The organism is Dolichospermum heterosporum TAC447, assembly GCF_024584745.1.
Taxonomy (GTDB): domain Bacteria; phylum Cyanobacteriota; class Cyanobacteriia; order Cyanobacteriales; family Nostocaceae; genus Dolichospermum; species Dolichospermum heterosporum.
In genome coordinates this window covers 5085001-5200343 of the sequence record NZ_CP099464.1, presented here as the reverse complement: position 1 = coordinate 5200343, position 115343 = coordinate 5085001, and the positions used below count along the sequence as shown (strand labels likewise).

Annotated in this window: 98 protein-coding genes, 2 tRNA genes, 1 rRNA gene, 2 pseudogenes and 1 riboswitch (1 of these 104 running past the window's edge); of the genes and pseudogenes, 44 read left to right on the top strand and 59 right to left on the bottom strand. The window is 38.4% G+C overall.

Annotated elements, in window-relative coordinates:
- The 3 genes from NG743_RS23700 to NG743_RS23690 form a co-directional block, all read left to right on the top strand.
- On the top strand, positions 1-519 hold the 3' portion of the coding sequence (locus tag NG743_RS23700; protein ID WP_027401554.1) for an ABC transporter permease. It extends 372 nt beyond the left edge of the window; 519 of the gene's 891 nt are visible here — the last part of the coding sequence; its start codon lies beyond the left edge, outside the window; it ends in the stop codon at positions 517-519.
- A 66-nt stretch (positions 520-585) separates the two neighbouring features.
- Entirely contained in the window at positions 586-750 is a 165-nt protein-coding gene (locus NG743_RS23695; RefSeq protein ID WP_173401696.1) for a hypothetical protein, read from the top strand.
- A gap of 37 nt (positions 751-787) precedes the next feature.
- Positions 788-1687 (top strand): ROK family protein, encoded by a 900-nt coding sequence (locus tag NG743_RS23690; protein ID WP_027401555.1) that lies wholly within the window; start codon positions 788-790, stop codon positions 1685-1687.
- Between the two features lie 374 nt (positions 1688-2061).
- Here NG743_RS23690 and pyrG read toward each other — a convergent pair whose 3' ends face one another.
- The gene (pyrG, locus tag NG743_RS23685) at positions 2062-3696 is read right to left on the bottom strand and encodes a CTP synthase (protein ID WP_027401556.1); all 1635 of its coding nucleotides are present in this window, start codon (positions 3694-3696) and stop codon (positions 2062-2064) included.
- Between the two features lie 208 nt (positions 3697-3904).
- On the opposite strand from pyrG, the gene NG743_RS23680 reads away from it, so the two are divergent.
- On the top strand, positions 3905-5659 hold the full coding sequence (locus tag NG743_RS23680; RefSeq protein ID WP_257121019.1) for an N-acetylmuramoyl-L-alanine amidase family protein: 1755 nt from the start codon (positions 3905-3907) through the stop codon (positions 5657-5659).
- A 61-nt stretch (positions 5660-5720) separates the two neighbouring features.
- On the opposite strand, the gene NG743_RS23675 is transcribed toward NG743_RS23680, so the two are convergent.
- Positions 5721-5966, bottom strand: coding sequence for an HNH endonuclease (locus NG743_RS23675; RefSeq protein WP_257121018.1), 246 nt, complete (start codon positions 5964-5966; stop codon positions 5721-5723).
- A 321-nt stretch (positions 5967-6287) separates the two neighbouring features.
- On the opposite strand from NG743_RS23675, the gene NG743_RS23670 reads away from it, so the two are divergent.
- From NG743_RS23670 to NG743_RS23660, 3 genes are all read left to right on the top strand, one after another.
- On the top strand, positions 6288-6572 hold the full coding sequence (locus NG743_RS23670; protein WP_051424246.1) for a DUF5674 family protein: 285 nt from the start codon (positions 6288-6290) through the stop codon (positions 6570-6572).
- Between the two features lie 462 nt (positions 6573-7034).
- On the top strand, positions 7035-7280 hold the full coding sequence (locus NG743_RS23665) for a DUF4351 domain-containing protein (RefSeq protein WP_193963688.1): 246 nt from the start codon (positions 7035-7037) through the stop codon (positions 7278-7280).
- Positions 7281-7392: 112 nt separating this feature from the next.
- On the top strand, positions 7393-7779 hold the full coding sequence (locus NG743_RS23660; protein WP_027401561.1) for a nuclease A inhibitor family protein: 387 nt from the start codon (positions 7393-7395) through the stop codon (positions 7777-7779).
- Here the strand turns inward: NG743_RS23660 and NG743_RS23655 are convergent.
- Positions 7776-8618 (bottom strand): DNA/RNA non-specific endonuclease, encoded by an 843-nt coding sequence (locus tag NG743_RS23655; protein ID WP_051424247.1) that lies wholly within the window; start codon positions 8616-8618, stop codon positions 7776-7778. The genes NG743_RS23660 and NG743_RS23655 overlap by 4 nt on opposite strands.
- 355 nt (positions 8619-8973) lie before the next feature.
- Here NG743_RS23655 and NG743_RS23650 point away from each other — a divergent pair, with 355 nt between their 5' ends.
- A complete protein-coding gene (locus tag NG743_RS23650) occupies positions 8974-9534 on the top strand; it encodes a hypothetical protein (RefSeq protein ID WP_257122176.1) in 561 nt (186 codons plus the stop codon).
- Positions 9535-9543: 9 nt separating this feature from the next.
- Here NG743_RS23650 and NG743_RS23645 read toward each other — a convergent pair whose 3' ends face one another.
- The 3 genes from NG743_RS23645 to NG743_RS23635 form a co-directional block, all read right to left on the bottom strand.
- On the bottom strand, positions 9544-9885 hold the full coding sequence (locus tag NG743_RS23645; RefSeq protein ID WP_039204260.1) for a hypothetical protein: 342 nt from the start codon (positions 9883-9885) through the stop codon (positions 9544-9546).
- A 39-nt stretch (positions 9886-9924) separates the two neighbouring features.
- Positions 9925-10908 carry a tyrosine-type recombinase/integrase gene (locus NG743_RS23640; RefSeq protein ID WP_257121017.1) on the bottom strand — a complete coding sequence of 328 codons (984 nt, stop codon included), beginning with the start codon at positions 10906-10908 and terminating at the stop codon, positions 9925-9927.
- A gap of 312 nt (positions 10909-11220) precedes the next feature.
- Entirely contained in the window at positions 11221-11391 is a 171-nt protein-coding gene (locus NG743_RS23635) for a hypothetical protein (protein ID WP_257121016.1), read from the bottom strand.
- A gap of 252 nt (positions 11392-11643) precedes the next feature.
- Here NG743_RS23635 and NG743_RS23630 point away from each other — a divergent pair, with 252 nt between their 5' ends.
- Genes NG743_RS23630 through NG743_RS23620 form a run of 3 tightly spaced genes read left to right on the top strand, consistent with a single transcriptional unit; the run spans position 11644 to position 16155 of the window.
- A complete protein-coding gene (locus tag NG743_RS23630) occupies positions 11644-14172 on the top strand; it encodes a hypothetical protein (protein WP_257121015.1) in 2529 nt (842 codons plus the stop codon).
- Positions 14173-14199: 27 nt separating this feature from the next.
- Entirely contained in the window at positions 14200-14976 is a 777-nt protein-coding gene (locus NG743_RS23625) for a sulfite exporter TauE/SafE family protein (protein WP_257121014.1), read from the top strand.
- 60 nt (positions 14977-15036) lie between these two features.
- Complete coding sequence (locus NG743_RS23620; protein ID WP_257121013.1) at positions 15037-16155, top strand: GTPase; 1119 nt, start codon at positions 15037-15039, stop codon at positions 16153-16155.
- 13 nt (positions 16156-16168) lie between these two features.
- On the opposite strand, the gene NG743_RS23615 is transcribed toward NG743_RS23620, so the two are convergent.
- The 5 genes from NG743_RS23615 to NG743_RS23595 all read right to left on the bottom strand — a co-directional run bounded on the left by NG743_RS23615 (position 16169) and on the right by NG743_RS23595 (position 18980).
- Positions 16169-16762 carry a GTPase domain-containing protein gene (locus tag NG743_RS23615; protein ID WP_257121012.1) on the bottom strand — a complete coding sequence of 198 codons (594 nt, stop codon included), beginning with the start codon at positions 16760-16762 and terminating at the stop codon, positions 16169-16171.
- A gap of 528 nt (positions 16763-17290) precedes the next feature.
- Entirely contained in the window at positions 17291-17590 is a 300-nt protein-coding gene (locus NG743_RS23610) for an HNH endonuclease (protein ID WP_257121011.1), read from the bottom strand.
- Between the two features lie 84 nt (positions 17591-17674).
- On the bottom strand, positions 17675-18175 hold the full coding sequence (locus NG743_RS23605; protein ID WP_027401568.1) for a hypothetical protein: 501 nt from the start codon (positions 18173-18175) through the stop codon (positions 17675-17677).
- A 234-nt stretch (positions 18176-18409) separates the two neighbouring features.
- On the bottom strand, positions 18410-18796 hold the full coding sequence (locus NG743_RS23600; protein ID WP_257121010.1) for a CopG family transcriptional regulator: 387 nt from the start codon (positions 18794-18796) through the stop codon (positions 18410-18412).
- A gap of 10 nt (positions 18797-18806) precedes the next feature.
- Positions 18807-18980 (bottom strand): ParA family protein, encoded by a 174-nt coding sequence (locus NG743_RS23595; protein WP_257121009.1) that lies wholly within the window; start codon positions 18978-18980, stop codon positions 18807-18809.
- 434 nt (positions 18981-19414) lie between these two features.
- Between NG743_RS23595 and NG743_RS23590 the strand changes: the two genes are divergently transcribed.
- The 3 genes from NG743_RS23590 to NG743_RS23580 are packed head-to-tail and all read left to right on the top strand — an operon-like array spanning position 19415 to position 22034.
- Complete coding sequence (locus NG743_RS23590) at positions 19415-20017, top strand: DNA-binding protein (protein WP_257121008.1); 603 nt, start codon at positions 19415-19417, stop codon at positions 20015-20017.
- 59 nt (positions 20018-20076) lie between these two features.
- Entirely contained in the window at positions 20077-20991 is a 915-nt protein-coding gene (locus NG743_RS23585; RefSeq protein WP_257121007.1) for an ATP-binding protein, read from the top strand.
- Positions 20991-22034: a metal-dependent hydrolase gene (locus tag NG743_RS23580; protein WP_257121006.1), complete on the top strand. Its 1044-nt coding sequence runs from the start codon at positions 20991-20993 to the stop codon at positions 22032-22034. Before NG743_RS23585 ends, NG743_RS23580 begins: the two co-directional genes overlap by 1 nt.
- Before the next feature lie 406 nt (positions 22035-22440).
- On the opposite strand, the gene NG743_RS23575 is transcribed toward NG743_RS23580, so the two are convergent.
- The 4 genes from NG743_RS23575 to NG743_RS23560 form a co-directional block, all read right to left on the bottom strand.
- Entirely contained in the window at positions 22441-23097 is a 657-nt protein-coding gene (locus NG743_RS23575) for a hypothetical protein (protein WP_257121005.1), read from the bottom strand.
- 315 nt (positions 23098-23412) lie between these two features.
- Complete coding sequence (locus NG743_RS23570) at positions 23413-26424, bottom strand: SUMF1/EgtB/PvdO family nonheme iron enzyme (protein WP_257121004.1); 3012 nt, start codon at positions 26422-26424, stop codon at positions 23413-23415.
- Positions 26425-26458: 34 nt separating this feature from the next.
- On the bottom strand, positions 26459-26836 hold the full coding sequence (locus tag NG743_RS23565) for a hypothetical protein (protein WP_257121003.1): 378 nt from the start codon (positions 26834-26836) through the stop codon (positions 26459-26461).
- Entirely contained in the window at positions 26837-27055 is a 219-nt protein-coding gene (locus tag NG743_RS23560; RefSeq protein ID WP_257121002.1) for a YlcI/YnfO family protein, read from the bottom strand.
- A 292-nt stretch (positions 27056-27347) separates the two neighbouring features.
- Between NG743_RS23560 and NG743_RS23555 the strand changes: the two genes are divergently transcribed.
- The 3 genes from NG743_RS23555 to NG743_RS23545 all read left to right on the top strand — a co-directional run bounded on the left by NG743_RS23555 (position 27348) and on the right by NG743_RS23545 (position 29164).
- Positions 27348-28430 (top strand): ATP-binding protein, encoded by a 1083-nt coding sequence (locus NG743_RS23555; RefSeq protein WP_257121001.1) that lies wholly within the window; start codon positions 27348-27350, stop codon positions 28428-28430.
- Positions 28431-28573: 143 nt separating this feature from the next.
- Positions 28574-28774: a hypothetical protein gene (locus tag NG743_RS23550; protein ID WP_257121000.1), complete on the top strand. Its 201-nt coding sequence runs from the start codon at positions 28574-28576 to the stop codon at positions 28772-28774.
- A gap of 21 nt (positions 28775-28795) precedes the next feature.
- A complete protein-coding gene (locus NG743_RS23545) occupies positions 28796-29164 on the top strand; it encodes a hypothetical protein (protein WP_257120999.1) in 369 nt (122 codons plus the stop codon).
- A gap of 467 nt (positions 29165-29631) precedes the next feature.
- On the opposite strand, the gene NG743_RS23540 is transcribed toward NG743_RS23545, so the two are convergent.
- Both NG743_RS23540 and NG743_RS23535 read right to left on the bottom strand, forming a co-directional pair.
- The gene (locus NG743_RS23540) at positions 29632-31395 is read right to left on the bottom strand and encodes a group II intron reverse transcriptase/maturase (protein WP_257120998.1); all 1764 of its coding nucleotides are present in this window, start codon (positions 31393-31395) and stop codon (positions 29632-29634) included.
- Between the two features lie 1245 nt (positions 31396-32640).
- The gene (locus NG743_RS23535; RefSeq protein ID WP_257120997.1) at positions 32641-34176 is read right to left on the bottom strand and encodes a pentapeptide repeat-containing protein; all 1536 of its coding nucleotides are present in this window, start codon (positions 34174-34176) and stop codon (positions 32641-32643) included.
- Positions 34177-34325: 149 nt separating this feature from the next.
- Between NG743_RS23535 and NG743_RS23530 the strand changes: the two genes are divergently transcribed.
- The 3 genes from NG743_RS23530 (at position 34326) to NG743_RS23520 (ending at position 36070) form a co-directional block, all read left to right on the top strand.
- Positions 34326-34616, top strand: coding sequence for a TRADD-N-associated membrane domain-containing protein (locus NG743_RS23530; protein ID WP_257120996.1), 291 nt, complete (start codon positions 34326-34328; stop codon positions 34614-34616).
- Positions 34617-34908: 292 nt separating this feature from the next.
- Entirely contained in the window at positions 34909-35772 is an 864-nt protein-coding gene (locus tag NG743_RS23525; RefSeq protein ID WP_257120995.1) for a helicase HerA domain-containing protein, read from the top strand.
- A 10-nt stretch (positions 35773-35782) separates the two neighbouring features.
- Positions 35783-36070: a transposase gene (locus tag NG743_RS23520; protein WP_257120994.1), complete on the top strand. Its 288-nt coding sequence runs from the start codon at positions 35783-35785 to the stop codon at positions 36068-36070.
- A gap of 225 nt (positions 36071-36295) precedes the next feature.
- Here the strand turns inward: NG743_RS23520 and NG743_RS23515 are convergent, their stop codons facing one another.
- The 6 genes and pseudogenes from NG743_RS23515 to NG743_RS23490 form a co-directional block, all read right to left on the bottom strand.
- Complete coding sequence (locus tag NG743_RS23515) at positions 36296-38680, bottom strand: dynamin family protein (RefSeq protein ID WP_257120993.1); 2385 nt, start codon at positions 38678-38680, stop codon at positions 36296-36298.
- 54 nt (positions 38681-38734) lie between these two features.
- Positions 38735-41224 carry a U32 family peptidase gene (locus NG743_RS23510; protein WP_027401583.1) on the bottom strand — a complete coding sequence of 830 codons (2490 nt, stop codon included), beginning with the start codon at positions 41222-41224 and terminating at the stop codon, positions 38735-38737.
- 59 nt (positions 41225-41283) lie between these two features.
- On the bottom strand, positions 41284-43362 hold the full coding sequence (locus NG743_RS23505; RefSeq protein ID WP_257120992.1) for a TonB-dependent receptor plug domain-containing protein: 2079 nt from the start codon (positions 43360-43362) through the stop codon (positions 41284-41286).
- A 257-nt stretch (positions 43363-43619) separates the two neighbouring features.
- Positions 43620-44507: a hypothetical protein gene (locus NG743_RS23500; RefSeq protein ID WP_027401585.1), complete on the bottom strand. Its 888-nt coding sequence runs from the start codon at positions 44505-44507 to the stop codon at positions 43620-43622.
- Positions 44508-44567: 60 nt separating this feature from the next.
- Positions 44568-45078: pseudogene (locus NG743_RS23495) on the bottom strand (hypothetical protein).
- Positions 45079-45171: 93 nt separating this feature from the next.
- Positions 45172-45819 (bottom strand): class I SAM-dependent methyltransferase, encoded by a 648-nt coding sequence (locus tag NG743_RS23490; RefSeq protein WP_190383727.1) that lies wholly within the window; start codon positions 45817-45819, stop codon positions 45172-45174.
- A 111-nt stretch (positions 45820-45930) separates the two neighbouring features.
- Between NG743_RS23490 and NG743_RS23485 the strand changes: the two genes are divergently transcribed.
- Positions 45931-47604 carry an ArnT family glycosyltransferase gene (locus NG743_RS23485; protein ID WP_257120991.1) on the top strand — a complete coding sequence of 558 codons (1674 nt, stop codon included), beginning with the start codon at positions 45931-45933 and terminating at the stop codon, positions 47602-47604.
- A gap of 159 nt (positions 47605-47763) precedes the next feature.
- Positions 47764-48630 carry a hypothetical protein gene (locus NG743_RS23480; RefSeq protein WP_193964925.1) on the top strand — a complete coding sequence of 289 codons (867 nt, stop codon included), beginning with the start codon at positions 47764-47766 and terminating at the stop codon, positions 48628-48630.
- Between the two features lie 317 nt (positions 48631-48947).
- Here the strand turns inward: NG743_RS23480 and NG743_RS23475 are convergent, their stop codons facing one another.
- The 5 genes from NG743_RS23475 to NG743_RS23455 form a co-directional block, all read right to left on the bottom strand.
- The gene (locus NG743_RS23475; protein ID WP_027401590.1) at positions 48948-49781 is read right to left on the bottom strand and encodes an ABC transporter ATP-binding protein; all 834 of its coding nucleotides are present in this window, start codon (positions 49779-49781) and stop codon (positions 48948-48950) included.
- A gap of 17 nt (positions 49782-49798) precedes the next feature.
- Entirely contained in the window at positions 49799-51241 is a 1443-nt protein-coding gene (locus NG743_RS23470) for an ABC transporter substrate-binding protein (RefSeq protein WP_027401591.1), read from the bottom strand.
- Positions 51242-51323: 82 nt separating this feature from the next.
- Positions 51324-52169: a nitrate ABC transporter permease gene (gene ntrB / locus NG743_RS23465; protein ID WP_027401592.1), complete on the bottom strand. Its 846-nt coding sequence runs from the start codon at positions 52167-52169 to the stop codon at positions 51324-51326.
- A 98-nt stretch (positions 52170-52267) separates the two neighbouring features.
- Positions 52268-52464: riboswitch (cyclic di-AMP (ydaO/yuaA leader) on the bottom strand.
- A 510-nt stretch (positions 52465-52974) separates the two neighbouring features.
- A complete protein-coding gene (rnc, locus tag NG743_RS23460) occupies positions 52975-53652 on the bottom strand; it encodes a ribonuclease III (protein WP_027401594.1) in 678 nt (225 codons plus the stop codon).
- A 597-nt stretch (positions 53653-54249) separates the two neighbouring features.
- On the bottom strand, positions 54250-54966 hold the full coding sequence (locus tag NG743_RS23455) for a GUN4 domain-containing protein (protein WP_027401595.1): 717 nt from the start codon (positions 54964-54966) through the stop codon (positions 54250-54252).
- A gap of 288 nt (positions 54967-55254) precedes the next feature.
- Here NG743_RS23455 and NG743_RS23450 point away from each other — a divergent pair, with 288 nt between their 5' ends.
- Positions 55255-56676 carry an NADP-dependent isocitrate dehydrogenase gene (locus NG743_RS23450; protein ID WP_027401596.1) on the top strand — a complete coding sequence of 474 codons (1422 nt, stop codon included), beginning with the start codon at positions 55255-55257 and terminating at the stop codon, positions 56674-56676.
- 149 nt (positions 56677-56825) lie between these two features.
- Here NG743_RS23450 and NG743_RS23445 read toward each other — a convergent pair whose 3' ends face one another.
- Positions 56826-57287, bottom strand: a complete 462-nt coding sequence (locus NG743_RS23445; protein WP_257120990.1) for a hypothetical protein — start codon at positions 57285-57287, stop codon at positions 56826-56828.
- A gap of 619 nt (positions 57288-57906) precedes the next feature.
- Here NG743_RS23445 and NG743_RS23440 point away from each other — a divergent pair.
- Positions 57907-58410: a DUF4112 domain-containing protein gene (locus tag NG743_RS23440; protein WP_027401598.1), complete on the top strand. Its 504-nt coding sequence runs from the start codon at positions 57907-57909 to the stop codon at positions 58408-58410.
- Between the two features lie 19 nt (positions 58411-58429).
- On the top strand, positions 58430-59365 hold the full coding sequence (locus NG743_RS23435; RefSeq protein ID WP_027401599.1) for an alpha/beta fold hydrolase: 936 nt from the start codon (positions 58430-58432) through the stop codon (positions 59363-59365).
- A 947-nt stretch (positions 59366-60312) separates the two neighbouring features.
- Here NG743_RS23435 and NG743_RS23430 read toward each other — a convergent pair.
- Both NG743_RS23430 and NG743_RS23425 read right to left on the bottom strand, forming a co-directional pair.
- Positions 60313-60828 carry a hypothetical protein gene (locus tag NG743_RS23430; protein WP_051424250.1) on the bottom strand — a complete coding sequence of 172 codons (516 nt, stop codon included), beginning with the start codon at positions 60826-60828 and terminating at the stop codon, positions 60313-60315.
- A 70-nt stretch (positions 60829-60898) separates the two neighbouring features.
- The gene (locus NG743_RS23425) at positions 60899-61960 is read right to left on the bottom strand and encodes a D-alanine--D-alanine ligase family protein (RefSeq protein WP_257120989.1); all 1062 of its coding nucleotides are present in this window, start codon (positions 61958-61960) and stop codon (positions 60899-60901) included.
- A gap of 257 nt (positions 61961-62217) precedes the next feature.
- Between NG743_RS23425 and NG743_RS23420 the strand changes: the two genes are divergently transcribed.
- Entirely contained in the window at positions 62218-62379 is a 162-nt protein-coding gene (locus NG743_RS23420) for a hypothetical protein (protein ID WP_160170607.1), read from the top strand.
- Positions 62380-62424: 45 nt separating this feature from the next.
- On the opposite strand, the gene NG743_RS23415 is transcribed toward NG743_RS23420, so the two are convergent.
- Complete coding sequence (locus NG743_RS23415; RefSeq protein WP_027401601.1) at positions 62425-63834, bottom strand: lysophospholipid acyltransferase family protein; 1410 nt, start codon at positions 63832-63834, stop codon at positions 62425-62427.
- Positions 63835-63916: 82 nt separating this feature from the next.
- Between NG743_RS23415 and NG743_RS23410 the strand changes: the two genes are divergently transcribed.
- Positions 63917-64549: a DUF938 domain-containing protein gene (locus tag NG743_RS23410; protein WP_027401602.1), complete on the top strand. Its 633-nt coding sequence runs from the start codon at positions 63917-63919 to the stop codon at positions 64547-64549.
- A 67-nt stretch (positions 64550-64616) separates the two neighbouring features.
- On the opposite strand, the gene NG743_RS23405 is transcribed toward NG743_RS23410, so the two are convergent.
- Positions 64617-64689 (bottom strand) — tRNA-Ala (locus NG743_RS23405).
- Positions 64690-64768: 79 nt separating this feature from the next.
- Between NG743_RS23405 and trhO the strand changes: the two genes are divergently transcribed.
- Positions 64769-65656, top strand: coding sequence for an oxygen-dependent tRNA uridine(34) hydroxylase TrhO (gene trhO / locus NG743_RS23400; protein ID WP_027401603.1), 888 nt, complete (start codon positions 64769-64771; stop codon positions 65654-65656).
- Between the two features lie 185 nt (positions 65657-65841).
- Positions 65842-68745 (top strand): aminomethyl-transferring glycine dehydrogenase, encoded by a 2904-nt coding sequence (gene gcvP / locus NG743_RS23395; protein WP_257120988.1) that lies wholly within the window; start codon positions 65842-65844, stop codon positions 68743-68745.
- Positions 68746-68797: 52 nt separating this feature from the next.
- Here gcvP and NG743_RS23390 read toward each other — a convergent pair whose 3' ends face one another.
- The 5 genes and pseudogenes from NG743_RS23390 to NG743_RS23370 form a co-directional block, all read right to left on the bottom strand.
- Positions 68798-70036 (bottom strand): GTPase, encoded by a 1239-nt coding sequence (locus NG743_RS23390; RefSeq protein WP_257120987.1) that lies wholly within the window; start codon positions 70034-70036, stop codon positions 68798-68800.
- Between the two features lie 207 nt (positions 70037-70243).
- Positions 70244-70861 (bottom strand): hypothetical protein, encoded by a 618-nt coding sequence (locus NG743_RS23385; RefSeq protein ID WP_257120986.1) that lies wholly within the window; start codon positions 70859-70861, stop codon positions 70244-70246.
- A 1038-nt stretch (positions 70862-71899) separates the two neighbouring features.
- Positions 71900-72331 carry a helix-turn-helix domain-containing protein gene (locus NG743_RS23380; RefSeq protein ID WP_257120985.1) on the bottom strand — a complete coding sequence of 144 codons (432 nt, stop codon included), beginning with the start codon at positions 72329-72331 and terminating at the stop codon, positions 71900-71902.
- A 107-nt stretch (positions 72332-72438) separates the two neighbouring features.
- Entirely contained in the window at positions 72439-72747 is a 309-nt protein-coding gene (locus tag NG743_RS23375) for a type II toxin-antitoxin system HigB family toxin (protein WP_257120984.1), read from the bottom strand.
- Positions 72748-76091: 3344 nt separating this feature from the next.
- A pseudogene (locus NG743_RS23370) lies at positions 76092-76492 on the bottom strand (GxxExxY protein).
- Positions 76493-76971: 479 nt separating this feature from the next.
- Between NG743_RS23370 and NG743_RS23365 the strand changes: the two are divergent.
- Positions 76972-77160, top strand: coding sequence for a type II toxin-antitoxin system VapB family antitoxin (locus NG743_RS23365; protein ID WP_027401606.1), 189 nt, complete (start codon positions 76972-76974; stop codon positions 77158-77160).
- 49 nt (positions 77161-77209) lie between these two features.
- On the opposite strand, the gene NG743_RS23360 is transcribed toward NG743_RS23365, so the two are convergent.
- The 5 genes from NG743_RS23360 to NG743_RS23340 all read right to left on the bottom strand — a co-directional run bounded on the left by NG743_RS23360 (position 77210) and on the right by NG743_RS23340 (position 82591).
- Complete coding sequence (locus tag NG743_RS23360) at positions 77210-77509, bottom strand: type II toxin-antitoxin system RelE/ParE family toxin (protein ID WP_257120983.1); 300 nt, start codon at positions 77507-77509, stop codon at positions 77210-77212.
- A complete protein-coding gene (locus tag NG743_RS23355; protein WP_027401608.1) occupies positions 77506-77772 on the bottom strand; it encodes a ribbon-helix-helix domain-containing protein in 267 nt (88 codons plus the stop codon). The genes NG743_RS23360 and NG743_RS23355 overlap by 4 nt, the downstream gene beginning before the upstream one ends.
- A gap of 237 nt (positions 77773-78009) precedes the next feature.
- The gene (locus NG743_RS23350) at positions 78010-79260 is read right to left on the bottom strand and encodes a DUF4912 domain-containing protein (RefSeq protein ID WP_027401609.1); all 1251 of its coding nucleotides are present in this window, start codon (positions 79258-79260) and stop codon (positions 78010-78012) included.
- Between the two features lie 482 nt (positions 79261-79742).
- Positions 79743-82031, bottom strand: coding sequence for an IMS domain-containing protein (locus tag NG743_RS23345; RefSeq protein WP_257120982.1), 2289 nt, complete (start codon positions 82029-82031; stop codon positions 79743-79745).
- Positions 82032-82282: 251 nt separating this feature from the next.
- Positions 82283-82591 carry a DUF3067 family protein gene (locus tag NG743_RS23340; RefSeq protein WP_027401611.1) on the bottom strand — a complete coding sequence of 103 codons (309 nt, stop codon included), beginning with the start codon at positions 82589-82591 and terminating at the stop codon, positions 82283-82285.
- Positions 82592-83058: 467 nt separating this feature from the next.
- On the opposite strand from NG743_RS23340, the gene petC reads away from it, so the two are divergent.
- The 3 genes from petC (at position 83059) to NG743_RS23325 (ending at position 86598) form a co-directional block, all read left to right on the top strand.
- On the top strand, positions 83059-83598 hold the full coding sequence (petC, locus tag NG743_RS23335; protein ID WP_027401612.1) for a cytochrome b6-f complex iron-sulfur subunit: 540 nt from the start codon (positions 83059-83061) through the stop codon (positions 83596-83598).
- 106 nt (positions 83599-83704) lie between these two features.
- A complete protein-coding gene (petA, locus tag NG743_RS23330) occupies positions 83705-84706 on the top strand; it encodes a cytochrome f (RefSeq protein WP_027401613.1) in 1002 nt (333 codons plus the stop codon).
- 665 nt (positions 84707-85371) lie between these two features.
- A complete protein-coding gene (locus NG743_RS23325) occupies positions 85372-86598 on the top strand; it encodes a molybdopterin molybdotransferase MoeA (protein WP_257120981.1) in 1227 nt (408 codons plus the stop codon).
- Positions 86599-86711: 113 nt separating this feature from the next.
- On the opposite strand, the gene NG743_RS23320 is transcribed toward NG743_RS23325, so the two are convergent.
- From NG743_RS23320 to NG743_RS23280, 9 genes are all read right to left on the bottom strand, one after another.
- Complete coding sequence (locus tag NG743_RS23320; protein ID WP_193964711.1) at positions 86712-87158, bottom strand: hypothetical protein; 447 nt, start codon at positions 87156-87158, stop codon at positions 86712-86714.
- A 13-nt stretch (positions 87159-87171) separates the two neighbouring features.
- Positions 87172-87486: a hypothetical protein gene (locus NG743_RS23315; protein ID WP_193964710.1), complete on the bottom strand. Its 315-nt coding sequence runs from the start codon at positions 87484-87486 to the stop codon at positions 87172-87174.
- A 140-nt stretch (positions 87487-87626) separates the two neighbouring features.
- A complete protein-coding gene (locus NG743_RS23310; protein WP_193964709.1) occupies positions 87627-87971 on the bottom strand; it encodes a type II toxin-antitoxin system PemK/MazF family toxin in 345 nt (114 codons plus the stop codon).
- Positions 87958-88197, bottom strand: a complete 240-nt coding sequence (locus NG743_RS23305) for a glycosyl hydrolase family 31 (protein WP_096666011.1) — start codon at positions 88195-88197, stop codon at positions 87958-87960. The genes NG743_RS23310 and NG743_RS23305 overlap by 14 nt, the downstream gene beginning before the upstream one ends.
- A 113-nt stretch (positions 88198-88310) precedes the next feature.
- Positions 88311-90155: an ATP-dependent zinc metalloprotease FtsH3 gene (gene ftsH3 / locus NG743_RS23300; protein WP_027401619.1), complete on the bottom strand. Its 1845-nt coding sequence runs from the start codon at positions 90153-90155 to the stop codon at positions 88311-88313.
- Between the two features lie 287 nt (positions 90156-90442).
- A complete protein-coding gene (locus NG743_RS23295; protein WP_027401620.1) occupies positions 90443-91228 on the bottom strand; it encodes a hypothetical protein in 786 nt (261 codons plus the stop codon).
- Positions 91229-91473: 245 nt separating this feature from the next.
- Positions 91474-92688: an acetate kinase gene (locus NG743_RS23290; RefSeq protein WP_257120980.1), complete on the bottom strand. Its 1215-nt coding sequence runs from the start codon at positions 92686-92688 to the stop codon at positions 91474-91476.
- Between the two features lie 41 nt (positions 92689-92729).
- Positions 92730-92870, bottom strand: a complete 141-nt coding sequence (locus NG743_RS23285; RefSeq protein WP_160170608.1) for a hypothetical protein — start codon at positions 92868-92870, stop codon at positions 92730-92732.
- 268 nt (positions 92871-93138) lie between these two features.
- On the bottom strand, positions 93139-94479 hold the full coding sequence (locus tag NG743_RS23280) for a DEAD/DEAH box helicase (protein ID WP_027401622.1): 1341 nt from the start codon (positions 94477-94479) through the stop codon (positions 93139-93141).
- 655 nt (positions 94480-95134) lie between these two features.
- Between NG743_RS23280 and NG743_RS23275 the strand changes: the two genes are divergently transcribed.
- The 5 genes from NG743_RS23275 (at position 95135) to NG743_RS23255 (ending at position 101289) form a co-directional block, all read left to right on the top strand.
- Entirely contained in the window at positions 95135-96259 is a 1125-nt protein-coding gene (locus NG743_RS23275) for a DNA cytosine methyltransferase (RefSeq protein WP_257120979.1), read from the top strand.
- Between the two features lie 113 nt (positions 96260-96372).
- Complete coding sequence (deoC, locus tag NG743_RS23270) at positions 96373-97059, top strand: deoxyribose-phosphate aldolase (protein ID WP_257120978.1); 687 nt, start codon at positions 96373-96375, stop codon at positions 97057-97059.
- A gap of 259 nt (positions 97060-97318) precedes the next feature.
- On the top strand, positions 97319-98248 hold the full coding sequence (recO, locus tag NG743_RS23265) for a DNA repair protein RecO (protein ID WP_027401625.1): 930 nt from the start codon (positions 97319-97321) through the stop codon (positions 98246-98248).
- The gene (locus NG743_RS23260) at positions 98232-99851 is read left to right on the top strand and encodes an MFS transporter (protein WP_193963347.1); all 1620 of its coding nucleotides are present in this window, start codon (positions 98232-98234) and stop codon (positions 99849-99851) included. Before recO ends, NG743_RS23260 begins: the two co-directional genes overlap by 17 nt.
- Positions 99852-100140: 289 nt before the next feature.
- Positions 100141-101289, top strand: a complete 1149-nt coding sequence (locus NG743_RS23255) for a glycosyltransferase family 4 protein (RefSeq protein ID WP_027401627.1) — start codon at positions 100141-100143, stop codon at positions 101287-101289.
- Between the two features lie 62 nt (positions 101290-101351).
- On the opposite strand, the gene NG743_RS23250 is transcribed toward NG743_RS23255, so the two are convergent.
- Entirely contained in the window at positions 101352-101597 is a 246-nt protein-coding gene (locus NG743_RS23250; protein ID WP_027401628.1) for a hypothetical protein, read from the bottom strand.
- Positions 101598-101771: 174 nt separating this feature from the next.
- Positions 101772-102002 (bottom strand): Hfq-related RNA-binding protein, encoded by a 231-nt coding sequence (locus tag NG743_RS23245; protein WP_027401629.1) that lies wholly within the window; start codon positions 102000-102002, stop codon positions 101772-101774.
- Between the two features lie 132 nt (positions 102003-102134).
- On the opposite strand from NG743_RS23245, the gene dapF reads away from it, so the two are divergent.
- A complete protein-coding gene (dapF, locus tag NG743_RS23240) occupies positions 102135-102974 on the top strand; it encodes a diaminopimelate epimerase (protein ID WP_193964681.1) in 840 nt (279 codons plus the stop codon).
- 407 nt (positions 102975-103381) lie between these two features.
- Positions 103382-103981, top strand: a complete 600-nt coding sequence (locus NG743_RS23235; protein WP_173401697.1) for a Uma2 family endonuclease — start codon at positions 103382-103384, stop codon at positions 103979-103981.
- Positions 103982-104387: 406 nt separating this feature from the next.
- On the opposite strand, the gene NG743_RS23230 is transcribed toward NG743_RS23235, so the two are convergent.
- A complete protein-coding gene (locus NG743_RS23230; protein ID WP_193962997.1) occupies positions 104388-105920 on the bottom strand; it encodes a GMC oxidoreductase in 1533 nt (510 codons plus the stop codon).
- 436 nt (positions 105921-106356) lie between these two features.
- Between NG743_RS23230 and NG743_RS23225 the strand changes: the two genes are divergently transcribed.
- Positions 106357-107700: a histidine phosphatase family protein gene (locus NG743_RS23225; RefSeq protein WP_027401633.1), complete on the top strand. Its 1344-nt coding sequence runs from the start codon at positions 106357-106359 to the stop codon at positions 107698-107700.
- A gap of 238 nt (positions 107701-107938) precedes the next feature.
- Complete coding sequence (locus NG743_RS23220) at positions 107939-108811, top strand: DUF5895 domain-containing protein (RefSeq protein ID WP_257120977.1); 873 nt, start codon at positions 107939-107941, stop codon at positions 108809-108811.
- Positions 108812-108878: 67 nt separating this feature from the next.
- Here NG743_RS23220 and mltA read toward each other — a convergent pair whose 3' ends face one another.
- The 4 genes from mltA to glyQ form a co-directional block, all read right to left on the bottom strand.
- The gene (gene mltA / locus NG743_RS23215; protein ID WP_027401635.1) at positions 108879-110105 is read right to left on the bottom strand and encodes a murein transglycosylase A; all 1227 of its coding nucleotides are present in this window, start codon (positions 110103-110105) and stop codon (positions 108879-108881) included.
- A 2-nt stretch (positions 110106-110107) separates the two neighbouring features.
- The gene (locus tag NG743_RS23210) at positions 110108-110356 is read right to left on the bottom strand and encodes a hypothetical protein (RefSeq protein ID WP_027401636.1); all 249 of its coding nucleotides are present in this window, start codon (positions 110354-110356) and stop codon (positions 110108-110110) included.
- A gap of 1144 nt (positions 110357-111500) precedes the next feature.
- On the bottom strand, positions 111501-111989 hold the full coding sequence (locus NG743_RS23205; protein ID WP_027401637.1) for a DUF4079 domain-containing protein: 489 nt from the start codon (positions 111987-111989) through the stop codon (positions 111501-111503).
- A gap of 444 nt (positions 111990-112433) precedes the next feature.
- The gene (glyQ, locus tag NG743_RS23200; RefSeq protein WP_027401638.1) at positions 112434-113315 is read right to left on the bottom strand and encodes a glycine--tRNA ligase subunit alpha; all 882 of its coding nucleotides are present in this window, start codon (positions 113313-113315) and stop codon (positions 112434-112436) included.
- Positions 113316-113627: 312 nt separating this feature from the next.
- Here glyQ and NG743_RS23195 point away from each other — a divergent pair.
- Positions 113628-115114 (top strand): 16S ribosomal RNA (locus NG743_RS23195).
- Between the two features lie 124 nt (positions 115115-115238).
- Positions 115239-115312: transfer RNA gene (locus NG743_RS23190), tRNA-Ile, on the top strand.
- Positions 115313-115343 lie beyond the last annotated feature (31 nt).

Here is a 115343-nt window from a genome sequence, read left to right as displayed (position 1 = left end):
CTACTGTTTCTAATGGATAGTATTTATACACTGCCAGGATTGCTACTGTCAGTAACATTGGCTTTTGTCGTGGGGAGAGGTATCTTAAATGCAGCGATCGCCATTAGTATAGCCTACATTCCCCAATATTATCGCGTCGTTCGTAACCACACCGTTAGCGTCAAAACTGAAGTGTACATTGAAGCTGCACAAGCAATGGGGGCTTCTACCTGGGTTGTCTTATCTCGGTATCTATTTTTCAATGTTATTCAAAGCGTCCCCGTCCTCTTTACCCTCAACGCCGCAGATGCCATATTAGTCTTAGGCGGTTTAGGATTTTTAGGTTTAGGATTACCCGAAGAAGTACCGGAATGGGGATATGATTTAAAACAAGCTCTAGAAGCACTACCTACAGGCATTTGGTGGACTACCTTATTTCCTGGTTTGGCAATGACAACTTTAGTTGTAGGGTTATCACTACTTGGTGAGGGGTTAAATGAATTTGTCAATCCTCGTCTGAGAAGAGAAAATAGGCAATAGTTATTGGTCATTGGTCATTGGTTATTGGTCAATTAACAAAAATGTAATTATTACTGAGAGAGTTTTGTGAACGATAATATGACTTTAATTGCGGCTGCTACAGGTGGATTAATGCTTTCTGTAGCCTTATCTGGTATTTTAAAAGGCGCACCAATCACAGATTGGCAACAGGTACACAAAACTTCATACCCAATTGCAAATGTACAAGTTATTAAAAAGGGTAATGGGTAATTGGTAATTTGGAAAAATAACAACTGACTAATGACTAATGACAAAACAAGTAATTGGAATTGACTTAGGGGGGACTGCGATTAAGTTGGGACGATTTACAGCAGATGGTAATTGTTTACAATCTTTATCTGTGGATACTCCCCAACCTGCAACACCAGAGGCTGTATTATCTACAATAGTAGATGCGATCGCCCAAATTGACCCCAATAATGAAAGTATCGCCATTGGTTTGGGTACTCCGGGTCCTGCTGATGCTACGGGACGAATTGCCAAAGTTGCCATTAATCTCATAGGATGGCATGATGTCCCCTTAGCAGACTGGTTAGAAGCCAAAACGGGTAAACCGACAATTTTGGCAAATGACGCTAACTGTGCCGGTTTAGGAGAAGCTTGGTTAGGTGCAGGTCGAAATTTCCCCAATTTGATTTTACTAACTTTAGGAACTGGGGTTGGTGGCGCAATTATTCTTGATGGTAAATTGTTTGTCGGACATCAAGGTGCAGCAGCAGAATTAGGTTTAATTACCTTAAATCCCGATGGGCCGATGTGCAATAGTGGCAATCAAGGTTCATTAGAACAGCATACTTCCATATCTGCCATCCGTCGCCGCACAGGCAAAGAACCATCAGAATTGGGCGCACTTGCCCAAACCGGAAATCCAGAAGCCTTGACTTTTTGGCAAGAATATGGTAAAGACTTAGGAATTGGATTAACGAGTTTATTATATGTGCTAACACCCCAAGCCATTATTATTGGTGGTGGTGTAAGTGCAAGTTTTGAGTTTTTCTTACCGTCATTAACAGCAGAAATCGAAAAACGAGTTTTACCAACATCTCGCGCAGGTTTGCAAATTCTCCCAGCAGAATTAGGAAATGCAGCAGGAATGGTAGGCGCTGCTAAATTAGCATTAACAATTAGACAAATATGCGTATCCTAAAACCTTTGTAGAGACGTTCCATGGAACGTCTCTACATTATTTCTCGGAGATGTCTATTAAATAATGGGACAGAGTTAATTATACAACTGAATTTTTCTGTTCCCTGTTCCCTGTTCCCTGTTCCCTGTTCCCTGTTCCCTGTTCCCTGTCCCCTGTTCCCTGTTCCCTGTTCCCTGTTCCCTGTCACCTGTTCCCTGTTCCCTGTTCCCTGTTCCCTGTTCCCTGTTCCCTGTTCCCTGTTCCCTGTTCCCTGTTCCCTGTTCCCTGTTCCCTGTTCCCTGTCCCTGTTCCCTGTTCCCTGTTCCCTGTTCCCTGTTCCTGTTCCTGTCCCTGTTCCCTGTTCCCTGTTCCCTGTTCCTGTTCCCTGTCACCTGTCACACTTGTACAGGCTTAGGTGTAGCAGTTGCAGAATGGGATTGAGAAATGGCAGCGATCATCAATCCTTTGAATAAAGGATGAGGTGCATTAGGGCGAGATTGAAATTCAGGGTGAAATTGACAAGCGATAAAGAAGGGATGTTTGGGATATTCGACAATTTCCACTAATCTACCATCTGGAGATGTGCCACTCACTAAATAACCAGAATCTAATAACTGACTACGGTAAACATTGTTGAACTCGTAACGGTGACGGTGGCGTTCGTAAATGACCTCTTCTTGATAAAGTTGGAAAGCTAGAGTGTTGGGAAGTACCCGACAAGGATATAACCCTAAGCGCATTGTTCCGCCTAAATCTACTACATCTTGTTGTTCTGGTAACAGGTTAATAACTGGATTATCCGTATATTGGTCAAATTCGGCACTATTGGCATTAGATAAGCCTTCGACATTTCTCGCCCATTCAATGACAGAACACTGCATTCCTAAGCATAAACCTAAAAAGGGAATTTGGCGATCGCGTGCGTATTTAATCGCGGCAATTTTCCCGTCTATCCCCCGACTACCAAAGCCGCCAGGAACGATGATAGCATCAACACCTGATAGATAGTTTTCCGGTGGTTCATTTTCCAAAACTTCCGAGTTTACCCACCGCAGACGCAAATCACCATGAGTTGCAATAGCCGCATGACGTAAAGACTCAACCACAGAAAGGTAGGCATCACCCAACCGCACATATTTACCAACAATGGCGATTTCGACGGTGTGTTGAGGATTATACATCCGGTCTACCATCGTTTCCCATTGTGTCATATTGGGTTGACGTTGTTCCATTTGCAGTAAGTTGAGAACTTGTTCGGCTAATCCTTCCCGTTCTAAAATTACTGGAACTTCATAAATACTACGGGCATCTGGACTGGTAATAACACATTCTACAGGGACATCACAAAACTCTGATAACTTTTGTTTCAAGCCCACAGGAATGGGGCGATCGCTCCGACATACTAAAATATCTGGTTGAATGCCAATGGATCTCAATTCCTTCACAGAATGTTGAGTAGGCTTGGTTTTCATCTCTCCCGCTGCCGCAATCCAAGGCAACAAAGTAACGTGCATATATAACACATTACGCTTTCCTACTTCCTTTCGCAATTGGCGAATTGCTTCTAAAAATGGTAGTGATTCAATATCACCTACAGTCCCACCAATTTCCGTAATCACGGCGGAGGGATTAGTTTCTTTAGCAACTCTGAGAATTCTGTCTTTGATTTCATTGGTAATGTGGGGAATTACCTGAACAGTGCCGCCATTGTAGTCGCCTCGGCGTTCCTTGTTAATAACTGACTGATAAATTAAGCCAGTAGTAACACTGTTTAATCGAGACATATAAGTATCAGTAAAGCGCTCGTAATGTCCCAAATCCAAATCTGTTTCTGCACCGTCTTGGGTGACAAAAACTTCCCCATGTTGAAAAGGACTCATCGTGCCTGGATCAACGTTAATATAGGGATCGAGTTTAAGAATCGAAACCGAATAATCCCGCGATTTAAGCAAACGTCCCAGACTTGCTGCTACAATGCCCTTACCAATACTGGAAACAACGCCCCCAGTTACAAAGATAAACTTAGTCATAGTATTTTCAATTTCTAGCAACTCTTAATAGATTTTGTTCCCGAAGGAGAATTTGTGTAGACAATGTTGGAGGCTTGTATGCAGGATGAATTTTACCCGATTGAATTCTCTTGTTTGAGACCAATGTATTGCCACTTTTGCATTCATATTTGATTCCATCTTGGCTATTGTGCCACAGTCTCTATCCTCAAATCTTCTGTGTTTGTCCATGAAAAAACTCTTAGGGTTAGTATTATTTAATTTCTTAGTCACCTCCTCAGTTGCATTAGCACAAGAACCACTTTTAGTAGTTTTTCCCCCTACAAACTACCAAACCAGCACAGAAAAAATATTTTTTATCGGTACAGCACCCTCCCAGGGTCAGGTTTTAATTAATGGTAAGCTAATTAACCGTAGCAAGGCTGGGCATTTTTCCCCTAGTTTTCCCTTGCAGTTAGGGGAAAATATATTTAAAGTCCGTTACCAAAATCAAGAACGAGAGATTAAGATCATCAGGGTGTCCACTCAACCTGAGTTACCCCAAGGTTTAGGCTTTGCTAGGGATTCCTTGACTCCTGCTGCTGATATTGCCAGATTACCAGGAGAATTAATTTGTTTTAGTGCAGTTGCACCACCTCAAGCTACTGTTTGGGTGAATCTGGTAAATCAAAATATTGCCCTTTTACCCCAACCTTCCCAGGCACAATTACCTCCAAATTCAAGTGTCTTGACGGGGTTAAATCAGCCTAATCTTTCTAGTCTTACCAAATACCAAGGTTGTACAACAGTCGCAAATGCTGCTGATTTAGGAAAACCTCAATTTAATTTACAAATTAATGATCAAAGAATAACTCAAACTGGTTTAGGCAAAATCGAAATTCTGTCCCCGACACAGTTACCAGTTGCAGAAATTGCATCAGAATCAGGCGTTACTCGCACGGGATCTAGTACAGATTATTCACGACTTACACCATTGCCAAAGGGAACTATGGCGAGTGTTACGGCTAAGGACGGTGAATGGTTGCGCTTAGACTATGGTGCTTGGATTAATAACAAGGAGACTAAAATTATACCAGGTGCGGTTGCACCACAGACGGTGATTCGGAGTGTGGGCTATCGGCAATTAGCTGAAGCGACAGAGATTCGTTTTCCCTTAGAAACTGCTGTGCCGGTGAGTGTGGAACAGGGAAACAACTCCTTCACTCTTACCCTTTACAATACCATTGCCCAAACAGACACAATTCGCCTAGATGATAATCGCCTGATTTCTCGCCTAGATTGGCAACAGGTAAGTCCCACACAGATCAAATATACTTTTAACCTCAAAAACATCCAACAGTGGGGCTATAAGCTGAGATATGACAATACAACCTTGGTTTTAACTTTACGTCATCCACCTGATCTGAAAAATAGCAACCGTTTACCTTTATCTGGTATCAAAATTGTACTTGATCCAGGACATGGTGGTAAAGAATCTGGCGCTAGTAGTCCAACTGGGTATTTAGAAAAAGATGTGAATTTGATCATTTCTCAATTGCTGCGAGATGAGTTGGTGAAGCGCGGCGCTAAGGTGGTGATGACGAGGGAGGATGATCGTGATGTGTCTTTGGGGGAACGTCAGGTAATTATTAATACAGAAGAACCTGCGATCGCTGTTTCCATTCATCATAACTCTTTACCGGATAATGGTGATGCGGAAAAAACCAAAGGCTTTGGTACTTTTTGGTATCATCCTCAATCACACAGCCTTGCAATATTTTTACAAAATTATGTAGTTAAAAAACTTGGTAAACCTGCCTATGGTGTGTTTTGGAATAATTTAGCCCTGACTCGTCCCCATACTGCACCGGCGGTATTATTAGAGTTGGGTTTTATGAGTAATCCTTATGAGTTTGAGGAAATAGTTAATCCCCAAGCACAGAAGAAAATGGCTAATACTTTGGCTGACGGGATAACTGAATGGTTTAAAACGGTGAAAGAATAAGACCCCACCCCTAACCCCTCCCCGCAAGCGAGGAGGGGGACTGGATTAAAAGCTTTTTTTACTAAGTATCAAAATGTCGGCGAAAACGATTGTCAATGTTATTAGTTTTTTGCTGATTACAAGTTAAGCAGAGAGTTTGTAAATTACTAATATCGTTTTTTCCGCCACGAGATAAGGGGATAATATGATCAATGCTGAGTTGAGTTTCTTGGGAGATTTTACCGCAGCTTTGACATTGATATTTGTCCCTTTGGAAAACGTAGGTTCTGACTTCTAGGGGTATGGGAATGCGTGGGGTTTTGTTCATAGATTGATATTTTGTCAGAATCAGGATGTCCAGGATTTGAGGATTTACAGGATGTGATTTGGTGTTTATATTTTGGGATTTCTTGATTTGATATTTTTAAAATAAAATTCTTATTTTTCACTATCTTCGCTAATCATAGTAATAAGTATATAGCACTTTGCGTAACCATTAGGTACAAGAGGGAACTAGCACTGCTGCAAGCAGTTCATTTTTTTTGTGGAGTTCTCTAAGGGACTTCCAAGAAATAAATTATCCTGATTAACGAACCACAGAGGCGCAGAGGACACAGAGGAATAAGGGTTTGAGAGATTTTTGCGTTAGGTGGTTGAGTATTTTTTTATTTGGAAGTCCCTAATCAAGATTTATTACGGTGGACAGCTACACGCTGAGTGCGAAGCAGTATTATTGAAAGATGGTAGCAAGCAAAAAGACATTTGGGGTGCAGATTGGATACCATTTACACAAAAAATGGCTTACGAATCAATTATTAATATTCGCCCAAGTCAAAATAATCGTTCGATGATAATTCAAGACCCAGCCATACGAGAACGTGTTACACAAATTACTAAGAGTTTAATAGGTGGTTATGAACCAGAATTTAGATGAAAAAATCTGTACTGAAGTTGCTGAACAATCTGGTTTTTGGTCTGAACAAGTATTAGATATGTCAGGCTTGCTATCTGAATCTATTGCATAGTTGTAGAGACTTGCTTACAGCAGTGCTGGTTTTCTGTGTAGAATACCAATAAGGTAACATTATTAATGATGGTAACTGAATCAATTTTATTCAGAGGAAACAGGGAACGGGCAACAGGGAACAGGAAAAACTCATGTTTAAAAACATGAGATTGAAATAATGACACTGTTTTTTTCGTGCTACGCATCTTTTAAAAACATTCTTTTTTTGACTGAAGCTCTAAACTGGTGCAAATGAGTGTTTCTTATTTGCTCCCAGTTAAGATTTCCCTTCTTTTGTAACTATTTTAGGCTAGAATATTAGATAGATATCAACAAATCAAAGTAGAGGGATTAGTCGCTAAAATTAAACATTTAGAGGAGGAAAATCAAATGCCTTTCATTAGTCCAACAGAAGAATTAGCAATGGAACGGGGGGTAGAAAGGGGAATAGAGCAGGGAGAACAACAACTGATTTTCCGACAACTAAATCGGCGATTTGGTGAAATTGAATCATCATTCATTGAGACAATTTGGACATTATCAATTGAGCAATTAGAATTACTCGGTGAAGCACTCTTGGATTTCTCCTCTATCATTGATTTAGAACAATGGTTAAAAAATAAACCAGAGTCCTAGAAATAACAACCCCACTTTTCATTAATTGTGGGGAACACTAAAAACTGAGAAACTGGAATTAGAGAAAATTAAATTATTAGGGATAGTTACACTACACTTCTTGAACGCTAAAATGACCAACATCACAAACATATTAAAACAAGCCACCGACGGGTTACTGATGACCAGTGAATCAGAGTACCCATTTGAGGTTTTCGCATGGGAATCCGCAGTATTGAATGAAGCTACAGTATTAAAAAGAACGGGTCATTCTCAGGAGACACCCGTTAAACTTGTGGAAATTGATGATTTCTTTAGAAACTCTGTGAGTGAGGAAAATTGGTACGAAGACGAGGAAAAAGCCACTGTGAAAAAGTTTCAGAATCTTGTGAATCTCTTAAAAACTAATTTAATAGATTTACAAGTTTACAAAATAGGTAATAGAGAAATTGATGTTTACATTACCGGTAATACCCCTGATGGTATAGCAGGGGTTTCCACAAAAGTTATCGAAACCTAAAGATCATCAACTTTGCTTTCAATCACCCGTTGAATATTGGGAGAAACATTAGAGAGAAAATCATACCCTGTTAGTTTTTCTAGGGTATCCACACTGGTTCTAAAGACCTTCCAATTATTATCAAGTTGTTCATCATTGGGGATATTGACAGCAATAACACGGGTATTACTGCTAATACCCTTGAGTCCAGCATCAGGATCTAGGACTACAACAATTTTCCAAGTGGATTGGGGAATTGTGACTAGGTTTTTCAATTTACCTTTACTGCCAACCGGACCAGCAATAATATAAAGTTCCTTACCTTGTGATACTAATTCCCTAGAATAATCCTCCAGATTCCCCCAAGTATTCCTATTATTATCGGGTGTTTGGGGCATCATATTTGTCATTAAGAAGGTTGCTGTATTATCTTCAATGCTACGGGTTCTGTCAGCCGATGGGGTAACGTGACCTCTATCATACCCTGAACCATTATAAGCAGTGGGTTTGATGTGTTCCCAATCTTCAGGTAATGTGTTATCTGGTCTAAAGTTATCTTGACGTGGGGTATCCCCAAACCATGATTTATTTAACTGCCAACTTACCCAATTAGGAGTACCATTACTGCGATTGTAAGACAGTACATACTGGGGTTTTATCATCAAGTCATTATCAGGGTTATTGATGTTGGTTGTGGCTTGACTGGGATTACCCAACAGTAAATGAACCGATGGTATATTTCTAGCAAATAATTCTGGTTCTAGTTCTAAAGTTTGTGCTTGTGCCGGTGAACAAATCAGTAGCCCAATTGCAAAACTAATTAAAAATCGGACTTTTAGGACTTTTATAAACTTGATCATAAATTACTCGGTTATTATTGAAACACTTAAACAAACTTTCAGAGGGAACAGGGAACGGGCAACAGGGAACAGGAAAAACTCATGTTTAAAAACATGAGATTGAAATAATGACACTGTTTTTTGAGATGCGTAGCACGAAAAAAACATCCTTTTTTTGACTGAGCTTTAAACTGGTGCAAATGAGTGTTTCTTATTTGCTCCCAGTTAAGAGTTCCCTGTTCCCTTCTTTTGTAAAGCAATTAGGTCAACAATGGCAATCTACTCATACAATCTTTTGCTATCTGCCAGGGAGTCAGAAATTCTTAGAGGAAACTTGGATTTGGGTTTACAATATTCGATATCAACTACAGATATCATGACTACTAACAAGACCCCGCCCAGCGAGATGATTCGCGTGCCAACTCCACTAATTCCTGTAGTCCGCCATCTAGCCAAAATCCACCGCGATGGTCATACAACGGCGTTATTGCAAGGATTACAGGAATTGATAGCCCAGTTCGATAGCAGTGTAAAATTAGAAGCAACCAGCGAATTACAGCAGGTGGAGGAGAAGCTGGGGGAACTGGAAACGCACCTTTGCCAGCAAGATCAACAGGTAGACTCTAAAATAGAAGCGCTTAGTAAACAGTTGGAAAAAATTGAGAAAGCAATAGTTTCTGGTAAATACGGTGGTGGTAATTCTAGACCCCGGCGCTCAGGATATCCCTACCAGTATCAACAACAAGCAGTAGAAATAACTTCTTTCGCTCCTGAGAACTTAGCGCAACGGTTGGGGGTAACACAGCAGAGTTTAATTACGGAACGGGAAAGCAAGAGTGAGCAGGAATTTATCAGTTGGTCCAGAAATCGTGACCCGATGAGTTTGGGGTGGAAATTTCAGGTTAGTGATGGGTTGTATTATCCAGTCAAACAGTAAGGGATAATATTAATTTTTCTCTGGTAGAAATAATAATGACTCAACTAATTCATCAGTGAGTTTACCGTCACTGGAACGTTTAAGTTGTTTAATATCTACGCGCACCTGTGAACCAGCTTCTACCTTTTCCAGTAGAAAGTCAGAATATTTTTCAATTGACTGTTTAGCTTGCTCCTTTTTCTTCCAGACTTGAGCCTCATGAAGCATACTTGTTACGCCAATAAATTCCTCTCCAGTTTTTTCATGAAAGTCATTATAATTGAATCTCACAGCATAAGCTTTGACTTCTGGTATTAACTGTAAGATGTATCCTAATTGTTTTTCTGGCTTTACACCAAACCCTTTAGCCATTTTTTTTACTTCTAAAAACTAACTACTAATAAAATATTATCACTTCCGTTTGGGAACAGTAATTGCTTGTACAGCCCGTTGTTGAACTTCCTCACCCCGACGGTCATATCTAGAAGTGAGTTCAGGTGAAGCATGACCGGCTAATTTTTGGACAGTAACAATATCAGTGGAATCTAACAACTCAGAAATAAAAGTCCTGCGAAAATCATGAGCAGAAAAGTTTGTTACCCCAGCTTCTACACCCCGTTTTTCCAGAATAAACAGCACTGCTTGAGGTGTCAGTTGTCGTAAAGTTACCGCCCCAGATTTATTAATGTGACAGATTAAAGCCCCCGCTTCTCTTCCTCTAATTTCTAACCAGTCTTCGATAATTGGCAACACCCCATCTGGTAAATAAACAGTGCGGTCTTTACCACCCTTACCACTGCGAACTTTCACACTGCCAGAATGGAAGTCACTCAACATTAATTTTACTGATTCCCCCCGGCGTAACCCCGCACCTCGCAAAATTGCTATCAAGGCCGCATCTCTATAACCAATGGGAGTAGGGTCATCAAAACAAGTTTGCATCAGGGCATTAATTTCAGCTTCAGATAAAAAACGCCCCTTGAGTTCCTTAGACAGCTTGATATTAGCGATATCTACCGCCCTAGCAAAATCTCTAGCATCCATTAATTCAAGTCGTAATGCTTCTTTCAAGACTCTCCTTAATGCACTCAGCATTTTATTAGCTGTGGCTGGTGCATATCTTTCCATCAGTATACACCGTAATAAAGCTGTATGTTTATAACGCAGTTCAGCCCAATTTAATGTCAGCGCATCACATTCATTGCTGGTAAGGATACGAGCGATAGCGAAGCGCTCCGTAGGAATCGCATTGAGAGATTGCCCCATCGCCGCACGAGAACCAGCGGACAGATTGGAGAGATAGACAGCGGCGGGGTGTTCAGTTAGGGGTGTGGGTGCAGTCAAAGCTAGGGAATTGACAACAGTTATTTCACCAATTTCCGGGGATTCATTCATTTACTTATCCGAATAAAGATTCTAGTTAGTTATATTCTGATAAGTAATATTGTACTTTTACCTTTTCCCCTCTCTAAAATTTATTTGGTCTTGATTGGGTAATTTCTGTGGGGCGATTGGGCGAATCGCTGTGGAGGGCTTTGCGATTCCTGCTTCGCTATCGCCCTCTAACTCTATAAAAATTCCCCCTCTCTAGAATCTATATTTTTCTGCTTGACAAAATATTCACACATTGGTTAATCTAAAAAGTAACTAAGAATTGTAAGTTATTTAATCCACATTCCTAAGAAATATGCGATCACTTAACCATATTCAAAAAACACCCATTGTCCCTGTTCGTTTGGCGATTTTATCTCCCGATATGGTGACAGTAACCGCTAGGAATTGATTGACGGAAAGGTGTTTGGGACGGGATGTGAGAATGCGATCTTTGGCAACCCACTTTGGGGCTGGAGGATGGCAGCGACTATCTCTGCAAAGCATTGGAGATGCCGCTTTTCAGGCGGGTTAACTCATTGACTTAATTGCTCAAATAGTTTAAATTAGACGTAAGATACCGACATAGGGATAACGGCTCTATCGTCTGAACGATGCTAATGTTCATTTTGAACATTTTTAAGCGATTTAGGTATCTGCAAACGCCGAAAATCGTTGAAACCTATTTTGGACAGCATAGTAAAGTCGATAGAGTCGGGATAATTTACAAAAATCAATAAGAACTTTTAAGAAAAGAACATGGCGAACACAATCAAAGATTTCAAATTAACAGCCATCACTAGAGGCAATATAATTTGCCCGAAATGTGCAGCCTGTATGGGAATACACGATCCTAACTCTTTCCAGTTAATCTTAACTGATCGTGCTAGAGATCACATGGAAGACAGATTACTTGAATTGCGTAGTTTTACTAAAGGATTAGAAGCTTATCTCACGAGTAAAATATACAGCATTTCCATTTCTGCTGATTTTGGCACACCTTATGAAGACGAGAAAAATTCATATTTTCAAGACCTTGCTGAAAAGCTTGAATTGCAAAAGAATGAATTTAAAGTGAATAGTTATGGCATATTTGAAGGACACGATGGCATCAAAAAACACGCTGAAGCTTTCAAGAAACAAATAGATCCTTATAGATTTGTTGATAATTTTAACACAGAAATTCCCGATTTAAGTTTAAGTGAAATTAAAATCAATAGCTCCGAGGATGAAAAGAAACAGGCTTGCGAGAGCTATCTTAAATATTTAACTGGAGAAGGGATAGAAAGAACCAGTAATGGGTTAATCTATAATCTCATTGCTGAACAGACAAAAATTGAAAATAAATTGGATGATGAAAAACTATACGGAGTTGTCAAAGAGATTGTTAAAGAAATTTTTCCCACTTTAAGTAAATACTATGATTTTATAGATGTTAATATTAATTCATTAGGGGATAAAACTAAAGGGGCGAAGGATAATGTGAAGCGGGCAAGATTGCTGTTGGTTATGCTCCATGCCAATGATTTCTATAAAAACCCTCAACGTAGCATTACACCAGAGCATACGGAAATACTTAGCGAATTTTTAAAACAACAATACAAATTACCAGAAAAAACAACTGTAAGTATTGAATTGTTAAGTCAACTGGTTGCCTCAAGAGTTCTTATAGACAATAAATCTAATCTGCTAAATTTTTGGAATTCTCCTGATTCACAAACATTTAGCATTATTCCCTATACTGATTTTCTCAAAAATTTGTTTGATTGGAATACATGGAATGCTGCTGTTGCTAAACTCACGGGAGTTGAAAAGAAATATACAAATTGGTTAAAACATCTGGATCGACTTATTAATGTTGCTTGTACCAATGAAGTAGAAAAAGATAAGGAAGAATTTAATGTTAACTTGGAAGGTGAAGATATTAAGGTTGAAACCGTAGCTTATGCAGATCAAATGCCATCAAAAGATTTGCCAGAAAATAATGAAGAAAGTAAAAAAGAAGTGCCACAACCTGAATCAGTGCTACAACCTGAACCAGTATATGGAAAACCTAAAGATACCACCGTCAGAAAATATCAACCCTGTGGTTGGTCTCCCAGTAAGCGAAAAAGTCATTCCATTGTAATTTTAGGCTCTCCAGGAACGGGGAAAACCTGTCTTTTACAGTCTGGTCTAGCTAAATTGAGACTGCACGCAGCTACGGCTGGGATCACAATAACCCCTGAAGATAACGCATCTCGAAAAGATTTATTTGAGTTAGAGGAAAATTATCGAAAAGGCGATGTTAAAAATTCTACGGCTGTCAACCTAGCTTTGAATTTACAGGTTAGCCAATTGGAAAATACGCAGTATATAAACCGTTTTACATTTATTGACATACCTGGACATAAAGTATCATCTTTAGTGAGTCAAAAAGAGAAAGAGAGGGTAGATTCAGACTTAAGAAGACTTTTGTTTAATGCTGACACAATTATATTTCAATTTGATTTTTGGTCAGATGATACATTTTTGAATCATCTTCGTGAAAATAACCCAGAGGCATTTCAACAACAATTTGTTCTATCTGATCAAGTAAAAGAATCTCATGAGACTCGAAGAGATAGAATTCCACAATTTGATTTACAGTGGGAGTTACTAAAATTGCTCGCAGAAGAAGGTCAAAAAGACATTGATAAAAAATTCATCTTTGTCTTCCCCAAAATTGATACATTGGCTTTTTCGAGTAACCAAGATAATGATAAAAAATATAAACAACATTACTTTTTCAGGGATTTTTACAAACAGTTAAAAGATATGCGGTTAATTGTCCCATCTGGCTCTAATAATGTTAATCCTGATGAAGAAAATTTTAACAATATGTACTCGGTAGCTGGTGCGGGTATTAAAGGCAAAACACAATTTCAAATTTGTCAAGACATTTCTCGGCTCGGCAAAGAAAGCATTAAAAAAGTGGCAGATGTTTTTCAATCTGATACGCCAGTGGAACGTAAACAAACTTTAACAGATCATATTGAAAAACATCTTATTCAATTTATAGAAGATCGATTTCATGGACAAGATAAATATGGAATAGACAAGACTTGGTATTTGCCTGTATCTGCTCTGGGTAAAACGCCTAATCTCAAAAATGGTAGGTTTTCTTTAGAGGGAAAATCACCTAACCCAATCATAGCCGAGTATGTTTTTCTACTTCCTATCTTATTAGCTTTTGAAGAACAGAAAAAAGAAACTGACGCTCTAAAACAAAAAGCGGAACAAGAGGACAAAGGGGTAGCCAATATGTAACTTTTTTCCATTTCAATTGCCATTATTATGACTATAAGTGAGTTACGTTGGTTGTTGTTAATTATTACAGGTTTAGCTTCTGGACTTTTGGCTAAACTAATAGATGTAGGCGGTGGAATTATTTTAGTACCTGTTTTACTCACATTAGGTCATAGTTATAGCCAATCTGTTGCTACAAGTATCTTTGCAATTTCCCTTGTTTGCCTTTATCGTAGTTTTCAGAATTGGCGAACCAGTAATCTACAATTTCAGAGGATGAGTGTACTAGAATTTTCAGCCATAGTTACAGTTCTAGTAAGCACATCTTTCGTGAATATTGTTCCTCAATCTATTTTAGAGATTGGATTTAGTTTGTTTTTACTACTCAATATTTATTTAGCTCACTTACGCCGCCAATTATCTCTTAATGCTGACAATACAAAATCTAGCAACATAAACCCTCTGATTGCTAAGATGAGTATAGGAGTCAGTGCTGGCTTATGTGCTGGTTTATTTGGAGTTGGAGGCGGGACAGCGATTGTTCCTCTGCGAATGTTGTACTTTGAAGAAAATGTTAAAATAGCTATCAAAAAAAGCATGGGACTCATACTACTAATGTCAATAACAGCTTTGTTAGGGCATATTAGACAAGGTAATGTACTATTTTTAAGTGGGCTAGTTCTAGGAATAGGCGGGACAATCGGCAATCGGATCAATAGTCTGTATTTGCCTAAATTATCTCAAAAAAAAGAGGAAATTATTTCTAACTCGCTCTTGATTATTTTGTCAATTTATTTGCTAGTGAGAGCTTTTGAAATATTTTAATATTTATAATGAAAAAAACTTAAATTTAACCAGATATCTTATTTGACCAGTCGAAAAATCATGGAATTAACACAAGAAGAACGTAAGGCTATTGAAGAAGTTTTCTCTAAACTCGTAGAAGAAGCAGTTAAAAGACCTCTTATCTTCTTAGAAGTCGGTCGTACAGGCGTAGGAAAGTCTAGCACGATAAACACACTTATCGGGAGGAATGTTGCCGAAGTAGGTCATTTAACTGCTACAACGATGGAAGTTAAGACTTATAATTTAGCGATCAATGATATTAAAATACAGTTAATTGATACCCCAGGGTTGTGTGATGATTTAGAAGAAAAAGGAAACGACGATGTTTACATTGATAGAATTAAGAAAGGAGTTCCAAATCAAGAAATTGACTTAGTATTATTTTTTAGTAGTTTGATAGCTGATGAAAGATCTGTATTAAAAGATGAAAGCCGCGCTATTAGAATAATTTCTAAAGCCTTTGGGGAAAAAATTTGGAAACAAAGTGTCATTGTTTTTACTTGTGCTTGTAGTAAAAATATTGTACCGTACCAATATCAAGATGATTTAAAAGAATGGACAAAAATTCTCAAAAAAGAAATTGAAATCTATGCGGGGAAAGATATAGCTGAACAGATTCCATCCGTTGCTGTTGATAATAATTCAGAAACTACACCTGACGGTCAAAGATGGTTGGGTAATTTATATACAACCTCAATTCAAAGAATCTCTGATTTAGGCTTTTTACAATGGGTGATTGCAACAGAAGAAAGATTAGTCTATTCGAGCAATTGTTCAAGAACCAGTTCTTCAAGCAGCAGTTCTACTTATTATAGTTCAGGTTATTCAGATTATTCTTATTATGATTCGGATTATTCTAGTCATTCTAATTCAAGAGCCGAAAAAAATAAGATTGTTTTATCTGAAGACAACCTACCTGAATTAGTAGGTAAAAGCGAAAATTTTTTGGGAAAAGTAGTAAAGACTGTCAAAAGAGCTTGGGAAGTAGCTGAACCAATTATTGTTCCAATATTCACATCTTATATTGAAGAGAAAGCAATAGAGAAAGCAAGAGAGTGTAGAGACTATGTTGTAGAGAAAACATTAGAGAAAACAGTAGAGTGGGGTTCAGCAGCAATATCTTCTGTGGGAAGATTTTTCGGAAACCTATTTAGATAACGCCTTTAAATTATCAAATTTTCTCATCTAAACATTCGCTTATCTCACGAGCATTTTCATGCCAATTAAAGTTAACATTGTCAGCTAATATAACTCTCTTGAAAAAGCCAAAATTCTTATTTTCTTTCTTCAAATAGTCGGTGATTTCTTGGAGTCGAGCTTGAAAACCACTTTCAAATTTATCTGATCCTAAAGTATCTAAACGCCCTGCACAACGAGTAAAAACTATCATACTATTTTCCCAATAGTGATTAGGGAGTTCCTTGGCAATTAATCTTAATGTTTCAATTTCTGCTGAAGATAATCTAGGATGAAAAGCGGTGACATAAATGATTCCATGAATTGTAAATTGGTTCGTTACTTCTATTAACTTTCTTAGATAAGCTATATTTCGCTGTTCAGCCTCTGATGATGTTTGTGAATCTTGCTGAAAATTTAGTCCTGGCAAGTCAATCAAAGAAATATTTTTACTTTTCTTTGTATAACGTTTTATATCTTTAGTAATTTCTTCATATTTACCAGTTTTGGCAACTTGTTTGTCCATATAGCTATTAATAAAACTAGATTTCCCTACGCCACTATTGCCAATTAAAATATAGTTAATCATCACTTTTTGCTCCAATTGCTAATTAGTGGTTATGAAGTAAAATAATCATCACTTATGAATCAACGAAAGAATCAGGGTTGTAGTCATCGAAAAAGATAAGGTTTGCTTAACCGTACTGTGCCTTTGCTGCTTGGAAGGATGAATTTCTTCCTAGAGTTTAATATCTGTTTCTACCGCTCACAGCTTTTTTTGATGTCAGACCTAAATCATACACAATTATACAACCTCATCAAGTCTCTGAACAGACGATCGCTGTAATCTGATTATTTACTACTCCCAAGAGGATAGAAACTTTGTCATAAGCGATCGCCTTCTGCAATCTAATTATTTATTACCCACAAGAGGATAGAAACTTTGTCATAAGCGATCGCTGTAATCTAATTATTTATTACCCACAAGAGGATAGAAACTTTGTCATAAGCGATCACTGTAATCTAATTATTTATTACCCACAAGAGGATAGAAACTTTGTCATAAGCGATCGCTCTAAAGTTCCTACTAGCTAATCAAAATTCCCCCCAATAAAACTTAACGATTCTCAAACCCCGACAAATCAAACAGCGACAATTGCCCCAGGGAAACATTACCCTTACCACCGCGATGATAACTAAGATGACATCCACTACAGAGGCAAATTAGGTTCTCAACCCTATTATCAGCAGGATTCATATTGTGGTGGTGAACTTGTAGATTATAGGCACGGGCTTTAATATTGTCAGCAGGTTTTTCACCAGGACGCAAGCAAACACGCCCACATTTTTGGCAACACCAATTAGCTTTTTCCTTGATGGCTTTGGCTAGTTCTTTCCAATGTTTGGGGTATCTCATAATAAATGAAATGCACACGCTACATATTAATATTTTACTTTCCTAGTAGTGAAAATCGTGTGACGTGAGTGCTACAGTCATAATTCATTGAGGATTTGCCAACAAAGTTGAAGCCACAGAGATATCATATCTTTGTCCTGTTTCTGTAATTTGGAAGTCCAGAATAAAATACTTATTATCAGAGAAATGCTGATGTTTCCTAGCAATTAGTTCATCAATTATTTGTGTAATCGCCTGTTGAGTTTCTGCATCCTGATTTGATAACTGTTGTTCCAAGAAAGTATCAAGTGTTGTTTTTTGTTGAGATTCAGGCATCACCGCCGCATTCCAGGCTATCACAGCCAAACTAAATAATGATTTACGTCTTCTCAATGTGCTGACATTATCTAAATACGGAGCAACGAACTGTTGAAGAATTTCTGACATTTTTGGAGCGCCCTTGGGTTCTATGGGTATATTTGCAGCCAATTCCCCAAATCCCCCCTCTTTCATCTTCTTTCTCAGTGCTTCCAGACTTTTCTGCTTATCTTGGGAACTCTGCCCTTGTTTCATCAAATCTTTAAAATCCTTAGACTTTCTCGCCATAGTGCCTCTCCTGTTTTAAATTGTTTTAAATTGGTACTAACTCAATCTTAATTACTGCATTAATTACTGCATTATTTACTTACTGCATTACTGCATTACTTACTGCATTACGTAAGTTTCCGAAACTGTACCTGAACCGATATGTCCATTAACGGAATTGCCAACAAAGTCAAACCAATATATTTTTGCATTATTTACTTACTGCTATACTGCATTCATTACTGAATTACTGCATTACTCTTCTACTTCCTGAAGTGCTTCATCAAGTAAGAGGCGAACAATTTCAGCCTTTTTACGCCCCGTTCTAGCAGCCATCATAGATAATTTGCGGTGCATTGATTCAGTTAGATCAACGGTTAAACGCACTGTTGCTTCTTTGGGGGGAACTTGTTGGAGTTGAGACATAATTGATGATTTAGGTTGTGGGGATGGGGTTATAGTTGGGATTATGGCTGATGCTTCCGGCAGGGATAAGCCACTCAAGCTATCGGTTGTCGGTGCTGATATGGTTTCTGCCACGTCATCAACATGGGGCTGTTCTGTTTCCGATGGTGTACCGCCAAAGACAAACTCATTTGCCAGGGCATCATCGAGGGATTTCCGAGGTTTCTTGGTACTCACTTCAGCATCCCTACAATTTCTTTAAACTCAACCATACGGAACTACTGCGTTGTGCATCGGCATCTAACAATCTGACCTTATGACCCTTGAGTGATAACCAATAGGCTAGATGCACGGCTGAGGTGGACTTTGAGCAGCCCCCTTTCTGATTGATAAATGCAATTACTGACTTACTTACTGCCATACTGCCATACTGCCATACTGCATTACTGCATTAATTACTGCATTAAGTATATACTATAAAGGAAATTTTAATTTAGTTAGCTTGAGATTGATGATATTCGATGACTACAGCAGACGAAGCCATTAAGTAATTGGACAAAAATATTTACAGTCATTGCAAGCGAAGGGAAGCAATCACAACCCTTAGAATTGCTTCGTTCTATATGACTAACGCCACTCTTCGCTTACACAACAACATTGTGTAATTAATTCTGTCTCACTAATTAGTACACCAATTATAATTTGCATTGATTCTAATTGATGTATAAAAATTTCCGGTACAATTAATAGCCGCGCTGTACAAAGTCGCTTTTTTTATCAAGTATTCTTGTACAAATACTGATACATAAATTAATACATTGTTGTACAATGGTACAAACTTTTTTTGAAAAATTTATGACTGTACCTCAAGAACATGAAGATTTGAAAATAAGAGTTTTTGAAATTTGCGAAAACTTATATATAAAAAATGAAAAAATAAATAGAAATATTGTACGAGAACAGCTAGGCGGTGGTAGTTTTAGTACAATCTGTCCTTTGATACGTGAATGGAAAGAACTCAAATCTGTACAGTTTAATAGTCTAAATGGTACAGAAATAGAGGATGAAGGTACAGAATCAGGTACAGAATTAGGTACAGAATCTCATCTTGTGTTGAGTCAAGAATCCGTAATTACCGCTACACAAGAAGAATTAACCGCCACATCAGTAAATCCTGCTTTTATTCCTGATAGTGATATCAATAGTATGGTTCGGGCTGGAGCAGAAAAAGCCGCAGGAACGTTAATTGCCCAAGAGGCGATCGCCAGTCATTTTTACCAAAACCCTAATGAATTACCGGCTGATTTAAGAGCGCAGTTGGAGGGTGCGAGGGGAAATTTTACGCAATCGCGCAGCAGCACGAGCAAAGCTGCGTACAATCCTCAGAACCTGATCAATTTAGCAATGCAGAAAATCAAACAATCCCAAAGAGAAGACGGACTAGAACTAATTGGTTAACGTTAGCTCTGAGTGGTTTCTTGCTGGCCGTCAGTTCATTCAATCCCCTGTCAATTATCTTGGCTGTAACTTCTGTGTTTCCTAAGTCATTCTCTAAGAATGAGGGAGTTGAGGGAGTTGGGGGAGTTGGGGGAGTTGGGGAGGAATGTTTTGAGGTTGAAGAATTTCAAATTTACAGACAAGCGGAACTAAACCGCACTACAGCGTCATTACTCGCTAATGGGGCAATTTTGATTGTCGGGGAAGAGGGGAGTGGTAAGTCTGTACTGGGTAATGCTGTTGTAGAAAGATTAACCGATGACGGTTTTTTAGTGGCTTTTGTTGAACCGACAACACCTAAGCAAATGCTGTTAGAAATTGCCCAACAGTTTGAACTTCCCACAGAAGACATCGAGGGGAAAAATCTGACTATGGATAAATTGAAGAAAGCGATCGCCCAATTCCTCTCAGAGAACACAGCATTTATTGTCCTTGATGATGCTCAAAACTGCGATATGAAATTCAGAATATGGTTAAAGCAATTACGCCGTAAAGGTGTACCAATGTTAGTGTTGGCAACTGACCCGCCCCGTTCTGATATCTTTATTAATATTCCGAGAATTGAACTGAAACCCTTACCAGAGAAGGCAATCAGACAAATCATGAAAGCAGCAGCGCAAGAAAGAGCGATCGCCTTAACATCTGCCGATTTATCTAAACTTCAGGAACGCGCTGGGGGAAATCCGATGTTAGCAATCAGGGCAATTGAAGAAGAATATTTAGGTTTAGATATTGAAGGGGCTGATCACAGAAGGTACTTTGACATCACACCATTAATTTTGGTAGTGGGGGTAATCTTTGTAATTATGCGCTTTATTGGACTTGGTACTAATGACCAAGCACTATATATATTTGGTGGCATTGCAGCAGCGATATTCTTAGGACTCTCCCGACTGCTTTACAGTTTGCCTCAAGAAGAAAGGAGAATTAGGTAATGTTGGGAATTTCACATTTACTAATTAGTGGCACTGCATCCAGTTTATTACTGCAAACCGCTGACCCGGTTTTGATTGCTGTTGGTGCAATTGGTGGTTTACTCCCTGATGTTGATGTTTCTACTTCTCCAGCAGGTAAGGTTTTTCCTTGGATTTCTGGGTATTTTCAAGAGACAATGCCCCATAGAAGCATGACTCATTCTATAGTTGCCAGTGCAGTGGTGGCGATCGCCTCCTATGGAACAGCAGTATTTATTCCCCAATTTATTCCTATAGCCTCAGCGTTAACTATCGGGTACACATTCGGATGGTTTGCAGACTGCTTTACTCGCGGTGGTGTGGAGATGTTTTGGCCTTCATCTGTACGCTGTGTTTGTCCTGGTAATCGGAATTTACGTTTGAAAACAGGGAGTAATGCTGAATATTTTGTACTTTGTATATTGATTGCGATCGCATTATCAGCATTTAGCATCAATAGTAAGGGGGGAATTTTAACCCAGTTTAATCGTCTAATTGCCTCTACATCAGGGGTACAGGGTGTGTACAATAGTTCGGGAAGTACCCATAAAATTGTTGCCAATATTAAGGGAGTCAGGGCGGGCGATCGGTCAAAGGTTGATGGCCAATTTCAGATTATTCAACCTAATGGGACTGGTTTTATAGTCCTTGAACCTAATACAAATAAACTATATAAAGCCGCAACTGACCCTGATAGTCAGATTGTTATTGAACAAATTACCGCAGATGTTTCTACACCTGCTATTACTACTATTGAATCGGTATTTGTGGAAGATCAGGTTATTGGAGAGGCTGTGGCTAAATTCAACCGCACTAATACAAATGTATTTATTAGTGGTGATTTGTCGGTGGAAGATTTTGACACCTCAGTTTTACCCCGTGACCCTTATCAATTTAAGTTTATTGACGCATCACCTAGTAATATTAAATTGGAAGCTGCGCCATTAAAAGTTGTGATGAAATTCTTAGGGGATGAATTCGCCAGTGGTAGTTTACAAATCCGGTCAATTGTTAGTAGTCAATGATTAGAGAACTCCACAAAAAAGATGAACTGCTTGCAGCAGCGCTAGTGGTCTGTCAATATTAATTTTGTGTGTTAATGAAGTTTGAAAGTATTGCTAACAAACGGTTATAAAATTTAATAACTCACAATTTCAAGCTTGACAGACTACTAGTTCCCTCCGGGACGCTCCGCGAACGCTATCCAATCTTGTGGGATGTGGGATGGGCATCTTGCCTGTCCTTGTATTATTAGCGGGCAAGACTTGTACTGAGCTTGTCGATAGCGTAGCGTGGCGTTAGCCATAGTATGCCCGCACCACAAGAAATTTTGGGATGTTTTTTTAATTGGAAGTCTCTTATGAATCATTACGGCATTGCACCGAGATAGCCGTAAAAATCCCGTGCATATAATTTACAGGTTCAGAGAATTTAATTTGTCTTAATATTTTGTTCTTTGATTGCCTCCATTAAAGATTTCTCTTGCTCCTTGTTGCTATGCTTTAATGCTAGTGAATAGATTTTATTGCAAAATGACGCATAGCTATCTCTTTTTATTAAAGGTATCACTATTTTCGTATATTCTTCTGGTATTTTAACTTCAGCTAATGACGAAATATAAGCATCCAGAAATTCCTGCTCATTACCAGGAATCATCCAACTCCCATATTCATCAGCAAAGATAATTTCTTCACCATCTTCCATTTTCTCAATCAGTTCGTAGAGAATCTTAAAAGATTCCACAGCAGATGTATGTTCTTTCTGTTTTGTTAACTGGGTGCTAGATTGCAAAAATTCGCCTAGCTTCTCAAACCATTCTTCTGTTTTTTCAGGAATATGGGAAAAGTTCTTAGAATTAATATCAAAAGGCGCATAGTATACCCCAGCTAATGAGTCTTTATAGAAGTTTTCTAATTCCCTTATAATGTCTTGCTCTGAGTTTTTTGATGGCTTAGACTCCTTCATCAGTCCGCCAAAAATATGCCTTCTTTGTTGAGTATTTATTTCGTAATATGCTGAGTGCAACAACTCAAGCAAAGTCGCTTTAGTCTGTCGTTTTAGTGCTTTAAACAGTGCATCTTCATCCATATCAATATTATTGGTTATTCAACTCTGCCTAACTATTTATTATACGAAAAGTTTTTAGTTATCATGCCAAACTATTTAGTCAAATAAAGCATTATAGGTAATATTGTGTGTATCTAATTATTGGAATCTTTTGCTGTCAGGAGATTTGAGAACCGATTACGCATAAAATGTCGCAAGCTGACAATATAAAATCCCTGGTTTCATCCTGTTCATCCTTTAATCGGCGGATATCCTGATTCTGACAAAAAAATTTTTCTCGCTATGCGAGAGGGATAAGACAAGAAAAGAGCAAGAGGGCAAAAGCGCATAGTGCTACTAAGTCCTCGCCGCACTAAAACAGACAACACGAAAACCGATATTGTTGAACCTGTAATCGCGGTTGAAGTTGTAGCGGCTGGCAGAACGGCAGCCCCCAGGAATGAAGTTCCACGAACCACCGCGCAGCAGCTTTCCATTACTACTCTCTTCATTATCTAGCCATACGCTACCATCTGTTGGCGCACCTTCATAGTTATTATGCCAATCATCTTGACACCACTCCCATACATTACCGTGCATATCGTATAATCCAAAGTTATTAGCTACTCCAAAACTCCCTACTTCTGTTGTTTCTTCTCTATAAACTCCTTTGGGTCCTTGACCATAAGTATAGTTACCATTATAGTTAGCCAAATCTGCTGTAATTGTTTCTCCAAAGTGAAATGGCCTGGTAGTTCCCGCTCGACAGGCATATTCCCATTCTGCTTCACTGGGGAGACGGTAGGTTCTACCTGTATATTGTGAAAGGCGATCGCAAAATTCCACCGCATCATACCAAGAAACTCGTTCAACGGGATGGTTATCACCTGTAAAATCAGATGGATTTGGTTTTAGTTCACGGTTTACTTGTGGAAATGCAGATACAGCCTTCCATTGTGCTTGTGTAACTGGATATTTACCCAGACAAAAGGATTCAACAATTACTTCATGTTGAGGTTTTTCTGAATTATATCCTTCCCCTTCTAATGATCCCATCATAAATGTACCACCGGGAATAACGACCATTTCTAAAGTGATATCTTCACCGAAGTTTTCATTAAAATATTGCGTTTGTTTGGTTTCTCGTTCAATGATTTCACCGCGATGGTTAACAGTGACAGTTTCAAAATCAAAAGATTTTAGCTGATCACTTTCTTGTCCCAAAGATTGAATATCTTTAAATTCTCCTTGAGCAGACAAAGCAGCTATAGTATTTTTAACTAAATCTTCTCCCTCTATATCCTGATTTCTTTGGGCTGTGACCAAAGCCAAATCTAATCTTATCAAAGGGTCTTTATTCGGTTCAATCCAACGCCAATAATCGCTTAATAAAGCTGTAATTCTCGCACTGCGACAGACTTCTAAACTTATTTCATGCTCATAACCCCATTCCAGAAATAAGATTAAATTCGAGTTTTCTTGCAAGAGCAAGTTTTGTCCTTTCTTATCATCTCTATTTCTAAAAATCTTAATAACTTCAGTACAAAAATTGCCATGATAGAAATCCAGAACTTTAGGAGCAAGATAGTTAAGTTCTCTCCCGTTTTGCAATCTACTTTCTGCATAAGTACGAGCAGGTTCGGGTAAATTTACTCTCCAATCAGATGCAGTAGGAGACTTTTCTGCCATAGAAAACTTGAATAATTCTAACAAAGCTCTATTCCCACTTCTTCCCCAAATAGCCCTAGCTAAATCTCGACTCAACCCACTAGGAAAGAAAGCCAATAAGGGAAATATATCTTGCCCTTCTACCGATAACATTTTAAAGGAACGATCTAAAGTTATCCGCAGACTTCTTTCTTTTCTTTCTTGATGAGAAAAAGCAGCAAGAACTTCCAGTGGTTCATCTATCAAGCCTTCATGCAACATCTTGAGAGTACATTTAGTTTCTTGCATATAAGATGCGGCTAATTGAATCGCTAAGGGATAGCCATCTAGAAATTCAACTAAAAGATTAAAATCCTCCGCTAAATTATCATTATTACCCCATTCCGCTTGCTGTGGAGCAAACTTTTTAAATATCTCTTTTGTTTCTGATGCTCCCATGCTGTAAACTTCTTCTTGATGACAATAAAGAATACCCCCTGCTAGAGAATCACGGGAAGTTAATAACATTTTTAATTTAGGACATTGTTCTAAAAGCAAGTTCAAAAATTTAATTAGTTCATTAGATTCTTTCTCAATTAATCTATCTAAATCATCGAGAATTAAAAACACTCGACTATTCTTTAATTCTTTTTCTAAGGCAAAACTATTCAATTCAAGACTTTGTTTGATTCTTGTAATTAGCGTCCCTACAGAGTCAGTATCGCGTAAACTAATAAACCGAACTCCATCCTCGTAGCGATTTCGTTCATGTAACCACCGACCAATGGCATGAGCTAAGGACGTTTTACCGATTCCTCCCATACCATGTAGGGCTATACAACGTTTATTATCCGACTCTACCAGGACTTTAATTACTTGATGTATTTCTTGTCTACGTCCTACAAAGTTGGGATTATCAAAAGGAATATCAAGATTTGACCACTGGGGATAGATAACACTGTGAGAATCGGCTGGTTCTATATCCAGTGATTGATTGTGGGGAATTTGGGGTAATAATCGAAATTTGAAAGCTTCATCAAAATTAACCCCCTGCTGAAAAGTTTTAGAGTTAAAGATTGTTCTTAGTTTATCATCAGTTAAAACTGCATCACGACTCGCTGAAAAAGCATCAGCAATGTTATCTTGATTAAATAATGCCTGATAAAGTCGTTTAGAAAAACATTGGGCTGCAACATCTAAAATCTTATCTTCAGCACCTACTCCAATTACATGAGATACTCCTGCTGTAACAAAAGCCTGAGCTAATTTTTCTGAATGACAGGCATTTAATAATGCTAATTGACAGGGTGCTTGTTTCTGATTTGATAGGGCAATTTTTAACTCTTCTTCACTAAAAGAACGAGTCATTCCTACCTCATTTTCTAACACTAGGGCTGTACTATCGCCCTCTTTCATTCCATGACCAATAAAATGAATAATCAGAGGTTTGACCCGACTAGAAAATACATCTTGTAATGTTTGCGAAGTAGCTACTTTCACTACTATTTCCACTGCTAAAGGATGAGATATATTCTTTAATACTAAAGCTATAGCCTCAATTTCTTGCTGAATTGATAAATTTTCTACTGGTAATAAGTCTTCGTCCAGTAGAGGGGCTGAAAACAGAATCAGAATTTGATTACTAAAAGAATTATCTTGTTCCAGGGGGTTTTCTGTCCGAGGATTAGGGGGAATTTTTTCAGCTACTTGTGAGACAACCATGCTTCTATTTCTTCATCAGTAGGGGTTTTTACAGCTACTTGTGAGACAACCATGCTTCTAATCTTTTAAACCATGCTTCTATTTCTGCTTCTGTAGCGGTGCTTAAGTCAATATCAGGAAGTTGTGGGTGTTTTAACTTGCCTTTTGCTTCTATCCCTTTTTCTCGCAATTTTTGCCGCCAATTAGCGATCGCTTTAGCCGCTTTGATAGTGTAATCTATCAACTGTGCTGTCGCTGCTACGCCTGAAACTAAGCCTGAAACTACAAGAACAATGTCATCTACAACTAACGCGCGGTTTGATGACTTCTGTAACTTGATTGAACTGAGAGATAGTGATGTTTCTAAAAATTCTATTTCATCTGGGGGTAGTTGGGATGAAATTGATATGCTACAGAGAGGAATTTCACGCATTTACAACTCCAAAAGTTTTGTTTTTTTGATTAATACTTCAACTTTAGTTTCTAATTCAGCCATCCTCTGATTCAACGGCATATTGTCAGCACAGCCAATATACTGACTAATTGCACTCACAACCACATCAGTTTTCGACGTGCCAGTTAGCTCAACATAGTTATTGAGTTCTTGCAGTAGAGATGGAGATAATCTGATAGCAATTTGCGGTTTACCCATAGCTTAGACCGGATAATTCTAGAATATGCTATCAAACAGTATGACTAAGTGTTGTTATTTATGAACAATTCCTTACTCAAGTAGTGTCTTTCTTGTGAATGATACATATCTCGTCCTAGTAGTCTGTCAACCAGGGAACTCTTAACTGGGAATAGGGAACAGAGTTGAAAGTCTTTTGGTGTATGATTTCTTAGGTAAATTCTGTATCTCATTCAGGTGCATACCGCTATATAATTATAATTATTTAACTTTAACTTTTAAATCTATTCACAAGCTTTAAAACCAATTAATTATGAAGCCATTACCACAAGCTACACTTAAACCACAAGGTAAAATAATCGAAAAAGAGCGATCGCACTCTGGCATTTTATTAGGGGATAAATGCTATTGGAATCCTGCACTACTTCCCAATGGTCACGTTGCCATTATTGGAACGTCGGGAAGCGGTAAAACTCAGACATTAAAAGCGATCGCCTATGAATTACCTAAATTATTTCCCAGTATAAAGAATATTATTATTGATTATCACGGAGATCAGCAACTACCGGGTGAAGTTTGTTATCCCTTGGATATGGAGTCACCCTATGGGATTAATCCATTAACAATTGATTTAGATACTAAAGGTGGTGGACCAGCACTGCAAGGAATAGCAGTAGCAGCAATATTGCGTAAAGCCTTGACAATGGGAGCAAATCAAGAGGGATTAATTATAGAAATATTAAGTCAGTGCTATAAACAAAAAGGAATTACTCAGGAAAGCGTAAGCACCTGGACTAATAAACCACCAACTTTTCAAGACTTACAAAATGAGATTACAGCAAGAATAGAGAATGGATGTAGAGAATCCTCTAAATTAGCCTTAAAATTAGCTGCAATGTTTGAGTATGGAATCTTCAATAAACCACAGCCTAACTTAAAATTACCCCTAATTAGATTTGATTTATCAGCACTTGGTAAAGTTCCTGGGTTGAGTGCGATCGCAACTGAGGCAATTATCAAACAATTAATGGACTCTCATCGAATTATGGGAGAAATTGATGGTAAAATCCCTAGAACGTTTATTATAATTGATGAAGCTAAAGAAGTTAAAAATAGTAAAACTTTAAATATTATATTAGCAGATGGGAGAAAGTATGGTTTATGCTGTATCTTGGCTTCTCAACGCGACTCTGAACTTAGCAAAGAAGTTATCGCCAATACTTCTACAAAAATCGTTTTGATGGTGGATCAGACAGAAGTTAAAGCCGTTTCTAATCGGTTTAGATTTTCTCCTAATATAGTGGGACAATTGCAGCCATTGGAGGCATTGGTTAGAATGGGGACAGAAGGCATTAAAACTAACATAAAACCATTTTATGAAAGGTATCAAGAATAATCAATTAAACATCGGTCAGGTCTGATGTTGGGATATACAGAGCGATCGCAAAGCACTTCGTAGGAATCAAACCAGGGTTAGAGAAGTAAATCTGAAAGCCTTATCCATTAATCGTCTTAGCCTTATCGTAACTTTCTGTACCGTTGCTCAGTTCACCACATTATGATGAACTAGAAAAAGCTGTTACTCACAAGTTGATACTGAGTACAGCTAAGGTAAAAGAACTGATTGGGGTAACTCTAAGAGTAAACAAAGATGAAATGACTTTTGTATGGAGTAGCTTTACCTTCACAAAAGCGGGTAAGCTGGATAATCAGATGGAGTGGTTAGTTAGTAAAAATTAGTGAATAAAACAAGGATTAAATATGACTTTATCTGATGATGAAGAGTTCTACTTGCGTAGAGTTATGCATGAAAATGATTTGATGAATCATCGCATGACATGGTTCACAAGCTTACAAGGACTACTTTTTGCAGCACTTGGTTTTTCATGGGGCAAGACAGAAAACAATAATCTGATTTTTATATTAGGCTTCCTTGGAATACTCACGTCTGCTTCTTCTGCATTTGTATTGTGGGGAGGTGCAAATGCAATAGAAGAGTTATTAAACAATTCAACTACAACAAAAACTTTTGGTCGTAAGGCTAAGTGGAACGAAAAATATTTTTACCCTTGGTACTCATTTCCAGTGCTATTTGCAATTACATGGGCAATAATATTATTTACAGGATAAGAAAACTCTGTTTAATCACCTTTAATTTGTACCCGTGCTAATTTCGGGCTAGGAAGGTCGGTAAATCGGGATTTGACAACTTCTACTCTACCACAGTTTAGCCATTAATTCCTCTGTTTTGATAACTGGGGATTTTTTGTATAAAATATATGAATAATCAATGGTTTTTAAGCTTTTGAAAAATGAATTAAACATCGGTCATTGCGCTCTTTTATTCTAGTGGGAAATAAAATGTTATATTATTAATGGTTCACTGTGTTTTAGTTTTGGTGAATTTTATGAAAAGTAATAATTTGGCAATAAATATCTTTTTTGCAATTGCGATCGCTTTATCAATAATTCTAGTGGGAAAACTCAAACCACAGGATAAACCGGGGTACAGCCGGGAGGTAGAGTCGAGGGGAATGTTGCCACTCCACCCCTCTCTTCCGAAACCGTGCTTGCGATTATTCACCGCACACGGCTACTCAATGTGCAATCCTATTGTCATTAACAGACTTCTGACTACCATCAAGGGCAGTTTTTTCATCATGGCAATGTCGATGTAATAGTTGAAGATTAACCCACTCGTCTTTTCCTCCAATGGATTGTGGGATTTTATGGTCAACTTCCATTACATCTTGTTCGCGAAAGTATAATCCGCACGCCCGACATTTACCCTGTTGTTGTTTTAACAATATTGCCTTTCTATTTGGCAATTCAGGATGTCTGCCTAGTCTTGTACTCCAATAAACCAAATCGCCATCATAGGGACTTTTACCACTTTTAACTAGCACATATCTATTGCTACTACTAGCAAATTCTGTGTGCGAGATTAATCGTATAAGGTTATCTCCATTTTTTGTAACAAAGACCAATTTTCTGTTACCAATGGGTCGCCAGTATATGCGATGGGCTTTCTTGGCGTTTCCAGTCCGGCGTTTTCCCCATCTCCGAAGTTTTAGATATACCAAATTATCTTGTTTGGAGAAGTCTCCCGATGTTCCACTATCTGAGGCTTTATAATAAGCACTCCATCCCCTAATTACGGGATTGAGGTCTTTAATAAGTGCCGATTGTGGCGATAATCTGTGCAATTTAATGATGTCAGCAATTTCTCGCTGATGTGTCTTAATTGCTTTCTTTGATGGGGTAATGAGTGTGTCAAAACCCAATTTTCTACCGTGGTTATCTTCATCACTTCGATATTTACCCCTTGGGAATTGCTGAATATGATGACCGAGAAAGTCAAATCCAGCAATACCATCTTCACTCTTATTGGGTTCGAGTGTGTGAGCAACACGGGTTTTGGAGGGCTTTAACTGTAAGCCAATACCAGCTAACCATTCAGAAATTACAGCCATACACCCGGAAATTACGGACTTGTTTTCGTGCAAAAGTACGAAATCATCGGCGTATCGGATGACACCAATAGAACGGCGTTTCTCCATTCTACTTAGCTTTTTGAAGGTTAAGTTTTCAACGTAATCCTTAACAACCGTTTCTAATCCGTGCAAGGCGATATTCGCTAAAAGTGGTGATAAAATTCCGCCTTGTGGCGTACCACTTGATGTAGCTGTAAATACTCCCTTGTCTATCACCCCAGATTTCAACCAGGCTTTTATTTGTCGCCTGAGTGATGGAAAGGTGTTCACTTTTCGGAGTAATTCGTGATGATTAATACAATCAAAGCACTTGGCTACGTCCGCATCTAATACGTATTTAGCCTTTGTTTGTATACAATTTTTAATGTGCTTGATTGCGTCTTGGCACGACCTGCCAGGTCTAAAGCCGTAGCTTCCCGGCTCGAAGAGGGCTTCCCACTCTGGTTCGAGTACCGCTTTGACTACAGCTTGGAGGGCGCGGCTTTCAATTGTGGGTATTGATAAGGGGCGTTTTTCGTTGCTCCCAGGCTTAGGTATCCATATCCTACGTGTAGGTTTGGATTTTCCTGTAAGCTTTAATTGCCCTGCTAGTTTAAGACGCGCTGCTGGGGATAATGATTTTATACCATCCACTCCTGCGGTCTTTTTTCCTTGGTTTTCAACTGTTACCCGTCGAACCGCTAGTATCCTATTAGACCAAGATCTCATTAACGTTTTCTGGAGTTTGCGGAGTCGTTTGACATCACCACAGCGTGAAGCAGCATAGATGCGTTTTTGCAACTTGAAAATGTATTTCTCAGCTTTTCGCCAATTAATCGTCTTCCATCCCTCTGTATTCGATATCGAATCAGATTTAGGCTTATTCATTGCTACTTGTACCTCTAGCTTTTTGGCACATTGCGGTTCACGTCAGCATATCCCGGACATTACTCCATCCGTTTTCAGGCTTTGACCGTTAATTCGGTCTGGGCATTAGCTTCTTAAACCATCCTTTCCTCAGTAAAATTTGTAGCCTGACCGCTTACCTGTTAATCGACCGTAACGGGAATTTACATGAGGGTTACTTCGTTCCTGATATCCATTGGTTAGAGACTTTAGGGTATGCCTTTCCACCGGGGGTCTAGGTAGTGCGCTAACTCGGTACGTAGATACTGTTAGACCTTACCCAAGCCGGATATTCCCAACCCAGGGTGTGACCGAATCACAAGCTTATATCCCCTGGCTATTTTTAACGGTGGCTCAACGACATTTAGCCTGCTCTACCCCACGATTCTCCAGCACAATTGTGTTGGCTCGCTTATAGACCTCTTGCTTGCGGAGGATGTTTTCAGCAATTGCCATCTTTATCCGCTTTCGTCCCCGCTTTACGGATTTGATAGTCAGTCTCTTCCGTAGGGGCTACCAGTTTTCTGGTAATTTACGTGCTTTCAGCCCCGCACCAGGGCGGTAAGATTTGGTTTTCTAGGTTACTCACCTCACTTACATGGATATCAAGTTATCATCGGTGGAGGATAAAAGTGCGAACTCAACCCAATAAGAGTTACTCTACCGAAGCCTGGAATCCCCCCAACATCTGGGTTTCTCCAGAACGAATCGCACTACCTTCAAAATGGGACATGATGTAAAGAAATGTTGCAAAAACTGATTTAGTGATTTACTAACTTACCCAAAAATGGTGAAAGGATATTCCTTTTTTGGACACTAAAATAAACTTTTCAGGCTATTTAGTCTCCTAAACTTGCCCATAAATGACCCTTTTAGGGAATGTTTTTATTTGAAGTGTCAAGTTCAGATGGAGGCTGAAACAACGGTAAATCAAGAGTTTTGAAAATTAAATTTACAAAACTTTACATCATGTCCCAAATTGCAGGTATCCCGGCTGTACCCCTTTATTGAACGCATGGACGGGAATGAAAAAATATTTATGGAGGTGATGAATAACGAAGAATTTAGAGCAGTTGTGTTGGAGAAATTACTATCTAGTATTTTTGAGACTATTAAAGGTGAGCATTTATGATAGGTTGAGGCGAGATAGGGTGTTTTGGTGGCTACCCAACTAGAAGCAGGGAAAACCATATTGATAAACCGTGCAGAATTTTATTAACGGAAATTTTAACGAGGAGGAATTTTAGAGCGCTCTCCAGGTGAATCTTCAAAAACTGCCCCACGTTGCTTTAATTCACGCTTTGCATCTTCAGTTATTCCTGGGTTATTTCCGAATCGAGCATTTTCAAACTTGACATCGCTTAAATCAGCACTGCTTAAATCAGCACCGCTTAAATCAGCACCGCTTAAATCAGCATCTCTTAAATCAGCATCGCTTAAATCAGCATCGCTTAAATCAGCACCTCTTAAATTAGCACCGATTAAATTAGCACCGATTAAATCAGCATTTCTTAAATTAGCACCTCTTAAATTAGCACTGCTTAAATTAGCACCTCTTAAATTAGCACTGTTTAAATCAGCATTTCTTAAATTAGCACCTCTTAAATTAGCACTGCTTAAATTAGCACTGCTTAAATTAGCACTGCTTAAATTAGCACTGCTTAAATTAGCACCGATTAAATTAGCATCACTTAAATCAGCATCACTTAAATTAGCACCGATTAAATCAGCATCACTTAAATTAGCACCGATTAAATTAGCATCACTTAAATTAGCAAGGAATAAATCAGCACCGATTAAATTAGCAAGGAATAAATCAGCACCGATTAAATTAGCACGGCTTAAATCAGCACGGCTTAAATCAGCACCGCTTAAATTAGCAAGGATTAAATTTCGCTCTACAGAAAACTGATTGACAATCTTACAAACTATAAGCCATTTGTCGTCAATTCTAGCATCATTTAGAGATGTACCTCTTAAATTAGCATTACCCAAATTTGCACCACTCAGGTCTGCACAATCTAAGTCAGCATTTTCCAAATTGGCATTTCCTAAATTTGCATTCCTCAAGTCAGCACAACTGAAGTTAATACCACTTAAATCAACGCCGCTTAAATCAACGCCACTTAAATCTGTATCACTTAGGTCTAATTCTTCACCTTTAGCTCTGCTAATAATTCTTGCCACTAAAAGAATTTTATTCGGTTCTGCCTCTAGCTTTTTAAAGCCATCTGGAGAAACATTGAAAGTAATTTTTATACTGCCTTTTTCTATTTTAGCTATCGTTGCATTTTTATCACCTGAAATCATTATCAGGGATTTTAACAAATCATTTCGTTTTTTAGAATCATTTAAAAAACTATTTATATCGCCTGGGAAGGTAATACTAAATTGCCCATTAACAGTATCAAATGTAATAGAAGTGTGAACTGTATTTGCTTCTGCTACTTTTGTTACTGCTCCAGTTCCTTCAGTTCTAGAAATAGAAATAACACTTGCTGTATTCATACTAGGAACAGTCCAGGAAGTTTCATCTAGATCGGACTCTAGTTCAGCAATATCTTGCCACTTCAATTTTAACTTATTACACAGAGAAGTAAACAGTTCCTTACTAATACGTTTTCCTTTCAAAAATTTGTTTACAGTCTGTCGAGTACACCCCTCTTCCCCAGCTAGGTAATCCTGATTTTTACCGTATTTCTTAAACGCTAGGCTCAGTTTTTCAACTCCTGCTGCTGATGCCCGAAAAGAACGCTCCCCCATGACTCACCCACAATAACTTTTACATAAGTTTGACAGTATATAAACCAGACATAAGTTTTACATACAAGTTGTACATAACATTAACCACAGCAAGGAAAATCCAGGGGTTAATGGATTTATCAAAGCAAATTTACCAAAAACACTGGATTATGACTAACAAGCATAACATTAAACCTGCTCCTGATTCTAACCCTTACTTAGCACTGATTGTTAAAGAGAGATTACGTCAAGCCCGCTATAGCTTTAATTTTGCCTTAACTGCCACTGCTTTATCTTTTGGTATCAGTCTTGTAGGTGCTGGGTGCTTGCTCACCAATAAAGTATCAGAAGGTGCTGTGACTACGGCTGTGGGACTTATGGCTAGTGTGCGCTATATGCAGATAGCCAAAGACGCAAACAACCGCTTAGATAAAATTGTAGATGATTTGGATACAGAGTAGGCTTTGATAGAGGACAGCCGGGATATCAGTAATTATTCCGGCTATACCCCATAAGCATTTTTAACCCAATGTCATCAAACATTTTTTACCGTACACAAAAAATATACTAAAACACAGAATTATAATTAAACATATCTAATCATGTTTAGTTTCCACCTGTGTAGCAACAGGAGTAGAGAGGTCGTAAAATGGGGGTTTCACGTCAAAAAAGCTATAGGATAGATGTAATATAAAGTTTCTATACCACTAAAACTTTTAAATCTAAACACACAAGCTTTAAAACCAATTAATTATGAAACCATTGCCACAGGCTACACTTAAACCACAAGGTAAAGTATTTGAGAAAGAGCGATCGCACTCTGGAATATTATTAGGGGATAAATGCTACTGGAATCCTGCTACTTTGCCAAATGGTCATGTCGCCATTATTGGAACGTCTGGAAGTGGTAAAACTCAAACATTAAAAGCGATCGCCTATGAATTACCTAAATTATTTCCCACTATAAAGAATATTATAATTGATTATCACGGAGATCAACAGTTACCTAATGAAGTTTGTTATCCCTTAGATATGGAATCACCCTATGGGATTAATCCATTAACAATTGATTTAGATACTAAAGGTGGTGGACCAGCACTGCAAGGAATAGCAGTAGCGGCAATATTGCGTAAAGCCTTGACAATGGGAGCAAATCAAGAGGGATTAATTATAGAAATATTAAGTCATTGCTATAAACAAAAGGGTATTACTCAAGAAAATGTAAGCACCTGGACTAATAAACCACCAACTTTTCAAGACTTACAAAATGAGATTACAGCAAGAATAGAGAATGGATGTAGAGAATCCTCTAAATTAGCCTTAAAATTAGCAGCAATGTTTGAATATGGAATATTTAATAAACCACAACCTAATTTAAAATTACCATTAATTAGATTTGATTTGTCAGCACTTGGTAAAGTTCCTGGTTTAAGTGCGATCGCAACTGAGGCAATTATCAAACAATTAATGGACTCTCATCGAATTATGGGAGAAATTGATGGTAAAATCCCTAGAACGTTTATTATAATTGATGAAGCTAAAGAAGTTAAAAATAGTAAAACTTTAAATATTATATTAGCACAAAATGATGGAACAAGAGGCGCAAGAAGCATATGAGAATAAACGAATGAGAATCATAGTTCAAGATAATAGACCAATACATCGTTGTCGAGAAGTTCAGGCATTATGGACAAAGTGGGAAAACATGGGTTTATATATGTTTTTTCTTCCTAAATATTGCTCGGAAATGAATCCAATTGAATTAGAATGGCAACATCTTAAACGAGATGAAATTGCCGGAAAAATGTTTGAGGATGAATTAGAACTAGCGTATGCAGTTATGGATGGTGTTGAAACCAGAGGTAAAAAAGGAAAACACCGGACAGAACGTACTAAATTTAACAAAGCTAATTAGGTTAACTTTTCTTTACATACCTTTAAATTTTTCTGTTCACCTACTTACATCTAATTGACTAGCTTTTAAAATATAACCATCAAAATCAATAATAACATCACCTTGTTCAGAATCTAAAATTTGAAACTTATCTTCCATCTCTCCTCCTCTCTGCGCCTCTGCGTCTCTGCGTGAAAAAAATCTTAATTAGGTGAACACAGAAAAACCCTGCATTCACCCAACACATTATACCTCTTCCTCCCCAATTATCGGCAACAAATGTTCATACAACTGCATCGCTTGTAAACAGCCATTAATTCCCGCAACTGCTGTATTATACTCCTCGATTTTCCCCGCAACCTGACTCAACAAACGTTGATTATTAGCAATCTTTTCCTCAGCTTCTTGTTGCAATGTTTTCTCTAAATAAGCCCGCGCATAAGTATATTGTTGTAATATCTCATCTGCTTGTTTTTCCACCATTGGTAACAACTGAATTTTAATACTTTGGTTGATGGTTTGACGGAAAGATTGACGAATACTGTAAGAAACTTTCGGTTCAAAATCTAACTTTAATAATTGTCTAATTGCAGGTTCAGCGTCAACAATACTTTCTGCGTCGTAACCTTGCGAAGTTTGTTCTAATACTTGTCGAAATTGATAGATAGAAAAAGTTCCTTCATTATAAAATCTGGGGCTTTCTCTGACAAAGCGATCGCATTCAACACTAGCAGCAGTTACCAAAGATTGAGTAATCAGTTTTTCTATCTCTTTTACCTGTAATTCAATTCCCCCATCATTACCCAACAAACGATATAATTGACGGTAATATTCTGCTTTTCTAATCTTGGCCATTAATTGTTGGAATAGATTACTAATTACCTGTTGACAAGATTCTATTAAAATATCTTCCAACTGATTTGATAGGTAATAAAAAGCCTCTACTAAAATAGCTAATAAGGGTGCGGTTGCGTTTCTAGGATGACTCAAAGTTGCGCGACGATAAGCTTCTGCAACGGAAAATGTATCTAATAATTCATCAAGACGACGAATCATCCGTGATTGTAATTGTCGAAAATCTGTTTCAAATTCTTCGCAATTATTATTAATTAATCTGTTAACTTCATCATGAATGTGCTGATTAAAATCTCTCCCAACTTGCTGGAGTTGCTGATTTAATTTTTGCAACTCATATTCTTTCATACTTTCGATTTCTCGCGGTTGACTATCTAAATCAATTTGCACACTTTGATAGTGTTTTTTGAGTTTGATACAAATATCTTCTAAATCATCTGCGAGGTTTTTGAATAATTGGGGACGTTTTTCTTCTGTCAGATAGCGAGTAATTGATGTCCGAAATTCTTCAACACCACTATCTTGAATGAGTTGGTTAATTAATGGTGTTCCCTGTTCGCTTAAAATTCTCACATAGTTATCATTAGACGTTTCATAACCATGAAGAGAAATTCTAAATTGACTGGGAGAAAGTTTACCTGAAGCAACGCAGTAATTATTAAAAGCAAAAACAAATTGTGGTGTTTCTTCTTTACTATCTAAACCTTTAACACTTTCTGCAAAAATCGAATCTAAACCAAATCTATCTAATCGCGTTGTTTGTTTAATTTGACTTCCGTAAAATCCTAACAAACCACTAGTTTTATAAACTCTAGTAGTATCTCGAAATTGACTGTTAATTAAATCTTCTAACCGTTGTCTGAGTTGGTTATTGTACCAAGTTTCATCAATGCGGTTAAAGATATAAAAAACCCTGTCTCTTATCCCCGCATTTTCCCGCATTGTTTCTAACAGTTGGGTTTCTTCCTTTGTCATATCTCCTGCTGACGCAGGTTTGAGAACACAAACTACTGCTGATGTATCTGAATGTTGAATTTTTTGATATGTTAATTGTGCATCTTTTTCGACTGGTGCATCAATTCCTGGGGTGTCTATAATCACGTTACCATCTTCTAAAAGAGGATGATAACAATAATATTCAATTCGTTTCAAAACCGCGCTATTACTACCTCTGCGTGCATATCCTGCGGCTTCTTTGAGGTTGGTAAAATTAAACTGTTCCATTGAGTATGTAGCATTATTAAAGCTGTTAATTCTTTCTTTGTTTGCAACATATCCTTCTAATAGCAAAATTAATGCTTTTGCTTGTTTTGCACGTTCTGATTTACTCTCTCCTCCTTCTTGTTGAATAATTGCTGTACAACCTTGATGCAATAAATCAACTACATCTTGTTTATTGATATTCTCTACGGTATTAAATCCCAATTGTTGACACAAAAACACCGCTTGTTCTTGAATTTCTTTTTCACTCAAAAAGGTTAAAACAACTCTTTCTGAATCTACAGGTGCATATTCAATTTTACATTCTGTACCAGTCGCGTGTCCTTCTGCACTATATAATAATTCCCTCTCTAATAGGGCATTAATCAACATGGATTTACCCGCACTAAAAGCACCAGCAAATACAATTTCAAACTTAGGAGAAACTGCTTTATCCAAAGAAATTTGCACAGATGTAATATCTTGAGAACGCAAAGCTGCTTCTTGCTGTAGAAGTTGGAGAATAGATTCAACTTGTGCTTGCAATTGCTGACACTGAGGCATTAAACTGGACATAAAAAGTAGTAATCAAGGTGCATAAGTATTGTAATACTACTTATTGCCATTTAGCTACATTATCCCCAATGCACCACGAGTCACACCTAATTGGTTTTGTAGCTTCAATTCTCTCCACAGTTGCGAACCGATGATTTCTCCTTGGAGTAATTTCTGATAGCTATGTATTGTTTTTTGTACTTGTTCTGGTGTTTCGCTGACAAATTCAATCCGTAAGTGCTGTAAACCCAATGAAATCAGCCGTTGCACATATTCTGCTCCGGTTTGTGCTGTGGCGTTATATACTGTATTTCTACATCCTGCGTCTGCTTTGAGAATATGTTCACTACCTACCCTATCTCTGATTGTAACCGCTTGTGTATCGCAAGGTCTACCACAATTGGTGTAATCTGTTCCTTCAGACAGAAAAGCGCAAAATACACAATGTTCCATGTGAAACATTGGGATATGTTGATGAATTGTGACTTCAAAATTTTGTGCTGGGTAATTGGTAATTAGATCTTCCAGTTGATTAATATTTAAGTCGTAAGATGCTGTTAATCGTTCTAAATTAAAGCGGTTTTTAAAGTAATCTGCGGTTAAAGGGTTAGCAATATTTAAGGAAAAGTCACCAACACATCTTTCATTCGCAAAATATTCTAATTGGTCATAATTTCTAATTAAATAACCATCAGCTTGGGAAGCAAGAACTTGTTTTAAAATCCAGGTTTCTCCAGGTTTGGTTATCCGGGGTGGTGCGACAAAAATACTAATTTCTTCCTGTTTTGATTCTCGCACTATTTTTACTGCTTCTTTATAATTGCGAGGATCTTCAAATTCACAATATATAGTTTTGATATCTGTTGTTAATACTGCTTTTAATTGTTCGATGTTTCTCACCAAAACAATCAGGGAAGGGGAAGCGGAAATTGGTGTAGATTTAGAACTAATTAAATCTTGCCATTTTCCGTGATGATTTAATTCCCAAAGTTTGGGTCTACTTCTTAATTCCTCTAATTTGCTAACTATCTCCCGACGCATTCGATTTAACTCACTCACAGGTAACATAATATTCCCGTTGAGACTATTTATAAAATTGTCTAAATGGAAAGGTGTATTTCCTAACCTGCCAAATTGTTCTTTTAATCTTTCTGTTGAGAGGGGTTTTGTATGTGCCTCAGCTATCAATATTTCTGATTCTACTTGCACTATATTCCAAGATTGATCACGGGATATAGCTATTAATTTTTCGCCAATCTCTCCATGTACTTCGATATTAATCGGTCTGGTAAATTGGGGATGTTCTCCAGTATAACTTTGACGGATTTGTTTATCTAATTCGGGATCATTTGTCTTCCAAACTCTATCACCTATATGGATATTATGGAAATTTAAATCATTTCTGCCAAAAGTTAAAATGACATCCTGACCATTAGGAATAACTGCATATATTCGTCCCCCTTCTTCCTTCCTTTCTGGGTGTCCGCAATCAAAAACAATCCCATCTCCCGGTTTGACAGGTGCTTCTAACTTTATTGTTATTTCGGCATTTCTAATTCGGGTAACTTCTCCCAAATAAACACCGCGTTTTTTACCAAATCTCCCATGCACTAACTCTTGATTATTAATTCCCTCAAACCAACCTGTATATAGTCCGCGAGAAAATGCCATTTCTAACTTATATTGGTCTTTCTTTCGACTAGAAAACGTCTCTACATTTGTTTCTAATAGTTGATTTAAAGCTTGACGATAAACGCGAGTTACATTAGCAACATATTCCGGTGCTTTCAACCGTCCTTCAATTTTCAAAGAAGTCACTCCAGATTTTACTAACTCTGGTAAAACGTCTAAACCTGCTAAATCTTGAGGACTTAATAAATATTTGCGATCGCCTAAATTCACAACTTCTCCATCTGCAATTAAATCATAAGGCATTCTACAAGCTTGAGCGCATTCTCCCCGATTTGCAGAACGTCCTCCTAGTGATTCACTGGTTAAACATTGTCCAGAATATGCGACGCACAAAGCACCGTGAACAAAAACTTCTAAAGGTAGGGAAGTATTTTTTTGAGATATTTGTTGTTGAATTTTGTTAATTTCCGAAATCGAACATTCTCGCGCCAAAACTACCAATTGACAACCCAAAGATTTAGCAAATTCTACCCCCGCAGCACTGGTAATAGTCATTTGGGTAGAAGCATGAATTGGAAAGTCAGGGGAAAGATGACGAATCAGCCGACAAATACCCACGTCTTGCACAATGACGGCATCAACACCGGCAGAAATGATAGTTTTGAGGTATTGTTGTGCTTCCGTTAGTTCCTGGGGGAAAATCAAGGTATTCAGAGTGATATAACCTTTGACTCCCCGCAGGTGCAAAAATTCCATTAATTCGGGTAAATCTGCTTCTGTGAAATTCTCAGCCCTCATTCTCGCGTTAAACTTTTCTAAACCAAAGTAAATCGCATCCGCACCATTTTCTACTGCGGCTTGAGCGCATTCCCAGTTACCCGCAGGTGCTAGGAGTTCGGGGATTTTCAGGGTAGGGGTGGAGATGCTTGTCATTTTGGTTAAGTCAAGGTTATGTCAGCTTATAGATTGTACCTAAATTGAGGGAAAGTTGCCTACAAACTAGAAGTTAGACCCACACGGAAAGTAAAACCAGGACTATATATCCGATTCACTCGTTCATATTGTTCACCGAGAAGATTTTCTAAGTAAAAAGTTAATCCCAAGTTTTTATTTACAGGAATCCGTCCACTCAAATCTAAATTAAAGAAAGACGGGGCAAAATCTGTACTTTTTTCTCCTGCTCCAGCATTATTAAAAACAGAACGACGAGTACCGCTATTATAAGTAGCATATAAATTACCTTGCCATCCATCCTTTTGATAACCAATTCCAGCTTGTAGTGAAGAATAGGGAATTAAGCCTAATTGTAATCCCTTTTCTGTGCCTGTTTTGATTTGAGCATCTGTGTAAGTATAGTTAATAAAAGTTGACCATGCACTGGCAATTTTTAATTGCAATGCTGCTTCTAAACCATTGGTATCTACTAAACCAATATTTTCCCATCTGCCATTAATTACTCCCAACCGATTATCTAAACTATTGCCAAAATAAGTAAATTGTCCTAACAAATTTGCAGACAATCTCACATCTATTCCCGCCGTCCAAGTAGAACCTGTTTCTGGTTTTAAATCTGGGTTAGAATTCCAATTATGAACTGTATCAAAAACATATAATTGATCTAACCCTGGATTGCGCTGCGCCCCTGCCCAACTTCCCCGCACTGCAATAGCTGGATTGACTGCATAACGTAACCCAACACTAGGATTAAAATAACTCCCAAATTGACTATCAAAGTTTTGTCTTACCCCTAAATCTGCTTGCAAAGCATCGCTAAGTTGCCAAATATTGACAGCAAATAAAGCCGTATTAAATGTACTTCTATCTTCTCTTTCGTTTTTAGCAATTAGGGCAGGATTCGTACTCAAAACATCGCCAATTAAATCAGTATTTTTTAAATCTAAACCCCAGCGCAATTGATTATTAGGGGTAATTTTCCATTCATGATCTATCCTAGCTTTTAATTGTTGTGTATCTAAAATTCCGGTTCGGTAAAATGTCGCTCCCGTTGGTCCGTATGTGCTAAAATAATCTCGGTTGTAACCCAATGTAGTTGTTAAATGAGAATTTTCTCCCTTACCCAGTCGAGTCTTCCAAGATAATCCAATATTCAAACCATCATGATCTAATCGGTCTTTTTGTAAGGGAAACCCAAAATAAATTAACCCCCGACGACTACTCAGGGTAGTTACATCTAAATTCAAAGAGTTTTTAGGATCTAAATCTACACCTATGCTACCAAAATAAGTGCTGGTAGCTGTATCTGCATTAAATAAATATCCTTGAGAATCACGATTTGCCGCACCAATAGGAACGCGGTAACGATTATCTATAAAGAACCTTTCAAAGCTAAAATTGTATTTTACTTTATTCGTTGCCCCACTATAAGTTACCTGTTGATTATTTAAGTTCAATGAGCCAAATTCTGCACTAGCATTTAATTTTGGCTTGCCATAACCTTCTTTGGTAATGATATTGACAACTCCGCCAAAGGCTGAAGAACCATATAGAGAAGAAGCTGTACCGCTATATAATTCGACTCTTTCAATAGCCTCTATCGGAATACTATTTAAATCAGTTGCACCATGATATGTACTGATATTACTATTAATTGGTCTACCATTAATCAGGAATATGGATTGATTAATTGAAGCTCCTCGATAGTATGTACCTGTGTGAATATCTGCACCATGTCCAACATCATTGATAGCAAAACCGGGCATTCTTTTTAAAACATCAGCAACACTCGTTGCCCCCTGTTTTTGAATTTCTTCTTGTTCAATTACATAAGTGGGAGTAGATTCAGGGAGAACATCTTTTTCCCCAATGGTGTCTATGGAAATATCTGCATCGTCTGTAGGAGTTAAATCTGGTTCTGGGGCGGGTTCTGACTTAACTTCTACTGTTGGTTGTTGGGTTAATAATTGAGCATTTGTGGCGGTTAATTCAATTTCACTTAAACTAGGAATATCTAAATTGACTGCATTTTGATTATTTTCATTATCAGCCCCTACAGCAGGAAATGATACCAGTAAACTTAGTAAATAAACTGGTAGGAAAAAATTCTTATTCATATTTTTGGACTCACACCCGGTAATAACAATCACTAATTTCCATTTTCCCTATAAATAGAAATTGTGTCAAAAGACAAGCTGTCATACTTATACTCATAAAGACTCAGATTTAAAAGGATGAAGTCCAAATTTATCTGCGTTTATCTGCGTCCATCTTCTTCCATCTGCGGTTAATTATTTCTTCTTGTACTTCAAAATATAGTGGTTATCGCTAGAATTCAATAAAATAGAGGGCGCAGACCCTGCGCCCCTACAGACTAAATTTCAGCTACGGCTCGTTCAATTAAACGTCGGGCTAAAGTCTGAGTTCCTGTGTGTTCATAGTAATTCGTAGACACATCTATAAATGCTGCTAGATAGTCTAGCTTGTCATCAGCAATTTGCGTGAAAGATTGCAAATTACCAATTACTTTTTGTGGGGTTAGATCATGACCGCTAACCAGCCCACTCATCCAACCTTTAACTGAATCAAAACTTTCCCCAATAAAGTTGAGTTTACCAGCATCGCTATTACCGGGAATAGTATTTTTGATGCTTTGGAAAGTCGGGCTTTGGTTTAAATCTTGGGGACTTGTTTGACTAATCAAAGAGAGGGCTTTGTTAATAAAATCAGGACCAAGGGGTATTAAACCATCAACACAAACTAATGCCACCATGCGGATAAGTGACTCACCACCATATTCACCTAAAGCACCGACAAAATCGCCGATACTATCTCCAGGAATGCCATTAATTTGACAAAAAGCGACGACTTCAGCGACTAATTTTAGAGTTAAGTCAATGGTTTGAGCTTTATCTGGTTTGGGAGTCAGAGAGTTTAAAAAACCGAGCAGGGGAATTGATTCCCCAATTTTGTTAGCCAAAGCTGCTGCACCCAAAGCCTTATCTGCACCATCAACAGTTTGATACAGCCAGAGGGCGGTTTGATATCCTTGGGATTTGTCGTTAAATAAATAAATTGCTCTTTCGCCAATTTGTTGAATTAAGTCTTCGTCAGTTTCCCCGGTAACAGTTTTAATGGTATTCACAAAACCAACTGTATTTTGCCATTCACCAGGAGCAACAAAATCTAAAGCGTTCAACATGGAAACAGTCAAGTTACTGGTTGGTAGTTCGTCAACTAGCTGCTGAATTGGTTTACTCACAAGATTCTCCTTATGTATGTTTTGTATTAACGTCGGTTGTTAGTTAGGGAAGCGATTAAACTATTTCAACTTTGCTAAACCATCAAGATTAAATTTTTCTATCCAGGCTGCGCGAATCGCTCGCAGTAAATGATGGACTTTTAGAAATCACCTTCACTTGGTACTTATTCACTAGCACAGAAGTTTGAGTATTACCGACTTTTACTGCGGGATAACCACCTATTTTTTCGGTGCTATTAGCAAATTTAGTCGCTGCCCCAGGTATGCTACTAGTATCAGAAATAGCGAGTTGGGCAACTACTTTGCCATCCTTTTTCAAGTTTGCCTCAGAAAAGCCCTTTTTCTCTTGGGTGTAGACTCGATCATAACCATCTCCGCCACTGGGGAAGAATTTATTTAATTGACTACCCTGAGTTGCACTTTTAACTACTGCCTGTCCACTTCTTTGCTTTGTACTTTCCTGTTGTACTTGATCAAAACGACTGGGTGCTTTTGTCGCGCAAGCTGTAGTCAGTAGTACAACTGATAGCAGTACAGCAGCTAAAACTCTCCGTCCACGATTTATAACCATTTTTGGATTCTCCTTGATACTTGAGCTTGTGAGGCAATTATCAGCTATTTTGTCACCTACAAACTAGAAAATTTACTTGTGAACTACCCAAAACTACGCGAGACGTTGAGCTATCACTGCATAAAAAGGATCTCCACCTGCTACTCCCAACCACTGCAAGAAAATTGGTGCTGTTGAGGTCGAACAAATCACTTCCGGGGTCGTGAATCCAGGAACTGAGGTAAAATAGCCCTTGACCAATTCTACTCTAAAAGCTTCCGAACCATCTCGCCAGGCTTGAATTGCCTTTTGAAAAAACATCCGGTTAGAAAAACTAATAATTGCTATCCCACCAGGTTTAAGAATGCGATGTATTTCCGAAAATATAGCCTCTGGGTATTGGATATATTGCACAGAAACACAGTTAATAACAGCATCAAAGTCTTGATCTGGAAAAGGTAACTGGAGATTTGTATTGATATTTTGGACAAAGTAATGATTTAATCGAGTATTTCGGGCTAGTTCTTCAGCATTTAGTCCATGTCCTTGTACATGAGCAAAATTTATCTCTGTAGGTAGATGCGATACCCAGCTACTCATTAGATCAAGAACACGCATATTTTCTTGAAGTCGCTGACGATATAAATCAGTCAGTTGTCGAATAAAACCATCATCTACATGAGTGACAAAGCGAGGGTAATCATAGAATAACAGATCATCCGATTCATCTAACTTAATCCGTTGATTTGGTTGCAGTAGCATAAATGTCTTTTTTACCTGATCTAGAAATTTTGGCTAGTATTTTAATTGGTAAGTTATTTTTGATAACTTCACTTATTTTACATGAAAAATACTATATTTTACAATTCATAAATGTTTTTTAAATCACCACGAATCATCAATATTATCCAATTAATTCGGCTATTTTGGCAATTACCATATTGCAAATTATTAATTTGGCTACTCCCTTTATTGTTATTTACTTCTGGGGAAACCAGTCTCATGGCTCATGATGAAACACTTTATGCTTTGAGAGCTAGACAAATGTTGGAAACAGGTGATTGGGTATCACCTTGGGGTCATCCTCATCATAAGACCCCTGGTTTTTATTGGTTAATTGCTGTTTTTTATCAAATATTTGGCGTTAGTGATACAACCGCGAGAATACCGACAATGATTGCGGGAATTTTGAGCATATTTGTTATTTATAAAGTGGGAGAAATTCTTTTATCTCAAAAATTAGCATTTTGGGGAATTATTATTCTCAGCGTAGAATTTTTGTGGATACAATATTGTCGGTTATCAACACCAGATTTACCAACTATATTATTAGTATTTATAGGAATTTTCTTTTTATTAAAATCTGATATAAATCCTCAAGAACGATATTTATATGGTTTTATCACTGGGGTGAGTTTTGGCTTAGGTTTTTTGATGAGAAGTTTAATGATTTTTCTGCCGATGATGGCATTATTACCTTATTTAATCATAGATCATCGTCGTCATCGTCACTTAACTAACCCTATGTTGTATTTAGGGTTTTTAGTCGGTTTAATTCCTACCTTAATTTGGCTTTATTTTAGCTGGTTACGTTATGGTAGCGATAGTATTGGAGCTTTATTGGGATTTGTTATAGAACTAGGTAGTCATGAACAACATAGAAATGGCATTTTATTTTATGTATGGAATCTAGCTTTAAAATCTTTTCCTTGGTTCTTTTTCAGTTTATTAGGAATAATATTAGTAATTCGGCATTCAATTTCTAAATATCCGTTAATATTAATCGGGTTTCCCGTTATCTTATTTACTGAATTGAGTATATTTTCCACTCGTTTATCTCATTATAGTCTTTGCCTTTATCCATTTATTGCTTTTTTATCTGCGGTGGCTTTAGATTGGTTAGGAAAAATTTACCAAAAAGGATTTGATGATCAATATTCATCTCATCAGATGATTTATTTACCAAGAAATATCAGTTATGCTTGGGGAATATTAGGCATAATTTTAGTTTTAGCCGGAATAAGTATTTTAGTTTGGGGTGAGGTAAATATTCACAAATATGCAATTCTGATGATATCTTCTGGTTTTGGTAGCTTAATTGTGCCGTTAATCTGGATAGGTAAGTTTTATTATCACCGTAAGTTTCTAACTTCTCATTATTGGCTAGGTAGCTTATTAATTAGCTGTTGGTTATCTGTAGCTACAGCAGGTAATTTAGGTTTGTTAGGTGATTTCAACCCAGATTTTAGAGTATTTTACAAACAAGAAACAATTAATAAAGTTTTGCATAATCATCCGATTAACTTTGTTAAAGGTAAAGGATTTAATGATAAAGAATCTCTGCTAATTTACTTCTATACACCCCAATATGGTAAAAATGTAGATTCAGTTTCTCAGTTATCTATTTTGAGTTATGCTTGGATTTATCAACCAAGTTTTGTTAAGTTACCAATACATTATCGGGTTATTGGTAGTTTTAAAGATTATCAATTAATTCAGGTCGTATCTAAGAAAAATTCTGATATAGGAGTAATATTTGATTTTTGATAACTAGGGTATGTTAGCTACAGCGTAACTCACCATGATCTTAAAATTTCTCAAGTATCATTCATGATTTATATATGTGAAAATTCTCGATAAATATTAAAAGTATAATTTAGGTTTATGTTAAAATACGGGAATATTCTCCACTATTGTAACTTCACCATGAAAAAATTAATTCCCGTAATTGCTGTCATTCTTAGCTATGTATCTTTGATAGGTTGTGGTAACACACCCAAGGTTGCAGTTCAAGAAAATTCGAGTAATAGTGTTACTGAAAGTCCAACGGAAACTTCTCCAGTAGCAGTCAGTGAAAAAGAAGATAAACAAGCATCAGAAACACAAAGAAATAAAGATAATAAAGAACATAAGAGAAAATTTTTTCGTAATAATCTAGATAAAAATACTAAAACGGGTATAAGTATAAAACCCAAGGAGGGAACGGTTACAAAATTAGTCAATGGTGATTTAATGTGTTACGTCACTTTAGTAGATAAAAAAGGAATTGAACACAATGTTGGAGCGACTTTTGAAATGTGTGCTGATGAAAAAAAGGTGTTAAATAAAAAAGTTAATGCCGTTTATGAAATCCAATCAGTGAGTGATTGTCAAAGTGCAGAACCTTGTGGTAAAACTCGCAAAGAATCCATTATTACAAAAATGGAAGTTGTAAATGCAGGTGTAGAGGAAAAATCACCAAGCAGTAATTCCCAAAGTGGTAAATCACAAACTTTAAGTAATGATAAATGGACAATTACTTTGAGTAATACTGATTCTTGGAATGGAGTTAATGGTACGGGGGATGTCAGTTATCAAGGATGTGATACTAATGGTAAATGTCTCCAGTTAACAGGTGGTAAAGTCTCCTGTCGAGATGGTAAGTGTATTACAGGTTGGAAAAATGGGGATTATGTCTACATTTTAGAACAACCTATAACTGAAGATGGAAATTCTACCTCCACTTTAATAGTGAGAAAAGATAATACTGAAATTTTAAACTCTCCGGGCTTAAAAGTTGTCTCTGGTAATTAGGGAACAAAAATTTGGCGTTGCTGATTAAGGGTATGAATTTTAGTCTCACGCCAAGGCGCAATCACGCACTGAGGTTTGAGTTTTAAAGGTTCAATTTGGGAATTTCATACCTCGATAAGTAGTGAGACAGAATTAATTACACAATTTTATTGGGAATGGAACGAATCGAAATGAAGCAATCGCAGGGGTTGTGATTGCTTCCCTTCGCTCGCAATGACTGTAAATATTTTTGTCCAATTACTTATGGCTACGCCACGCAGGCTATCAGCAACGCCAAAAATTTAAGCAAATCTGGGCAACAACCGGGGGGTTTGTCCCTACTCTGGTGTAAAATTTTGATCAAGAAAATTCAGAGCATGATTGCGAAGTTCAAAATATTCTGTGGAGTTACGCATGGCTATTCTATCTCTGGGATGTTCAAAAGGAACTTTTAAAATTTCTCCTATTGTTGCCGATGGTCCATTCGTCATCAAAATAATTCGGTCTGACATATAGATTGCTTCGTCAACATCATGGGTAATCATCATGACTGCTTGACGATGATGTTCCCAAATATCTAATACTTGACGTTGTAATTTACCACGAGTTAAGGCATCCAAAGCCCCAAAAGGTTCATCCATTAATAACATTTTAGGACGAATTGCTAAAGCCCTAGCAATACCAACCCTTTGTTTCATTCCTCCAGAAATTTCATCAGGGTATTTATCTGCGGCTGGGGTTAAGTTTACCATTGCTAAATGTTCATTGACAATGCTAATTTTTTCGGCACGATTGGCATTTTTCAAAACTTCATCTACTGCTAAACGGATATTTTCGCGGACAGTTAACCAAGGTAATAATGAATAATTTTGAAATACCATCATTCTATCGGCTCCTGGTTTACGAATCTCTTTTCCATCTAAGCGAACTGAACCAGATGTAGCTTTTTCAAAACCACCAATTATTTTTAATAATGTGGATTTACCACAACCAGAATGACCAATTACAGAAATATATTCATCTTCATTAATGGTCAAATTAACATGATCTAAAACTGTGAATTTTCCTTTGTCCTGGGTTGGATAGGATTTAACTAAATTTTCGATTTCTAAAAATCCATTACGGGGCAAAGTTTCTGTAGTAGTATTATGTGGTAAAGTTGTATATTCCATGATTAATTACCTATTTTTTAAGAGAGAAAAAACTGAGAGGGAGAATTAGCACGAATATCAAAACTATGAAGATATCCTACAGGATCACTAGGATCAAATCCTTTTTTATCTATAAATGCTTCAGGAGGTTCAACTTTATAATCATCCTTGGGACATTCAATTCCCATTTCTGTGGCTATCTCTCGATATAAATCGGTTCTCCAACCTTTTGCGGCTACTTCTTCAGCATTTTTAGGAATTTCTTTGATTTGTCCCCACCGTGCTGCTTGAGTCATTAACCAAAGACTTCGAGAACGCCATAAAAATGTAGAATGTTCCCCTTTTTCGAGGGGAATACTGTTAGGAAGATCATAAAAAATTGTGGTATCATCTGCTTTAATAGTGCGGTCTTTGCCATCAAAACCACCATAATTATAATTGCCAATAATTCCCGGTCCAGTAAACTTAGTAATAGGCACACCTGGCGTTTTAGGTTTTGCCCCAGTGAAAGAACGTTCTGTCAGTAATTCGGCTATTTCTTGACGATTTTCGGGTTTACTACAATATTGACAAGCTTCAATCATTGCCTTTACCAAAGAACGGTAGGTTTTAGGATAATTAACAATAAAAGATTCCATTACACCCAGGAGTCTATCTGGATGTCCGTGCCAAATTTCCTTACCTTGAGCAAAGGTAAAACCGATACCTTCATTACCTGTAATTGCTCTAGTATTCCAAGGTTCGGCGACCATGTAAGCTTGCATTGCCCCAATTCTCATGTTTGTTACCATTTGCGGTGGTGGAACAATTATGACCCGAAATTCTTTAAGAGGATCAACACCCGCAGCAGCAGAAAGATAGCGAGCAAAGTATTCATAAATGGCAGAACTGAGGACTACAGCCCAGATTTTCTTTTCTGGGGGTTGTTTGTCAAAATAGCCGCGAAAGTCCTTCCCAAAGGCTTCTAAAGCCCCATCACCGTATTTTTGTTGATATTCATACCAGGGACGAATGCCATAGTCCCACATATCCCTATTCATGGTCATGGCGTTACCATGTCGGTGGATGGTCATTGCTGCACACAAGGGGGCATGACGCGCCCCTTCTGCACCTATTCTAGCGTTGGTAACAGCACCGGAGACGACGGGGGAAGCGTCGAGACGACCGAAAATTAAGCCGTCGCGGGAGGTAGCCCAACTGGCTTCGCGGTTGAGTGTAACATTTAAGCCATATTTGCGGAAAAATCCTTTTTTCCAAGCGATCGCAAATGGCGCACAATCATTAACAGGAACATAACCCACAGTAATGTCCGGTTTTTCTAAATCTTGGGATTTGACTACTGGTATCACCGCTAAAGCTTCTTCTGTTAGTCCCTTCGCAGATTTATCTCCCGAAACAGCGCAGGATGATAATATTATTCCCGCAGTTGTCGCCCCTATTCCTGCAATAAAATCTCTGCGAGTTAAATGATTTTCAGTCATAATTTATCATTTGGGATTTTATGAAAGTACAAATTCATCTGCGTTTATCCGCGTTCATCATCTTCTATCAGCGTTTAAATCATTAATTTCCTGGACGGTGAGTAACTAACTCTTGAAGTTTGCCCACACCGTAATCTAAAACCAACCCAGTTAAGCCAATTATAAACACTGCTAAAAATACAGAACTCAGATTTAAACGACTCCATTCATCCCAAACAAAAAAGCCAATTCCTATGCCACCTGTCAACATTTCTACAGCCACAATTACCAACCAAGCAATACCTAAACTAATTCGCAAACCTGTAAAAATATAAGGCAAACTAGCAGGTAGAATAATTTTAGTAATCTGTCGCCAACGGGGCATTTCTAAAACTTGTGCTACATCTAAATAGTCTTTTGGTACACTAGAAACTCCTAATGCTGTATTAATAATAGTTGGCCAGAGGGAAGTAATGAAAATCACAAAAATAGCGGAAGGATCTGCTAAATTAAACAGAGATAAAGAAATTGGCAACCAGGCTAAGGGTGATACAGGTTTGAAAATCTGAATAATGGGATTAAAAGCCAGCATTGCGGGTCTCGAAATTCCAATCAAAAAACCCAAGGGAATTGCTACTAATGCCCCTAAACCAAATCCTAATATTACCCGCCGTAAACTGGCTAATAATAACCAACCAATTCCTAAATCACCTGGACCTCTCTCATAGAATGGATGTAAGATATAGTCCCAATTAGCAATTAAAGCTTCCGGTGGTGTGGGCATTAATTCATGGTTAGCTAGTGCTACTACCCACCACAATAAAATAATTCCTAAACAGCCCAGTGCGGGAAATATGAAAGTATCTTGAAAAATTACTGGTTTGGTTTTTCTCCAAATAGCTTTTCCAGCAACTGCAACAATGGCAGCTAAATTTAGTTGCAATATCATTTATTTCACCTCAGCAGAGTTAAGCTTGGTTATGGAAACATTAACTAGTACCAACCTTGGACACTGATAAGATCAGAAATAATTAAAATTCTGTCTTTTCAGTCTCCTCTCAATGCCTACGAAGTTAGCTGACGGGCTAAGGTTGAGAGATACCTTTTTTTGCTTGATTTTAGATTTGATTTGAGTTTTAAATCTTAAATTCCTGAATTAGTCAAGACAAAAATACGCCCCACAATTTGGTTCCTCCGTTCCAGCACTATTACATTAAATGTACTGGATTAAGCTGACTTACTCAATTCTGAATCATGATAGAACATTAACATTTATATTCAGTAATAACATCAGTATTCGTCATGAATAATAGTTTCCGGCGATTATAAATCGCTACTACACAGGCTAAGTCTACCTGCGTGAACTAGTGAAAAATCAAGGGTTTGAAATCCATGTATCCCTTAGAGGATGTTTTAAAAGTGGTATCCCGTAATTTTCATCATATTGTTACCCCCCTTAAGTAGGTTAGCGTTGAAAATTGTCGTCATAGCAAGGCAAGAGGCAAGAGTAAAGAAGTTTTCAGGGATTTTACGTTTCTTCACACAGTTTGGTTTTATTGAAACAAGAAAATTCAGTTCCCTCCCCTTTATAAGGGGAGGGCTAGGGAGGGGTAAAATATTTGATACAGCAATCATAACTTTTCAAACACCCCCTTACGGGACAGCAGGAATAGATGGTTTCTGTCTGTGTAGCTGCGAATTATATTCGCCAATACAAGTAGAAAATCAACAATTATCAATTTAATAACCATTTTCTACAAGTTATCTAACGCATTTTCAGCAGCAGCTTTTTCTGCATCTTTTTTATTGCGCCCTTGTCCTTTTCCCCGCCATATTTCTTTCCCATTCACTACTTCAAAGATATCACACTCAAATATTGGTGTATGAGATTGTCCACCTATTTGTCTTGTAACATATTTGGGTGGAGTTGTGTTACCACTACTTTGTACCCACTCCTGAAAGCGGTTTTTTGAGTCTACATTAGAGCGAGATACAACAATATTCTCAGGTACAGAGGCAAAAAGTTTTTCTACAATAGGGCGAAGTAATGCAATATTGCAATTTTTATCTAGATAATAAGCACCAATAACTGCTTCAAAGGTACTACTTAATAAGTTAGGATTATTATATCCTCCATCAAGAATTGCACCTTGTCCTAAACGGATTCTCAAGTCTAGACCTACTTCAATCGCAAATTTTGCTAATTGTTTTTCATCTACTAATGCAGAACGACGACGAGTTAATTCATCTTCTCCTTTTTCTGGATGAAGTTGATAGAGATATTCACCGCTTAAGAAATTGAGAATAGCATCACCAAGAAATTCTAAACGCTCGTTGTGTTCACCTTCTCCTGGGTGTTCGTTGACATAAGAACGGTGAGTTAGTGCTTGATTCAGTAATGTTTTATCTTGGAAAATTAAAATATCGTGCATTTTATGTTCCTCTTATTAAGTTTCTCTAAATTGCAGTTGATTAATTTCAGATTCCAGATTTCTCAACCAAGTTGGGGATCTAACAAACTCGTATATATTGCGATTAGAGACTTCCAAATAAAAGAATATCCTCAAATTTCTTGTGGTGCAATCCGAAAATAATAATAAGTAGTGAGACAGAATTAATTACACAATGTCATTGCGTAAGCGTGGCGTTAGCCATATGGAACGAAGTGAAATGAAGCAATTCCAAGGGTTGTGATTGCTTCCCTTCCCTCGCAAACCCACAAGAGGAACGCGGTAGCGTTGGAGGCTTCGCGTCTTCAGACCGAAGGGGAAAACGCACACAGGCGAATTAATTGCCTTCAATATTCGTGATACAATTAGATTGTCACTAAAGACGTAAAAAGCTACCGGGGGACTCTCGGAAAGTTACGCTTGTCAGATATGATTTCGCCCGTCAGGGCAAACGAAATCAGGGCAAGAACCCAAATATTTAAGGAGATATGCCTGAAACTGGGATAACTGAGGGATATAGACTGAAACTCTCTATAGAGTCTCCGCGTCTTTAGACCGGAGAGTGTCAAAGTAAAAGGTCTACTTAATCCAAGCTGGATGGGATAATAGAGAAGACATGGCTCGTACCCCGCGCAGTTGGTTAGAGAGCGGTAGATGACCTCTAGGAGCGCTTAAATCCCAGGTGAACCCGTTGGGATATCTTGTCCAGTTGTTACCATTCTTCCAGTTAATTTTTGGCCATAAGTTGACCCAATTTTTACTTAAACCTAACCAAATTTCGCGCTGGACAGAGAAGCCAAATTTACCTTCTGAGTGAACTACCCAGAGTTGATTGATAGTGCGTAAGTCTTGAATTGGTAAACCTTCTACCTCGGTAAAGTATAGCCATTTTCTTTGTACTGCTTGGGGACTTGCCGCTTCACACATTTTTTGAATTGTCAAGAGATCAGCCGCTTGAAAATCCTGATTGGCAAGTAACTTTTGCAAAGAATTGTAACTGATCCCACAGTCCGATTTTAGAGGTACAATTCCTTCAGGAAAGTTAGTTTGTAGAAATTCTTGATCTGTCGGTGCATTAGTATTATAGATGACTTGGTAGACTTTACCATCAATCCAAGTTGCTGGGGTATCACGACGTTTCAGCAAAAATTCCTTCAACACATCTAACCCATCATTACCCAAGTCAGCTAACTGCGGGATGATTTGTTGTTGGACTTTTTCGGACCCAGCGATTAACTTTTGGCGGAGGGAGTCGAGATCATTTGTAGTGCCTGATACAATCATTGGGTCTGTCATGCCGTTACTCGTGTTAGCGTGAGCGTGAATAAACTATCTATTGCTATCGGTTATTCTACAAAATGAAGGACGAATAGCGAAGTGAATTTGCAAAGTCTTTGAGTGTGTGTCTGAAAAAATTACTCCCAGTGGACTGTGCAAATCCTAACTAACAATACTTTATCAGGTAAGGGGTCATAGAATCCAGGGGTTACTGTAATGATCTTAGGGCGCAAGACCTGGATCTTAGGGCGCAGGCACTGCGCCCCTACGAACTTGTGAATTTCTTCTATTTGGAATGTGTGAATTATGTACGAAAAGATTACTCCTCCCACTATCGGCGCGAAAATTACGTTCAAAAATGGTGAACCGGTTGTTCCTGAAAATCCAATTATTCCTTTTATTCGCGGTGATGGTACGGGTATAGATATTTGGCCGGCGACGGAAAAGGTGCTTGATGCGGCGATCGCTAAGGCATACAAGGGCAAAAGAAAAATTAGCTGGTTTAGGGTTTATGCTGGTGATGAAGCCTGTGATCTCTATGGTACATACCAGTATTTGCCCCAGGATACATTGACGGCGATTAAAGAATATGGCATAGCTATTAAGGGTCCTTTGACTACTCCTGTCGGTGGGGGGATTCGGTCTTTAAATGTGGCATTACGCCAAATCTTTGATCTTTATACTTGCGTGCGTCCTTGTCGTTATTACGCTGGGACACCTTCTCCCCACAAAACTCCTGAAAAACTGGATGTGATTGTTTATCGGGAAAATACGGAAGATATTTATTTGGGGATTGAGTGGAAGCAAGGTAGTGAAATCGGCGATCGCCTGATAAAATTCTTGAATGAGGAATTAATACCTGCTACCCCAGAACATGGTAAAAAGCAAATTCCCCTCGACGCTGGTATCGGTATCAAACCCATCAGCAAAACTGGTTCTCAGCGTTTAGTGAGACGTGCTATTAAACACGCTTTGTTATTGCCCAAAAATAAGCAACAAGTCACCTTGGTGCATAAAGGCAATATCATGAAATACACAGAAGGCGCTTTCCGGGATTGGGGTTATGAATTAGCAACCAGCGAATTCCGTCAAGAGTGCGTGACAGAACGGGAATCTTGGATTTTGGGTAATAAGGAGAAAAACCCCAATATTTCCTTAGAAGAAAATGCCCATGAAATTGATCCTGGTTTTGATTCTCTGACTCCAGAGAAAAAAGCCCAAATTGTCAAGGAAGTTGAAACCGTTCTGAATACAATTTGGGACAGTCACGGAAACGGCAAATGGAAAGAGAAAATCATGGTCAATGATCGCATTGCTGATAGTATCTTTCAACAAATCCAAACTCGACCAGATGAGTATTCTATTCTGGCGACAATGAACCTCAACGGTGATTATTTATCCGATGCTGCTGCTGCTATTGTTGGCGGTTTAGGCATGGGTCCAGGGGCAAATATTGGCGACTCCTGCGCGATTTTTGAAGCTACTCATGGGACAGCACCAAAGCACGCTGGGTTAGACAGAATTAACCCCGGTTCGGTGATTCTTTCCGGTGTGATGATGCTGGAATATATGGGTTGGCAAGAAGCCGCAGATTTAATTAAAAAAGGATTAGGTGATGCGATCGTCAATGGTCAAGTTACTTATGACTTAGCGCGGTTAATGGAACCACCTGTACAACCATTAAAGTGTTCTGAATTTGCAGACGCAATCATCAAACATTTCGGTTAATTTCTACTATTCTCAAATTAAGACAAATTAAGATCCCCGACTTCTTAAAGAAGTCGGGGATCTAAGCATGACATAATTGAAATGATTGCTGTATCAAATGTTTTACCCCTCCCTAACCCTCCCCTCATAAAGGGGAGGGTTAGGGAGTGTCAATCACCTCCTGTATTTTTGCTGCCCGCTCTTAAACGGGCTAAACTATCAATAGCATCACCTAAAGCTGTAGTAAGACTTTTTCGAGTTTGAGCGTGATTTTCTTGCTCAAGTTTCAAAGCTTGTAATAGACAATCACGTTCCTGTATGACTTCTAACAATTTAGTTTGTAACTCTTCTATAGAATTAAACTGGGAAATTTCTTGCTGAATAGCTGTAGTCATATCAGTTCCGGTTTCCCCATTAACACCCGAAAATTTTTGGACTTCAGCCTTTATAGACACTATAGCTTCTTGGTGCATTTTTGCATCTACGCGCCGTTGTTCTGCTTCGGTATTATAAAGTTGTCGCCATTTTTGCGAACTTTCCCAAGCTTCATCTCGTTCCCGCTGAAATTTCGTCATCTGTTGTGTGAGAGACTGAATTTCGGTTAACCATTTTTGTGTGAGATCTTGAGTCATAGAAGTTTTTTGTAGTAGAGATAGGTTTAACCTTCTTGATAGAACCAATAGAGTAGTAGACTAGAAAAAAATTATCAATGTTGATTGTCACCGAATAACTCAATCTAGTCAGAGCTTAAATATGTTGAGAGATAAATTTGCAAACAACTTGGGAATTAGTCAAGCTCGTAAAAAACAAGTATACCTGGATATATGTAGGGTTTGCTGATAGCGTAGCGCGGCGTAAGCCATAAAAGTTATCTGTGAGGGTAGGGAACTCTTAACTGGGTACAGGGAACAGTTTCAGCCTGGATAGCCTCAATTTCCCATAAGTAGGTTAGCGTTGAAAATTGTCGTTATGGCAAGGCAAAAGGCAAGAGTGAAGAAGTTTTCAGCGATTTTGCGTTTCTTTACACAGTTTGGTTTTATTGTGTCCACCTACATATCCGATCAGGAAAAATGCAACTGTTTTGAGACACCATTAGCTAAAAACTTGCACTTTTTTGTGATAAAAATATGCAAAATCCTTATTGGTAAACGGTTCTAGCTTTATTCAGGCAGCCCTAAATATGAAAAAATTTGAGTTAAGAAAATGAGATAATAAGAAAGTTGATTACTCAGTCAGTGGAAATAATTAATAATGCCTAATTCTTCTGAACCATTTGTAATTACACCTGATGGTTATGCACCTCGATTAAAGCGTCTACGTCAATTTAGTGGACTATTAGATAATATAATTACTATTCCCGGAACACAAATAGGAGTTGGGTTAGATCCAATTATTGGATTACTACCCATAGGTGGTGATGCTTTAGGGTTAATATTTTCATTTTATATTATCATGGAAGCCGCACAATTAGGCGTACCCGTAGCCACATTAGGACGGATGGTAATGAATGTGATTGTAGATTCCTTGGTTGGGGCTATTCCCATGTTAGGAGATTTGTTTGATTTTGCTTGGAGAGCGAATAATTACAATATCATTTTATTGGAAGCAGCTTTAAAATCTCCGCATCAAAATCAAAAAGCAGATAATTCATTTATCCTCATTTTTAGTATTGGCTTATTTCTACTGGCTATTGTTTTAATATCCATACCCGTGATATTAATAAGAATATTATGGCAAGTTTTTACTGGTAGTTAAATGACTTATCTATAAAATTATGAAAGATTGGTGGCAAGATAATTTTCCCCAAGGGCGGCAAAATCTGATTATTAATGATTCTCAAGGTTATCCAATTCAAATAGCCTATGGTGAAAAAGGTAACGGGAGACCGCTGATTTTATTACATGGTTTAGGCAGTTGGAGTTATAATTGGCGGCATAGTATTGAACCATTATCTCGACATTTTCGAGTAATTTGTTGTGATTTTAAATGTTTTGGTTTTTCAGAAAAGCCCGTATCTCGTCGAGAAGAAACAGGACATCAAATTATTGAATTAAAACGTATTATTCAAGCTTTATGTGATGAATCACCGATAATTGTCGCCGAATCTATAGGGGCATTAATTTCTCTGGGATTAGCTGGTAAAAGTCCTGATTTAATCGGACGGTTAGTAGTAATTAACGCTCCTATTTTTACAGAAACTTTACCTCATTGGTCTATGGGTTTACTGGCACAAACACCAATAGAAATTATTCATGCAATTGATGATTTACGTCTTGCATATTGGTTTGCACCTTTAGTCAGAGAAGTAATGGGAGCAGAAAGACGCAAGGTATTATATAATCCTTCATTATTAACAGAAGAAGATATTTATTGGATTACTTACCCATTCATTGAAATTCCGGGGACTTTGGTAAAAGTGGCTGAAGAGTTACAAATTGCTGCTCAAGAAATTGAGAATTTGCGAAAAAATCAGCCAAGTATGCTGAAGAATATTCAAAATAATCTCAAAAATATTGAATGTCCAACTTTGGTTTTATGGGGTGATCAAGATAGTTGGTTTCCTGTTAGTCATGGAGAAAAATTACATCAACATTTGCCTAATTCTCGCTTACAAATTTTGCAAAACTGTTATCATGATGCGTCAACTGGTTCTGCTGATGTGGTGAATGCAGCAATTTTGGAGTTTTTAAAAGAAACCGATTTCTGTTGAATTTTGAAAATTGACTAATGATAGAAATTCAGGCAATTTTCCGTACCTGCCTCGTACCTGCGCTAAAACCCTCTAAGAGGATGTTTTAAAAGTATTAGATGAAACCGATAATCTCCAGAAACCTAACCCCCCTTCTCTAGGGGACTTCCAAGAAATAAATTATCCTGATTAACGAACCACAGAGGCGCAGAGGACACAGAGGAATAAGGGTTTGAGAGATTTTTGCGTTAGGTGGTTGAGTATTTTTTTATTTGGAAGTCCCTAGGAGGGAATGAGGGTTTCAAAGCCTCTACCCGCATCGGGGAGAGGTTTACCAGAGGGGTTTATTTATACATTAAAGGCTTTTCAAACATCCTCTAAGAGGATGTTTTAAAAGTATTAGATGAAACCGATAATCTCCAAAAACCTAACCCCCCTGCCCCCTTCCCTACGAGGGAAGGGGGTTTTCAAAGCCTCTCCCCGAAGCGGGGAGAGGTTTGGAGAGGGGTCTGTTTATACATTAAAAACTTTTCAAACACCCTCTAAGATACAAGGTTGTTATAAATAAAAAGAGAGTGGGAGAAGGCATACCAAAAGCCTAAAATCTCCCACTCTACATTTACTGCTGTAGCGGTTGGGAACATATATAAATACTGCCAGTTATTTAGGGGGGTTGATTTAACAACGACAGTATTGATATGCGGTTAATATTCCCTTTGCAGCAAATGTCAAATCTGATTATTGTGATTATTTTTGATTCAATTAATGGTCAGATGGTGTTTATAAATCATTGTTATTTATGCTAAAAAACATGAGCATAAATTAAGGGATTGTCTGAAATAATCAATATTTAGTAAACGTTAATAACCACAGAATTGAGGTTGTTTATCTTGCATCAATGTAACTTAGGTAATTAAAACTTGGTTGCCAAGTTGGCATTTTCTTAAAAGTCTTGTATTGCCAGGTTTTTAGAGAAATCGTGAATCTTGTCTGTCTTTGACAAGTTCTGTATTGGCATGAAGGGGATAGATTTTTTCTGGAGGCGAAATTATGAGCAAATTTTTACTATTAGTGGGTTTATAACGCTTTCGGGAGGGCCTTTTTTGACTATTGCGATGGCGTTGACTAGTTCTTGTGCTTTCTTTGGAATTTTGTAATAGGTAGAAAATTACAAATGAACCGCTAGAACAGCAGAAGATGACGGCAATGATCAACCATAGAGGTAGGGGATTACTAGTATCGGAAAATGTAGAAATGGTTGATTGTACGGGGATGTATGGAGTTTCTGCCTGTTTTATCTGTGGCACATAGCCAATATAAATTAGTTGATTATAGGCAATAATTACAACTCCTATCGGAATTATTAACAAACTCAAGAACCAGATTCCAGGGTATTTTTTCAGTAGATTTACTAGAATTCTTCCAGTGTTTCGCTTTTCTTTTAACTCTTGTTCATTATCCATCACATTAATCACATAAATCATATTTATGACAATAGGAAAAAGAAATATTTTCCCCTTTCAACTAATCCGCTATCTCCTATCCCTAATCCCCTTAATTAATGGGAGAATGCCTGGCGATCGCTAGTTGAATTAACTGATGTACTAATTGGGCAAAGGGTATACCAGTATTAGCCCATAGTTGGGGATACATACTTGTGGAGGTAAATCCTGGGAAAGTGTTAATTTCGTTAATAAAAAGTTCTCCGGTAGCTTCTACATAGAAAAAGTCTACTCTGGATAAACCAGCGGCATCAACAGCCGCAAAGGCTTGTAAAGCCATGTCTTGAATTTGCTGTGCCACTGTATCTGGTAAATTTGCGGGAATGAATAAATCGGCTTTCCCAGGGGTATATTTGGTTTCGTAATCGTAAAAATCACTATCAAAGGTAATTTCACCAACAACGGAGGCTTTGGGGTTTTCGTTACCTAAAACGGCACATTCGACTTCTCTGGCTACAACTCCAGCTTCGACAATAATTCGCCTATCATGGGTGGCGGCATTATCTAAAGCTGTTTCTAATTCTTGACGCGATCGCACTTTGGCAATTCCCACTGACGAACCTAGATTAGCAGGTTTGACAAAGCAGGGATAGCCCAATGTGGCTTCAATTTCATCACACAGCTTGGGAAATACACAAGCATTTGACCAAACTTGCTCTCTGCTGACAGCAATATATTTTACTTGAGGTAATCCCGCTTGGGCAAAAGCCATTTTCATGGCAATTTTATCCATTCCTATGGCTGAACCCAAGACTCCAGAACCCACAAAGGGAACTTGCATCAAAGTTAGTAAACCTTGAATTGTACCATCTTCGCCATTAGGACCATGAAGCACGGGAAACCAAAGATCAACTTCTTGAGTTTCTGGGGGAAATTGCCATAAATTAGGGGTTATGGAGGGGATTTCATGGGGAACACCAGATGCTAAAACCTGTTGTGCAGTAACTCCTGCTTGCCAACTGCCATTCTTTTGAATGTAGAAAGGTAAAACTTCGTATTCTTTAGCATTTTCTTCTAAAGTGAGGGCATGAGTGATCGCCCCGGCTGAAATTATTGAAACCTCATGTTCTCCAGAACGTCCACCAAACAGTAAACCCACCCGTAACTTAGTCATTTTCTTCTATATCTCCACAGATTCGCAATTTCTATTATCACCAAAAAAAAGGAACAGGTCATATCAAATCCGGTTAAATTCACATAGTAAGTAACTGAACAAAAATATTGACAGTCATTGCGAGGGAAGGGAAGCAATCACAACCCTTGGAATTGCTTCATTTCACTTCGTTCCATACGGCTAACGCCACGCTGCGCTAACGCAATGACATTGTGTAATTAATTCTGTCTCACTACTTAAAGCTGTGGTTAGTTTGCGTGGACATATTTTCTATTTTCATCCTTCAATTTACCAATATCGGGGTTTCTGGTTTTTTGGCGATCGCTCTCAGCAAGTATAATAAAGTAGATGAGGTCATCTCAAAATATTTTGATGTTCCTTTACCTGAAGATATTTTGAATAGTTTCGCCGATAGATGAAACTATTACAAAACCTCTTCGCGCCTCTGCGTCTGGAGTGTGAACTTAGTCCTGAATTAACCCTTCCAACATCACTTGTAAATCCTGCGTCAACTCACTTACACCCTTTCGCAAAGCTTGTTTATTCCCTTGACAATTTTCCCATCTTGTATTCACATTAATCGGTTCACCAACAAAAATCATAGCTTGTTTCCAACCTAAACGCGGTCTTCCTGGTAAAGTAGAATTCTGAATGCGAGACAACATATCAAACATTAATAAAAGCGTTTCTGCAAATCTTTCTGGTGTGGGTTTTTGGAGAATATAATCAGCAGTAACCGCCACAAAACTTTCAGCAATTCTCATGTGCTGCATTTTCAAATCGGCTTCTTCAGCTACCCAATCAGCTAGACCCCGTTTAAAAGGTGGTAAACTTGGAATATCGGCAATATCATCTCGATAAATATAATTCCAACCAGCATCCTCTAAACGGCGACATCTATCAATAAAATTACCTTGAGGCTGGATATTAAAATACTTTTCCGTAATTTTCAAAGCAGTGTCCATCAAACGGTTTAATCTAGTAGTTAACAATTCATTTATAGGAACTTCTGAACTGATAATTTCTGGAAAATCCTGATGATAGAAACGGCGATAAAATTCCTCCATTTCCGAAATTAGATATTCAGCTAAACGTAAAACCCGCTGATATAAAATTCCTTCCCGTTCCTTTCCATTTGTACTAAGTTCCGTCCCAGGTAAACCGCTATCAGCTTCCAATTTAGATAAAAGCCAATCTATTTTTTGCCAAGGGGGATTAACATAACTATATTTAATGCCAATAGGAATAATAAAAACCTGTTCTTCGCGGTTAGCCTTTTTTAAATCTTCCACACACCAAAAACCTAACTGTGCCACACCCGGTTCTAAAGGACTGACTATACTACTATGTCCATTTGTACCACCTTCAGGAGCGATCGCAATCGGCATTTCGGCATTGGCAAATAATTCCCTGGCCATTTGGATAGCGTTTCTGTCTACGCGTTTTCCCCGACGAATTGGTACACCACCAAGTCTAGAAAATAACCATCCTAACCACTTTCCTGCCCATAAAGTCATTCCTCGTTCATACATAAAATGACTGTGAACAGGGTATTTGAGACTAATACCTTTTTCCCTGGCTGCCTGGGGGACAATCCGTGATAGTAGGTATAACATAGATAGAGGATCTTCCACCTCTGGGTGACGGAAAGCAATTAAAAATCGGACTTTACCTGCTTGAAATTCGTGGTATAATTTAGCTAAAACTTCGGCGTTTTTAGCTTCAATATTGACAATACCCGCAGGTAGCCAAGGTCTAGTTCTTACCCGCAAAATCAAAGGCAAAAACCAAGACACGACTTTAACAACGAAGGGATTATGACGTTGAGGAATAAATTTTAGGGGAGGTTGGGTAGAATGAATAGACTTAGGCAAATTGTTCTCCTAGTGTGGCAAAAAAAAGCTAAAATTGAGCGATCGCTGCTAATTTCATTATGATAGTGAATGCTCACCCAATATGAACACACCCGCAGACCAGCGAAGATTTGCCCCCGCAACCCAGCGCAACCGCGAACCCATTCTAGAATTGCTTTTACAAATATTGCCTCAACATGGGACTATTTTAGAAATAGCCAGTGGCACAGGTGAACACGCTACATTTTTCTCCTATCACCTCGCACCTCGGCAATGGCTACCTTCAGATCCTAACCCAGAACTGCGTGCTAGTATTAGAGCCTGGGCTGAATTTTTTCCTTGTAAAGCCCTGCAACCACCCCTAGATTTAGATGCCAGTTCACCAATATGGCCAGTAGAAACAAAACCATTACCAGAGCCTCCTATTTCTGCTATTGTCAATATTAACATGATTCATATTTCCCCTTGGTCAGCCTGTTTAGGACTAATGGCAGGGGCTGGACGGATTCTGCCATCAGGTGGTATTCTCTACTTATATGGTCCCTATAAACAAAATGGTGAACATACCGCACCCAGTAACGCTGCGTTTGATGAGTCTTTGCAAGCGCAAAATCCAGACTGGGGAGTGCGTAACCTAGAAGATGTAGTTAAAGCTGCTGAAGCCCAAAATCTGATATTGCACCAAACTTACCCCATGCCAGCAAATAACCTTTCCTTAGTATTTAAACATAATTAGGGTTTGCTGAATTTAAATGCGGCTTTTATTCTTTGCGCCTTTGCGTGAGACGTATTTCGTAAATTAATGGAGGTTAGCGGACTCGAACCGCTGACATCCTGCTTGCAAAGCAGGCGCTCTACCAACTGAGCTAAACCCCCAAGCGTGTTTTTTATGTAAAAAGGGCTGATCTTACATAACTAAGTCATCATAAACTATTATTATTAATTTGCCAAGACCATGAACCAAGAAAATCAGACAGTTGTTGCTGCACTATATAAATTCGTGAATCTCCCTGATTGTAGAGAACTACAAGCAGCCTTATTATCCCTTTGTCAGTCACAAGGAATCAAAGGAACTATCTTACTAGCACAGGAAGGAATTAACGGCACAATTGCCGGTTCTCGTCAGCAAATTGACACAGTTCTAGCCTTTCTTCGCAATGATTCACGGTTTGCAGATTTAGAACATAAAGAATCCTACACAGAAATTCCCCCATTTGAGCGGTTAAAAATCCGCTTAAAGCCAGAAATTGTCACTTTAGGCTTACCAGAAGTAAACCCGGCGGAAAAAGTAGGAACTTATGTCAAACCCGAAGACTGGAATGATTTAATTTCTAACCCAGAAGTCACAGTCATTGATACCCGCAATGATTATGAAGTCACCATTGGGACTTTCAAAGGAGCAGAAAATCCGCAAACTCAGATATTTCGAGATTTTCCCGAATATGTACAAAAACATCTTGACCCCAAAAAGCATAAAAAAGTAGCAATGTTTTGTACTGGAGGAATTCGTTGCGAAAAAGCCTCATCTTATCTACTTTCTCAAGGTTTTGAAGAAATTTATCACCTCAAAGGAGGCATTCTCAAATATCTAGAAGAAGTTCCCCAAACAGAAAGTTTATGGGAAGGAGAATGTTTTATTTTTGATGAAAGAATCACAGTTAGTCATAACTTAGAAACAGGAAATCAAGAATTATGCTTTGCTTGTGGATATCCCATTTCCGAAAAAGATAAAACTTCCCCAGAATATGAAAAAAGTATTTCCTGTCCTCACTGTTTCCACACCTTAACACCCGAAAAAAGAAAGCGACTACAGCAAAAATGGAAACATTACCAAACTAAATAAAACGTAAACCCACAAACTTGCCATAGGCATAAATCTCTTCATTCTCCACCTCTGTGACCTCTGTGCCTCTGTGGTTAGTTAAAAAACCCTATTTACAACTCACATAGAATTGCTATAGAAAAAACCCTAATATCCAAAAGTGATCATTACAATATATTAATACAGAAACCTTTGGAGAACAACTTGTGGTAGCTAATCCCCCGCGCACTCAACCTCACACTAGTCAAAAATTAGGCAACTTTGCACAAAGACACATTGCACCAAAACCCGATGATGTTCAGCAAATGCTAGATTTATTAGGTCTTTCCAGCCTTGATGATCTAATTGATAAAACAGTACCACAGGCAATCCGGTTTCATCAAACCCTAAACCTACCAGCAGCACAAAGCGAATTTGCAGCACTGGCAAAATTAAAGCAAATAGCTGATAAAAATCAGGTTTATCGCTCATTTATCGGCATGGGATATTATGACTGTATTACCCCTACCGTCATTCAACGCAACATCTTAGAAAATCCCGGTTGGTATACAGCTTACACCCCTTATCAGCCAGAAATTGCCCAAGGACGTTTGGAAGCGTTATTAAATTTCCAAACCATGATTATTGACTTAACGGGTTTAGAAATTGCTAACGCCTCTTTGCTTGACGAAGGGACAGCAGCCGCAGAAGCGATGACCATGAGTTATGGTGTGTGCAAAAATACATCCCATAGCTATTTTGTTTCTAGTGAATGTCATCCTCAAACCATTGATGTTTTGCAAACACGCGCCAAACCTTTAGGCATAAACATCATTATCGGTGATCATCAAACCTTTGATTTTACCGAAACTATCTTTGGTGCAGTTCTGCAATATCCCGCAACTGACGGGACAATTTACGACTATCGCCATTTTATCACACAGTCCCATGCTCAGGGTGCATTGGTGACAATAGCCGCAGATCCTTTAAGTTTAACATTACTCACACCCCCCGGTGAATTAGGGGCTGATATTGCTGTAGGCAGCACCCAACGCTTCGGTATTCCCTTGGGATTTGGGGGACCACACGCTGCTTATTTTGCCACGAAGGAAGAGTATAAACGGCTCGTTCCAGGGCGTATTGTAGGGGTATCAAAAGATATTTATGGTAAACCTGCATACCGTTTAGCTTTGCAAACCCGTGAACAACACATCCGCAGAGATAAGGCCACCAGTAATATTTGCACGGCACAGGTTTTATTGGCAGTGATGGCGAGTATGTATGCAGTTTATCATGGACCCGATGGACTCAGAGCGATCGCCCAAAATATCCATGAACTTACCGCAACTTTAGCCGCAGGATTGCAAAAGTTAGGTTATAAAATCAGTTCGGAAAACTTCTTTGATACCTTGCGGGTAGAATTAGGAAATACCAAATTAGAAGCAATTCTCGACGCTGCACATGAGAGAAATATCAACTTGAGAATTTTTGATAATTCCACAGTTGGTATTTCCTTAGATGAAACTACAACAGAAACAGATTTAATTGATATTTGGCAAATTTTCGCACTCAAAGATCAACTACCTTTTACTGTGGAAGAATTACCAATTACCAATTCTCAATTATCACGTCAAAGTAAATATCTTACCCATCCAGTTTTTAACCGTTACCATTCTGAAACTGAGTTATTACGTTATTTACATCAACTAGAAAGCAAGGATTTATCATTAACCACCTCAATGATTCCCTTGGGTTCTTGTACCATGAAGTTAAACGCAACTTCGGAAATGATTCCCGTCACTTGGGCAGAATTTGGTAAAATCCATCCTTTTGCGCCAATTTCCCAAACTAGAGGTTATCAAATCCTCTTCCAACAACTAGAAGCATGGTTATCAGAAATTACAGGTTTTGCGGGAATTTCCTTACAACCAAATGCAGGTTCTCAAGGTGAATATGCGGGACTTTTGGTAATTCATGAATATCATCAAAGTCGGGGAGAAGGACACAGAAACGTTTGTTTAATTCCCCAATCTGCACATGGTACAAATCCCGCGAGTGCGGTAATGTGTGGAATGAAAGTAGTGGGAGTTGCTTGTGATGATCACGGTAATATTGATGTTGAAGATCTAAAAGCCAAAGCTGAAAAACATAGTCATGAATTATCAGCTTTAATGGTGACATATCCATCAACTCATGGAGTATTTGAAGAAGCAATTCAAGAAATTTGTGGTGTAATTCATTCTCACGGTGGACAAGTTTACATGGACGGAGCTAATATGAATGCCCAAGTAGGTATTTGTCGTCCTGGTGATATTGGTGCAGATGTCTGTCATTTGAACTTACACAAAACTTTCTGTATTCCTCATGGTGGTGGTGGTCCCGGTATGGGTCCCATTGGTGTCGCTTCCCACCTTGTCCCGTTTTTACCAGGACATTTTGTGACGACAATACAGGAAAATAATCCAAAATCCAAAATCCAAAATCCAAAATCAAGTGGTGCTGTTTCTGCTGCACCTTGGGGTAGTGCAAGTATCCTAGTGATTTCTTGGATGTATATTATCATGATGGGTGCAGATGGGTTGACGGAAGCAACCAAAATTGCGATTTTGAATGCTAATTACATGGCTAAGAAATTGGAATCATATTATCCGGTTTTGTATCAGGGAAAAAATGGTTTGGTGGCACATGAATGTATTTTAGATTTGCGAAGTTTGAAGAAATCCGCGCAGATTGAAATTGATGATGTTGCGAAGCGGTTAATGGATTATGGTTTTCATGCACCTACTGTTTCTTGGCCTGTTGCTGGGACAATTATGGTTGAACCAACGGAAAGTGAATCTAAACAGGAATTAGATAGATTTTGTGATGCTTTGATTGCCATTCGTGAGGAAGTTGCGGCAATTGAATCTGGTAAAATGGATATTCACGATAATCTTTTGAAAAATGCCCCTCACACTGCGGAAAGTTTGATTGTTGGTGAGTGGAATCATCCCTATTCCCGTGAACAAGCTGCTTATCCTGCACCTTGGAATAAGGAATATAAGTTCTGGCCAAGTGTGGGGAGAATAGATGCTGCTTTTGGGGATAGGAATTTTGTTTGTTCTTGTTTACCGATGGAGGCTTATAGTTAATTAATTGTAGGGTGCGTTACATTTCATTAACGCACCCTACGGGCTGATATTTTTAATCACTTTTGCCATTGTTGAGAAAATATGCGATCGCTGTATCTCCTAAACCTTGTGTGGCGATCACTCCAGCACTCGCAGCCAACACACTACCATAACCAGGTAGAAATTTTAAAGCAATATCAGCCATACTCACAAATCCAGCATTTGCACCTACAGTTACTCCTCCTGTTACAAAAAGGTCTTTGCGCGTTTGTAGCGTTTGTAGCGTTTGTACGGAAAATTCTCTGCCACTAAGCCAGCCAATATACATCACCATAAAAGCTTGAATACCGAAGACTATTGGTATTGCTGCACCTGGAATTGGGTTAGCAGAAACAAAACCAGATAAAACAGTACAGGCTGTAACAACTGTTCTAGCGACACTCAATTGAAACTCTGTAATATGAGCCATTCGGGACAAAGATCCGCGTGTCTCCCTTGGCGTATACTTAATCATTGTTTCCACTAATTCTGTAATATTCCACCGATAATCTTGATCAGATAGAATCAAACCATTTTTACCATCTTCATATTCAGCATACGCAACAGTCGGAACAACATTTTTTACATGATCTCGTAATTCGGATCTTTCTTTTAAAAAAGCGAAAAAACTTTTAACTTGTTCCTCAACATTACGGTTTTTTCTTTCATTTTCAGTTGGCAAAGGCACTCTCGGAGGAGATAATTCATCGCACTTCGTAAGAACTCCAATAATAGGCAATTTACGCTGATACTGCTTGTTAATTTCTTTAACCACTAATTCACACTCATCAAGGTCTTTTCCACTAGCACTATGAACCTCTGTAGCCTTACACAAAAAGAGAATAACATCTGGACATTTTTTTTTAACAGCTTGCATTATACTGTCATAAGGTGTTTCTGCTGAATCATATTGCCTTGGTTCTTGAGCCTCTTGTAATCCTCTTGTGTCCAGGATGTGAAGCAAATCACTACCTTCATGGTAGTAATTTTTCCATTCAGCCTTGCCTGTTTCTGGTTCTGTATCGCTGACTTCTGCAACTTTTAAACCACAAATGGCATTAATTAGGGATGATTTACCACTTCTAGCACGACCAATTACCATAACTCGTGGTGGACGTATTCCTTGCATTACAGAACGTAAATTTTCTAATTTTTCGTGAATATCGCTTTTCATTCCCAAAATGTTTGGTAGTTTGTCTATATATTTCAAGAGTTCTGTTACTAGAAATTCGTTACGATCCAATGCTTCGCTTACTTCCTGAGAATCAGTCATATTTCTAACTCCAAATTTGAATATCATTAAAAGGTCATGATTTATAAACATGATGATTATACACTTGTATGGGCAAAGTGCGATCGCTCATCTTCTAGCTTAGATTAAGTTAGTTAATTGTAGGGTGCATTATTGAAATGTAACGCACTATTTTGATTGTGAATAAGGTGCGTTACGCTGACGCTAACGCACCCTACGGACTACAGACTATTCTTTACCGCCGCCAAAAAGTTTGTAGATTCCGTATCCAATAGCACCAGCAGCAACTACAGGCGCAGCAGCAACTATAGCAGTACCAGCAATCGCACCTCCACCTACAACACCACCAATACCTGCAAGGGTACTCATAATTGCAGCACCAGAAGCACCAGCCACTACCGTTACAGCACCAGCACCAGCTACACCAGCCGCAGCCCCAATATTTGTAGCGGTTCTTGCTGCTGAACGAGCATTACATTCTTTATCAGACAAACCAGGTTCTTCTTTAAACAAAGTTTCGTTAAGTATTTTTGCTCCAGCATAAGCCGGACCTCCAGCGAACACAGCAGGTCCGGCGGCCATCCCACCACCTACTATACCACCAGCAGCAGCTAGACCTGAAGCGATTCCTGCTCCCGAAGTTGCAGCAACAGTTAACCCTGTAGCTGTACCGATAGCAGCACCAACAGCGATACCAGTCTCTCCAACAGATTGTATTACCTTTGTGTTGCTTAGTTCAATGCCTGGATCACAATTAGCAAAAGCTGGACTAACAAAACTGTTTAAAATTATCACACAGGTAAGAATCACTGTCAAAAAAGAACGAACGATTTTGATATGTAGCATAGTCCTCAATCTATTGCAACAGAGTAATTATTCTAATATATTAATATTCAACTGTATATTTTAAAAGCAATATATTTACTGATTTTAACAAGAAGTTATATGCTATTTGTTAAGTAATAACACTGTAAAAGCATAAACAAGGTACACAAAAACTCAGTTTTAGTGCGATACTGCTTAGGAATCGCTCATCTTCTAGCTTAGATTAAGGAACGCAACCCAACATAATGAAAATATCTGATTCATATTTTTTGTCAGAATCAGGATATCCAGGATTAACGGATTTTCAGGATTGTTATTTGTAAGCTATTAGTGGGATGATGAAATTGTAATTGTCTGAATCAGGATGTCCAGGATTTTAGGATTTACAGGATTGTTATTGAGGAATTGTCTGTGAATATTGAAAAATGATAATTACAATTACAGGATATTATCTATCATCCAAAAATTGCCATTTTTCCTAAACAATAAAAAAATTACATCCTGTACATCCTCCAATCCTGGTTATCCTGATTCAGACAGATTGTGATTGATGAATTGTCTGTGAATATTGAAAAATGATAATTACAATCACAGGATATTATCTATCATCCAAAAATCGCCATTTTTCCTAAACAATAAAAAAATTACATCCTGTACATCCTCCAATCCTGGTTATCCTGATTCAGACAGATTGTGATTGATGAATTGTCTGTGAATATTGAAAAATGATAATTACAATCACAGGATATTATCTATCATCCAAAAATTGCCATTTTTCCTAAACAATAAAAAAATTACATCCTGTACATCCTCCAATCCTGGTTATCCTGATTCAGACGGATTGTTATTGATGAATTGTCTGTGAATATTGAAAAATGATAATTACAATCACAGGATATTATCTATCATCCAAAAATTGCCATTTTTCTAAACAATAAAAAAATTATATCCTGTACATCCTCTAATCCTGGTTATCCTGATTCAGATAGAGACAGTTAATTGTAGGGTGCGTTAATGAAATGTAACGCGCGATTTTGATTTTGTTATTGAAATAGTGCGTTATGCTACTTCTAAAAAATCTCTTTCTGATGGATTTTTTGGAAAGAATACAGCGGCTGAAACATTAAAAAACTTTGCCAGCTTTTCAATATGTTCAACTGTTAATTTACGCTTCTTTTTAAGTACATCGGAAACAATTGACTCGGTTTTAAAAATAGGAACTAAATCTTTTTGTTTCAGATTTAATTCCGCGATTAAAACTTTTAAAAGTTCTACTCCATAGATATCTGGAATCAGATTTTGTTTTTCCTCATATTCATAAATTAAAATTCCCAGTAAATCCAAATAGTCTTCTTCTTCCTCTGTTAGTTCCCCCTTGTCAAGTAGATTATCAACAACTGCTTGAATTTTTTCTAAATCTTCTTCATTCTTTATAGAACGTGGGGGGAAAGATACAAGTAATTGTGTATAGCTGCTGTGATGATTCAACATTTGTTCATTATGGTATTATTTGCTTAAATATTAGGACTAAAAATATTAGGACTAAGATTGAATAATACCAATCTTAGTTTTACCTAATTTATCAATCCTAATTAGTATTAGCTATTAAACCATTCATCATCTTTCCATTTATCTCTATCATATTCTGCATGAGTAAGAAATTCACGGATATATATGACTTTGGTTTTATAGTTAATACAAGTTATTAACCGATACTTATTTCCTCCAATGTCAAAAATAACAAAGTTTTTAACTAAGTCAGGTGCAAAAACGGAACTAGCTTTTATTTCACTAAAACTCTTCCAGTCTTGCTCCTTTACAAGCTTCTTCCAGGCTTGTATGCTAGATTCGGCATCAGAGTGTTTTTCACAAGCTTTTTTAAGTTTGGTTTCTGAAATAATCCGCATATATGTATGGTTTTCCTCTACATTTTATAATCAAAATCATACTTACCTCTTACATTAGTTCTAAGTGAATTAATTAAAAGGCCTTAAAAAGGCTGTAAAATAATCTTAGCAAAATGCGAATTTAAAAGCAAGTATTTAATTTATAATTATTTTACTTGAATCTTTTTACTCTTAGTCCTTACGTACAAGTCACGGAAAGTATTGGTGGGATGCTGAAATTGTAATTGTCAGAATCAGGATGTCCAGGATTTTAGGATTTACAGGATTGTTATTGAGGAATTGTCTGTGAATATTGAAAAATGATAATTACAATTACAGGATATTATCTATCATCCAAAAATTGCCATTTTTCCTAAACAATAAAAAAATTACATCCTGTACATCCTCTAATCCTGGTTATCCTGATTCTGACAGATTGTTATTGATGAATTGTCTGTGAATATTGAAAAATGATAATTACAATCACAGGATATTATCTATCATCCAAAAATCGCCATTTTTCCTAAACAATAAAAAAATTACATCCTGTACATCCTCCAATCCTGGTTATCCTGATTCTGACAGATTGTTATTGAGGAATTGTCTGTGAATATTGAAAAATGATAATTACAATTACAGGATATTATCTATCATCCAAAAATTGCCATTTTTCCTAAACAATAAAAAAATTACATCCTGTACATCCTCCAATCCTGGTTATCCTGATTCAGACAAATTGTTATTGATGAATTGTCTGTGAATATTGAAAAATGATAATTACAATCACAGGATATTATCTATTATCCAAAAATTGCCATTTTTCCTAAACAATAAAAAAATTACATCCTGTACATCCTCCAATCCTGGTTATCCTGATTCAGACAAATTGTTATTGATGAATTGTCTGTGAATATTGAAAAATGATAATTACAATCACAGGATATTATCTATTATCCAAAAATTGCCATTTTTCCTAAACAATAAAAAAATTACATCCTGTACATCCTCCAATCCTGGTTATCCTGATTCAGACAAATTGTTATTGATGAATTGTCTGTGAATATTGAAAAATGATAATTACAATCACAGGATATTATCTATTATCCAAAAATTGCCATTTTTCCTAAACAATAAAAAAATTACATCCTGTACATCCTCCAATCCTGGTTATCCTGATTCAGACAAATTGTTATTGAGGAATTGTCTGTGAATATTGAAAAATGATAATTACAATTACAGGATATTATCTATCATCCAAAAATCGCCATTTTTCCTAAACAATAAAAAAATTACATCCTGTACATCCTCCAATCCTGGTTATCCTGATTCTGACAGATTGTTATTGATGAATTGTCTGTGAATATTGAAAAATGATAATTACAATCACAGGATATTATCTATCATCCAAAAATTGCCATTTTTCCTAAACAATAAAAAAATTACATCCTGTACATCCTCTAATCCTGGTTATCCTGATTCTGACAGATTGTTATTGATGAATTGTCTGTGAATATTGAAAAATGATAATTACAATCACAGGATATTATCTATCATCCAAAAATCGCCATTTTTCCTAAACAATAAAAAAATTACATCCTGTACATCCTCCAATCCTGGTTATCCTGATTCAGACGGATTGTTATTGATGAATTGTCTGTGAATATTGAAAAATGATAATTACAATCACAGGATATTATCTATCATCCAAAAATTGCCATTTTTCCTAAACAATAAAAAAATTACATCCTGTACATTCTCCAATCCTGGTTATCCTGATTCAGACGGATTGTTATTGATGAATTGTCTGTGAATATTGAAAAATGATAATTACAATCACAGGATATTATCTATCATCCAAAAATTGCCATTTTTCCTAAACAATAAAAAAATTACATCCTGTACATTCTCCAATCCTGGTTATCCTGATTCAGACGGATTGTTATTGATGAATTGTCTGTGAATATTGAAAAATGATAATTACAATCACAGGATATTATCTATCATCCAAAAATTGCCATTTTTCCTAAACAATAAAAAAATTACATCCTGTACATCCTCCAATCCTGGTTATCCTGATTCAGACGGATTGTTATTGATGAATTGTCTGTGAATATTGAAAAATGATAATTACAATCACAGGATATTATCTATCATCCAAAAATTGCCATTTTTCCTAAACAATAAAAAAATTACATCCTGTACATCCTCCAATCCTGGTTATCCTGATTCAGACAAATTGTGATTGATGAATTGTCTGTGAATATTGAAAAATGATAATTACAATCACAGGATATTATCTATCATCCAAAAACCGCCATTTTTCCTAAACAATAAAAAAATTACATCCTGTACATCCTCCAATCCTGGTTATCCTGATTCAGACAAATTGTGATTGATGAATTGTCTGTGAATATTGAAAAATGATAATTACAATCACAGGATATTATCTATCATCCAAAAATTGCCATTTTTCCTAAACAATAAAAAAATTACATCCTGTACATCCTCCAATCCTGGTTATCCTGATTCAGACGGATTGTTATTGATGAATTGTCTGTGAATATTGAAAAATGATAATTACAATCACAGGATATTATCTATCATCCAAAAATTGCCATTTTTCCTAAACAATAAAAAAATTACATCCTGTACATCCTCCAATCCTGGTTATCCTGATTCAGACGGATTGTTATTGATGAATTGTCTGTGAATATTGAAAAATGATAATTACAATCACAGGATATTATCTATCATCCAAAAATTGCCATTTTTCCTAAACAATAAAAAAATTACATCCTGTACATCCTCCAATCCTGGTTATCCTGATTCTGACAGATTGTTATTGATGAATTGTCTGTGAATATTGAAAAATGATAATTACAATCACAGGATATTATCTATCATCCAAAAATCGCCATTTTTCCTAAACAATAAAAAAATTACATCCTGTACATCCTCCAATCCTGGTTATCCTGATTCTGACAGATTGTTATTGAGGAATTGTCTGTGAATATTGAAAAATGATAATTACAATTACAGGATATTATCTATCATCCAAAAATTGCCATTTTTCCTAAACAATAAAAAAATTACATCCTGTACATCCTCCAATCCTGGTTATCCTGATTCAGACAGATTGTTATTTATGAATTGTCTGTGAATATTGAAAAATGATAATTACAATCACAGGATATTATCTATCATCCAAAAATTGCCATTTTTCCTAAACAATAAAAAAATTACATCCTGTACATCCTCCAATCCTGGTTATCCTGATTCAGACAAAAAAAGCTCAAAATCCCCACTTCAAATAAACAACAACATCCTGAATATCCTCTAATCCTGGAAATCCTGATTCTGACAAATTAACCCTGATATCTAGAATTAAAAACCTTCTTATATTCCAACTTTAACGCACCAAAATTAATCAATAAACCCACAGGAAAATTATAAGCTACCAAATAATTTTTCGCTTGCGCTAAATGAACATCTTCTAAATTAATTATCGCTTTCAACTCCACCACAACCTGATTTTCAACTATAAAATCCGCCCTTCTTGTTCCTACTTCAATTCCTCATAATAAATTACTTGTTCTACCTCTCTTCCAAAACCTAAACCTGATTTTTTGAGTTCAATTTCCATACATCTTTGATAAATAACTTCCTGAAAACCATTTCCCAAAGTTCGGTGTATTTTCATTGCACAGCCATTTATTATGTATGTGATTTCGTCTAATTTTTTATTTGGGGTATTAGGTGTGTTCATGGATTTACATGATTGTTATTTGTAGGTTATTGGTGGGATGCTGAAATTGTAATTGTCTGAATCAGGATGTCCAGGATTTTAGGATGTACAGGATTGTTATTGATGAATTGTCTGTGAATATTGAGATATTATAAAATATAGTTACACCAACAGTCAACAAATAACAACAAATAATTTAACGGATAATTTATTATCTAACATCCTAAAATCTGTACTTCTCATAGACAATCAAACAACAACATCCTGAAAATCCTCAAATCCTGGTTATCCTGATTCTGACAAATTGTGATTGATGAATTGTCTGTGAATATTGAAAAATGATAATTACAATCACAGGATATTATCTATCATCCAAAAATTGCCATTTTTCCTAAACAATAAAAAAATTACATCCTGTACATCCTCTAATCCTGGTTATCCTGATTCTGACAAAATAATGTATAATACACATATTCATACACATAATTTACTTAAAGATCATGCGAACCAATATTGAACTTGACGACGGATTAGTAGAAGAAGCATTTCGTTTAACTAACGTGCGAACCAAAAAAGAATTAATTCATCTAGCATTACAAGAACTAATTCGCGTTCGTAAAAAACGGAATTTACTTGATTTAAGTGGACAAATTCAATTTACTCCTGACTACGATTACAAAGCACGATAACCACCTGATTCTGACAGAAAAGATATTATGACAGGGATACCTGTTAATTTTATTGAGAATCATCAAACATAGATGAAAGATCACGACGACCACTTACCACTCGTAAAATTTCAACTCCATCATCCAATACTCGATAAAAAATTATATATCCTTCAAGGGATAATCCGCGTAAATCAGGGTTGATTTCTGAGTAGCTTTTACCACTATTAGGAAAGGAAACTAATTGTGTACATTTGCGGTTAAACTCCTGAAAAAATTTTTCACCTGCTTCTAAGTTTTTTTGTGAGAAGTATTCAGCAATTTCATTCAGGTCATAACTAGCGAGAATATTAATAACATAACGATTCATTTTTGCACCTGTCTTTGTTGCTGAAAACGATCTAAAATTTGATTAACAAATGTTTCTCCATCAATAGGTGGTGTGTGTTCAGAAATTGAAATTGCTGCATCAATTTTTTCTCGCACTTTCTTAACCCATTCTGTCTCATTCCGATCATACTCATCTAGTAAATGGAAAGCAATTTCCATCAGTTGTTCTACCGATTGGTATTTTCCTGTTTGCAGTTTTGTTTGAATAAAGTCTTCTTGTTTTGGTGTTAGATTGATAGTCATAGTGAGTTATAGTCAATTTTTGCTAGGTATATACAAACTATTGTAATCTAATTTTAGACTCTAGGAAATAGCGATCGCCATAACTGTATATTTTGGTGAAAGTTTATAAATATTATAACATCCTGTAAATCCTTAAATCCTAGACATCCTGATTCAGACAATAAAAAACCCGCTACAGGCATCCTATAACGGGTGAATTTATTAATTGCAGTTATGGTTAATCTTCAAATACAGAACTTATACCATCCATTCCAAAACAGCTTCATCTTTGGTATTAGTATTACGAGAAGGTGTTTCGCGCTCAAACTTCATGTGAATAGAACGGGTTTGTTCACCATCAGCCGCAACAGCTAAAATTGGGTAGTCAATTAAACCATCTTGGAAAGACATTTGGAAGCGGAATGTACCATCGGAATTAAGTTTAATGGGACGACCACCAATGGTTACAGTTGCATCAGGTTCGGTTGCACCGTAGACAATCAATTCAGCATCAGCAACTAACCAGAATTTGCGAGGACGCGCAGGAACAGCAGAAGCGGAGAAACCGGACATTCCCACACCGGACATAGTTAAACCAGATACGGTAGGAATAGCCCACATACCTACACCAGATGGGAAAACGTAGGAACTGAGAGCTTGTTCGGGAGCAGCAGAACCGGGGACGTGCTGCATAGAACCGAATATAGAACCTGCAACCCGTTGAGCTTCAGCGGATTCTGCTAGACCAAAGATTTGTTCGTAAATGGGATTTCCACCACCCGCAGCAGCAGTAGCAGTAGCAGTTGGTAATTTCTTGGATGGGGGAACTAGTTCGTAGAAGGTCTTACCACGTAGGTCTTCTTCAAAGTCTACGGTGATGAAGACATCTTCAATCCAGTCAGCAGGATAGACGGGGGGAATATGCACTCTCGCGGAACGCGCTAATACCAACCAACCACCATCAGCGGTGCGATAACCAACATCTATCACATAATCGCGATCGCTCACGGGAATTGGCAAATACCATTCTCTTGCTAGTTCATCAGCAGGGTATTCTTGAATACTGTGGGGACTTTGATAATCTAGATCAACATCAGTGACATCATAAATCCGCAAAGCTAGGGTTTGTCCACCTTGACGACGCAGTGCTTCTTTATGGTCGTTAGGAATATCCCAGTAAGTGTAAGCCCATTGAGGATCACGAGGTAACAGAACAATCCGACTGTCACCATAACCAGCTGGTAAATCTGCTAGTGCTTCATCAACATCAGCGAGAGAACCACCAGTCCGATCTTCTTGACCTAACTCAAATTTTGCTGCTTCCACGGTTTCTTGTGCCTCCAGATTAGGGGATGAACTGAGCGAGAATTTACTATTTTGAACGTCTTCAATTGATGCTAATAACTGCGATTTACGCATTCTGCTATAACGAGATATACAGTATTCACTGGCAACTTTGCGTAATTGCCGTAAGGTCATCTCTTCTAGCGGTGGGCGTTCTTTTGCCATTGATTTGGACTCCAGTAGTTTGAAAGGTAAAGTATTGTTTCCGGGTTAAAAAGTTTGATTAAATATCGTCTACCCAGATTTTTTTATTCCTGACTCCCGGTTTTGCCCCAGTTTTAAATTTGTTTACTGTTTGTTTTTTATTAAGATACTAACTCATCAAAATTCCTGGTTATGCCGTTGTTTTGCATTTATTGAGGATTGCAAAGAGTTGTTAGGTAAATATTAACCAGTAAAACTATCTAGGGATCAAGGGGTCTAAAGATAGGTTTTACTATATTTCACGTAGTTATCAGCCATGCGGGGATCAATATGTCATGAAATCTTAACATAGCGATCTCAGTCAGGGCATAAGTGTCAAAGTTTCATGACATTAAGGGAAGAGTCAGGAGGTAGGGGCGCGGGACCCACGCCCAGTCAGGAGTCAGGATGAAGAAAGAAATTTTTCCCCTCTTGCCTCTTGCCTCTTGCCTCTTGTCTCCAACTTACAAAAAATTCTGAATCACTGACATTTTCTGAATCAGCCATTTGCCTTCTTTGCGAACCAAATCATAACGAACCCGCAAGTTTTCACTAGAAGACTTTTGCTGCTGACTATTTCGATAGAACTTAGTAACTTCTTGTACCTGAGCGTCTACAGATACATAATCTTTGTCCGTTCCCTTGTTAGAGACAGTGACTATTTCCACATTATGCTTGTACTGGCGATGGCGTTGATCTTCTTGTTCTTGCTGGGCTACTGACTGCCATTGGGATAAAACTGCACCTGTTAAAATTTCCTTTAAACCATCAATGTCATGATTTTGCCCCAAAGCTGAGGTTTTGGCAGATAACCAAGTTTCAATTACTTCCTTTGCTGTCTCCTTGGTCAGTTCTTCATTATTGGTGGCTTCAGGTTCGCTGTTGGGGTCAGGAATGTTGATGGGTGGTTGATTTAGTTGTATTGCTAACTGTTCTCCCTTTAATGATGGACTGGGAAAGAAGATGTTTTTGACTAAGCCAAAAGTTGTTGATACTAATAACGAAAGAATTAATACTCCTCCCAATGAGAAAAAAACTAACCAAACTAAGCGTGTTTTTGGATCTAGACTACTGAGAAAATTAGCTTGAGACTGGATGAATCGCTGGGGAAGTGTATTAGCAGTCGGTTTGCGTCTTCTGCGTTTGGGAGACTGCTGGTTTGTTACTGTCGTCGGATGATCATTAACTGGATGTGTTCTTCTGTTTGGGTTTGCTGCTGTTAAGGGTATTTGTGATATTTGATTTCCCTCATTTCCATCTGTTGATGGATGATTCCACCTCGGTATAGAACCCTGGGAAGATTCAGGTTGAGGTCGAGGATGGGTTTCTGGTAACTCAGGATTGACTGGTTGATGATGTTGTGGTGCTTGTGTGGTGTTATTATTATGGTGACGGTAATGATGAATATCTGGCTGGGGAAAGGATTGATGGTTAATTACTGCCCATTCATTGGTAATTTGGGCATCGTTGGGTAAAGATTCTAGATAAGCTTGAACTTGTCTATCAGCAAAGTATTCTTTTAACGAGGCTTGCTGTTTTGCTAAATCTCGAAAGTGGGGAAATACTTCTTGCTGTAACCATTGTTCACTGTATAAGCATAGTCCGGGTAATAGGTCTGGTGAGTCTTGCGATTTTTCCCGAATAAAAGCTAAGGCTTCATATTCTTGACTTAGTTCTAAGACACGGGTGGCTTCTTCCGTTTGTCCCATGAGTAAAGCACAAAGGGATTGTTCTAAATGCACGTCTTGGCGTTTGCCTAATTGCATTAATAGTTGCTTGGCTTGACGAATTAATGCTGGTTGGCGTTGGGCAAAACCTCTGGCGATTAAGGAATATACTGCTAAATATGTAGCCACGGCTGAGGGGCGTTTACTTTCTAATTCAAAGAGTTTATGCTGTTCTGAGACTGTTAAATAATGGCGAATTTGTTGGATAAATCGTAAAAAGTCATCTATGTTAAGTCCTGATTGATCGTTGCCTGTGCCATCAATGCCGCCACGATCTTCTAGGATACTTTGTAATAATTCTAATCCTTGCCGACGTTTGGGAATCTGTGTTTGTGGTAGTGCTAATAGTTCCAAGATGCGATAGGGACGCAGTTTGTAAAGATCAGCGGTCATTTCGGCGCGGACGCTGGGAAATAAGCCTTCCCGTGCTAATAATTCCTCACCAGTTTCTAAAGATATGGCGGCATTTTCATAGTGACCTTGCTGCCATTCTTCCCGTCCTAGTTCTAGGCAAGCTAGGGAGACGGTGAGGATAATGTCTGGTAGGTCTGGGTTTTCAGGAGTTTCTGCTTGGGTAGTACGATGACCTGTTTTGAGACTAATTGGACTAGGTTTATTAACTAGGTACGGGCGACCGAGTTTTAATACTAATTCATATTCTCCTAGTTCTTGGAGTATTAACAAAGAACCAATAAATCGCTCTGGGGTGATTTCGATGCTGAGACTTTGAGCATCTTGGTCTTTGGGGTTGGTATCTACTAGATTTTCCTGTAAACCTGTATCAGCAGTTTTGCTAGGAGTATAAACGTGAGCCAGATAAAGCTGATCGTAGGCTTTGCGCTCATCGGTATTTAATAAAACCATATAAGCTTCTTCAATCAGCTTCTTGCGAGAAGATATAGATGTAGTCGAATATTCCCGTCGGGGCAATTGGACAATGCGATCGCTGTATGCCTGTCGCAATTGTTCCTCATTTGCCACCAACGGTAATCCTAGAATTCGGTAATAATCGAGCGGAATTCGCACAGCTTACGTCCCCTGCACTGTGTTCTCGTAGCATCTCGTAAAAATTAACATAATTTACCTGGAGCGTTCCAGGCTTCTAAAACCGTCCCATAATCATAGCCTGATTAATACCGTGTTGACCTAGTACAATAAGTGTAGATAGTAACAGATATCTAATTCTTTGCCGTTAATTTTTTTATATCTTCAGTTTAATGTCACTGAATCAGGAGTTAGGAGTCAGGAGCAAACCCTTATTACCTATTACCTGATTTTTAAACAATCCATTCTGAAGCGCGTTCACCCAAATCAAGAGGTATGCTAACCGCTTTCCCAAGACGAGGACGCTCTTTGGTTTCTAGAATAAAAGTTTGTACTTGTTGTATTCCGCCTAAAGCATTAAGATAATTGACAATGCTGTCCAGATGATCTTGATAATCTATTTCGCTCATGGGGAAAGAAACTTGTCCAAAGTATTTCCACATGATTTGCAGAAATATTTTCCCTTGGGTGCGGCGAAACTGGACATCATAAGGTTGTCCCCATTTATCAATCAACAGTTGGCGTAATTCCTTTCCAGTCATAGTAATTTTAGATTTTAGATTTTGGATTTTAGATTTTGGATTTTAGATTTTGGTAATTGGTAATTGGTAATTAGACAATTACTTCTCCCTGCTCCCTGCCCCCTGCCCCCTGCTCCCTGCCCCCTGCCCCCTGCTCCCTGCCCCCTGCCCCCTGCCCCCTGCTCCCTGCTCCCTGCCCCCTGCCCCCTGCTCCCTGCCCCCTGCCCCCTGCCCTGTTCCCTATTCCCTATTCCCTGTTCCCTTAGCTTATCTAGATTTTACATTTAGTTATGATATTAAGTTCCGTGACTCCAGTATGATAGGGATATAAAGAAATGTAATGCTAACGGAAGAGATGCTCACTATGTCTTGCAACTAAGAATTATGGCATCGCTATGAGCGTTATGATTTCAATTCAGATGAGAGTGGCTCTTGTGCTGGTACTCTTGTCAAAATGATTAATAAATTACACAAACAGCGCGGAGATTATGGCTCAATTTTCAGAAATTACAGACGTTCCCGATATGGGTCGTCGTCAGTTTATGAACCTGCTCACTTTCGGGACTGTTACCGGGGTGGCCTTGGGTGCATTGTACCCTGTTATTAACTACTTTATCCCTCCTGCTAGTGGTGGTGCTGGTGGCGGTACTGTAGCCAAGAATGAACTAGGTAATGATGTTAGTGTGAGCAAGTTTCTGGATAGTCATAATGTAGGCGATCGCACTCTGGTGCAAGGACTCAAGGGAGATCCTACCTATATTGTGGTGGAAAGTAAAGAAGCGATCGCTGACTACGGGATTAATGCTATTTGTACCCATTTAGGTTGTGTTGTACCTTGGAACGTGGCTGAGAATAAGTTTAAATGCCCTTGTCATGGTTCACAATATGACGCTACTGGTAAAGTAATTCGTGGTCCTGCACCAAAATCCTTAGCTCTAGCCCATGCCAACGTAGAAGACGACAAAATTCTACTCACACCTTGGACAGAAACCGATTTCCGCACCGGGGATGCCGCTTGGTGGGCTTAATGCATTAGTCTCCAGTCAACAATCTAGGGCTTTTTATCAACTCTTGACCAATGACTACTGACCAATGACAAATGACCAATAACCACTGACAAATGACTTTATAGAGATGAGAAATGCCCTTACACCTGCGAAATTAACTCGCACTGCTAAAGCAATGGTTAAGACATTGCTAATAGCGATCGCTACTGTTACCTTTTTATTCACTAGCGATATAGCCGTCCCACAAACTGCCGCCGCCTATCCCTTTTGGGCGCAACAAACCGCTCCTGCCACCCCCCGCGAAGCCACAGGGCGAATTGTTTGCGCTAACTGTCACCTAGCTGCTAAACCCACAGAAGTAGAAATTCCTCAATCTGTACTTCCTGACACTGTATTTAAAGCCGTTGTCAAAATCCCTTACGATACCACCGTGCAACAAGTTGGTGCTGATGGTTCTAAGGTTGGTTTAAATGTTGGTGCTGTATTAATGTTGCCCGAAGGCTTCAAGATTGCCCCAGAAGATCGCATTCCTGAAGAAATGAAAGCAGAAGTGGGTGATATGACATTCACCCCTTACAACGACACCACAGATAATGTTGTCATTGTTGGTCCATTACCCGGTGAAGAATATCAAGAAATCGTCTTCCCGATTCTTTCTCCTAACCCCGCCACAGACAAAAATATCCACTTTGGCAAATACTCTGTTCATGTAGGCGGTAATCGCGGACGTGGACAAGTTTACCCCACAGGTGAGAAGAGCAATAATAACTTATTCAACGCTTCTGCTGCCGGTACAATTAGCAAAATTGCTCAAACAGAAGATGAAGACGGTAACGTTAAGAATCTAATCAGCATCACAACCGCAACTGGTGATGTCGTTACCGATACAGTTCCCGTTGGACCTGAATTAATTGTGACTCAAGGACAAGCCGTTGCCATTGGTGATGCTTTAACCAACAACCCCAATGTTGGTGGTTTTGGTCAAAGAGATGCAGAAATTGTTTTGCAAGACTCTTCTAGAGTTACATGGTTAGTTGCTTTTATCTGTTTAGTGATGATGGCACAAATCATGCTAGTTCTCAAGAAGAAACAAGTAGAAAAAGTCCAAGCTGCGGAAATGAATTTCTAAATCATAACTATGATTGGTGTGATTTATTTGATTTAGATACTTCATAAATCTGAAAAATCACTGTTGAGAATGATTACAAATTCTTTGCTAGATCATCGGTTATTTGACAGGCTTTTTGCCTGTCTTTTTTCTTATCATGGGCAATAAACTGATCAAAGTTCTCAAATCCAATGTTTATTTGCTATAAGTAGGTGAACCGAAAAATTTAAAGGTATGTGAAGAAAAGTAAAATCGCCCAAAACTCTCTCCCTGTTCCCTGTTCCCTGTTCCCTGTTCCCTTGCCCCAACGACAATTTTTAACGCCAACCTACTTAGTCCCCCCTTTCCCCTTGTAATAAAAATCTAGTACAAAACGGCGTAAATAAACCAACCATTCTCAATCCTCCAAAGGCCTATACTGTCTTCATTTTGACTTTTGACTTTTGACTTTTGACTTCCGCCTTGCGGTACTAGTTCCCTCCCCAAAGCATCGGGGAGGGTTAGGGAGGGGTAATTTGAGGAATAATGGTGATTCGATAACTTGTGTGTACACCGTAGCCTTTATAAAGGGAGGGTTAGGGAGGGGTAAAACATTTAATACAGCAATCATGACTTTTCAGACAACCTCTCAATAATAAAAGTTAATTAATCTTAATTTCTAACAGTAACTAACTAAATCATCCACTATGTTATCCGTTAAAGATGCAGAAACGATTATTTTCAATCATGTTCAACCTTTAAATCAAGAACATGATCTTGAAGTTGTTGATTTATTGACAGCATTTCACCGAATTTTAGCAACTCCTGTAATTAGTTCTTTAGATTTTCCCCATTGGGATAATTCCGCAATGGATGGTTTTGCAGTGCGTTATGAAGATGTGCAAAATTCCACTTCTGAAAATCCGACAATTTTAGAAGTTGTCGAAGAGATTCCCGCAGGATATCAACCTCAAAATACTATTCAACCAGGACAAGCAGCAAGGATTTTCACTGGTGCAATAATCCCAAAAGGTGCGGATACTGTAGTTATGCAGGAAAAAACTAAATTGCAGGAAAACCAAGTTTTTATTTTTGCTACACCGCAACCCCAAGAATTTATTAGACACCAAGGAGACTTTTACCAAGCCGGAAAAGAACTTTTACCAGCAGGAATTCCCCTCAATGCAGCGGAAATTGCTATTTTAGCCGCAGCACAATTGCCAGAAATCAGTGTTTTCCGTCGTCCACGAGTGGCAATTTTTTCTAGTGGTGACGAATTGGTAACACCAGAACAAACCCTAAAACCTGGACAAATAGTAGATTCTAACCAATATGCTTTAGTTGCTTTGGTGCAAGAATTGGGTGCAGAAGTGTTAATGTTAGGAATTGTTAAAGATAATCAAACTGCTTTAACAGAAACTATAAATTACGCCATTAATCATGCGGATATAGTTCTTTCTTCTGGTGGAGTTTCCGTAGGTGATTATGATTATATTGATAATATATTAGCATCTTTGGGAGCAGAAATTCATTTTCGTGCTGTGCAGATGCGTCCAGGAAAACCTCTCACATTTGCCACATTTCCCAACTCCCTTTATTTTGGTTTACCAGGAAATCCCGTTTCGGCTTTAGTGACATTTTGGCGATTTGTAAAACCGACAATTAAAAAACTTTCAGGAATTAATCGAGGTTGGGAAGCAAAACTTTTAAAAGTAAAATCCCATTGCGAATTAAAATCTAACGGAAAAATGGAAACTTATATTTGGGGTACTTTAAATTTAAATGATGGTATTTATGAATTTCATCAAACAAGTGGTAATTTAAATTCTGGAAACTTAATTAACTTATCCCAAACTAATGCTTTAGCAATTTTACCATTGGGAAAAACCTTAATTTTACCAGGAGAAGAAACCTTAGTTTTGCGAATAGGATAAAATAAAATGAACTCTCTGCAACTCTGCGCCTCTGCGTGCAAAAATAGATTACTTTCATAAGTCTAGCTATATTTTGTTGGGTTTCACTTCGTTCTACCCAACCTACAATTATCTTAGGTATTAGTAAATTGTCTTTTATCAAGCAGAGGAGAATCTATATCTAAAAGCCAATTTTCATCAACAAATTCCAGATTTTCATTATAGATAAGAACTAACTCACCTATATTTTGAATAATTGGACTTCCGAATGGGTAAGATTTATCATGGGGATCATGAGGGATCATTTTAGCATAAATAGTAGTAGTACCAATAAGAGAAAATTTGAGTTTTAGAAAACGTTTATCTTGGGTAACACCTACAAAACTACTAACTAATTCTGCTTCTATGGTATGAGGTAAGCTAATTGAGTCATAATATTCATCCTGTTCATCCCAATAACCATTGATTGTATAACAGCATTGTTCAAGATGTTTTTGAACAAGAGAATTAGGATCTAAATTTTCTAATATTTCAGTTAAATCTTGCCAGATTTGGTGATTTTTCAATTGAAGTGTAGTCATAATTTATTCTGGATTAATGTTGTGTTACAAAACCAGGAAAATGTAATATACCATTAACATATTTGGCGTGAAACCGTCTATCACCACCGTTACCTAACACTTTAGATTTTAAATTATATCCTTTTTCTTGAGAATCAACAAGCCCAATACTACCCTGTGGGTGTACTAACCCTTTCGCAATTGCCTTTAAATGCTTTCCTTTACCATCATATCTTATACCTAATTTTATTTGTTCGTCGCTAAATGAAACTTGCAAATCATAAGTTGAAGAATATACAACGTCAGGTTGAATATCTTGCCAATTATTGGGTAATGGTAAAACTTCCATGATATCTAACGGTTTACGGTTCTACGGATGTCTTTATAAAATCGAATAATTACATCAGTAGTGTTGAATCCTGCAACAAAACTTTACAATCTTTGCGTTTTACTCAGGTAAAATCCCTTGTCTATTATTGTTGTATGCAATTACTTGGTTAATTTAACTAAATATTGGCTTAAATTTTCTAATAATCTTTGATGTCTTTCCGTTGAAATTGCCCCAATTGAACCAATTATACTGTTACTATAAATAACGGTTAAAAAGCTTAATCGAATAACAGATTGACTAACTAAACCACTGAATTGAAAATCCTCATCTTCTGGTGAAATTATTTCATCAAAATTAGCAATATATTGTTTGAATTGGGTACTAATACCACAAACTAAAAAGTCTTGATATTTTGGCATTTCTTTTAAAATCAGCGCAGGACGATTTTTTATTCCTCCATTTGCTTGGGGAACAGGAGTTAATACAATATCACATTCTTTCATAATTCTTGTTATATTCTTTAATTAATTCTAGGGTATATTCTGGTTCATCATCTCCATAACATAGATTCAAATTTTTCAAAGAAAAATATTCCCAATCGTCTTGATTTTCCGTATCATTATCTACAATAATAGGTGTAATTAACACTTTTGTTCCTTCGGGAATAGACAAGGAATCAATTAATTCTATTTTCCCATTTTTAACAACTGCTAACTGTGGTGATATCATGGTTATATTTACTATTTTTCTCTATTTTAGCATCTTTAACATTAACAATAAAATAAGAAAAGGGTAATCCCAGAAAAACCAGAATTACCCCTATTTTAGATATTTAACAAAAATTACGCAAAAGCTGCCATTTTCACATCGTTATTACCAAGGATTTGTTGTAATTCCTCAGCGTCAACGGTTTCTTTATCTATCAGCATTTGAGCAATTTCATCTAAAACCTTGCGGTTACTGACTAATACTTCTTTAGCTCGAATATAAGCAGTATCAACTAATTTCCGAACTTCTTCGTCAATAGCAGCAGCGGTTTCTTCTGAGAAATCGCGTTCTGACATAATATCTCGACCCAGGAACATATTTCCTTGTTGACGACCCAGGGCTACTGGACCCAAGCGATCGCTCATGCCAAACCGAGTTATCATTTGTTTAGCTACTCTAGCCACTTGCTGTAAATCATTAGAAGCACCAGTAGTCACTTCCTCTTCACCAAAAATGATTTCTTCAGCCAGACGACCACCTAAAGCCACAGCCATTTGATTTTCCAAATAAGCACGGCTATATAAGCCAGTGTCCATGCGGTCTTCACTAGGAGTAAACCAAGTTAAACCACCGGCTTGACCACGAGGAATAATGCTAATCTTTTGCACAGGGTCATAGTCAGGCATTAAAGCCCCAACTAAAGCGTGACCTGCTTCATGGTATGCAACCAAAGTTTTGCGCTTTTCGCTCATTACCCGGTCTTTCTTTTCGGGTCCAGCTAATACACGGTCAATTGCATCATTAATTTCATCCATCGAAATTTCAGTTAAATTGCGACGGGCGGCTAGAATTGCGGCTTCATTCAACAGGTTAGATAAATCTGCACCGGTAAAACCAGGAGTCCGGCGGGCAATTTTATCCAAGTCTACATCTTTAGATAAAGTTTTACCACGGGCATGAACTCTGAGAATTTCACTTCTACCAGCGTAGTCGGGACGGTCAACCACAACTTGACGGTCAAAACGACCTGGACGTAATAAAGCAGCATCTAATACATCAGGACGGTTGGTAGCAGCAATAATAATAATACCAGTGTTACCTTCAAAACCATCCATTTCCGTTAGTAACTGGTTGAGGGTTTGTTCCCGTTCGTCGTTACCACCACCTAAACCAGCACCCCGTTGACGACCTACTGCGTCAATTTCATCAATAAAGACGATACAAGGAGCATTGGTTTTCGCTTGTTCAAATAAATCGCGGACACGGGAAGCACCCACACCAACGAACATTTCCACAAATTCAGAACCAGAAATTGAGAAGAAAGGAACACCTGCTTCTCCAGCAACAGCCCGCGCGAGGAGGGTTTTACCTGTACCAGGAGGACCAACTAAAAGTACACCTTTAGGAATTTTTGCACCAATAGCGGTAAAGCGATCGGCATTCTTTAAAAAGTCTACAACTTCATTTAATTCTAATTTGGCTTGGTCAATACCCGCAACGTCACCAAAGGTAACTTGAGTTTGGGGTTCCATTTGCACCCTGGCTTTAGATTTACCAAAGTTCATAGCTTGGCTACCTGGTCCACCTTGTGCGCGACGGAGGAGGAAAAATAAACCAACTAACAGCAATACAGGGAAGAATAAGCTGCTGAGAGCCTTAAACCAGAATCCTTCGTCTGCTTGAGGTAATACGGCAATATCAACACCTTTATTTGTCAGAGTGTTGATTAAATCTGGGTCATTAACTAAGGTAACAATCTTTTTGTTAGGGTCATATTTAGGTGTCACCAAGGCTGTAGACCGGTCGGAACTTAAACTGACTCTCTCAACTCTGCCTTTTTCGACTTCTTGGATAAATTGGCTGTAGCGCCATGTTTCTCGGCTTTGAGGTTGTTTGTCAAACAATGCCGTTCCTAGCGCAATAACCACTATAAAAAGGAGCGCGTACAGCCCCGTATTTCGCCATTTTTTATTATTCACCGATGTTGATTCTCCTGTACTTGTTTGCTGCTTATACCTAGCTTCTCTAAGGAAGAGGACATTATGATAATTATGTTAACTTATCTTAATATATCTTAAAATAATCCTCCTGTCACAATAAAAATAATCTGTTCTACCCTACAGGCCTAAAAGATGAGGATAGTAGAAATTCTATTGTAGCGATTCTTTGCGGGAGTCAGGAGTCACCGAGTCAAGAGTCACCGAGTCAGGAGTCAGGAGAAAATTACCCAATGACCAATGACCAATGACCAATGACCAATGACCAATCAATCTTTTTCTGGTGGTCTAATACTAACTGTGCCGTCGGCATTTGTAACGACCTTTCCTCCCAAGGCTTCAATTTCCTGAATTGCTCGGTTGCGAGTTTTTTCATCTACATTATTGTTTAAAACCATTGCCCATGTAGCCACTCGTGCTGCTTTACTATCAGGATTTTTACTCAAAAAATTGGCAGTTTTTTGAGAAATAAACGCTACTTGCTTACCTTCTTCATCAGTATAAGTGCTTGCCCACTCTGCGGCTTTGAGAAAAGATTTTTTTGATGCCTGAGCATTACCTAAAAATAATAACTCATCTGTGCCTTTGTAGCGCCAGATATAGTATGACCTGGGGGGAATTTGTGGTGATAAAGATTTTAATCCTTTTTCCATTAAAGCTATAGTTCTATTTGGCATACCACCGTATAAAGAACTACTTATAGAAAGTCCTAAATAAGCTTCCAAGAAACGTGGATCACGGTCTAAAATAACTTCAAAATACTCTGGGCTGATACTGTATCCGGTTTTATCTCTGGCTTCATTATCACCGAAGAATTGCAAAAAATCAATATATACCCAATCGGCAATGAAATTTTTATAACTAAAACTGGGGATAGCCTCAAGTAAGTTTAAGCGAAAACTTTCTTTCTTGAGGTCTTTTTGGAGAGCTTCTACGGAAATAGATTGTTTATTAATTAATAGTTTTTGCAGTTTTGGTATTTGCATTAAGCTAATACTGACAATACAAAAGCAAGCAACTAATGGCGTGGTAATAGCTTCACGAGATAAAAACATAGTGGGGGAGTGGGGGGAGTGGGGGAGTGGGGGAGTGGGGGAGTGGGGGAGTGGGGGAGTGGGGGAGTGGGGGAGTGGGGGAGTGGGGGGAGTGGGGGGAGTGGGGGAGAGTGGGGGAGAAATTTGTTCCTTGTTCCTTCTGAACTCCTGATAGCGTTCACGTGGTGTGCCGAAGGCATAGCGTGGCGTTAGCCATACTCCTGAATGGGCGCAGGCCCTGCGCCCCTACCTCCTGAACTCCTGTATTATTGTTGCAGCAATTTCCAACATTGTTGAGCTATTGACCAATCTTCTTGAGTTTCTATGACTAAGATTCGTACTGTGGAATCAGATGTGGCAATATCAATATCAATAGGTTGTTGCTGATTTTTCGCCAAGTCAATTTTCAGTCCTAAAAATCCCCAGGCTTCACAAGCAGCTTGACGGATTGCTGGGGAGTTTTCGCCGACTCCAGCGGTAAAGACTAAAACATCTAAACCTGCTAAACTAGCCAGCATTGCCCCGATACCAGCCCGGAGGCTATGTACGTATATATCCCAAGCTAGTTGAGCGCGTTGATTACCTTGGTCTTTTGCAGCTATCACTTCCCTTAAATCACTAGATACTCCAGAAATACCTTTTAATCCTGAAGCTTTATTTAACACATTATCTAATTCGTGACTAGAGTAATTATACTGTTGCAATAAGTAAATCAAAATCCCTGGATCAATTGAACCACTGCGGCTACCCATCATTAAACCATCTAGAGGAGTAAATCCCATTGTTGTGTCAATACTGCAACCATTTTTGATGGCGGCTAAAGAACAACCATTACCTAAATGACAGGTAATTATTCGCAGAGATTGTAAATCTTGACCAAGAATTTCCGCTGCTCGATTGGCACAATACTGGTGACTGATGCCATGAAAGCCATAACGACGGATACCCTGTTCAACTAAATGATAGGGGATGGGATAGATAGCTGCGGCATCGGATAAAGTGCGGTGAAATCCAGTATCAAAAACTGCGACTTGGGGGATATTCCCTAGACTATTTTCAATGGTTTCAATACCAGCTAAAGCGGCTGGATTATGGGCTGGGGCTAGATTACATAAGTGAGCGATCGCCTGTTTGACATCTTCCGTAATTATTACAGCTTCTTGGTAATCTTGTCCACCATGTACCACTCGATGTCCTACCACATCTATGGCTGCTAAATCATCAATTACCTTGGTTATGCCATTTGTAAGAGTAGATAACAAATGAGTAAATTGCACCTGTCGGGAATCATCAGCCAGAGTTTCTTGCAGTTTTGCACCTGTAGCGGTTTTAACTATAATTTCTGCCTGATTTTGGTTTTCAGTCCAATTTATTTTTCCTTCCCAAAGAGGTTGGGGGGCTAAATTAGGAATCGGGGATGTCATGTCGTACAGACAACTCTTTTGGCTGCTAGAACCGGCATTGAGGATGAGTATTTTCATAACTTAAAATTTACGCACTGTAACAATTTACTACAGTGATTTTATTGTTTGGGTAGCGTAAAACCAAACTTTGTAAAAATCCAGTTATACCATTCTTGATGAGTGGTAATAAAAGTTAAAGCTGATTCCAAATCTATATCTAAATCTTTGTTATGAATACTGATAATCAGATCATAGATCAAATCTTTGCCCGCTCCACAGGCAATCTCGGTAGAACTTACCGTTTCTGACCGTAGTTCCTAAAAAGAACCCCAAAAATAATCCGGGGAATGGGTAAAAGTTGATAATTAAGTAGTGAGACAGGATTAATTACACAATGTCATTGGGAATGGAACGAAGTGAAATGAAGCAATCGCAAGGGTTGTGATTGCTTCCCTTCGCTCGCAATGACTGTAAATATTTTTGTCCAATTACTTATCAATTGTCAGTTATCAATTATCAACTCAGCTATTACCTACGTTTACCAGAACGACGTGGTGTAGGAGAACTAGAACCAGGCTTTTTATCCCCTGCGGCTGTGCGTGAAGAAGGCTGTCTAGGTGATTTTGAAGAAGCAGATTTAGGAGCAGAACGACGAGTCCGCTGATTTCCACCACCAGAAGGAGCTTTGCGTCCATTGGGAATTGGTTCAGCTTTAATTTCTGGGTTGACTCCAAAACCATCTACCACCTCTTTCGGTAAACGCTGCTCAATGAGTTGTTCAATATCCGCTAATAAATGATGTTCATCAACACATACAAGGGAAATCGCTTGACCTTCCGCACCAGCGCGTCCAGTCCGACCAATGCGATGCACATAATCTTCTGGGACATTGGGTAAATCGTAATTAATAACGTGAGGTAGTTCACTAATATCAAGACCCCGCGCAGCAATATCCGTTGCTACCAATACCTGCAAAGTCCCATCTTTAAACTTGGCTAAAGCGTGAGTTCGCGCTCCCTGGCTCTTATTACCGTGAATAGCGAGCGCTTGAATTCGGTCTTCACCCAACTGCTTCACCAACCGGTCAGCACCATGCTTCGTGCGGCTAAATACTAATACTTGATACCATTTGTTTTCTCGAATTAGATGAGAAAGTAATTGGCGTTTGCGTTCTCTGTCCACATGATAAACTTTTTGTGATACCGTTGCCGCAGTCACATTTCGGCGTGCGACTTCAATCATAGTCGGGTTATTTAGTAACCCAGCCGCAAGAGTTTTAACTTTATCAGAGAAAGTTGCAAAAAATAGCAAATTCTGCCGCTGTTTAGGCAAAAGTGAAAGAATACGCCGGATATCATTAATAAACCCCATGTCCAGCATTCGGTCTGCTTCATCTAGTACCAACACTTCCACACGAGACAAATTCACAGTACCTTGTTGGACATGATCTAACAATCGTCCTGGAGTTGAAACCAAAATATCTACACGGGTTCTCAATTTCTGTTTTTGGGGACCAATACTCACTCCCCCAAACATCACCATTGAATTCAGATTCAAATATTTACCATAATCACGGACACTTTCTTGCACCTGTGCAGCGAGTTCACGAGTAGGAGTCAGAATTAAGGCGCGAATTGGCGGAAATCCATGAGAATTACTAGAAATGCCCTTATTTGCAGACAAACGATGTAACAATGGCAGAGTGAAACTGGCAGTTTTTCCAGTACCCGTTTGCGCTCCAGCCATAATATCACCACCAGACAACACCACAGGAATAGCCTGTGTCTGGATTGGTGTAGGTTTATCATATCCCCGCTCAGTGACAGCACGAACAATTTCTGGGGACAAGCCGAGATTAGAAAAAGACATAGAACTCCAAGAATAACATCGGCCTGTCGCCAATCACGGCTTCAGTCTTAGGCGGACGAATGGTTTAAAATACACAAATGGGCAGTAAGCACCAAGACTAGGAGCAAATCCCACAGCCTCTCATCATAGCAGAATTATGGTGAAATCTGAACCTATAGGAATTATCTCTTGTGCTACTTGTACCAATATTAGTATAAATACGCTGAATATTCTTTGTAATTTATCCATTTTAGTAATGATTTAGATGATTACAAAATATAGAATCTATTGATTATCTCTCTTCTGTCAAATTGTAAATCAAAAAAATAATTTCCTAATTTTCAAATCCATATAAGTAATTGGACAAAAATATTTACAGTCATTGCGAGCGAAGGGAAGCAATCGCCAGGGTTGTGATTGCTTCATTTCACTTCGTTCCATATGGCTAACGCCACGCAACGCTTACGCAATGACATTAATTAATTCCCTGGCGGATTATGGGATAATCAGAAGATGTGAATAAAAGACACTTTATGGCTCACTCAATAACAGTGCGGAAAAAAATCGTAGCTTGGGTTTCGCTTTGTATTTACCCAAACCAATTCATAACGCACCGTTACAATCAATATAATTCCTAAGAAAGTTAAACAAAAAATTAAACCGTTCATAATGTCAAATGTCTACCCCCCTTATCTTCTCATTCTTTTCCGGTTCAGGCTTCCTCGATTTAGGTTTTGAAACCACAGGCTATAACATCGCTTACGTTAACGAAATCTTCCCTCCATTCATGTCCGCATATCGCTATTCACGGGAAATTCTCAATCTCCCCCAACCTGAATATGGATATCATCAAGAAGAAGCCGCAGACGTAAGTAAATTAATAGTAGGAACACCAGCACAACGATTAAATGAATTAGTCAAAGATTCCCGTAAATCAAATAATATAATAGGCTTTATTGGTGGTCCACCCTGTCCTGATTTTTCAGTTGGTGGTAAAAACAAAGGACATTTAGGTGATAATGGCCAACTTTCATTTGCTTATGTTGAATTAATTTGTCAAAATCTACCTGATTTCTTTTTATTTGAAAATGTTAAAGGTTTGTGGAGAACTACAAAACACCGTTTATTTTTTGAAGACCTAAAAATTAAATTACAAAAATTTGGTTATATATTAACAGAAAGGCTAATTAATTCTATTGAATATGGTGTCCCTCAAGATAGAGATAGAATTATTTTAATAGGCTTTCAAGCTAAATTTCTCAAAGATATAAAAATCAAAGATGAATTTACTTTTCCTTGGGAAAACCATATTTTATATCCTCAAGAACAAATATTTACTTATCCTTGGCATAAAAGCCAACCATTTCAAGAAGATTCCATAATTCCTTGTCCTAAAAATATTCCTGAAAAACTCACTGTTGAATATTGGTTTAGAAAAAATCACGTTCTCAACCATCCTAATGCTCAACATCATTTTCAACCAAGAGCAGGTAAAACAAAATTTGCTACTATTGCTGAAGGAGATGATTCCAAAAAATCATTTAAACGTCTGCACCGGTGGCGTTATTCTCCCACAGCTTGCTATGGTAATAATGAAGTCCATTTACATCCTTATAAAATTAGACGTATTTCTGTAGCTGAAGCCTTAGCAATTCAATCTTTACCCGTTAATTTTTTCCTTCCAGAAAATATGTCACTTACGAATATGTTTAAAACCGTTGGTAATGGTGTTCCCTACTTAGCCGCAAAAGCCTTAGCACAAACTATTCTTGACTTTTTAAACACTGGGTTGCAAGATTAAGGGCGCAGTCCCTGCGCCCCTACTTTCTGACTTCTCTTGATATGTGGTTTAATATATAAGAAATACTTTAATTTTCATCAAGTTTAATCAACTTTACACCAAAAACAAAAACGATGGCAGCAGACTATCCAAACATTGATATTGCGCCATTTATTGACCACTCTCTGCTATTACCAATTGCCACCCCAGAGCAGATTAGTCAATGGTGCGACGAAGCATATAGATATAACTTTGCAGCGGTTTGTGTGAATCCCTGTTATGTCAAGCAAGTAGCAGAACTTCTGTATAAAAAAAATCCTCAAGTTTGTACAGTCATTGGTTTTCCCAATGGTGCAAATACTTCAGCCGTCAAGTTATATGAAGCTAAAGAAGCAGTAGACAATGGTGCTACTGAGTTGGATGTAGTTATTAATTTAGGGTGGTTAAAAGCGGGAAAAACAGAGGAAGTTCACCGAGAAATTGCCACAATTTGCGAAGAAGCTGGACAACCTGTAAAGGTAATTTTAGAAACTAGCTTGCTTACGGATACAGAGAAACAAATCGCTGCGGAATTGGCTATGGATGCTGGTGCTGCATTCTTAAAAACCAGTACAGGTTGGAATGGTGGCGCAACTGTAGCCGATGTTAAGCTTTTAAAAGAGATAGTAAAAGATCGTGTAGGCATCAAAGCATCAGGTGGTATTCGTACTCACAATGATGCCTTAGAGTTAATTATGGCTGGTGCGACTAGATTAGGCACATCTCGCGGTGTGGATTTACTTCGTCAACGCAATTACCCAGAAAAAGAAAAGAGTGAGTAGTCAGTCGTCCTTTGTTTAGTTGTTCTTTGTCAGTTGTTCTTTCTTTACTAAGTAATTGGACAAAAATATTTACAGTCATTGCGAGGGAAGGGAAGCAATCACAACCCTGGCGATTGCTTCATTTCACTTCTTTCCCTATGGCTAACACCACGCTGCGCTAACGCAATGACATTGTGTAATTAATTCTGTCTCACTACTTACTGACCACCGACTACTGACTACTGACCACTGACCACTGACTAATGACTACTGACTAAAAATGAGTAAAACCTATAAAGCAACTGGTATTAATCTCAAGGCGCAAGTGCTGGGCGAATCTGATAAAATAGTTACAATTTTAACTCAAGAATTTGGGTTAATTCGGGCAGTTGCGACGGGAGTACGGAAACAAAACTCCAGCTTGGGGGGGAGAATGGGGATGTTTGTCATTAATGAATTACTCATTTCCCAAGGACGAAATCTCGATAGAATTACTCAAGCTGAAACTATCAAAACCTACCCGGGTTTATCTAAGGATTTGGGTAAATTAGCTGCTAGTCAATATTTAGCGGAAATAGTTCTGTGTCAAGCGTTAAGCGAACAACCGCAAACAGAAATTTATGAGTTATTTAATGAGCATCTTCAGCGGCTAGAGGATATACCAAAAATAGAAATAAACTGTGTAGTTGCCTATCTAGCTCAAGGTGTATTTCAACTTTTATCCTTAGCGGGACTAAAGCCACAAGTAGAGTCTTGTTGTTTAACTCAACGGCTTTTAACCCCAGACTGGACAAATCCCCATTGGCAAGTTGGATTTAGCATTCCTTCTGGTGGCATAATTTGTTTAGACGCTTGGAAAACCTTGCGAACAGAAATAGAGCAGGAGAAACGGGAAAATAGGGAAATGACACAAACAAGCCAGACAAATGTTTCCAATCCCCAATTCTGGTCTTCTAACCCTAGTTACGAAACGGTTTTTCACCAGCAGGAGTTACCAATTATTTCTCGTCGGTTGAATGGGAAACAACTGGTTATGCTTCAACATCTGTCGGAAACAGAGATAATACAAATAGATGTAGCCGACTATTCTGGATGGTTAGCTGTTGAGCAAATTCTACGCCAGTATGTTCAGTATCATTTAGGACAACCTATTCGCTCTGCCACTTTGATTGATTCCTATTTTGCCGCCAACCATGATGCAATCGTCTGATTTAAATAAAAAAAGCCGAACTCACTCACCTAGCGACGCTAAAAAAAAGCATAAAGCATCAGATCATAATGTTGCTTCTGCTCCTAAACTTAGTCATATTCATAGTCCAGAAATGTCACTACAAGATGTTTCTGAAGATGGAAATTGCCCAGCAGAAATTCCATTAACTGATATTTCTCAAGAACCAGAAATAAAATCTGATCCATTATTAAAAGGTGCGGAATTGAATGGTAAATTAACGACGGATTTAACGCCGGAAACATTGCCATTAATAGATGCCGATTCTGGGGGTACGGATTCTGCAAATAATCAACAGGCGGGGTTTTTACCTGTATTAAAAAACCCTAATTTTCTCGCTCTTTGGGCGGGTCAAGTTTTCTGTCAATTAGCTGATAAGGTTTATTTAGTATTGATGATTGCTTTGATTAATAGCCAGTTTCAAGCTAGTGATCAAAGTATTAGCGGTTGGGTTTCGGCTTTAATGATAGCGTTTACAATTCCTGCCGTATTATTTGGCTCTGTAGCTGGGGTATTTGTAGATCGTTGGTCAAAAAAAGTTGTTTTGGTAGCATCAAATATTTGGCGTGGTATTCTGGTTTTACTTATTCCTACCCTGTTATGGTTAACCCATGATTGGCAGCCTGTTGGCGTTTTGCCTGTGGGTTTTTTGATTATTTTAGGGGTAACTTTTTTGGTTTCTACCTTAACACAATTTTTTGCTCCAGCAGAACAATCGGCTATTCCTTTAATAGTCAAAGAACAGGATTTGCTTTCAGCTAATTCTCTCTACACAACGACAATGATGGCTTCGGTGATTGTGGGTTTTGCGGTAGGAGAACCAGTGTTGGCATTAGCAGACGGACTATGGGGGCAATTAGGCGGTGGTGGGGGATTGGGTAAGGAAATTTTGGTGGGTGGCAGTTATGCGATCGCTGGGTTAATATTATTTCTACTACAAACTAACGAAAAACCCCATCCCCCGGAAACAGAATTTCCCCATGTTTTGTCAGACTTGCGCGACGGGTTACGTTACCTCCAAGAAAATCATCGCATCCGCAATGCTTTATTACAACTAATTATCCTATTTTCTGTCTTTGCTGCCCTGACTGTGCTGGCAGTTCGTATGGCAGAAATTATTCCCAATCTGAAAGCCTCTCAATTCGGCTTTTTATTAGCATCTGCTGGTGTTGGTGTGGCTATTGGGGCGACAATTCTCGGACAATTTGGACAACGCTTTTCCTATAAACAACTGAGTTTTTGGGGTTGTCTAGGTATGGCAGGATCTTTAATTGGTTTATCACTGTTTACCACTCAACTTTTACCCGTGCTGCTATTTATAGCTTTGGTGGGAATATTTGGGGCTTTGGTGGGTATCCCTATGCAAACTGCAATCCAAACCGAAACACCCCCAGCTATGCGAGGTAAGGTATTTGGACTGCAAAATAACGTGATTAATATTGCTCTTTCTCTCCCCTTGGCTTTAGCAGGTGTGGCGGAAACTTTTATCGGCTTAAAAGCAGTATTTTTTACCTTAGCTGCGATCGTCTTAGTTGGCGGTCTCTTTACTTGGTATAATTCTGGTGAGTCCTCAGATGGCAAATAGCCAAAAACTGCATCAAACTATTGGGTTTCGTGCTAAACTTAATCCAGCAAGATGCAAAATACTTGCTGGGAATCAACCAAATAATCAGCATATTAATTTGTAATCAAGTTAAAAACTTTATGAATTATTAGCATTATCAATAAAGCTATTGATTGTTTAATTGCCCAGATTATTTAGGTTTTAAAGTTAGAGATATCTGAGTTTTTGTGAATACCAAAAATTCGGCTATAACAACTTCATAATAAAAACAGTATATTTTACCCTCGTTTTTTTTATAGATAACCGAAGAATGCGTATAGCTTGGATTGGAAAAAAAACACCCTTTTGCGGTAACGTCACCTACAGTCGAGAAATTACCAACGGATTACTAGACAGGGGACACGAGGTTAGTTTTCTGCACTTTGCTCAAGAAGAAGCGACAACTGACAATTGGCCTAATTTTCAAGAAGTTCCTTTACCATTTATCTACAAATCTCAGGTTTACACAATTCCCTCTTTCAAAGCAACTAAGGTTTTGAAAGATTCACTACGGGAAATTAAACCAGATATAGTCCACGCTTCTCTGACTCTATCAACTTTAGATTTTGTTTTACCAGAAATTTGCGAAGAGTTAAATTTGCCCCTCATTGCCACTTTCCACACTCCATTTGCAGGGAAGGGAGCAAAATTAATATCTAGTACCCAGCTTTTAGCTTATCAACTTTATGCTCCTTTTTTAGATCATTATGATCGGGTAATTATCTTTTCCCAAATTCAACGGGAATTACTCTCAGGTATGGGGGTTGGGGACAGCAAAATTGCTGTGATTCCTAATGGTGTAGATCCTGTTAAGTATTCTCCCGGTGTTTCTCATGTTAAAGCCGAATTCGGGGCTGAACGTTTGTTTGTTTATCAAGGGAGAATCGCCCAAGAGAAAAACGTTGAATCTCTCTTGCGGGCTTGGAAGCAATCAGATATGGGTGTTAATACCAAATTATTGATTGTGGGTGATGGTCCATTAAAGCCTTCTCTGGAGTCATTTTATGGTCGAGAACATGGCATCATCTGGTTAGGATTTATCGCCGATGAAAATCGCCGGATCGAAATTTTACGAGGGGCGGATGTATTTATTTTACCTTCTTTGGTAGAGGGATTATCCTTGTCTTTATTAGAGGCTATGTCCTGTGGTGTAGCTTGTTTAGCTACTGACGTGGGTGCAGACGGGGAAGTTTTAGAAAAGGGGGCTGGTGTAGCGATTAATACAAGCAGTGTGCGATCGCAGTTAAAGACCCTATTACCACTATGCCAAGATCATCCAGAGTTAACCACATTGTTGGGAGAAAAAGCCAGGAAGCGAGTATTAGAACGCTATACCTTAAATGATAATATCACCCAATTAGAAGAGCTTTATAGCCAAGTTCTCGCCCAGCGTCCTTTAACACTAAGCTGGGGTATTTAAACCTCCGTAGGGGCGGGGTTCCCCCGCCCTTTATCAGTCTTCCTTGTAAGGCGTTAAAATTATCACGTGATCATTGGTAAATTTATGTCGAATCCTACACTATCTAGGTATGGTTTCCAGTCAAAAGCATTAATATCTAAACTGGTAAGAAAATTATTGATGATTGGGTTTAAAGGAATGTAATTGGGTACAGGGTTTGTCCCGATAGCTGTAGTCGGACCAGTAGTCGTACCACCTACTATAACTTTTTGTTGGTCAATAGATATGTCTGCGAATACAGGTATATCTGTGATGCGTATTTTAGACATTGTAAAAATATCCTTAACGTTGATTAGTCCCGCTAAATTCCACCGTTAATTTAAATATTAGACAAAGCAATAATATCCAGTCAATCCGATAAGCAACTAGAAGCAACACAGTTTTATCTAGATTTAAGTAGGTTGGCGTTAAAAATTGTTGGCATTTTGTGGGTTTAGTCCTGTTTAGGCTACTGTATCACTGAATGGTTTCATGTAGGCGATCGCCTGTTTCCAAACCATAATTTGCTCATTATTACCATCAAAAATACAGATACAATTGTGATCCTGCCAAAATATGCGACCTGTGATCAAATCACCAGTCATTAATCTAAATTCGACCGTTAATTTTTCTTTAATGCACTTCTGGACTTGACGAGTGCTAGGTAGGGAAGTATCAAATTGATTGGTTGCCATATATTATATTGGTAATTGGTAATTGGTAATTGGTAATTGGTAATTGGTAATTGACGACTGACAACCGACAACTGACAAATGACAAATTTTTTAATAGTATGAATGAATCTTTAATAATTCATTTAGGGCAAAATGGCAATCGAATTTAGTAAGTATCACGGACTCGGTAATGATTTTATTCTTATTGATAACCGTTCCTCATTGACACCAGTATTAACGCCAGAGAAAGCTGTACAGTGGTGCGATCGCCATTTTGGTATCGGAGCAGATGGTATTATTTTCGCACTTCCTGGACAGAATGGCACTGATTACACCATGCGAATTTTTAACTCCGATGGTTCAGAACCGGAAATGTGTGGGAACGGGATTCGCTGTTTAGCGGTATTTTTGACAGACCTAGAAGGCATTTCCCGGACAAAAGATAAATATCATATTCATACCTTAGCAGGTGTGATTGCCCCCCAACTCACTGATGATGGTCAAGTTAAAGTGGATATGGGTGAACCCCGGTTATTAGCAGAAGAAATTCCTACCACTTTATCACCTAGTGAGTTTCAAGTCATTAATCAACCCTTGGAAGTAGCCGGGAAAACTTGGGATGTTACCTGTGTCAGCATGGGAAATCCCCACTGTATCACCTTTGTGGAAGATGTTGCGGCGATTAATTTAGAAAGCATTGGTCCCCAATTTGAAAATCATCCCGTATTTCCTAAAAAAACCAACACCGAATTTATTGAAATAGTCAATCGTAACTATTTGAAAATGCGCGTTTGGGAAAGAGGTGCTGGAATTACCCTCGCTTGCGGAACAGGTGCTTGTGCGTCCTTAGTAGCGGGTGTATTGAACGATAAATGCGATCGCACCGCTACCATAGAATTACCCGGCGGACCCCTAGAAATCGAGTGGTCAGAACTTGACAACCGGATTTACATGACAGGACCAGCCGAACGAGTATTTACAGGAAAATATTAAATAAATTCAGCCGTGTTGAGTTCTAAGAGGGTGTTTGAGAAGTTTTTAATGTATAAACAAACCCCTCTCCAAACCTCTCCCCGAAGCGGGGAGAGGCTTTGAAAACCCCCTTCCCTCGTAGGGAAGGGGGCAGGGGGGTTAGGTTTTTGGAGATTATCGGTTTCATCTAATACTTTTAAAACATCCTCTAAGGGTATTTTTTTAATTGGAAGTGAAATCGGCGGTTAGAAACCGCATCTACACAAACAAAACCTGCCTTCGCAGGTTAAAGACCTTAATTTAATCTTAGTCCGCGCAGGCGGACTTTGTTTGTATAGTCGTGTATCCCTAACGGGAGGCGAAGCTATATTCTATTCGCCAGGGCTGTATAATTGTTGATATTAGTTTCATCTGTGGAGTTAAATCTAATGACACAAGCTGCAATCACAAATTTAGAATTAATTCAACCTTTAGCTAATCATCAGGCTTTGACAGATGAGCAATTTATGTTATTGCAGGAAAATGATCATCTTTATGAATATGTGGACGGAGAGCTAATTATTGTGGCAAATTCAGGTGTAGAACATGGCTACTTAGCTCTAACTCTTGGATATTTTTTAACAGGTTTTGTGCGTGATCATAAACTCGGTATAACTTGTGATTCTAGCACTGCTTTTAAAATGAAAACTGGTAACAAAATATCACCTGATCTGGCTTTTATTGATAAAGAAAGGTTACAAGGTTTAAAACGATTACCCAAGGGGTTTTTTGATGGCGCTCCCGATTTAGCTGTAGAAATTATTTCTCCTAATAATACTTTTGAAGAAATTCATAATAAATTAGTAGAGTATTTTGAAAACGGAACTCGTTTAGCATGGGTAATTTTGCCAGATGAAGAATGTGTATTAGTTTATCGCAAACCTAAGCCATCACAGCTTTTGCAATTGGAAGATAGTCTTAATGGAGAAGATGTTATTCCTAATTTTAATCTGCCTTTGATAGAGTTATTTCAAGAATTATCTTTTTAGATTAGATATATATTTTCAACTATGCAGCATTTAGACAGTTTAGATTTTGCTAGAGGAGCAGACGGAACTCAGGTATTATTATCAAATAACGACAGATCACCATAACACTTTTTTTATCATCCACTTTTAAAAGTTGACTTGTCTAATTATGGATACGCTAGACATTTCAAATTTTTAAAACAATCAAAAATATTATTAACTCAAATTGCTAGTTATCTAGTTAAGGCTGATACTTCGACTATGGCTACGCCACGCAGGCGATCGCCAATAGGTAATTAGTGATAAAATCCCTATTTTCATCCTGTACATCCTTTAATCCTGGGCATCCTGATTCTGACAAAAAATGCTTACCGTGACCTGTAGGGGTTTCCCCGCCCTTAATTGTATCCCATCCCCACCACAAATACTATATCCTTGTCAACAAATATTCTCCCACCCGCAAAGCATTAGCAATAATAGTTAATGAAGGATTTACCGCAGCACTAGAAGGAAAAAAGCTCCCATCAACAACATAAAGATTATCAACATCATGAGTCCGACAATTGATATCCAAAACCGAAGTATTTGCATCTTCACCAAAACGACAAGTACCACATTGATGAGTCACTTCTCTTAAACCCATTTTTTGAGGAATATGTAAAGTTCCCATTGATTTAAAGACAGAAATTGATTGTAAAACCTGAATCCATTGCTGAATTAATTTATTAAAAGCCCTTTGATTATTATGAGTATATTCCAGGAAAACCTGCCCATTTCTACTCAAAACCCTATTGTTAAAATCTGGTAAATCCTCTGTGATCACTAACCAAGATAGAGAATGATTAGCTATAGCCTCAGCTATAAAATTAGGCATCAAAGGCGGACCATAAGCAAGTATTTTATCCTTATTTGCCCCACCAAGTAATTGCACACTCCCCATCGGATAAGTAAAATCTTGATTTCCCCAATAAAAATCAGTAATAGCCAAAGTTTTTGGGAAAACCGGATGATTGGGCTGGGTACTCAAAGTCATAACCACAGCAAAATTATGTGTCATGTAATTGCGTCCCACAAGATTAGAACTATTAGCTAATCCATTGGGGTGTTGCTCATTAGCAGATTTCAGTAACAGCAATGCCGAATTAACTGCACCACAAGCTAATACCACAATATCCCCAGAAAATATCTGCCGTTGATTTCCTATTTCTACTTCCACTCCAGTCACTTCTCGACCCGATGGGCTAGTATGTAAACATACTACCTTTGCTTCAGTTATTAATGTGATATTTGGATAATTCATTGCTGGACGAACACAATTAATATCCGCATCAGCTTTACCATCAATTAAACACGGAAAACCATCACAAGTATGACAACGAATACAAGCACTTAAACTCCGATTTACCTCATTGAGTTTGATAGCCAGTGGTTGATAAAAAGGATGAAAACCTTGATATTTTAAAGAATCATGGACTTCTTGAATATAAGGCTCATGACTCAATGGTGAAAAAGGATATTCTTGATTAATCTGCGGTTCAGTAGGGTCAAGTCCTCGCTTACCATGTACATCATAGAGTTTTTCTGCTTCGTCATAGTAGGGAGCGAAATCTTGATATTTTAATGGCCATTCTGGAGAAATCCCATCTTCATGAATAACCTTTTCAAAATCTCGTTCACGCAATCTAAACAAAGTCCCACCATAAAATTTAGTATTACCACCTACATAATAATGTGTGAGCGGTTTGATAGCTTTCCCGTGTTTGTCGTACCATAGTTCACTAGTCCGATAGCGTTCTTTCCGAGAAACTTCTTGAGTATCCCAATTAGCTTTTTCTTTAGGTAAAAAATTACCTTGTTCTAAAACTAAAATTTTCTTGCCGCTGGATGCTAATTTGTAGGCTAAAGTTCCACCTCCAGCACCAGTACCAACGATGATAAAGTCGTAATGATTGACAGTCATTGTTTACAAAAAAAGGGACGGGGAACAGGGAACAGGGAACGGGGAACAGGGAATAGGGAACAGATAAGAAACTAAATTTTCAGAGTTTAAATCTCAGTCAAAAAAGGATGTTTTTAAAAGATGCGTAGCCCAAAAAAATAGTGTCATTATTTCAATCTCATGTTTCTAAACATGAGTTTTTTCTGCTCCCTATTGATTCCTATTCCTTCTGAATATTTTTTGCTCTAGAACCGGAAACAAATATAGCTATTCTACTTTCACCTATTCAGCTAGTTAAAATAGATGAATTATGTTGTTTAAAATTACAGGTTAGCCATTAATTTAGCCTATCTTAATTATTAAGTCTGTATTTTAAAGATCATCAGCAGGGAGAGCGATCGCCCAGTCGGAACATTTTGTAGTAAAATTAGGGCTTTGCATAGAGGAAACAAAAAAAATGACCCGTGTGATCATCGTGCGTCATGGTCAAAGTACCTACAATATAGAAAAACGTATTCAAGGGCGTACTGATGCCTCATCTTTAACCGCCAAAGGTCAAAATGATGCCAGTCAAGCTGGTATTGCCCTCAGTAGTATTTCCTTTCAAGCTATTTATAGTAGTCCCCTCCAGCGAGCTAAATCCACAGCCGAAATTATCCGCAGTCAATTGGCTACACAATCTGCTGTCATTCAAATTGATGAACAGTTGGTAGAAGTTGATTTACCCTTATGGGTAGGAATGACTACAAGTGAAGTCCAAGAACAGTTTACTGAAGATTACCGCACCTGGAAAAAACATCCCCACGAGTTTCGCATGGTTTTAGATGAACCTTCAGGAACTAAAGAACATTTCCCAGTTCTGGCTTTATACGCTCAAGCCAAGCAATTTTGGCAAGATATTCTCCCCCAACACCAAGGGGAAACTATCCTGATTGTGGGTCATAATGGCATCAATCGTGCCTTAATTAGCACCGCGTTGGGAATTTCCCCCAGTCGTTACCATTGTTTACAACAGTCTAACTGCGGTATTAGTATTTTGAATTTTGCCGGTGGTTTAGGCGAAACTGTGCAGTTAGAATCTATGAATCAAACCCAACATCTGGGTGAAACTTTCCCTTCTCTACGTCCTGGTCACAAAGGTGTAAGATTATTATTAGTCCGTCATGGGGAAACGGAATGGAATCGTCAAGGTAAATTTCAAGGACAAATTGATATTCCCCTCAATGATCATGGTAGAAACCAAGCCGCAAAAGCCGCAGAATTTCTCAAAGACGTAAATATTGATTTTGCAGTTAGCAGCACTATGTCCCGTCCCAAGGAAACAGCGGAAATTATCTTAAAATATCATGCCAGTTTAAACTTAGAACTATTTGCTGGTTTGAGAGAAATTAGTCACGGACTTTGGGAAGGCAAATTTGAATCAGAAATTGAGCAAGAATTTCCTGGAGAATTAGAAAGTTGGCGCACAATCCCCGCCAATGTGCAAATGCCACAAGGAGAAAATTTAACACAGGTAAAAGAACGTAGTGTTGCTGATTGGAATACTATAGTTGAAAATGCCCAAACCCAGCAATTACAACTAGGATTAGTCGTTGCCCATGATGCCACTAATAAAACCTTACTATGCCATATTCTGGGTTTATCTAACGAGAATTTCTGGAACTTCCGTCAAGGTAATGGTGCTGTGAGTGTGATTGATTATCCTGACGGTATTCAAGGTTATCCAGTTTTGCAAGCGATGAATATTACTGGGCATTTAAGTAATAGTGTTCTCGATAAAACTGCGGCTGGTGCATTGTAGTTGAGATAAGTTGTTAGGGTAATTGATGAATTGCCCTAATATCAAATAGAGTAGGAGATTAAGAATAATTGAACGCAGATAAACGCAGATAAACGCAGATAAGAAGGGATGAATTAATGGATTTAAACGGAAATTGTTACAATCTAATTCACAAAGTGCCTGATACCGGAGATAGATGGTACAAAATATGGTACAAACGATAGACTTATTAAATTAAACACACTGATATTCTAAAATCATGAAAGCATCTGCTAAATTCGACTTTGAAGACGAAAAGTTCAACGCCCCACCGTCCCAAGTGATTCCCTGGGGTTTAATGATCAATCCTCGGTATGGTACAGATGGTTTACAAAGCTATGGTTTAGCGATTAGCCGCGATAATGCTCAATCCGTTGGATTTCAGCCAGATGATAATTGGCAACAGGTGGAACATGAATTTAGTTCTGGAGAAGTAGAAACAATATTTATTACTACTACTCCTAGATTAGTGATAGTGCGTCGTGGTCCGTTGTCGGTACAAGATCGGGAAACCAAGACTAGATTAGGTACATACAAAGATTACAAAGAAGAGTTTTTAGCTGATAAACTTAAATTTAAAATTTATACTCGCCATTTGATTTTTTTAGTCGGTGAAGATAAAAAGTTCTTGCATCAATCACCTCTGCAACTAACTCTGAGTGGTTCACCCGGCGCTAGTTTTGGGAAAAATTACGCTGAATATCAACAAGGGCGAATTACTGGCGGTTTTGCTGGGGAATTGGAAAAAGCTTATGCTGGGTTTCAAAAAAAACCACTAACTCCTAAAGGTCCTTTATTCCATGCTCATGGGATTTTTTGCCCTATAATCGAACCTGAAGAAAGAGGAATAGAACCGAATATTGCTTTGGTGGCTTCAACTGTAGATTATAAACATCCCACGATTTCCACTTTAACAGATTATATGATTGCTTCAGACTCTCCTGAGTCGGAAATTATTTGTAAGGCTTTTGAAGAATACAAAGAATTTGGTAAGGAAGTAATTAAACCAGAGGCTTCTAAGGTAGAAACGTCTGGTGTTACCAATTCTTATGTATATGCGGATGACGATGAATTTAGTTATCCACCTTATTAGGGATTGGGGATTGGGGATTGGGGAGTAATTACCAATTACCAATTACCAATTACCAATTACCAATTACCTATTCTTTCAATAGTAAATAGAATAGTGAACCGTTACCGCCAGAAATACCAGCGCGATCGCCTGCTAATTGACCAGAACCCATGAAATAATCAACTCTTCCTGGTCCTTTAATCGCACTGCCTGTATCCTGATCTAAAACAAAACGGTTAACTAGACGAGATTCCAGTTTGCCACGATTAGTAGGATAGGGAAAGGAATTGATAATCAGCGCCAGTGCGCCCGGTGGCATCACAGACTTATCTGTAGCAATGGAACGTTCCGCGGTGACAGGGACAACAATACTACCTGTAGCAGGCGTACCGTTGGTTTCTGCAAAGAAAACAAACCTTTCCCAACGTGGTAAATAATTACTTAACTCCTTGGGATTTTGGCGAAAATAAGTAATTAACTTAGGCATGGTTAAACCACTCAGTGGCAGTTTCCCATCTTTTGCTAGCTCTTTACCGATAGAAGTCCAAGCATAATCAGTTCCTCCAGCATAACCAACAGATGTTCTTTGCCCATTAGTTAATTTAATTTGGGCAGAACCTTGGATCTGAACCATGTATGGATCTAGACGATTACTAAACCAGACAATTTCTAACCCTCGTAACTTGCTTTTATCCCCCAGCAACCCATTTTTGCCTTCCAAATCAATCCGTTTAGGATGGGGTTTTGTCCATTTCTGGAAATCTGGCGGCAGACTATAAAGAGGATACTTGTATACAGCAGTTCTAACTCGGCTGGCAACATACACAGGCTCATAATAAGCTGTAAACTTAACAGTTCCCTTGCCATCGTTGCCTACAGACTGGTAAAAGACAAACTCTCGCCGCACAGCAGCTTGTAGTTCAGCCGCCGACTGAGAACTCACAACCAATTGCCGAAAGCGTACCAAACTCCGCTGCACCCGATTGAGGGTAATTTCCTTAATTGGGTAATTTTGATAGGCTGTAACAGCTTTATTAGTTGCCAAATAGCGCAAACTGTTATCTATGGAGGTCAGCAATGCTTGTTTATCACCCTGTTTACCCCAAAGTTGTTCATCTAAACCTAAGCAATTCTGGGGGGTACAAACAGTTTCTAAATTAATAGGTTCGAGGGCTGGTACTACTACAGGTGGTATTTCCGGGGTCACTGGTATCGTGACTGGCTGCGAATTAGGAGCTTGAGCTACAACTGAGGAAAGTGGATTTATAAAGGCAATTCCCAGACTTAAGGCAAGCAAAGTAAGGTTTTTTCTCATGTTTATCTTTCAATACTAGAATTAAAAACAGGTTCTACCCGAATTCCTGCAATCTTGGACGGACGCACCACTAGATATTCGCCTTGAATATTCTTAATCGGTACGTTAATAAACTCATTTGAATCCTGCTTTGGAGTTAATACGCCGCTATACCATTTTTGAAATTCTGGAAAGGTAGAAAAACGCACTTCTTCCCGATGTCCATTGTCTAACAGCAAAAAGACAGCATATTCGTTAGGAGTTCTAGGCATAAATTTACACTACTAAAAATACATCTTCTCCATTGTTAACTACCTCGCACCATAATGAAAAGAATTATCTAGTGGCCTGTCAATTTTGTTTTTGTGTTTAATCGGTTCTCAAATCAAAGATTCCCAAAATTGGATACAGACAATTTTAAGCTTGACAGGCCACTAGGAGTTGACTCAATTTTTCTGCCATTTTCTTTACCTTTCTTAAACTTAAGGGAACACCAATAAATAAATTACCCAATTTCGTGGGATGGGCATCCTGCCCGTCCTTGATGATTAGCGGGCAATTCGTCCCGCACCACAAGAAATTTTTGGGTATTTTTTTAATTGGAAGTCCTTAACCAAGTTTAACCTATTATAGCCCAAGTAATTTAATTAGTTATTAATAATACTCTGGTTTTCACATTCTTATCTATGACTTCTATAAGAAATATTGAGATTATTCAGTATTTCAACGGATGAATTATCGTCCCTTTGATTTCCAAGGTCGCTTCCTTCACTTAAAAACATCAAAACCTAACAACTTTTTGAGTTTTTAGGTTTTGATTGTCTGGGGTAGAAACAGCTTGATAATTTCTACTCATAACTATCCATATATTACTGTTTGTCCAATTCTTCAAGAAGTTGATCAACAAAATCCCTCAACCGTTGCTGCTGTGTCAGGGACGGTTTTCAGTCTACTTCCTGAGCAAACCAAAGTCAGCGTATTCTCACACCGAAACTAAATACTGATACTCATCAGAATTGTAAGTAGTGAGACAGAATTAATTACACAATGTCATTGCGTAAGCGTGGCGTTAGCTATATGGAACGAAGTGAAATGAAGCAATTCCAAGGGTTGTGATTGCTTCCCTTCCCTCGCAATGACTGTAAATATTTTTGTCCAATTACTTGACAAGGGGACTTTCAGGAACACCTAATAAACGAGCTTGCGATCGCCCAATTTTCTCACGAACTTGTCACCATCCCCAAGGAATTGCCGTAAACAGCAAACTCAAAATATAACTAAGACAGATAATTATTCCACTCGCCTGCATCATAAATCAAAATAAATGCCAAAGCACCAAGCCCAGAGAATACAGCATATATTTAACCTGCTTTGCACAGATATAATTCATCTTTGGTAGCTTTGGCAATCACAAAATTACAAAGAAATTCCCAAATTCAAACCTAAAACAGCATGAACAAACATAATCAAAAGTGTTGTAGTCCCTAAATAAGCATGAACCGCACGCAACCCAGCCTTATCCCCAAAAAATCCACTCAGAGAAATCACACCATTAATCAATAACAAGATCAACACCAGCGAACCAGTCCAAAAATGAGGACTTTCAAACAGTGGTTTTTGCTGCATCACCAACGACAAAACCCCGCCAGTATAGCCACCCGCCAAAAATACAAACAACCAAGGAGCTAATTGACGATGAGCATTACGGCTTTGAATAGCTGCATCCTTATCCTTCCCCTCCAACAACTTACCACGCCAACCCGTCACCCCCACAAAAGTCCCCACCACAAAAATCACAATTCCCATCATTGCCGGATGTCCCCAATGTACGACCGCTTCAGGAACACCTAGAGAACGAAACCAAGCTGCAATCGGTTCTAGGAGTTGACTCAATTTTTCTGCCATTTTCTTTACATTTCTTAAACTTGACTAATTTTAACTTAGTTAGGACTTAGGTGATTTAATCGGTTATCAATAATATTTGAATATTTTTTATCTATGATCAAGATAAAAATGTCAATATAGACATATAGGAATCCGGTTTGATTCCTGATAGCGGAGCGCGGCGTTAGCCATATTTTTCTACTTAGGAAGGCAAGAGGCAAAAGGCAAGACGATTCCAGAATATTAAGGTGTACCGAGTTTTGTTCAAAAATCAAATAGGAGTCCTATGTATATCAAAGGTATTGAAAAAAATCTGAATAAAAATCCGATTGCTTAAGGGAACACCAAAAAATAAATTACCCAATTTTGTGGGATGGGCATCCTGCCCGTCCTTGATGATTAGCGGGCAAGATGCCCGCACCACAAGAGATTTTTGGGTATTTTTTTAATTGGAAGTCCCTAAGATTAATCTTCTAAAGTATTCATCAAGAGTGGAAAACCTAACTTTTCCCTTTGCTCAACATATAAATGAGCCACCTTCCTCGCCAAATGCCGAATCCTAGTAATGTAACGAGTCCGTTCCGTCACAGAAATTACCCCTCTAGCATCAAGCAAATTAAAAGCATGAGAACACTTAATCACATAATCCAAACTAGGTAAAACCAATCCTCGTTCCGTTAATTGTGTAGCCTCCTGCTCATATAAACCAAACAGCGTCAGCAACATCTCAGGATTTGACGCTTCGAAATTATAAGTACACTGTTCAATCTCACCCTGAAGATGAACATCACCATAAGTAATGTTATCAGTCCATTGAATCTTAGTAATAGCCTCCACCTGCTGAAGGTACATCACCAAGCGCTCCAAACCATAGGTAATCTCAATGGACACAGGACGACAATCAATTCCTCCACATTGTTGGAAATATGTAAACTGAGTAATTTCCATCCCATCTAACCACACTTCCCAGCCAGTACCCCAAGCACCCACCGTCGCATCTTCCCAATTATCCTCCACAAACCGAATATCGTGGTCTTCAGGACAAATCCCCAACGCCCGTAGAGAATCAAGATAAATTTCCTGAATATCATCCGGTGACGGCTTAATCAACACTTGATATTGATAATAATGCTGAAACCGATTCGGATTTTCGCCGTAACGTCCATCAGTCGGACGACGACAAGGTTCAACATAAGCCACAGCCCAAGGTTCAGGTCCCAAAGCTCTCAAAAAAGTATGGGGATTCTTAGTACCCGCGCCCTTCTCCATGTCATAGGGCTGGGCAATCAAGCATCCACGCTGTTCCCAAAACTGATGCAATATCGCTATTACTGACTGAAAATTCACTATCTACTCTTCCTTGAGTCAACAATGCCTAAACCATTGTGGACTAAACCCAGCATTATGAGCAGTTTTCAGGCAAATAAAAAACAAACCGAAAAATAGTTTGCCAAAGTAGTTGACAAACCAAAGTAGATTCGATATATTAAATAAGTGCCGAACAGAGCAGCCAAAAAGAGGCAACACTAAACAGCACACCGAACCTTGAAAATATTATAGTTTGAAAGCCAGAATACAACAAGTACCCTGCGTCAGAAAGAAAATAACCTGACCGTGGTTGTAAAAACGGTTAAGAAAGAGCTTTATAACAGACGAACCAAAATGGAGAGTTTGATCCTGGCTCAGGATGAACGCTGGCGGTATGCTTAACACATGCAAGTCGAACGGTCTTTTCGGAGATAGTGGCGGACGGGTGAGTAACGCGTAAGAATCTACCTTCAGGTTGGGGACAACCACTGGAAACGGTGGCTAATACCCAATGTGCCGAGAGGTGAAAGGCTTGCTGCCTGAAGAAGAGCTTGCGTCTGATTAGCTAGTTGGTGGGGTAAGAGCCTACCAAGGCGACGATCAGTAGCTGGTCTGAGAGGATGATCAGCCACACTGGGACTGAGACACGGCCCAGACTCCTACGGGAGGCAGCAGTGGGGAATTTTCCGCAATGGGCGAAAGCCTGACGGAGCAATACCGCGTGAGGGAGGAAGGCTCTTGGGTTGTAAACCTCTTTTCTCAGGGAAGAACAAAATGACGGTACCTGAGGAATAAGCATCGGCTAACTCCGTGCCAGCAGCCGCGGTAATACGGAGGATGCAAGCGTTATCCGGAATGATTGGGCGTAAAGGGTCCGCAGGTGGCATTGTAAGTCTGCTGTTAAAGAGTTTGGCTCAACCAAATAAAAGCAGTGGAAACTACAAAGCTAGAGTGTGGTCGGGGCAGAGGGAATTCCTGGTGTAGCGGTGAAATGCGTAGATATCAGGAAGAACACCGGTGGCGAAGGCGCTCTGCTAGGCCAAGACTGACACTGAGGGACGAAAGCTAGGGGAGCGAATGGGATTAGATACCCCAGTAGTCCTAGCCGTAAACGATGGATACTAGGCGTAGCTCGTATCGACCCGAGCTGTGCCGTAGCTAACGCGTTAAGTATCCCGCCTGGGGAGTACGCAGGCAACTGTGAAACTCAAAGGAATTGACGGGGGCCCGCACAAGCGGTGGAGTATGTGGTTTAATTCGATGCAACGCGAAGAACCTTACCAAGGCTTGACATGTCACGAATTCCGTTGAAAGATGGAAGTGCCTTCGGGAGCGTGAACACAGGTGGTGCATGGCTGTCGTCAGCTCGTGTCGTGAGATGTTGGGTTAAGTCCCGCAACGAGCGCAACCCTCGTTTTTAGTTGCCAGCATTAAGTTGGGCACTCTAGAGAGACTGCCGGTGACAAACCGGAGGAAGGTGGGGATGACGTCAAGTCAGCATGCCCCTTACGTCTTGGGCTACACACGTACTACAATGCTACGGACAAAGGGCAGCTACACAGCGATGTGATGCGAATCTCATAAACCGTAGCTCAGTTCAGATCGAAGGCTGCAACTCGCCTTCGTGAAGGAGGAATCGCTAGTAATTGCAGGTCAGCATACTGCAGTGAATTCGTTCCCGGGCCTTGTACACACCGCCCGTCACACCATGGAAGTTGGTCACGCCCGAAGTCGTTACCCCAACCTTTTGGAGGGGGATGCCTAAGGTAGGACTGATGACTGGGGTGAAGTCGTAACAAGGTAGCCGTACCGGAAGGTGTGGCTGGATCACCTCCTTTTAGGGAGACCTAATCCATTTAGAACTCGAAAGCAATGCAAATTGTGAATAGAAACTAAATTGGTCTAACCTAGGTCGGTCGCAGACTTGAAGTAAAGCTTTCAAACTATGGTTTGGTTCGATAAGGGCTATTAGCTCAGGTGGTTAGAGCGCACCCCTGATAAGGGTGAGGTCCCTGGTTCGAGTCCAGGATGGCCCACCTGAAGAATTTTAGATTGGCGATTTTAGAT

What these genes read in the sequence shown, in the direction of transcription:
- NG743_RS23690 (WP_027401555.1), top strand. Translation starts at nt 788, where the DNA reads ATGACAAAACAAGTAATTGGAATTGACTTAGGGGGGACTGCGATTAAG.
- pyrG (WP_027401556.1), bottom strand. Translation starts at nt 3,696, where the DNA reads ATGACTAAGTTTATCTTTGTAACTGGGGGCGTTGTTTCCAGTATTGGT.
- NG743_RS23680 (WP_257121019.1), top strand. Translation starts at nt 3,905, where the DNA reads ATGAAAAAACTCTTAGGGTTAGTATTATTTAATTTCTTAGTCACCTCC.
- NG743_RS23675 (WP_257121018.1), bottom strand. Translation starts at nt 5,966, where the DNA reads ATGAACAAAACCCCACGCATTCCCATACCCCTAGAAGTCAGAACCTAC.
- NG743_RS23665 (WP_193963688.1), top strand. Translation starts at nt 7,035, where the DNA reads ATGCCTTTCATTAGTCCAACAGAAGAATTAGCAATGGAACGGGGGGTA.
- NG743_RS23660 (WP_027401561.1), top strand. Translation starts at nt 7,393, where the DNA reads ATGACCAACATCACAAACATATTAAAACAAGCCACCGACGGGTTACTG.
- NG743_RS23655 (WP_051424247.1), bottom strand. Translation starts at nt 8,618, where the DNA reads ATGATCAAGTTTATAAAAGTCCTAAAAGTCCGATTTTTAATTAGTTTT.
- NG743_RS23650 (WP_257122176.1), top strand. Translation starts at nt 8,974, where the DNA reads ATGACTACTAACAAGACCCCGCCCAGCGAGATGATTCGCGTGCCAACT.
- NG743_RS23645 (WP_039204260.1), bottom strand. Translation starts at nt 9,885, where the DNA reads ATGGCTAAAGGGTTTGGTGTAAAGCCAGAAAAACAATTAGGATACATC.
- NG743_RS23640 (WP_257121017.1), bottom strand. Translation starts at nt 10,908, where the DNA reads ATGAATGAATCCCCGGAAATTGGTGAAATAACTGTTGTCAATTCCCTA.
- NG743_RS23635 (WP_257121016.1), bottom strand. Translation starts at nt 11,391, where the DNA reads ATGCTTTGCAGAGATAGTCGCTGCCATCCTCCAGCCCCAAAGTGGGTT.
- NG743_RS23630 (WP_257121015.1), top strand. Translation starts at nt 11,644, where the DNA reads ATGGCGAACACAATCAAAGATTTCAAATTAACAGCCATCACTAGAGGC.
- NG743_RS23625 (WP_257121014.1), top strand. Translation starts at nt 14,200, where the DNA reads ATGACTATAAGTGAGTTACGTTGGTTGTTGTTAATTATTACAGGTTTA.
- NG743_RS23620 (WP_257121013.1), top strand. Translation starts at nt 15,037, where the DNA reads ATGGAATTAACACAAGAAGAACGTAAGGCTATTGAAGAAGTTTTCTCT.
- NG743_RS23615 (WP_257121012.1), bottom strand. Translation starts at nt 16,762, where the DNA reads ATGATTAACTATATTTTAATTGGCAATAGTGGCGTAGGGAAATCTAGT.
- NG743_RS23610 (WP_257121011.1), bottom strand. Translation starts at nt 17,590, where the DNA reads ATGAGATACCCCAAACATTGGAAAGAACTAGCCAAAGCCATCAAGGAA.
- NG743_RS23605 (WP_027401568.1), bottom strand. Translation starts at nt 18,175, where the DNA reads ATGGCGAGAAAGTCTAAGGATTTTAAAGATTTGATGAAACAAGGGCAG.
- NG743_RS23595 (WP_257121009.1), bottom strand. Translation starts at nt 18,980, where the DNA reads ATGGCAGTAAGTAAGTCAGTAATTGCATTTATCAATCAGAAAGGGGGC.
- NG743_RS23590 (WP_257121008.1), top strand. Translation starts at nt 19,415, where the DNA reads ATGACTGTACCTCAAGAACATGAAGATTTGAAAATAAGAGTTTTTGAA.
- NG743_RS23580 (WP_257121006.1), top strand. Translation starts at nt 20,991, where the DNA reads ATGTTGGGAATTTCACATTTACTAATTAGTGGCACTGCATCCAGTTTA.
- NG743_RS23575 (WP_257121005.1), bottom strand. Translation starts at nt 23,097, where the DNA reads ATGGATGAAGATGCACTGTTTAAAGCACTAAAACGACAGACTAAAGCG.
- NG743_RS23570 (WP_257121004.1), bottom strand. Translation starts at nt 26,424, where the DNA reads ATGGTTGTCTCACAAGTAGCTGAAAAAATTCCCCCTAATCCTCGGACA.
- NG743_RS23565 (WP_257121003.1), bottom strand. Translation starts at nt 26,836, where the DNA reads ATGCGTGAAATTCCTCTCTGTAGCATATCAATTTCATCCCAACTACCC.
- NG743_RS23560 (WP_257121002.1), bottom strand. Translation starts at nt 27,055, where the DNA reads ATGGGTAAACCGCAAATTGCTATCAGATTATCTCCATCTCTACTGCAA.
- NG743_RS23555 (WP_257121001.1), top strand. Translation starts at nt 27,348, where the DNA reads ATGAAGCCATTACCACAAGCTACACTTAAACCACAAGGTAAAATAATC.
- NG743_RS23545 (WP_257120999.1), top strand. Translation starts at nt 28,796, where the DNA reads ATGACTTTATCTGATGATGAAGAGTTCTACTTGCGTAGAGTTATGCAT.
- NG743_RS23540 (WP_257120998.1), bottom strand. Translation starts at nt 31,395, where the DNA reads ATGAATAAGCCTAAATCTGATTCGATATCGAATACAGAGGGATGGAAG.
- NG743_RS23535 (WP_257120997.1), bottom strand. Translation starts at nt 34,176, where the DNA reads ATGGGGGAGCGTTCTTTTCGGGCATCAGCAGCAGGAGTTGAAAAACTG.
- NG743_RS23530 (WP_257120996.1), top strand. Translation starts at nt 34,326, where the DNA reads ATGACTAACAAGCATAACATTAAACCTGCTCCTGATTCTAACCCTTAC.
- NG743_RS23525 (WP_257120995.1), top strand. Translation starts at nt 34,909, where the DNA reads ATGAAACCATTGCCACAGGCTACACTTAAACCACAAGGTAAAGTATTT.
- NG743_RS23520 (WP_257120994.1), top strand. Translation starts at nt 35,783, where the DNA reads ATGAGAATCATAGTTCAAGATAATAGACCAATACATCGTTGTCGAGAA.
- NG743_RS23515 (WP_257120993.1), bottom strand. Translation starts at nt 38,680, where the DNA reads ATGTCCAGTTTAATGCCTCAGTGTCAGCAATTGCAAGCACAAGTTGAA.
- NG743_RS23510 (WP_027401583.1), bottom strand. Translation starts at nt 41,224, where the DNA reads ATGACAAGCATCTCCACCCCTACCCTGAAAATCCCCGAACTCCTAGCA.
- NG743_RS23505 (WP_257120992.1), bottom strand. Translation starts at nt 43,362, where the DNA reads ATGAATAAGAATTTTTTCCTACCAGTTTATTTACTAAGTTTACTGGTA.
- NG743_RS23490 (WP_190383727.1), bottom strand. Translation starts at nt 45,819, where the DNA reads ATGCTACTGCAACCAAATCAACGGATTAAGTTAGATGAATCGGATGAT.
- NG743_RS23485 (WP_257120991.1), top strand. Translation starts at nt 45,931, where the DNA reads ATGTTTTTTAAATCACCACGAATCATCAATATTATCCAATTAATTCGG.
- NG743_RS23480 (WP_193964925.1), top strand. Translation starts at nt 47,764, where the DNA reads ATGAAAAAATTAATTCCCGTAATTGCTGTCATTCTTAGCTATGTATCT.
- NG743_RS23475 (WP_027401590.1), bottom strand. Translation starts at nt 49,781, where the DNA reads ATGGAATATACAACTTTACCACATAATACTACTACAGAAACTTTGCCC.
- NG743_RS23470 (WP_027401591.1), bottom strand. Translation starts at nt 51,241, where the DNA reads ATGACTGAAAATCATTTAACTCGCAGAGATTTTATTGCAGGAATAGGG.
- ntrB (WP_027401592.1), bottom strand. Translation starts at nt 52,169, where the DNA reads ATGATATTGCAACTAAATTTAGCTGCCATTGTTGCAGTTGCTGGAAAA.
- rnc (WP_027401594.1), bottom strand. Translation starts at nt 53,652, where the DNA reads ATGCACGATATTTTAATTTTCCAAGATAAAACATTACTGAATCAAGCA.
- NG743_RS23455 (WP_027401595.1), bottom strand. Translation starts at nt 54,966, where the DNA reads ATGACAGACCCAATGATTGTATCAGGCACTACAAATGATCTCGACTCC.
- NG743_RS23450 (WP_027401596.1), top strand. Translation starts at nt 55,255, where the DNA reads ATGTACGAAAAGATTACTCCTCCCACTATCGGCGCGAAAATTACGTTC.
- NG743_RS23445 (WP_257120990.1), bottom strand. Translation starts at nt 57,287, where the DNA reads ATGACTCAAGATCTCACACAAAAATGGTTAACCGAAATTCAGTCTCTC.
- NG743_RS23440 (WP_027401598.1), top strand. Translation starts at nt 57,907, where the DNA reads ATGCCTAATTCTTCTGAACCATTTGTAATTACACCTGATGGTTATGCA.
- NG743_RS23435 (WP_027401599.1), top strand. Translation starts at nt 58,430, where the DNA reads ATGAAAGATTGGTGGCAAGATAATTTTCCCCAAGGGCGGCAAAATCTG.
- NG743_RS23430 (WP_051424250.1), bottom strand. Translation starts at nt 60,828, where the DNA reads ATGATTTATGTGATTAATGTGATGGATAATGAACAAGAGTTAAAAGAA.
- NG743_RS23425 (WP_257120989.1), bottom strand. Translation starts at nt 61,960, where the DNA reads ATGACTAAGTTACGGGTGGGTTTACTGTTTGGTGGACGTTCTGGAGAA.
- NG743_RS23410 (WP_027401602.1), top strand. Translation starts at nt 63,917, where the DNA reads ATGAACACACCCGCAGACCAGCGAAGATTTGCCCCCGCAACCCAGCGC.
- trhO (WP_027401603.1), top strand. Translation starts at nt 64,769, where the DNA reads ATGAACCAAGAAAATCAGACAGTTGTTGCTGCACTATATAAATTCGTG.
- NG743_RS23390 (WP_257120987.1), bottom strand. Translation starts at nt 70,036, where the DNA reads ATGACTGATTCTCAGGAAGTAAGCGAAGCATTGGATCGTAACGAATTT.
- NG743_RS23385 (WP_257120986.1), bottom strand. Translation starts at nt 70,861, where the DNA reads ATGCTACATATCAAAATCGTTCGTTCTTTTTTGACAGTGATTCTTACC.
- NG743_RS23380 (WP_257120985.1), bottom strand. Translation starts at nt 72,331, where the DNA reads ATGTTGAATCATCACAGCAGCTATACACAATTACTTGTATCTTTCCCC.
- NG743_RS23375 (WP_257120984.1), bottom strand. Translation starts at nt 72,747, where the DNA reads ATGCGGATTATTTCAGAAACCAAACTTAAAAAAGCTTGTGAAAAACAC.
- NG743_RS23365 (WP_027401606.1), top strand. Translation starts at nt 76,972, where the DNA reads ATGCGAACCAATATTGAACTTGACGACGGATTAGTAGAAGAAGCATTT.
- NG743_RS23360 (WP_257120983.1), bottom strand. Translation starts at nt 77,509, where the DNA reads ATGAATCGTTATGTTATTAATATTCTCGCTAGTTATGACCTGAATGAA.
- NG743_RS23355 (WP_027401608.1), bottom strand. Translation starts at nt 77,772, where the DNA reads ATGACTATCAATCTAACACCAAAACAAGAAGACTTTATTCAAACAAAA.
- NG743_RS23350 (WP_027401609.1), bottom strand. Translation starts at nt 79,260, where the DNA reads ATGGCAAAAGAACGCCCACCGCTAGAAGAGATGACCTTACGGCAATTA.
- NG743_RS23340 (WP_027401611.1), bottom strand. Translation starts at nt 82,591, where the DNA reads ATGACTGGAAAGGAATTACGCCAACTGTTGATTGATAAATGGGGACAA.
- petC (WP_027401612.1), top strand. Translation starts at nt 83,059, where the DNA reads ATGGCTCAATTTTCAGAAATTACAGACGTTCCCGATATGGGTCGTCGT.
- petA (WP_027401613.1), top strand. Translation starts at nt 83,705, where the DNA reads ATGAGAAATGCCCTTACACCTGCGAAATTAACTCGCACTGCTAAAGCA.
- NG743_RS23325 (WP_257120981.1), top strand. Translation starts at nt 85,372, where the DNA reads ATGTTATCCGTTAAAGATGCAGAAACGATTATTTTCAATCATGTTCAA.
- NG743_RS23320 (WP_193964711.1), bottom strand. Translation starts at nt 87,158, where the DNA reads ATGACTACACTTCAATTGAAAAATCACCAAATCTGGCAAGATTTAACT.
- NG743_RS23315 (WP_193964710.1), bottom strand. Translation starts at nt 87,486, where the DNA reads ATGGAAGTTTTACCATTACCCAATAATTGGCAAGATATTCAACCTGAC.
- NG743_RS23310 (WP_193964709.1), bottom strand. Translation starts at nt 87,971, where the DNA reads ATGAAAGAATGTGATATTGTATTAACTCCTGTTCCCCAAGCAAATGGA.
- NG743_RS23305 (WP_096666011.1), bottom strand. Translation starts at nt 88,197, where the DNA reads ATGATATCACCACAGTTAGCAGTTGTTAAAAATGGGAAAATAGAATTA.
- NG743_RS23295 (WP_027401620.1), bottom strand. Translation starts at nt 91,228, where the DNA reads ATGTTTTTATCTCGTGAAGCTATTACCACGCCATTAGTTGCTTGCTTT.
- NG743_RS23290 (WP_257120980.1), bottom strand. Translation starts at nt 92,688, where the DNA reads ATGAAAATACTCATCCTCAATGCCGGTTCTAGCAGCCAAAAGAGTTGT.
- NG743_RS23280 (WP_027401622.1), bottom strand. Translation starts at nt 94,479, where the DNA reads ATGTCTTTTTCTAATCTCGGCTTGTCCCCAGAAATTGTTCGTGCTGTC.
- NG743_RS23275 (WP_257120979.1), top strand. Translation starts at nt 95,135, where the DNA reads ATGTCTACCCCCCTTATCTTCTCATTCTTTTCCGGTTCAGGCTTCCTC.
- deoC (WP_257120978.1), top strand. Translation starts at nt 96,373, where the DNA reads ATGGCAGCAGACTATCCAAACATTGATATTGCGCCATTTATTGACCAC.
- recO (WP_027401625.1), top strand. Translation starts at nt 97,319, where the DNA reads ATGAGTAAAACCTATAAAGCAACTGGTATTAATCTCAAGGCGCAAGTG.
- NG743_RS23260 (WP_193963347.1), top strand. Translation starts at nt 98,232, where the DNA reads ATGATGCAATCGTCTGATTTAAATAAAAAAAGCCGAACTCACTCACCT.
- NG743_RS23255 (WP_027401627.1), top strand. Translation starts at nt 100,141, where the DNA reads ATGCGTATAGCTTGGATTGGAAAAAAAACACCCTTTTGCGGTAACGTC.
- NG743_RS23250 (WP_027401628.1), bottom strand. Translation starts at nt 101,597, where the DNA reads ATGTCTAAAATACGCATCACAGATATACCTGTATTCGCAGACATATCT.
- NG743_RS23245 (WP_027401629.1), bottom strand. Translation starts at nt 102,002, where the DNA reads ATGGCAACCAATCAATTTGATACTTCCCTACCTAGCACTCGTCAAGTC.
- dapF (WP_193964681.1), top strand. Translation starts at nt 102,135, where the DNA reads ATGGCAATCGAATTTAGTAAGTATCACGGACTCGGTAATGATTTTATT.
- NG743_RS23235 (WP_173401697.1), top strand. Translation starts at nt 103,382, where the DNA reads ATGACACAAGCTGCAATCACAAATTTAGAATTAATTCAACCTTTAGCT.
- NG743_RS23230 (WP_193962997.1), bottom strand. Translation starts at nt 105,920, where the DNA reads ATGACTGTCAATCATTACGACTTTATCATCGTTGGTACTGGTGCTGGA.
- NG743_RS23225 (WP_027401633.1), top strand. Translation starts at nt 106,357, where the DNA reads ATGACCCGTGTGATCATCGTGCGTCATGGTCAAAGTACCTACAATATA.
- NG743_RS23220 (WP_257120977.1), top strand. Translation starts at nt 107,939, where the DNA reads ATGAAAGCATCTGCTAAATTCGACTTTGAAGACGAAAAGTTCAACGCC.
- mltA (WP_027401635.1), bottom strand. Translation starts at nt 110,105, where the DNA reads ATGAGAAAAAACCTTACTTTGCTTGCCTTAAGTCTGGGAATTGCCTTT.
- NG743_RS23210 (WP_027401636.1), bottom strand. Translation starts at nt 110,356, where the DNA reads ATGCCTAGAACTCCTAACGAATATGCTGTCTTTTTGCTGTTAGACAAT.
- NG743_RS23205 (WP_027401637.1), bottom strand. Translation starts at nt 111,989, where the DNA reads ATGGCAGAAAAATTGAGTCAACTCCTAGAACCGATTGCAGCTTGGTTT.